Genomic DNA, 112782 nt, shown 5'->3' on the forward strand with positions numbered 1-112782 from the left:
TGCGGCTTAAACTTTATGCGCGGAAATACTGGACCTCGCCGGCCCCGCCCTGATGGCCACGATCCCGAACACTGCGACTCACTTCGACACCCAATTTTTACCCCGAGGTGCCGGCCCCCGGGGGGGCGCCCGCCACGTCTCGTTTCTGAGACGACTCTCCCGGGATGTGGACTCCGGCAGGGGTGGCTTGGCAGGTGCGGGAACATGGGGGTGGGAGAGATGGTTGAAAACCTTCAGATCCCGTCCGACGTCTTCTTGAGGAGCCGACAACGTGTCGTCATTGCCACCGCTGGTCGAACCGGCCGATGAGCTCACGATCGACGAGGTGCGACGCTACTCGCGGCACCTGATCATCCCCGAGGTCGGGATGGCCGGGCAGAAGCGGCTGAAGAACGCCAAGGTGCTGGTCATCGGCGCCGGCGGCCTCGGCAGCCCCGCGCTGCTGTACCTGGCCGCGGCCGGTGTCGGCACGCTCGGCATCGTCGAGTTCGACACCGTCGACGAGTCGAACCTGCAGCGCCAGATCATCCACGGCCAGTCCGACGTGGGCAAGTCCAAGGCCCAGTCGGCCAAGGAATCCATCCTCGAGGCCAACCCGTACACGAACGTCGTCCTGCACGAGACCCGGCTGGACAACGACAACGTGTTCGAGATCTTCGAGCAGTACGACCTGATCGTCGACGGCACCGACAACTTCGCCACCCGGTACCTGGTGAACGACGCCGCGGTGCTGCTCGGCAAGCCGTACGTCTGGGGCTCGATCTTCCGCTTCGACGGCCAGGTCAGCGTGTTCTGGGCCGAGCACGGCCCGTGCTACCGCTGCCTGTACCCGGAGCCGCCGCCACCCGGCATGGTCCCGTCCTGCGCCGAAGGCGGCGTACTCGGCGTGCTCTGCGCGTCCGTCGGCGCGGCCCAGGTGACCGAGGCGATCAAGCTGCTCACCGGTATCGGCGACCCGTCGCTCGGCCGGCTGAACATCTACGAGGCGCTCGACCTCAACTGGCGTTCGCTGAAGGTCCGCAAGGACCCGAACTGCGCGATCTGCGGTGAGAACCCGACCGTCACCGAGCTGATCGACTACGAGAACTTCTGCGGCGCGATCACCGAGGAGGCGGCCGACGCCGCCGTCGGTTCGACGATCTCGGTGAAGCAGCTGAGCGAGTGGATCAAGCTCAAGGACAACGGCGAGAAGGACTTCGTGCTGATCGACGTCCGCGAGCCGAACGAGTACGAGATCAACCGGATCCCGGGCTCGGTGCTGATCCCGAAGGCCGACTTCCAAACCGGCGTCGCGCTCGAGAAGCTGCCGCAGGACAAGCAGTTGGTCTTCCACTGCAAGTCCGGCGTCCGCTCGGCCGAGGTCCTGGCAATCGCCAAGGGCGCAGGCTTCTCCGACGCCGTCCACGTCGGCGGCGGCGTGGTGGCCTGGGTCGATCAGATCGACCCAAGCCAACCGTCTTACTAAAACGGCATCCGGCAGGACGCGACCGCCTCAGCGGCTGCGGGGTCACCCGTAACCGCTGGGGCGTCGTCGCGTCCGGACAGCGTCCGCATGTAGGCGACGGCGTCCACCGCGGCGCGACCTACCGGCTCACCCCTCCCGAGTTGATAGGTCCCACCTCCCGGCCCGGTCAGCTCGAGTACGACGGCCGGCCGCTCACCCCAGAACGGTCCCGCGGCCTCGAGGTCGTAGATCACCTGCGCGATCAGCTCCCCGGCGTACGGACCGGCGTCGAACGACCGTCCCAGCGCCTGGCACACGTCGTCGCGGTGCATCCACAGGTCCCGCGCCAGCAGGATGTCCCGCACATAGCCCAGCGACATCCGCGGTACGTCATCCACCTGCATCGTCATCCGCCGCATCAGCTCGGGATTGCGGGAGATCCGGTGGCTCGCCTTCGCCCACACCTCGTCGAACTGCGACCGCAGTTCGGCCGGCGGCGTACCGCGGTGCTCGTCGGCCTGCACCATCATGTGCGCGTCGAACCGCGGGATGCCGGGGTACACCCGCTTCCCCTTGCGGAACCGGCGCGGGAACGACAGCGGCCGGACCACGTCCTCGGCCTGCCCGATCAGATGGCCCGCGATGTCCGCGACATCCCACTCGTCGCAGACGGTACGGCGGTGCCACTCGTCCCCCTCGATCGACGCGAGCAACTCGTGCCACGCCTGGAGCTCGGCCTCCCGATGGACCCGGCACCGCGGGCGATCAGCACGCCCGATCTGTTCAGCTAGTACTGCAGTCATTTCTTCCCCCTGGTCGGTGCGTAGTGCTGGTAGAACATCTCGAGTACGACGGGCAGCAGCCGCGTGAACCGTCCCTCTTCGAAGGTCGCGTCGGGCTCGTTCGCCATCTGCTGCGAGAGCACCCCGGACGTCACCAAGGTGAACAGTGCGACCCCCTGCTCGCTCGCCGCGTCCGGATGCAACCGGCCCGCGTCGACTCCCGCCTGGAGGTGCCGCTGCAGCTCGGCCAGCACCTCCTTGGCCGGCGCGAACGCCTCTGGGCTCGGCTCGAACCCGGGCACGGTGCGCCAGAACATCAGCTGCGAGTAGACCGGGTTCTGCATGCTCCACCGGGCGAACGCCGTCGTGCCGATCAGATGCAACTCCACGACGTCGTCGGTGGTCGCGGCCGCGACGGCCTCCTGCTGCGCGGCCAGGAACAGCTCGGACCCGCGCTGGAACAGTGCGTCGTAGATCGCCATCTTCGACGGGAAGTACTGGTACAGCGACGGCGGCTGCATGCCGAGCCGGCGCGCGACCGCGGACAGGCTCAGTGCCGCAACGCCCTCGACCTCCATCAGTTCGATCGCGACGTCGAGGATCTCCCCGATGGTCTCCTGACGACGGCGGGTACGGCGGTCCGGCACGGTGGTGCTCATATCATGAGGAAAACCTAAGACCGTTAGGGAAGTCAATACCTTGTAGATTTCGAGCCTCTTGTCCCACCGGCCACGTACTGTCGTGACATGTGCAGAAACATCACCGTGCTCCGGGGACTCGAGCCGTCCGCGACCTCTGAGGAGATCTACGCGGCGGCGCTGCAGTACGTGCGGAAGGTGACCGGCGTCGGCTCGCTCAGTGCGACCACGCGCGGCCCGATCGAGCGCGCGGCCACCGAGGTCGCGAAGATCACCGAACAGCTGCTGGAGGAGATGCCGGCCCGCCGGACCCCGCCGCAGACCGTCCCACCGTTGCGGCGCCCCGAGGTCCGCGCGCGCCTCGGTCTCGACTAAGAGCCTTGCAATGGGGGAGGGGGCTCGTCCGGAGCGCCGGCACCAGGGGGTGGTGTTCGGGCTGATCGTTGCCGGTGTGCTGTTGTCGCTGACCAGCGCCAATGCCGAGACCGAGTTGTCCCGTCGTCGGCATGCTGCCTGCGACGGCACGCTGCCGCTGCCGACGAGTGCGTTCGTGCTCAGCTTCACCGGCGTGGCCGTGGGGGCGGTCGCGCTGTACCTGCTGCTGCGCTGGTTCGGGCGGAGCCGGGAGACGATCGTGCTGATCCTGTTCTGGACCGCGGTCGCCGCGATCGTGTCCGAGGTCTTCACCGTGGTGACGGTCCTCCAACAGAGCCGTCCGATCACCGGCCTGTGCGTCGGCTAGTTGGTAGTGTCACGTCCCGGGAAACGGTTCCCCCTTAGGGAGGCGCGGGATGCGGTTCGCGATCAAGACCAGGCCGGAACACACCACCTGGCAGCAGATGCGGGACGTGTGGGTCGCGGCGGACCAGTTCGAGATCTTCGAGTCCGCCTGGCACTGGGATCACTTCTACCCGCTCAGCGGTGACATGCAGGGCCCGAACCTGGAGGCCTGGACGACGCTCGCCGCGCTGGCGCAGGCGACGTCGCGGATCCGGCTCGGCTGCCAGGTGACCGGGATGATCTACCGGCACCCGGCCGTCCTCGCGAACATGGCGGCGACCACCGACATCATCAGCAACGGCCGGCTCGAGCTCGGCATCGGCGCCGGCTGGAACGAGATGGAGACCGCGGCGTACGGCATCGACCTGTACCCGTTGAAGGAGCGCTTCGACCGCTTCGACGAGGGCACGCAGGCGATGATCGCGCTGCTCACCGAGAAGGTCGCGAACTTCGACGGCAAGTACATCAAGCTCACCGAGGCGTACTGCAACCCGAAGCCGGTGCAGACCCCGCACCCGCCGATCACGATCGGCGGCAAGGGCCCGAAGCGGACGCTGCGCGCGGTCGCCCGCTGGGCGCAGCAATGGAACGTGATCGTCCCGAACCCGGAGGAGTGGAAGCCCCTCAAGGACGTCCTGGTCCAGCGCTGCGAGGAGGTCGGCCGCGACGTCAACGAGATCACCTGCTCGGTCAACGTCCGTGTCGACCCGGACAGCCCGCTCGACAAGGCGGTCGCCGAGGCAGCGGCGTACGGCGAGGCCGGCGTCGATCTGGTGATCATGAACCTGCCGCTGGACGCGCCGCCGTCCGTCCTGGAGCCGCTCGCGAAGGCGCTCGCGCCTCTCGCCTAGATTGATCCCGTGGACAGGGAGGAATACGTCGAGGCCGTGCTGCGGGCGGTGGAGTCGATCCCGGAGGGCAGCGTCGCGACGTACGGCGACATCGCGGAGTATGTCGGACAGGGCGGGCCGCGGCAGGTCGGCGCGATCATGCGCGAGTACGGCGCGAGCGTGCCGTGGTGGCGGGTGATCCGCGCGTCCGGCGTACCGGCGGACGAGGTCGGCGACGAGCAGCTGCACCGGCTGCGGTCGGACGGGGTGCGGATCACCAACGGGCGCGTGAACCTCCGCGACGCCCGTTGGGATCCACAGGGCTGACCCTTTACTCGCCGTTCAGCGGCGTGCCTGCCTGCGAGGTGCGCAGGAAGTAGATCGGGTCGTTGAAGGTGCCCGGGACCTTGCCCAGGCTCTGGATGACGGTGGCCGTACCGTTGGCGTGACCAACGGCATACAGGTACGCCGAACCGCTGTCGGTGTCGATCGCGGCGAGCAGCGTGGACTGCGTCCCGCACTTCTCCGCGACGATCGCCTCGAAGCCCTGCCAGGTCGAGGACCGGACGACCTTCACGACCGGCGACAACGGCGACGTGGTCGGGATGTGGATCGTGTACAGCGCGCCGGCCTTGGTGGTGGCCAGGAATGTGTCGTACGTCGACGTGGTGCTGATCAGCGTCATCGTCTTCACGGCCGAGAACCCGGCGAACGTACCGAGCGGGTGGAACCCTTCGGCGTCACGCTTCCACCGCACCAGGGTGCCGTCGTTGCGCATCGCGTAGAAGTACTGCCGCGTCGGCGAGGCGCCCTTCGGGTACGCCGCCCGCGCGATCGAGGTGTACGCGTTCATGTCGAACATCGCGACCCCACGGCCCCACCACGGTCCGTCCGGCACGTTGTTGATCACCGTGCTGTAGAGGGTGTCGCCGTACAACGCATAACCGCTGTCCGAGCTGCCGCCCTCGGGTTCCGGCTTGAACTCCCAGGTCGCGCTCGCCCGCGTCTCGCCCGGCTCGGCGACCTGCGGACCGACCCGGCGTTCGCTCGCGACCGGCGGGCTCGCGGCGGACAGTACCTGGTCGACATAGTTGCCCTGCGCGGTGATCGAACCGAGGTCCAGTGAACAGATCGACTGGATCTTCGGATTCGCCGTGGTCGCCGCGGAGGCAGTGGCGGTCCCGAGACCCGCCAGCAGAACAGCCGCCCCCAGGAGGGCGGCCGTGCGTCGCATCGTCCTCATTCGGTGCTCCTCATCGTTGGTGTTGCTTCCGAGGTACTCGATGCGATCCGGGTGCGGAAAGTTATGGCTCGGCTACGTTGCCTTGTCCGGTTTCCGGCTATCCGGGCGGGGTCCGGGGTGGCTCGTCGCAGATTGTCGGTGGGGTCTGTTGGGATGGTGCGATGGTCAGCAGACAGGGGTCCCGGTATCGGTTGGTCCGGGCCGAGGGACGAAGCGCGGCGGCGCCGGTCCTGGATGCTGATCAGCAGGCGGTGGTGGATCATCCCGGCGGACCGTTGCTGGTGCTGGCGGGCCCCGGGACCGGGAAGACGACGACGTTGGTCGAGGCGGTCGTCGACCGGGTGCGCAATCGCGGACTGAGTCCGGACGAGGTGCTCGTGCTGACCTTCGGGCGGAAGGCGGCGACCGAGCTCCGGGATCGCATCACGAGCCGGCTCGGGCGGACGACCCGGGTGATGCCATCCATGACTTTCCATTCCTTCTGCTACGCGTTGCTCCGACGGTTCACGCCGGCCGACGCGTTCGACGTGCCGCTGCGGCTGCCGTCCGGGCCGGAGCAGTCGTTGCGGTTGAGCGAGGCGTTGTCGGGCAGTCGCGAGGTCGGTGCGGTGCACTGGCCCGGCAGTCTGCATCCGGCGTTGAAGACGCGCGGGTTCACCGACGAGGTGCAGGCGGTGATCGGCAAGGCGCGGCAGCTGGGCCTCGATCCCGAGGACCTGTCCGCGATCGGCCGGTCGGCGGAGCGGGCCGAGTGGGTCGCGGTCGGCGACTTCTTCGAGGAGTACCTGCAGGTCCTCGACGCCGAGCAGGTGCTGGACTACTCCGAGCTCATCCATCGCGCGGTGATCCTCGCGCAGCAGCCGTCGGTGCAGGCCAAGTTGCGAGCCGAGTTCAAGGCCGTCTTCGTCGACGAGTATCAGGACACCGATCCCGGTCAGACCAAGCTGTTGCAGGCGATCGCGGGCGACGGCCGGGACCTTGTCGTCGTCGGCGATCCGGACCAGTCGATCTACACGTTCCGCGGAGCCGACGTCCGTGGCCTGCTGCGGTTCGCCGACGAGTTCCCGAATCGGGACGGCTCCGAGGCGGCCCAGATCGCGTTGGGTACGACGCGACGCTTCGGTACGACGCTGCAGCGCGTATCGCGCAACGTCGTCAACCGGCTCGGCGTACCGGGATCACTCGACCGGGAGACGTTCGAACGGTTCCGCAACCCGGATGCGTCGGCGTGCGTGTTCGGCCCGGGCAAGGTCGAGGCGAACCTCTACTCGACGAGCGGCGCCGAGCTCGAGCACATCGCGGACCTGCTGCGGCGGGCGCATGTGCAGGACGGCATCGGGTGGCACGAGATGGCTGTGCTGGTGCGGTCCGGCAGCCGATCGATCCCGCCGCTGCGACGTGCGCTGTCCGCGGCCGGGATTCCGGTGGACGTCGCGGGTGACGAGTTGCCGCTGTCGCGTGAGCCCGCCGTACGACCGATGCTGCTTGCGTTGCGGGCGGTGGCTGATCCCGAGACGCTGACCGTTGAGATCGTGCGGGCGTTGGCGTTGTCGCCGTTGGGGGCGATGGACGCGGGGCAGTTGCGGCGGCTGGCGCGGGTGCTGCGCCGGCGTGATCGCGATGCTGCGGGCGGTCAGCGGTTGCCGCGCTCGTCGGACGAGTTGCTGCGGGAAGCGTTGATGAATCCGTTGCTGCTCGACGAGGAGGCGTCACCGGCCGAGGCGCGGTTCGCGGCGCTGGGCGAGCGGTTGCTGAAGGCAAGGAACATCGTGACCGCGGGCGCTGCGCCGGACGAGGTGATGTGGTCGCTGTGGTCCGAGTCGCCATGGTTGCGGCGGTTGCGCGGGCAGGCCGGTTCGGGTGGCGAGATCGCCCGCACGGCCAACCGGGATCTGGATTCGCTGTGCGCGTTGTTCGACGCCGCGAGCCGGGCGGAGGAGCAGGTCGGGTTCAAGGGCGTGTCGGCGTTCCTGTCGGAGTTGGAGTCGCTGGACATCGCGGGGGACAACCGGTTCGACGGGACGTACCGCGAGGCCGGCGTACAGCTGATGACCGCGCACCGGTCGAAGGGTCTGCAGTGGCGGCTGGTCGTGGTGGCTTCGGTGCAGGAGGGGCAGTGGCCTGACCTGCGGCGACGTGGGTCGTTGCTGGAGCCGGACCGGTTGGGGACGGACGGGCTGATCGATCCGTTGTCGGCCGGTGCGTTGCTGGCCGAGGAGAGACGGTTGTTCTACGTCGCGATCACCCGGGCGCGGGAGCGGTTGATCGTGACGGCGGTGCAGGCACCCGAGGCCGACGGCGACCAGCCATCCCGATTCCTTGCCGAGCTCGACATTCCTTTGAAACTGGTCGCCGGCCGACCGCGGCGGCCGCTGTCGTTGCCTGGTCTGGTTGCTGATCTGCGTTGTGTGCTCGCGGATCCTTCGTCGTCACCTGCGTTGAAGCGGGTGGCGGCGGACCGGTTGGCTCAGCTGGCGGATGCTGTCGACGACCGCGAGTATGCATTGGTGCCGACGGCGGATCCCTCGCGGTGGTGGGGTGTGCGGGAGCGGACGCAGTCGGTGCTGCCGATCGCGGATCCTTCGCTGCCGGTGCCGCTGTCCGGGAGTGCGTTGACGACGATCGTGGACTGTCCGCTGCGCTGGTTCCTGACGCGACGGGCCGGTGGGGAGACGCCGAGTACGTCGGCGCTCGGGTTCGGGTCGGTGCTGCATGCGTTGGCCGATGCGGTCGCGACCGGGACGCTGCCGCCGTCGGTCGACGAGCTGAACGGATGGCTGGACAAGGTGTGGACGCAGCTCGAGTTCGAGTCCGCGTGGATCTCGGACCGGGAGCGGGGCGAGGCCGAGCAGGCGCTGCGCCGGTTCGTCGCGTGGCACCAGGGACGGCCGGACCGGACGCTGGTGGGGACCGAGGTGGAGTTCGACGTACTGCTGCCGGACGCGGAGAAGCCTGCCGTGCGGGTGAAGGGGCGGATGGACCGGGTCGAGAAGGATCCGGAAGGGACTGTCCGGGTGGTCGACCTCAAGACCGGTCGGACGATCCCGACCAAGCCGGCGCTGGAACGGCATGTCCAGCTGGCGATCTACCAGCGGGCGATCAACTCGCGCCAGATGAAGAAGCTCGGCGAGGACGCGGTCGCCGGTGGCGCCGAGCTGGTCCAGTTGCGGCACGACGACAACGGCGGCTTCCCGAAGGTGCAGCACCAAGGCCCGCTGGAAGCTGACGACGACGGCCGCACGTGGCTCGACGAAGCCGTCGACGACGCCGAGTCGATGATCCGCACCGAGCAGTTCACCGCCCAACGCAACGACGGCTGCAACCGCTGCGAAGCCCGAGCCCTCTGCCCGATCCAGCCAGAAGGCCGGGAGATCGTCTGATGGCCGCCGCTCAACTCCGGACCACTGCAGACCTGTGCGACCTCCTCGGCATCCCGTTCTCCGACCAGCAGCTGGCCGCGATCACAGCCCCGCTCGCGCCCGGCGTGATTGTCGCGGGAGCCGGCTCCGGTAAGACGACGGCGATGGCTGCTCGCGTGGTGTGGCTGATCTGCACGGGGCAGGTCAAGCCGGAGGAAGTGCTCGGGCTGACGTTCACGAAGAAGGCTGCCAACGAGCTCGACGTACGGATCCGGGACGACCTGACGAAGGCCGGCGTACTCGGATCGACCTTGCCGAAGGACGTCCACCCGCTGCTGGCGGCGCACCTGCGCAGCAACATCCCCAACTGGGAGCCCGAAGAGCCGGGCGAGCCGGTTGTCTCGACGTACCACGCGTTCGCCGGCACGTTGATCGCGGAGCACGGGCTGCGACTCGGCCTCGAACCGGACTCGCGAGTGCTTGCCGATGCGACGCGTTTCCAGCTCGCTGGTCGGGTCGTACGGCGGTCCGCGGGGCCGATCCGGTTTGCGTCGCATCACGTGCCCACTCTTGTGAACAGCCTGCTGGCGCTCGATGGTGAGCTGGTGGATCATCTGCTCCGGGCGGACGACATCCGCGACCACGACGACGCCGTACGGCAAGAGGTTGCGGCTGCTCGCAAGCAGACGGTGGAGGTCCGCAAGCTCGCTGAGACCTCGTTGAAGCGTGGCGAGATCCTGCAGTTGGTCGAGGAGTACCAGGCTTACAAGGCTGAGCGTGGTGTGGTCGACTTCGCCGATCAGATGGCGCTGGGTGCGCGGCTGGCGGAGGAGTGTCCGGAGGTCGCGGCGGTCGAGCGGGCGCGGTACAAGGTGGTGCTGCTCGACGAGTATCAGGACACCTCTGTCTCGCAGCGCCGGATGTTGACGGCTTTGTTTGCCGCGGGCGATGGCCGGGGTCATCCCGTCACCGCGGTCGGCGATCCGTGCCAGGCGATCTATGGGTGGCGCGGGGCGTCGGTTGCGAACCTCGACGAGTTCCCTGAGCACTTCCCGCAGGCCGACGGCTCACCGGCCCAGCGGTATGTGTTGAGCATCAACCGTCGCTGTGGCAGTCGCATCCTCGCGGCCGCCAACCAGCACGCCGCCGAGCTCTACGAGCAGCATCCCGGTGTCATCCCGCTCGAGGCCCCGCCGGACGCTCCGGAGGGTGCGATCACCGTCGGGCTGTTCGAGACGCGTTCGCAGGAGATCGAGTGGGTCGCCGACGCGATCGTCGCTGCGCACCAGACCAGGAACCGCCGCTGGAAGGACATCGGCATCCTGATGCGGACGAACGTCGACCTCAGCGCGGTCCACGAAGCGCTGATCGCCCGGAAGGTGCCGGTCGAGGTCGTCGGTCTCGGCGGACTCCTGGCGCTGCCCGAGGTCGTCGACGTCGTCGCGACGCTGCAAGCCGTCAACGACCTCACCGCGAACGCCGCCATGCTCCGCATCCTCACCGGGCCGCGCTACCGGATCGGCCACCGCGACCTGGCGCTGCTCGCCAACCGGGCCCGTGCCCTAGCGGATGCGGGCGAACGACCGGCCGCTGACGACCTGGTTGCGGCGCTGGACGCTGCTGTTGCCGGGATGGATTCGACCGAGGTCATCTCGCTCGCGGAAGCGGTCGACGATCCGGGACGGGCGGAGTACGCGCCGGAAGCTTTGGTCCGCTTCAAAGAGCTGTCCTCTGAGCTCCGCGAACTGCGTGCGCATGCCAGTGAGCCGCTGCTCGATCTGGTCCGGCGAGTGATCAGCACGATCGGCCTAGACGTCGAGTTGACCGCGACACCCGACCACGTCGACGCCGGTCGCCGCGACCACCTCGCTGCCTTTTTGGATGCCGTCGGCAACTTCGTGTCGACCGAGTCGGACGGCTCGCTGGACGGCCTGCTGGCGTATCTGGCCGCCGAGGAGGAGTACGCCGCCGGCCTCGACCTCGCCGTACCGAGTGAGGCGGACTCGGTGAAGCTGCTGACGACGCACCGGTCGAAGGGGCTGGAGTGGCCGGTCGTGTTCGTGCCGACGCTGGTTTCGAAGGTGTTCCCGTCGGATCGCGGCCGGGACAAGTGGACGACGAACGCGAAGGTGCTGCCGTGGCCGCTGCGCGGTGACGCGGACACGCTGCCGGATATCCACGACCTGTCGAACGCAGGGCTGAAGGCGTTCGCGGACGAGTGCAAGGACATGAACGCGCTGGAGGAACGGCGGCTCGGGTACGTCGCTTTCACCCGCGCGAAGGACCTGTTGGTCGCGACCGGGCACTGGTGGGGTCCGACGCAGAAGCGCCCGCGCGGCCCGTCGTCGTACCTGTCGACGCTGAAGAAGCACGCCGGTGAGCGCGTGATCGCGTGGGCGGAGCAGCCGGAGCTGACCGCGGAGAACCCGGAGCTGGCGGAGCAGACGCAGGCGCCGTGGCCGACCGCGTACGACCTGGAGTCGTACCAGCGGCGGCTCGACGCGGCGGCGCTGGTGCAGCTGTCGCGGGCGGAGGGTCCGTCGGTCGAGGCCGAGGAGTCGCTGCTGCTGGACGAGCAGGCGACGGTCGCGCGCTGGGACTCGGAGCTCGAGCGATTGTTGTCCGAGGCAAGGGAAAGCCGGAGCCGGAAGGCGTACGACGTGACCCTGCCTGCGGCGTTGTCGGCGACGCAGGTGATGCGGCTGGCGAAGGACCCGGACGGTCTGGCCGCCGAGCTGGCGCGCCCGATGCCTCGCAAACCCAACCGGGCGGCGCGTTTCGGCACCCGCTTCCATGCTTGGGTGGAGAGCTACTTCGGCCAGCAGTTGCTGCTCGATCCGGACGATCTCCCTGGTGCGGCGGACGAGGACATCGTCGACGACACGGATCTGACCGATCTGATGGATGCGTTCCGCGATGGGCCGTTCGGCGAGACCACGCCGTACGAGATCGAGGCGCCGTTCGCCCTCGCGCTCGACGGCCGTGTCATCCGCGGCCGGATCGACGCCGTGTACCAGGTGGTCCGCGAGGACGGCTCGCGCGGGTATGACGTTATCGACTGGAAAACGCATCGCTCCGAGACCGCCGACCCACTTCAGCTGGCTATCTACCGAGTCGCCTGGTCAGAGCTGATGAATATCCCGCTCTCGCAAATCTCAGCGGCCTTTTACTACGTCCGCACGGGCGACATCGTCCGCCCGGAGAACCTTCCGGACAAGGGGGAGCTCGTCAGCCTCCTCAACGGATGAGGTCATGCCGCGGCGGCCTCCTCGAGCGCCGCGAGCAGGGCCGCGATCGCGGGTGGGTCGGGTGGCTCGCCGTACGTCGCGGCGTACACGTGCCGGCGCGAGTCGGGGATCTCGGTCGCGAAGATGCCGTCGATCCGGTGGCTGCGTAGAGCCAGACCGGGGATGGTCGTCACCCCGAGACCGGACCTGACCAGGGCCTGCATCACCACCATGTCGTCGGACGTGTACCCGACCCGCGGTTCGTAGCCCTCCACCGCGCACAGAGAAATCAGATGACTGCGGCAACGATCACAGCCGGCGATCCAGGTCGCGTCGCTCAACTCGGCGAGCGTGACCGGCCGGTCCTTCGAGAGCAGGTACACCGGGTCGTCCAGCAGATGGTGCAGCCGTACGCCGGCGGGCTCCGGCTCGGTCTCGTCGTACCGGAAGACGATCGCGACATCGATGGTGCCGGTGCGCAGGAGCTCGAGCGCTTCGGGCGGATGCATATCGGTCAGGCTCACCTGGAGCCCGGGGTGCTTGCCGGCCAGCGCCTCGACGGCCGCCGGTACGAGCGATCCGATCGCCGACGAGAATCCGGCGAGACGAACCCGTCCCACCCGCAGGCCGACGTGGGCGGCGAGCTCGGCGTCGGCCGCGTCGATCCGGCCGATGATCTCCGCGGCCCGGGCGGCGAGCATCCGGCCGGTTTCGGTCAGCCGGATGCCGCGGCCGGCGCGCTGCAGCAGCTGGGCGCCGGTCTCGGCCTCCAGCCGGGACAGGTGGTGCGTGACGGACGGCTGCGAGTAGTGCAGTTCGCGGGCGGCGGCGGTGACCGATCCAAGGCGGGCGACGGCGTCGATGACGCGCAACTTCGTGACATCGAGCATGTATCAAACCCATCTATGGGTGAGAACGGATCTTGGCATTAGACGCTATGGGTTGAGGGGGCGCACGCTCAAGACATGACGACGACAACGACCTCCACCAGCACACTGACAGACCTCGCCGCGGGCGTTCGTACCGCAATCGGTCAGCACGCCGACTGGCACGGCACCGCTCAGTTCGTGGCCGAGGAGCTACGCCGCCACCTGCCGACTCCCGACGTACTGACGGCCGAGCAGCGCCTCGGATCGGCGGACCGGTACCAGAGTCACACGTTGCACGTCGAGCCGGACGGTTCGTTCTCGATCATCGCCCTGGTCTGGCGCCCCGGCCAGCTGACCCGGATCCACGACCACGTCACCTGGTGCGTCTTCGGAGTGATCCAGGGCGTCGAACACGAGGACCTCTACGACGCCGACCTCAACCTGGTCGGCCAGAGCGACAACCACGTCGGCGACGTCAGCGGCTTCGCCCCACCCGGCGACATCCACCGAGTCAACAACACCTCCGACACCACAGCAATCTCCATCCACATCTACGGCACCGACGTAACCCGCATCGGCTCCAGCGCCCGCCGCTACTACAACTGACGACAGCCGGCGTGTTCTTCAGCGCTCGCGGAGTAGCTCGGCGGGGACGATCTGTGCGGGGAACGGCAGCGTCGCCTCGAAGACCTTCTCGCCGACCACGACATCTCGCTCGACGTACAGGCCGTCCACAAGTTCGAGCACGGTCAGCGTCTCTTGCTCCGGATCCAGAATCCAGTAGGACTGCACACCTGCTTGCTCGTAGACCCCACGCTTCAGCAGGAGATCCAGCATCCTGGTGCTGGGCGACAGGATCTCGACCGCGAGAGCCAGCGGCTTTCGCGCGTGCTTCGAGCCGTGCTCGTCCGGACTGCAGACCAGCACATCGGGCTGGACCGAACGCTTGGAGGTCGGCCGGTAGTCGAACGGCGCAACGAGGACTTCAAAGCCGGCGGGGCAGGCGATGTTGAGTGTGCTGCTCAGTCGGACGACCGCCCGCTGGTGGACCCGCGCAGGTGCAGGCGTCACGAACAGACCGCCGTCGATGATCTCGCGCCGTCTCCCGTCGTCGGGTGCGGTGTCGAGGTAGGCCAAGGTGTAGGGCCCTGACTCAAGTGGTTCCACGGACACAATGGTGCCTCCTTCTCGGTCACTGCACCAGCATGGTGGGTACCGATGGGTGATCGACACCGTTTCGACGATCTGCCCCGGGTTGCCCCGGAATACAGGGCAATCTGCCCCGACATGCCCCGGTCTGCCCCGCTATCCAGTCAGGGCAGCGGGTGTCAGGTCGACGGGAAACGGATGGGTGGCGTGGAAGGTTTCTTCGGGTTGGACTACGGCTTGGCAGGTGTAGCCGGTGGGGGTGAGTTGCAGGATCGTCAGTTCTTGGGTGGTGGGGTCGAGGAGCCAGTAGGACGGGATGTGGTGGGTTTCGTAGAGGGTGCGTTTGAGGACTACGTCTGTCGTGCGGGTGGAGGGGGAGAGGACTTCTACGGCCAGGACCGGTGGCTGGGTGGCTGAGTAGTTGCGGGGGCAGACGAGGAGGTCGGGGCGGAGAGTGGTGTGGGGAGTCGGGCGGAAGGCGAATGAGCCGACCGAGACGAGCAGATCGGGTGGGCAGGCTTGTTTCAGGACCACCATCAACGCGATCACGGCCGCGTGGTGGGCAGGGGGTTGGGCGCCGGTGATGAGGAGGCGGCCGTCGACCACCTCGTAGCGGCGGCCGTCGCGGGGTGCTTCAACCGTGGTCACCGCAACAGCTTGACCGATTACGCAGTACTGCGGCGTGAGTTATCCACAGGCGAGCGGGTTCTCCAACGTGCCGACGAACTGCAATGAGCCGGCGACATCCGTAAGGTCGACCATCTGCTGGTTGTTGCGGAGCTGCAGCCGGTTCAGGCAGGACAGGGCGAACTCCGGCGTGAAAATGTCGTACTTCGCGAACGCCTCGGCCAACTCCGGCGTCGCGGCCTGGTAGTCGCGCACCGCCTCCGCCACCACCGACCAGAACTCGTCAGGCGTCAGCAGACCTTCGCGATCCAGCAACGGTGACAAGAACCGGAAGATGCAGTCGAAGATGTCGGTGAAGATCGACAGCAGCTTCTCGTCGTCAGGAACCTCGGCGCGCACCCGCTCCGCGTCCGCCGGGATCGGCGTCGACGGGCTCAGTACGGCGATCTCCTCCGCGATGTCCTTCATGATGACGCGGATCGGGATCGCGTCCCGCAGTACCAGGATCAGGTTCTCGCCGTGCGGCATGAACACCAGCTCGTACGCGTAGAAGCTGTGCAGCAACGGGATCAGATACGCATCGACGTACGCCCGCAACCAGTCCGCCGGCGCCAACCCCGACTCCCGCACCAACGCCGCCGCCAGCGAAGCCCCATGCCGATCGACATGCAGTAGCGACGCCATCGTCGCCAGCCGCTCACCCGGCTCCAACGACGGCACCGGGCTCTCCCGCCACAACGCCGACAACATCTTCCGGTACGGCGACGTCTTGTCCGTAGCGTTCTCGTAGTACAGGTTGTGGTACCCCGCCGCCGCGACCTCGCGCAGCACGCTGAAGCCGTACCGCTTCAGAACAAGGTCGTTCGAGACCACCGAGTGAACCCAGTCGTTGATCGCCGGTGTCGCGGCCATGTACGACGGCGACAGCCCGCGCATGAACCCCATGTTGAGCACCGACAACGCCGTCTTCACGTAGCACCGCCCCGGCGCAGACCGGTTGAAGAACGTCCGGATCGACTGCTGCGGCTGGTAGATATCATCCGTCGAACCCAGATGGATGATGTGCCGCTGCGCGATATCGGCCGCGAACGTGATCGACGTCTTGTTCTCCCACTGCCACGGATGCACCGGCAGATACACGTACTCCGCAGGATCGGCGCCCACGGCAACAATTCGCGCGGCAAAGCGGTCGAACACCTCGGTCCCGAGCTCCGCGCGAAGAAGCTCGTCGTAGGACAGCGTGTTGCTCTGAGCAACCGTGGTCCGGTCCCGGCGCGTGGCGATCCAGGTCAGCTGCACCGGCGCCCCGGTCTCGGGCGCATAGGCCAGGTAGTCGCTCACCCCGAACCCGAGCCGCCCGTTGTTCGCCACGAAGCACGGATGCCCCTCGGTCATCGCCGCCTCGATCACCTGGAAGTCCGCGGTGACCAGGTCCGCCGCGGTCAGGTCCGGCTTCGACAGCTTGTACGCCGCCGACGCCAGCGTGCTGCTGATCTCCTCGAGGTACACCGGCAGCATCTCCGCGCCGATCCCCAACTCCTCGTGGAACGCCGTGATGAACTCCAGCGCATCGATCGGCCCGCCGTCGTCGCGGACGATGCTCGCGGCATCGATATCCCAATGATTCAAGGGATACAGCCGAGCAGTGAACCGATACCCGCCGACCGCAAACCCGTTGCCGATGACAACAGGGATGAGAATGCGCTCGTGCGCGAACTCGGCCAGCGCCTTCCGCACCAGGGCGCGGTTGGCCACAGCCCAGACGTCCGGGTTCAAGTGCGAGATCATCAGCCTGCCTCGTTCATTCGGTGTGCGTCGGCGTACTGGTCGCGGGTGCAGAAGCTCAACCACGCCTGCTTGTCGGCCAGTTGTACGACGCTGTGCTTGCGGAACCCCATCCGCTCGTTCAGCGCCTGGATCTTCACGTTGCGTACGTCGGGCTCGACCACGACCCGATCGACCAGCGGATCGCTGAACAAGCTGTCCATGATCGTCTCGAACACCGCTGCGGTGAACCCGGCGATCGGGGTGATCGCCGGCCCGACCAGCACGTGCATGCCGATGTCACCCGGCGCGACGTCGTACACCTGACCGACCGCGTCGTACGCCGGCTCGTAGCGCTCCATCAGGAACGCGGGTCGGCCGTCGTGCTCACCGAGGAACGCGCGGTGGTGCGCGCTCTGCTCGATGCGGAGGTACTCCGCGTGTACGTCGGCGACCGATGCGTCGAGGAGACCCCAGTACCGCGCGTACGGCTGGGTGACCCAACTGTGCAGCGTGGTCACGTCCTCGGTCAGGTCGAACGGCCGGAGGCTGAGGGTGCCGAGGCCGGCGACGAAGCGCCGGTACGTCGGCTCGGGCAGTGCTCTGGTCATGGCGGGCTCTGCTTTCGAGGTGGGCGAACCTGTTAGCTAAGGCTTACCTTACTAGACGCTCGACCCTGCGAAGAACCGGGTCCGTATCCTGAGGGTCACCTCGTCCGTCCAGACAGGTATGACTATGACTGACGCTCTCGACCTACCCGAGCTGAAGGCGACCCGGCAGGCGCGCAGGGAGTTCCTCGACCGCCTCGAGCCGCTGCGCTCCGACCTGTACAAGTACTGCCGCCGGCTGACCGGCAACGCGTTCGACGCCGAGGACCTCGTGCAGGAGTCGCTGGCACGCGCGTTCACGCAGGCGGCGCAGGCGCACAGCCCGATCGTCAATCCGCGCGCCTGGTTGTTTCGCGTCGCCACCAACGCGTACGTCGACAGCTACCGCCGCCAGTCGCCCGTACTGGTCGATGCGCCGGAGCAGGCCGCTCCGGACACAGCCGACCCCGCAGAGGTCCGTGACGCCTGGGCTGAGCTCGTGACTCTCCTCCCGCCGCAGGAGCGCGCCGCACTCGCCCTGAAGGACCTCTTCGGCTTCACGCTCACCGAGGTCGCCGACGTACTGCGGACCTCGGTCGGCGCCGTCAAAGCAGCACTCCACCGCGGCCGCGGCCGCCTGGCCGACCCGGAGCGCTCTCTCAAGACCCGCGAGGCTCCGGACCGCCGCCTGCTCGATGCGGTCGCCGACGCGTTCACGGCGTACGACGTACCTCGGCTGACTGCTCTGCTGCTGGCCGACGCGGACAGCGAGATCCTCGGCGTACTGACGGAGTACGGCGCCGACAACATCCGCGGGGGCTCTATCGAGCACACTCTGGACCTGTCCAAGCCGTACCGCTACACAGCTGACGTCGTGGACCTCTGGGGCGAGTCTGTCCTGGTGATCCACATCGTCCGTGACGGCCACCGTGCTGTGAACGACCTGATGCGGCTGACCACCGAAGACGACAAGGTCCGGTCGATCCGCTGGTACTACTTCTCCCCGGACTTCCTCACCGAGGTCGCAGCCGCCCTCGGCGAGCCAGTAGAGCTGAACGGCCACCACTACTGATTACGGTAGAGGCATGCTGATTGCCGAAGACCTGTTGCTGCTCATGTACGACGACGAGACCGGCAAGCCGATCACCGGGTCGCCGGGGCTGGACTACGCGCTCGCCGGTGCGGTGCTGATCGAGCTCACGCTGCAGCACAAGCTCGACATCACCGGCCAGAACAGCGGGGAGAAGCCGGGGCGCCTCAAGGTGCTGGACGGTGCGCCGACCGGAGACCCGATCCTCGACGAGCGGCTGTCATACGTGGTCGACAAGCCGGGCAAGAAGCCGAAGGACCAGATCGGCAAGCTCTCGAAGCACCTGCGCGACCAGCTACTCGTCCGCCTCGCAGAGCGCGGTGTTCTGGAGGCGGAAGAGGGCAAGGTGCTCGGTCTGTTCCCGGTGACGCGCTGGCCGGCCAAGGACGCACGGCACGAGTCTGAGATCCGCGCCAAGCTGCACAGTGTGCTTGCCCAGGGACTTGCGCCGGACGAGCGCACCGGCGCGTTGATCGCGCTGATGAGCGCGCTGAACGTCGTACCGAAGGTTGTCACCGATGCCGTGGACAAGCGCGCCCTGAAGCAGCGGGCCAAGGAGATCGCCGACTCGGACTGGGCCGCCGAGGCTGTGAAGAAGGCCGTCGCGGAGATGCAGGCCGCGGTGACCGCCGCCATCGTGGTCTCCGCGACCGCAGGAGCATCAGCCAGTAGCTAGACGCGCCTTGATCTCGGGCTTGACCACCTTGCCGACCTTGGAGCGTGGCAGGTCGTGCCAGACGAGGACCTGCTTCGGTGCCTTCACGCTGCCGATGCGTGCCTTCGCGAACGCGATCAGCTCCTCCGGCCCGACCAGACTGCCGGGCTGCAGCTGGACGACGGCGACGACTCGCTCGCCCCACTTCTCATCAGGTTGTCCGACAACTGCGCAATCCTGTACGTCGGTGTGCGCCATCAGCGCCTGCTCGACCTCGGTGGAGTACACGTTGAAGCCGCCGGTGATGATCATGTCCTTCGCCCGGTCGACGATGTACAGGAAGTTGTCGCCGTCGAGGTAGCCGATGTCACCGGTGTGGTGCCAGCCGTAGGCCGACGCCGCTGCGGTCGCATCGGGGTTGCGGTAGTAGCCCCGCATCACCAATGAGCCGCGGACGACGATCTCACCTCGCTCGCCCGAGGGAAGGAGAGCGCCGTCCGCGCCCATGATCGCCACCGTGACCAGCGGTGACGGCCGCCCGGCCGACGACAGCCGGCCCCGCGCAATGTTGCCTGCGGCATCGAAATGCGCGGCCGGCGGCAGGATCGAGATCATCATCGGCGCCTCGGTCTGCCCGAAGAGCTGCGCCATCACCGGACCGATCCGGTGCAGCGCCTCCTCGAGCCGGGCAACCGACATCGGCGCCGCGCCGTACCAGAAGCACCGCAACGACGACAGGTCCGTGGAGTCCAGCTCCGGCGCCGCCAGCACCATGTAGATCAGCGTCGGCGGCAAGAACGTGTGCGTCACCCCGTGTCGCGGTATCAGCTCCAGGAACGCGTGGACGTTGGGAGCTCGCATGATCACGATCTCCCCGCCGGACGCGAGCACAGGGAAGCAGAGCACCCCGGCCGCGTGCGTCAACGGCGCCAGCGCCAGATAGACCGGCCGCTCGCCGAAGGGGTACCCCATCAGCGTCAGCGCGGTCATCGTCTCGAGGTTGGCGTTGCCGAGCATCACTCCTTTCGGACGGCCCGTCGTACCCCCGGTCCCGACGATCATCGCGAGATCGTCCGGATCGGTCAGATCGGGTGCCGGCTGGGACGCGCCCCCGCTGAACGCGTCCCAACCGACGATTCTCCGACCGCTGGGGTGGGGGTCTGGGTCGGAGTCTGTGGGCTCCCCGTCGAGGCACACGAACGTGTGCACCTTGGGCAGCGAGTCCCGGATGCGGTCCACCAACGGCGCGAACGCCGACTGGTAGATCAGTACTTCGCAGTCGAACTGGTCGAGCAGCTCACGGTTCTCCGCGGCCTCGTTGCGCGGATTGATCGGGCACCAGATCGCACCGGCCCGGCTGATCCCGAACACGCAGCTGAACGCGATCGGGTCGTTCGCGGACAGGATCGCGACCTTCCCACCCGGACGTACGCCGGTCGCCTCCAGCGCGCCGGCGATCCGGTACGACAGCTGCTGCACCTCGGCGTACGAGAGCGTCTCGCCGTCCGTGGTGAGGCAGGCCGCATCCGGGCCCAGCGAGGCGCCCTTGTCCAGGTAGTCGACCAGTCGCACAACAGCTCCCTTAGTGCTGCACAGTCAGCTGCGGCTCGGACACCAGCCCGAAGCTCCGCAGTACGCCGAGCAGCTCGCGGTGACCGAACGCCTGGCAACCACTCGCGAACCCGACCCGCTTCGGCGGCGTCTGCAGCAGCGAGTACGCCGCGTACGCCTGCATCAGCCCGGTCTGCTGATAGTTGCTGTTGCCGTGGATGACACAGTGCGCCCGACCGAGCGGTCCGGAGGCGTGCACCGAGTCCAGCGTCTTGTTGACCCGCGGATTCTCCCGCGGCGGCATCTCGTTCATCACCTGGCGCGCGGTGGCGGTCAGTGCCTCGTTGCGCTCGTCCGGTGCCATGTCCTTGGTCGCCTCGAGCGCTGCGGCAACGATCTGCGGTACGCCGTTCATCAGCGCCGCGTTGAAGACACCGCCCTGCGCCTTGCAGTTGGCGACGCGCGGATCGCGCTTGAACCAGACCGGGTGCGACATTCCACCCCACGGCAGCGACAGGGCCAGCTCGTGCTGCCCGGGAACGACCAGCTGCACCAGACCCTGCGTCGGGAACTCGGCGTACTGGTTGTTCTCCAGGTAGTGCGCCTTCGAGGTCGCAGCGTTCACCAGGATCGTGCGGGTCGAGGCGATGGTCGGGCTGCCGCCCCAGAACACCGCGATGTCCAGGGTGTCCAGCCCGGGCTGCTCCAGACAGAGCTGTGCGGCGATCTCGCTCGTCGTGTACATCTGTGCGATACCGGGCGCCAGCACCAGTCCGGCCTCGGCGAACTGCGGACCGTACTTCTCGTCGCAGGTCATCAGCCAGTCCTGCTCACCGGTCGTGTCGGTGTAGTGAGCGCCTGCGGCCAGAGCTGCTTCCACAGCGGCCGGACCGAGCTCGCTGAACGGCCCGACGGTGTTCAGGACGACAGACGCGCCCTTGAACAGATCGGTCAGTGCGGCGGTGTCGTGGTCGACAACGGCGATCTCGTAGTCGGCGGTCTCGATGCCGGGAACGTGCGCATCCATCGAGGCCTTCAGCTTGGCCTCGTCGCGACCGGCCGCGACGAACGGGACGTGGTACTGCCGGAGGTACTCGCAGACCAGGCGGCCGGTGTAGCCGGAGGCGCCGTAGACGACGACAGGCTTGCTGCTCACGCGATCACATCCCCATTCCGCCGTCGACCGGCAGGCCGATGCCGGTGATGAACCGGGCCTCGTCCGATGCCAGGAAGACGACCGCGTCGGCCATGTCGGCGACCTCGCCGAGCCGGCCGGCCGGGGTCAGTGCGATGACGGCGCCGACCGCTGCCTCGGGAGACTCGAACAGTCCGAGTTGCGCGCAGTCGTTGGCCAGGCCCATCCCCATCTCGGTCGGGACCAGACCGGGGTACAGGCAGTTGACGCGGACGCCGTACCCGAGCTTGCCGGACTCCATCGCGGCGACCTTGGTGAGGCGATCGACCGCGGACTTGGTCGCGGAGTAGACCGCGATGCCGGGGAACGCGATGGTCGCGGCGACCGACGCGATGTTGATGATCGCGCCGCCCTGACCGGCCAGGCCCTCGGGCCGCATCGTCCGCAGGCCCCACTTGACTCCGAGCGTCGTGCCGAGGACGTTCACCTCGAGCATCTTGCGGATCTCGTCGGCGGTCACCTCGGTGAGCAGGCTGGTGATCTCGATCCCGGCGTTGTTCACCAGGATGTCCAGGCCGCCCATGATGTCGTTGGCCGCGACGACCGCGTTCTCCCACTGGGCGTCGTCGGTGATGTCGTGCGCGACGAAGCCGTTACCCGCTCCGTACTCGCTGTCCAACGCGTCGGCGACCTTCTCGCCCGCGTCCTTCTGCAGGTCGCTGATCACGACTTTCGCGCCGGCTGCCGCGAGGGCCTTCGCCATACCCTCACCCAGCCCCTGGGCGCCGCCGGTGACGAGGGCCTTGCGGCCGGAGAGATCGAGAGAACCCATCTGTAGCTCCTTTGCTGACACGACGAGGCTGGCTGTTTCACACTCTGGCCAGGTCTTTGACACCCGTCAAGACTTTGTTTGACACTTGTCAAGAAATCTCCCCGCACCGGGACGCGCCTGGCCCGGGGCGGGGTACTCTGACGCAACGACCCGATGAGGAGAGGGCGGTGTGGCAGTGACGTCAGCGAGCGTGACCGAACCGGACCGGCCGGCCCGGGTCTCCGGGATCGACAAGATCGAGCGACGCCGGGTGGCGCTGGCCGAGTCCGCGCTGAAGACCCTCGGCGAGCTCGGGTACGCGCGGACCAGCCTGCGGGAGATCGCGAACAACTCCGAGTTCACCCACGGCGTCGTGCACTACTACTTCCGCGACAAGATCGACCTGATCAGCTACTGCGTGCGCTACTACAAGACCAAGTGCGCCCGGCGGTACGACGAGGTCGTCGAGACGGCGACGTCGGGGGAGGAGCTGGTCACCGGGTTCCTGGCGAAGATGACCCAGACCCTGGTCGACGAGACCCCGATGCACAAACTCTGGTACGACCTGCGCGCGCAGAGCATGTTCGAGGAGCAGCTCCGCCTGGACGTCGAGGCGATCGACAAGCTGCTCGAGGAGATGATCTGGCGCATCCTCGGCCGGTACGCCGATCTCACCGCGACCACGCCGACCGTTGACGCGCCCACGGCGTACGCGCTGGTCGACGGCCTGTTCGAGCAGGCCGTCGTCGGCTACGCGGCGAACCCGGACAAGACCCCGGACCTGCTGACCGATCGGCTCCTGCAGGTCCTGCCCAAGCTCGTCGCGGCCTAAGTACTACTCCGCTCCGCAGTCGACCTTGCAGAGCTTGTCTGTCAGCGTGAGGATCGCTCCGGGCTGATCGGTGTCCGCCTCGGTCGAGAACTCGACCGTCCAGTCGCCGGCCGTGGTCTGCGCGGACGCCTTGCTCTGCTGCTGCTTCAGCCAGTCGGCGATCTGGCCGCGTGGATTCACGTGGGCCAGCTCCAGCGCCTGCGGTGCGAAGTCGGACAGCTTGGTCGCGGCCTCCGCAGCGACCCCGGTCGCCTGCAGCGAGATCACCGGCGGCCGCGGCTGCTTGCCGATCAGGACCTGGATCGACGTGACGCCCTGCGCGCACGTCTGGTACGCCTCGTCGGTGCTGCACTTGTAGCCCTTGTCGGTAAAGGCTGTCACGACCTGTGCGGCGGTGAGGTCCGGCAGCTTCTCCTCCGGACCTGTCGACGACGCACTGCTGCTGGTGGTGGTGCCCGGAGCAGTGGAGCTGCTGGAGCTACCCGCGGCGTTCGGCTTGTTGTCGTCGGACTTGCTGCCCGAGCACGCCGCCGTACCGAGTGCCATCACGGCGCAGGCCAGGACGGCGGCGCCGTACCGCGGGTTCAGACCGGCACCTCGATCGCCGCGTCGAGGGCGATCGTGATCATCTCCGAGAAGGTCGTCTGGCGCTCTTCCGCCGTCGTCTCCTCCTTGGTGATCAGGTGGTCCGACACCGTCATGATGCCGAGCGCCCGGCGGCCGAACTTCGCGGCCAGCGTGTAGAGCGCCGACGCCTCCATCTCGATCCCCAGTACGCCGTACTCCGCGGTCCGCGAGACCAGATCGGCGCGGTCGTTGTAGAACAGGTCGCCGGAGAACACCTGGCCGACGTGCACGTTCAGCCCGGCCGCCTCGGCCGCGTCCACCGCCGCCCGGAGCAGCTGGTAGTCGGCGGTCGGCGCGTAGTCGATGCCGTGGAAGCGCAGCCGGTTCATCTGCGAGTCGGTGCTCGCGGACATCGCCACGATCACGTCGCGGACCCGGACCGCCTCGGTCAGCGCACCGCACGTCCCGACCCGGATCAGGGTCTGTACGTCGTACTCCGCGAACAGCTCGTTCGCGTAGATGGACGCGGACGGCTGGCCCATCCCGGAGCCCTGCACGGAGATCCGCTCACCCTTGTAGGTGCCGGTGAAGCCGAACATGTTCCGGATCTCGGTGTAGCAGATCACGTCGTCCAGATAGGTCTCCGCGATCCACTTGGCCCGCAGCGGGTCCCCGGGGAACAGCACCCGCGGTGCGATCTGCCCCTTCTCGGCGGCGATGTGAATACTCATGCGGGGATGCTCTCATGATGCCGGGGTAGGTTGAGGCACGTGGCCTACTCGATTGACCCTGGTTCGCTAGCCCTGTCCCGATCGGTCCTGGACCGTGCCGCCGACCGCCGCCGTGACGACGACTGGCTGGAGAAGGCCTGGGGTTCGTCGGACACCCAGGTGGTCGCCGTCGTCGGCGACAAGGTGCAGGTGGTCGATGACCGCTCCGCACTGCGCTTCGTCCCGCCGTCGGAGGCGCCGGAAGGCATCCGGATCTTCCTGGGCATCGACCGCGAGTCCGGAGCCGGCATGACCGCCGAGGGCCGTGCCGCCTTCGGTGTGCTGGTGAAGGGCGAGGCAGACGAGTCGTACGGCGGCCTGCGCGAACTCGGCGCGCTGCTGGACGACCGTGAAGCCGGTATAGCGGTCAACGTGATCGGACTGTCCAACTGGCACGGCGTCCACACCCACTGCGCGAACTGCGGCGAGCACACCGAGGTGGTGGAGGCAGGCCACGTCCGGCGCTGCCCCAACTGCGGTCTGTCGCACTTCCCGCGCAGCGACCCGGCGATCATCGTGCTCGTCACCGACGACCAGGACCGTGCTCTGCTCGGCCGCAATGAGGCCTGGCCGGCGGGGCGGTACTCCACGCTGGCCGGCTTCGTCGAGCCGGGCGAGTCGCTCGAGGCCGCCGTACGGCGTGAGGTGCTCGAAGAGACCGGTGTGATCGTCGGCGAAGAGGTCCTGTACGCCGGGAGCCAGCCCTGGCCGCTGCCCGCGAGCCTGATGCTCGGGTTCTACGCGAAGGCGTCGAGCTTCGACATCGACGTGGACCAGGACGAGATCGCCGAGGCCAGGTGGTTCACCCGGGAGGACGTCCGCGCGCTGGTCGAAGCCGGCACGATGGCCCTCCCGGGTGCGATCTCGATCTCCCGCCGCCTGATCGAAGGCTGGTACGGCGAGAGCCTCACCGGCAGCTGGTGATCACCGGCCCACGTTCGAGCGCGCCGCGGCGACCCTGATCAGGACGCCCTCCCAGCGCTCGACCGTGCCGGCCTGCTCGAGCTGGCGGAGCTTTCGGTCGACTGCGATGACGTACGCCGCGTGGTTCGGCCAGTCCGCCTTCGCGCTGGGCAGTGTGTCGGTCAGCGTGCAGCCGTAGGTCAGGAAACGGTTCGACACGTGGCTGTCGATGTTTCCGGTCCAGACTGTCGGCCGGACGTCGGACTGCGGACACGAGTCGACCGGTGGCGTGTACGACGCCAGGTTGGTCGGGTTGGTGAAGCCGTCCGGTCGCAGCAACGAGTAGTAGGTGCCGTCCGGGGTCTGCGTGAGCCGGTTGAGGCCGTGGTCGCGCAGGACGGTGGCGTGTCCGCTCAGGCTGTCCAGGACGAACAGTCGGCCGCCGGTCACGCCGTACAAGTAGCCGTCGCGCCAGGAGAGCGCGCCGTCCTGCGAGCCGGTGACTGCGCTGAACACGGGCAGCAGCCGCAGTACCTCACCGGTCGTCGGGTTGACGACGAAGACGATCCCGTCGGCCAGTCCCCAGATGTTGCCGTCCGGTCCGTAGGTCAGCTCGTTGATGCTGGCTGCACCTGACACCGGGACGATGTCGGTCAGCACTGCGCCCGTCGCCGGGTCCACCTTGATCAGGTGGGCCTCGGTGGCCCTCGGGTCGGTGCCCTGACCGCCTTCGATGCTGGAGCCGGCCCACACGTTCGCCCCCGCAGGCAGGATGGACGCGATCGTCTGGTCGGTCACCAGGTTGCGGTAGACAGTGTGGCTGCCGGTCGGTACGTCGTACACGGTCAGCGCGCCGCCGTACTCGCCGTACGCCGGCGTGGTGCCGACGTACACGTGGTTGCCGTCGGGGACCACCGACACCGGCCTGTTCTGGTGGTCGCTGTCGACCAGGCTGAACAGTTCCTTCGGGTTGGTCGTGCTGTCCGGTTGGCTCGGGTCCCACAGCGACAGGCGGCCGTACGGGTAGATGCCGACGTACATCTTGCCGGTGCCGTCCCAGGCCCAGCCCTCGACCTGTCCCTGCCGGGTGGTGACGGTGGACTTGCCGGTCGCCGGGTCGTAGATGGCCGTGGAGCCGTTCAGGTAGACGTTGACGAACACCTTGCCCGTGACGGGGTCGGCCAGCTCGTGCATCAGCGGCGACGGCACGTACTGGAACGGTGAGCTCCACTGCGCCAGCGTCCCGTCGGCCGGGTTGTAGCGGAACGTCCCACCGGAGTAGTTGCCGGCCAGGCCGTACAGCACGGGTACGCCGTTCTCGGTCGCCCAGCCGTAGCCGATGGACGCGCCACGCGTCAGCGCCCGCGGCGGCGAGACCGGACCGACCGTGTTGGTGTCGAGGTCGTAGTGCGTGAGGGCCAGGGTGTTGTTGGTGAAGTAGACGCCGCCTGGTCCGGCCGCGGAGACGCCGCGGGCAGCGATCGGGTAGTCCATCACCTGCTGGCCGGTCGTGGCGTCGGTGTACTTGATCTGCTCACCGGTGACCGCGTCGACCACTACCAGCCGGCTGCTGGCGTTCGCGAACACCTTGCCGCCGGCGTAGTCCAGGTCGATGAAGTCCTTGGCCGTCGTACCCGGGGGAGTGATGTCCTCGACCGCCTTGGTGTCGACGTCGATCCGAAGCAGGCGGGCATTCGGAGTGGAGACGCCGACGAACAGCTTGCGGTGGTCGGGGTCGTAGACCGTGGACCGCGCGTACTGCTGCACCGGGTCGAGTGAGCCGTAGTCGGTGACCTGTCCGTTCGACGGGTCGTACTTGAACGCGTGCGCGGTCGGGTAGGTCCCGGCGTACACGTTGCCGTCCGCGTCGGCGGTGAGGCCGTAGATCTGGGACTCACCCGGAATGGGCTGGCCCAGGTCCGTCACCTCGCCGGTGCCGGGGCTGTAGCGGTAGAGGTGCGCGTACGGGTACGTGCCGAGGTAGACGTCCCCGTTCGGCGTCACGACGATCGCCCAGCCGCCGGCGGCGCCCGGCAGCGGTACGGCGCGGATCAGCTCGCGGGTGTGCAGGTCCACGACGTTCAAGCGGGCGTTCTCGCCGGAGGGTACGGCGTACACGACGTCGCGCCCGTCCGGCGTGCGGCCGACCGCGCCCTCCATGACCGTGAGCGAGCTGACCGGCGAGCCGAGGTCCTTGATGACGTCGTCGGCCGGCGCGAACGGCTTCGTCGGCGGCCCGAGCGGCCAGGTCTCCGATGGGAACGGATCAGGCAGCGGCGGGGCCGCTGTGGCTTGCAACCCGCCCGTGGCGAGCAGACCGATCGAGACGACGACGGTCGTCAAGGCAGCGCGAAGGTGACGGCGCGAGAACATGGGCGGACTCCCTGCGACGTAGTTCATCGCAAGGTATAACGGTCATGACCGTAAAGTCCATAACTCAAGCGATATGACCTGAGTCAGGTTGTTCAGGCGGCGAGCTTCTCCGCGACCTGCGCCAGCGACGGGTTCGTCATCGCGGTGCCGTCGGCGAAGACGACCGTCGGGACGGTCTGGTTGCCGTTGTTGATCTGCTCGACCAGCTTCGCGGCGTCCGGGACCTGCTCGATGTCGACCTCGGTGAACTCGATGCCGGCTCGCTTGAGCTGGCCCTTGAGGCGGTGGCAGTAGCCGCACCACGGCGTCGAGTACATAGTGAAAGCAGCCATTTGGCTGACTCCTTGAGGCTGGGAGGGGTTTTGTCGGGCCGCCCGTCTAGGGTTGCCTTCGACCTATTCGAACCATGCCGTAGGTGGTGCTGTTCCCGCGTGTCTCACCCCGTGAGCGACCTCACACGATCTGCTTCTGCCGAGAGCCTGTTGGAGGCCCTCGACCCGGAGCAGCGAGCGGTCGCGTCCGCATTGCACGGCCCGGTCGTGGTGATGGCCGGCGCCGGGACGGGCAAGACCCGGGCGATCACCCACCGGATCGCGTACGGCGTCCAGACCGGGACGTTCGACCCGGTCCGCGTGCTCGCGGTGACGTTCACGCAGCGGGCGGCGGGGGAGATGCGCGGGCGGCTGGCCCAGCTCGGCGTACAGGGTGTGCAGGCCCGCACGTTCCACTCGGCCGCGCTCCGGCAGGCCCGCTTCTTCTGGCCCAAGGTGTACGGCGGGGAGCTGCCGCCGATCGCGGACCGGAAGTTCCCGCTGCTGACCGAGGCCGCCTCCCGCTGCCGGGTCCGGGTGGACACGCCCGCGCTGCGCGACCTGGCCGGTGAAGTGGAGTGGGCCAAGGTGAGCAACGTCCGCCCGGACGACTACGCCCGGCTGGCGCCCAAGTCGTCCCGCACGCTGGCTGCCTTCGACCCGGCGACGATCGCGCGCATCTTCGCGGCGTACGAGGACGTGAAGCTGGAGCGCGGCCGGATCGACCTGGAGGATGTGCTGCTCTGTGCGGTCGCGTTGCTCGCGGAGGACGAGCGGGTGGCCGCGGAGATCCGCCGGCAGTACCGGACGTTCGTCGTGGACGAGTATCAGGACGTCTCGCCGCTCCAGCAGAGCCTGCTCGACCTGTGGCTGGGCGGCCGGGAGGACGTCTGCGTGGTCGGCGATCCGGCGCAGACGATCTACTCGTGGGCCGGCGCCGAGCCGGAGAACCTGGTGCGCTTCGCGTCCCGGCATCCGTCCGCCACGGTGATCAAGCTGGTCCGCGACTACCGGTCGACGCCGCAGATCGTCGACGTGGCGAACAAGATCCTCGACGCCGCCGGTCCGACCGGGCTCCCGGGACGGGTGACGCTGCGATCCCAGAAGGAGGCCGGTCCGACTCCGGTCTACCGCGAGTACTCCGATGAGGTCGCCGAGGCGGACGCGGTGGCGCGCGCGGTCGTGAAGCTGCGGGACGAGGGCGTGGCGCTGCGGGACATCGCCGTACTGTTCCGGACCAATGCGCAGTCGGAGAACTTCGAGCAGGCGCTGGCCGAGCGGAAGATCCCGACCGTGCTGAAGGGTGCAGAGCGGTTCTTCGAGCGGGCCGAGATCCGGCAGGCCGCCGTACTGCTGCGGGGGCAGGCCAAGGCGGGGGATCTGTCCGACGACCTGGTGACCACGGTGACCGGCGTGCTCGGCGGGGCCGGATGGACGCCGGAGCCGCCCACCGGGACCGGAGCGGTGCGGGACCGGTGGGAGTCATTGAGCGCACTGGTCACCATGACGTCCGACTTCGCTGCAGCCAACCCCGAGGCGCGGCTGCCTGAGCTGATGGCCGAGCTGGACCGGCGCGCGTCGATCCAGCACGCTCCGCTGGCCGAGGGGGTCACGCTGGCGACGCTGCACGCGGCCAAGGGCCTGGAGTGGGAGTGCGTCTTCATCGTCGGGGCGCATGAGGGGACGCTGCCGATCACGTACGCCCAGACTCCGGTGCAGGTGGAGGAGGAGCGTCGGCTGTTCTATGTAGGCGTGACGCGGGCGAAGCAGCAGCTGTCGATCAGTTGGTCCACGTCCCGCTCACCGGGCGGCCGCGGGACGCGCGGTCCGACCCGCTTCCTCGACCCGATCGGCGTCCGTACGGCGCGGACCGAGTGGACCCCGTCGTCGCAGACCAGCTTCGAGCGTCCGTCGAGCGCGCCACGCTCCAGCCGGCCGATCCCGAAGTGCCGGGTCTGCGGTCGCGGCCTGCTCGACCCGGGCGCCCGCAAGCTCGGCCGCTGCGAGGACTGCCCGTCCAAGATCGACCAGAAGCTGTACGACGCGCTGATCGAGTGGCGCACCGAGCAGGCCGAGTCCGAGCGGATGCCGGCCTTCGTCATCCTCACCGACGCCACGCTGACCGCCATCGCCGAGACCCGCCCGGAGGACGCGCAGGCGCTGCGCCAGATCCCGGGCATCGGCCACACCAAGCTGGCCAAGTACGGCGAACACATCCTGAATCTCTGCACCCGCTGATTGCCCTTTCGGGCAAGTGCTACGGGAAATGTTCTTGCCAGGCACGGGATCCGGGGCGCACTCTGGAGTACGTGCCGTGTTCTGCTCCTGGCAGACGTGGCAGTTAGGTGACAGAGGCAACGATCCCGCAGCGTGCGGACGGCGTCCCGGAGAGTGCTGGAAACCCTGTCACGGCAACCAGATCCGGTCGCCGTGGCGGCAACTTCCGGCCAACTTCGCAAACTGGCGATAAATAGTTTGCGGGCTCCGACGCGGACGGCGTACTGTTCTTTCTGCGGTCGAAGCCTGGCCGAAAACTTCAAACCACCATAGCGATCGAGCTAACCGCCCGCTTCGCCACAACGAGAGGAGGTGCCCTGGAAATGATTACCAACACGGTCAAGATGCCGTTCAGCGACGCTGCCGCGCTGCCGTGCGCCCAGATCCCGGGTGCCTCGCCGCGTCTGCACGTCGCGACCGTTGTGCTCATGGCCTCCGGCATCGCCCAGTTCAAGGGCGGAGCTGTCGGCGATGTGAAGTACGGCGGTTCGGGTTCTCGAGCATGGAGTCCACCGGTCTGACAAGCGTCAGAGCCGGCACCTCCAGGCCGCGGAACCCACCAAAGGGTCCCGCGGCCCTTTTGTTTGTCCAAAGATTTGGCGACTACCAACCGGTAATCGTCACCGACGACAAGAGACCAGCATCCAAAAGTCACTGGGAGGTGACCGGAATGAGCGTTAGCTTCCTCGATGTCTTCACCGAGGTTGCAACGTCGCAGGACCTGCCCTGTCGGTCCTACGCGCCAGAACTCTTCTTCGCCGAATCGCCGGCGGACGTCGAGTACGCAAAGTCTCTCTGCACGACCTGCCCGCTGAAGGCCGAGTGCCTGGCCGGAGCGCTCGAGCGTTCCGAGCCGTGGGGAGTGTGGGGTGGCGAACTGTTCGTCCAAGGTGTGGTGGTTCCGCGCAAGCGGCCCCGTGGGCGTCCCCGCAAGAGCGACACCGTCACCGCAGCCTGAACGACACCCAACCATCCGAAACGAGACCGAACGATGACCAACCAGACTTCACACAGGAGCACCGAAATGCATTTACTCAATGAAGATCTCGCCCGTGCTCACTGTCGGGCTTCACTGAAGGCCGCAGAGCAGAACCGGCGCTTCCGCCTCGCTCACCAGATCGAGAAGGCGCAGAAGCAGGCCGAGCGGGCAGGCCGGCGAGCTGAGAGGGCCAGCGCACGCGCGCGCCTCGCACTCGCCCGTCTCGTCTGATCCACCAGATACACAGCCTGACCAGCTGAACAAATTGAGGGGCGGCACCCAAAGGGGGTGCCGCCCCTTCAGCGTTCCTGGATCAACAGTTGCTGCAGCCCGACCAACGTGATCCCACTGACGATCTCCCGCCGCGTGATCATCCCGGGTACGTCGCCTACCGGTACCCACTCGATCCGATCCGACTCATTCCGCTCCGTCGGCTCCCCGACCCACACCGCGCTCGTAGCCCGAAACACGAAATGCCGCGAGTCCATGATCCCGGCGGCAGGCTCCGACCGGATCAACTCAGTCAGCCCGCCGGCCCGCCACCCGGTCTCCTCCTCGAGCTCCCGAGCCGCGGCCGCCTCCGGCGTCTCACCAGCCTCGATGATCCCCATCGGCAGCTCCCAGGCCCACGTGTCGGTCAGGAACCGGTGCCGCCACATCAGCAGCACATGCTCGTCCCGCGTGACGACCGCAGCGGCGATGTCCTTCAGCCGTACGGCGTGGTAGTCGAACCGCTCGCCGTCGGGTTGCTCGACGTCCAACCGCCGTACGCTCAGCCACCGATTGCCCCAGACCTCGGCCTCGCCGTGAATCACCCATCGCACGCGGTGCAAACTAGTGCCATGGTGAGAGCTACCTGTGCGTTGTGTGGTCAGCAGGCGGAGTCGGAGGACGTGCCGTTGACCTGGATGACCTCGATCGAGGACGGCCGCAAGCTGGTGTACTGCGACCGGTGTGCCCGGGAGAACGTGCGCAGTATCGAGGGGAAGCTGGACTCGGTCTACTGGTGAATCAGTACTGATCAGGGACCCGCATCGCAGGCCCGCCGACATGCAGGCCGAGCGGTTCGGCGCGTCCCTTGGGCTCCTCCCACACCTCCTGCCGCCCGAGGACCGTGAGATCCAGGTACCGGTAGCAGTTGTGGAAGTCCTCGATGCCCCGCCCGAACGTCGAGTACGTGTGGAACACCTCGTCGTCGACCCGCAGGAACGTGCTGATCCCCGGTAGCTCGTCGCCGTTCATGTCGTCGGTCCACGGCCCGCCTGACCACGGCGTACCCTTCTCGTTCGCCAGCTGCTCCTTGGTGCGGAAGTGGAGCAGCACCGGCGCGACCCGGTCGTCCAGCGTGGCGTGGAAGTCGTAGTTGAAGTCGCTCCCGTACGACGAGACCCACGGAAACGTCCACCCCAGCCGCTCCTTGAACCCCGCGATCTTCGGGTACGGCGCCCGCGAGACCGCCACCAGCGACGTGTTCCGCACGTACAACTGCCGAAGGTTGCCGATCTCGTCCGCGGCCGACGAGCAGCTCGAGCACCCCTCGTCCCAGTCCGGACTGAACATGAAGTGGTGGATCACCAGCTGATCCCGCCCGTCGAACAGGTCCAGCAGCCCGACCTCCCCGTCCGGCCCCTCGAAGACGTACGGCCTGTCGATCCGGACCATCGGCAGCCGACGGCGCTCGGCGTTCAGCCGGTCGCGCGCCCGCGTGACTTCCTTCTCGAGCCTCAGCAGCTCCAGCCGGGCGGCCAGCCACTCATCCGGTGGCACGACCTCGGGCAGATTTCCGAATGTCGTCATTGCCCGAACATAGTCCCGCCCGGTGTCGATCCCGGAACACTTCGTCCGACGCAGAAGTGAAGAGACCCCCTGCGGAAGGACCGGATCATGACCGTCGAGGCCGACATGGTGACCACCAGTAAGCGGCAGTGGATCGCGCTGGGCGTCCTGTGCCTCGCCACGCTGCTGGTGTCGCTGGACCTGTTCGTGATGCTGCTGGCAGTCCCGGCCGTGACCGAGGCCCTGGGCGCCACCAGCAGCCAGCAGCTGTGGATCCTGGACGTGTACGGGTTCATGGTGGCCGGCCTGATGATCACGATGGGCAACCTCGGTGACCGGCTCGGTCGACGTCGGTTGCTGCTGATCGCGGCCGCCGTCTTCGGGATCGCCTCGGTCGTCGCGGCGTACTCGGTGAACCCCGGCATGCTGATCGGGGCCCGTGCGGTGCTCGGCATCGCCGGGGCGGCGATCGCGCCGTGCACGCTGTCGCTGATCTCCACGCTGTTCCCCGACGAGGGGCAGCGGGCGAAGGCGCTGGGCGTCTGGGCCGGCTGCTTCACGGTCGGCGCGGTGGTCGGCCCGATCGTCGGCGGCATCCTGCTGAACCACTTCTGGTGGGGCTCGGCCTTCCTGATCGGCGTACCGGCGATGGTCGTGCTGCTCGTGGTCGGGCCGTTCCTGCTCCCGGAGTACCGGAACGAGAAGGCCGGGCGGATCGACGTACCGAGTGTGCTGCTGTCGCTGGCCGCGATCCTGCCGGCGATCCACGGCCTGAAGCACCTCGCCTCGCACGGCGCCGGTGTGCAGTCGATCGGCGCGCTGGTGGTCGGCGGGGTGTTCGGCTGGATCTTCGTACGGCGGCAGCGTAGCCTGGACGACCCGCTGGTCGACGTACGGCTGTTCACGCGGCGGACGTTCAGCGTGACGCTCGGGAGCATGCTGGCGTTCTCGATGCTGTCCGGCGGCGTGATGGTGTTCGTCGCGCAGTACTTCCAGCTGGTCCAGGGGATGACCCCGCTGGCAGCCGGGCTCGCGCTGGTCCCGGGCATGCTGACGACGACCGTGGCCTTCCAGGTGGCGCCGCGGCTGGCGCAGCGGATCCGGCCGAGCGTGCTGATCCCGGGCGGGATCGCGTTCACGGTTGTCGGGATGTTCATGACGTCGATGGCGACGTCGACGACGGTTCTGGCGATCGCGTTCGCCATCCAGTGCGTCGGCCCGGCGCCGCTCGTCACGCTGGGCACGAACCTGGTCATCGGCTCGGTCCCGCCGGAGAAGGCCGGCTCGGCGGGTGCGCTGACGCAGACCAGCAACGAGTTCGGCTACTCGCTGGGCATCGCAGTCCTGGGCAGCGTGGTGACCGCGGCGTACCGCAGCCACATGGACGGCCGCGGCGGTAACTCGCTCGGCGAGGCGATCGCCCAGGGTGCCACCGGCGACCTCCTGGACCAGGCGCGTGACGCCTTCACCAGCGGCATGCACCTCGCCGCGGGCATCACCGCCGTGGCCCTGGCCGCCGTAGCGGTCCTGCTGGCCGTCACGCTGCGCGCCGTACCGGCCCTCAGCCGTCGGTGAAGCCGGGCAGGAGCTCCTCGAGCACGGTGCGGAACGGGGCCTCGGCCTCGAGCTGCGACAGCACGGCGATGCCGCCGATCCAGACGCGATGGATCAGCAGGTACGACGGGGGCAGGTTGAGCCGGAGGGCGAGCGACGCGTTGGGCGACCGGAAGTCACCGGTCCGGTTCGCCTGCGCACGCATCCAGGCCCGGCTGAACTGGAACGTCTCCTCCCGGGCCGGCTCCGCGAACGGCGCCAGGTAGTCCATCAGCTGCTCCGGGTCGATCTCCATCCGCGGCTTGATGAAGCCCTCGGCCTTGAGCCCGTCCCGGACCGCCTCGCCGTCACCCTTCAACGAGATCCGCAGCAGCCGCCCGATCGCCGGCGGCAACCCGTCCGGGAGCCGGGCGCACAGCCCGAAATCGACCACGCCGAGCCGTCCGTCGGCCATCACCCGGAAGTTCCCCGGATGCGGGTCCGAGTGCAGCAGACCGGCGTACTTGGGCCCGCTGAACATGAACCGGACGTACTTCAGCCCGATCGCATCCCGCTCCTCCTTGGTGCCTTCGGTGATGTACGACGACAGCGGCCGGCCCTCGATCCATTCGGACACGATGACCGTGGGGGAGTGCTTGATCACCCGCGGTACGACGAACTCCGGGTGGTCCTTGAACGCGTCGGCGTACTGCTGCTGGGCCTGCGCCTCGCGGTCGTAGTCGAGTTCCTCGCCGATCCGCTCCTGGAGCTCCGCGACGAGCGGCTTCACCTCGAGACCCGGGACCACCGCGCCGATCGTCCGCGCGAACCGTCCCAGCTGCCTGAGGTCCGACCGGAGCGCCTCCGCGGCGCCCGGGTACTGCAGTTTGACCGCGACCTCGCGGCCGTCCTTGAGCCGTCCGCGGTGCACCTGGCCGATCGACGCGGCCGCCGCGGGCACGTCGTCGAACTCCTCGAACCGGTCCCGCCAGCGCTTGCCCAGCTCCCGCGACAGGATCGTGTGCACGGTCGAGGCCGGCATCGGCGGGGCGGAGTCCTGCAACTTGGTCAGGGTAGCCCGGTACGGCGCCGCGAGCTCCTCCGGCATCGCGGACTCCATCAGGCTGAGCATCTGCCCGAACTTCATCGCGCCGCCCTTGAGCTCACCCAGGACGGCGAACAGCTGATCGGCCGTCCGGCGCTGGAACTCGGCGAACACGGCCTCGGCGGGAGCACCGCCGATGCGCTTGCCCAGGCCGAGCGTCGCCCGCCCGGCGGCACCCAGGGGCAGGCTGGCAAGTTTCGCGGTCCGGCTCAGCGCCTTGCGAGGAAGGTCCGACACGACTCCATTCTGTCCGGTCGCCCAAGCCGGGACGAACCAGGGGCGGTGCCCGGCACAGACATCGTGCCGGACACCGCCCCTACGAGCTGGTGCGTCAGGCCTTGCCGAGGATCCGGTTCAGGTTCGTACCGCACTCGGGGCACTTGGCCTTCGCCATGCGCGTGCCCTTGTCGTTGACCTTGACCTCGCCGTCGGCGGTGCGCTTGGCCTTGCACTTGACGCAGTAGAACTCGCCGCTCCAGGTCTCTGCCATGAGGGCCCTCTCCTTGCTTGAATTCCAGCCCGGGGTCTCGCCCCGGGCAGTCGTTGGATGCTGAACGGCAGACCGTCCTGCCGTAGGCCGTGCGGCCCAGTCGGGATTCACCCTACGGCCTCCTGGCTCAGGCTCAAGCGCACCTCACGGTCCGCGCGCCGCCCGAATCCCCCGAGGAAAGCCCTTACCGAAACTTTCGCCGGCATAGAACAGGCTCCCGGTGATCCGCCTCCGGAGCAGCTCGGCTTCCCCTCCGAGCGGCCCCGGAGGCGGTCCGGGAGCCTGTTGCAGATGACGCTAAGAGGCGACGGCCGCGCAGGCAAGCCCGCGTTGTCCACCCCTGTGGATAACTCTGTGCGCAACCTGTGGGGCGCGCCGCGCGACGCTGTGGACGGGCGGGGGAACACGATGTGAACAACGTGGGTCGGAGGGTTCAAGATCTGGCGTCTGACCTGCGGAAACGCCGATGCACAGGATGTGGACCGAAGAAAGTTGTCGGATTCGGGGGGTACATTTTTGAGCCATGGCCGACTCCCCACCGCGCCCGATCCCGCCGTATGTGGATATCCGGCGCAGCAAGCGCCGCAAGCGCACGGTCAGCGCGTACCGGGACGGCGAGCGGGTGGTCGTGCTGATGCCCGACCGGCTGTCCGCCGTGGAGGAGGCGCGCTGGGTCGAGACCATGCTGGCGCGACTCGAGAAGCAGCGCAGCCGATCGCGCGTGTCGGACGAAAAATTGTTGGCCAGAGCACACGAACTCGCGTGTCGCCACCTCCCAGAAGTGCCCGAACCTGCATCTGTGCGGTGGGTTTCGAACCAAAACAGACGGTGGGGATCCTGCACTCCGGCGGACAGATCGATCCGTTTGTCCACTCGGTTGCAGTCGATGCCGGGCTGGGTCGTCGACTACGTGCTGGTCCACGAGCTGGCTCACCTGATCGAGCCGACCCACAACGCCACCTTCTGGGACCTGGTCCACCGCTACCCGAAGGCCGAGCGCGCCGAGGGGTATCTGGAGGGCGTTTCGGCCGCCTCCTCGCTCAACCTCGAGGACTTCTGATCGCCCAGGCTCGTACGGCGTACGGGAAAGGGTGGGGTAGGGCTAGCACCAGGGTCGACTGGGTGGCTTCCTCCATGGCCGCGACCTGCCCCGGCCGGTCAGGCTTTTGCCCGTAGCCAGCGTCACGCCAGGAGCGCTGGGTGGGGTGCCCGAGGGGGCGCAGAGGGGCAGGGAAACATGGCCAGGGGACAGATCACGGTACGGGCGGCACGCTGGAGTGCCACCCATCCGTGGCGGGCGATCGGGATGTGGGTTGTCGTCGTGGTCGCGTGTTTCGCGCTCGGCTCGATCACCGGTACCAAGGAGTCGAAGAACGAGGGCGACATCGGCGAGGTGACCCGGGCGGACAACATCGTCAAGTCCGGCAACTTCGACGACCCGGACGTGGAGAGCGTGCTGATCACGGCGCCGTCCGGACAGCTCGACCAGGCCGCGGCGAACAAGGCCGCCGGCGTCGTCATCCAGCGCATGCGCGCCCTCGGTGGGGTCGCGGAGGTCGCGCAGCCGATGCCGTCGCCGAACAAGGACGCGGTCATCGTGAGGGTCACCCTCAAGGACGGTGACGGTGACGCCCGCGTTCAGCCGTTGCTCGACACGACCGCCCAGGTCCAGCAGCAGTACCCGAACCTCCGGGTCGAAGAGGTCGGTGGACTGTCGATCGACAAGGCGCTCAACGAGACGCTGGGCAAGGACTTCAAGCGGGCCGAGATGTTCAGCCTGCCGGTGACGCTGGCGATCCTCTTGATCGCGTTCGGTGCACTGATCGCCGCTTCGGTGCCGCTGCTGCTCGCGCTGTCCGCAGTAGCCGCAGCGATCGGCTTAGCGGCGGCGGCATCACAGCTCGTACCCGCGGTCGACGCGGTCAACAGCGTGATCCTGCTGATCGGTATGGCGGTCGGCGTCGACTACTCACTCTTCTACCTCCGCCGTGAACGCGAGGAGCGCGCCAAGGGCCGCGGTCATGTCGACGCGGTCGAGATCGCCGCGGCGACCTCCGGGCATGCGGTCGTCGTCTCGGGTACGGCGGTCATCATCTCGATGGCGGGCTTGTTCCTCGCTCGCGATGCGGTCTTCTCGTCGTTCGCGGTCGGTTCGATCCTCGTCGTCGCGGTTGCCGTCGTCGGTTCGCTCACCGTGCTGCCCGCCGTACTGGCGAAGCTCGGTCGGTGGGTCGATCGCCCGCGGATCCCGCTCGTGTGGCGGTTGACGGCGTCGAAGGGTCAGCCGCGGTTCTGGCCGACCGTGCTGAAGCCGGCGCTGAAGCACCCGATCGCCACGCTGCTCGTCGCTGTCACCGCGCTGCTCGCGGTCGCGTCGCCGGCGCTGGGGATGCAGCTGAAGTTCCCGGGCACGGAGGACCTGCCCCGGACGACGTCGGTGATGAAGGCGTACGACCGGCTGACGGCGGCGTTCCCGAGCACGGGTACGAGCCACGAGGTCGCCGTACGGGCGCCGGCCAACCAGGCACCGGCGGTCAAGGCTGCGCTGGCAGATCTGATGCAGCGCACCAAGGACGACAAGCTGTTCGCGTCGGATGGTCTCGAGGAGCCGCGTGTCTCCAAGGACGGCACGGTCACGACGCTCGAGGTCGCCACGCCGTACGAGGGTGGTAGCCAGCAGGCGCGTGACTCGCTGACCAAGCTGCGCAAGGAACTGATGCCGGAGACGGTCGGCAAGGTGCCGGGTGTCGAGTACGCCGTCGGTGGGTTCGTCGCCGCGGACGTCGACTATGCGGCGCACACCCGGGACAAGCTGCCGCTGGTGATCGGGTTCGTCCTGCTGCTGACGATGATCGTGATGATGGTGACGTTCCGCTCGGTGGTCGTCGCGGTCACCGCGATCGGACTCAACCTGCTGAGCGCGGGAGCGGCGTACGGCGTCGTCACCGCGGTCTTCCAGAACACGTGGGCCGAAGGGCTGCTGCACTTCCGGTCGAACGGCGCGGTCGTCAGCTGGCTGCCACTGTTCCTCTTCGTGGTGCTGTTCGGTCTGTCGATGGACTACCACGTGTTCGTCGTCAGCCGGATCCGCGAGGCGGTACTGCGGGGCGTCCCGACCAGGCAGGCCGTTGCCGAGGGCATCACCGGCTCGGCCGGCGTGGTGACCAGCGCGGCGGCGGTGATGATCGGCGTGTTCGCGGTCTTCGCGACGCTGAGCACGCTGGACATGAAGCAGCTCGGAGTCGGCCTCGCGGTCGCGATCCTGATCGACGCAACGATCATCCGCGCAGTCGTCCTCCCCAGCGTGATGATCCTGCTGGGCGACGCCAACTGGTGGGCCCCCAAGTGGCTCCGCCCCAAGCCCGCCAAGCACGCCTCCACCCCGCCCGCCCCGGAGGAAGAGCGCGAACTGACCCCGGTCGGCTGACCCCAGCCCGGCGCCCCACCCGAAATCCATCCGGGTGGGGCGCCGTTGCGCTGTCAACAGGACGTGTGGCTGGCGTGGCCGGAGAGCGCCTTGCCGATCAGGAGGTCGGTGCCTTGACCCTCGAGGAACTTGCCGACGGTCCAGCGGGTGCAGGTCTGTCCGTCAGGTCCGTCGATCGCGTTCTGCCTGCTGACGAAGGAGACCTGGGCCAGTAGCCGGCCGTCGGTTGCGGTGCTCAGTCCGAGCAGCGTGATCTCCGAGTCCAAGGTCGAGCGGAAGCCGTTCGTGAACTGTTTGCGGGTCTGCGTCGCCAGCGCAGCCGGAGTGAGGAGCACCTGGTAGCTGTCGTAGTCGTGGTTGTTGATAGCGGTGAAGTACGACGTCAGCAGCCGGACGACATCGGCCGCGGCCGGTTCCTCCGCGGCCGCGGGATCAACGGCGATCAACTCGTTCCCCACCTCAGGAGTGGGAGTCGTCTCGATCGGCACAGGCTCGCTCGTCTCGTCCTCCGTTGCCGGCGGCACCCATGGGTCGCTCGGAGTCTCCTCCGCCGGTTGCGGACCCGACGTGATGTAGCCGTCGGGTGTGAGCCACTGGTTCTGCAGGACCTGATCAGAGGCGGCCGCCGTAGCTCGTCCGACCAGCGCGTCGATGCCGAGGATCCCACCGGTCACGACCACCGCGAGAACCATGGTGAGACCGACGAACCAGTTCGTCCCGTGTCCGGGCGGACCATCGGCCGACCGTGTTTCGTCGGTGTCCTTGAAAGCAGCCTCGCAGTGCGAGCAGACCTCGTCCCCCTCTGCTCGACGCGTGCCGCAGGATGTGCAGTAAGCAGGCATTGCAGTGTCCCCCCGGACAGTCAGAAGATCGCGGCAACCGCCTGCTGTACGACGGTCACCGCGCCGCCGATCGTGGCGATCGACTTGGCGCCGGACGCGATCAGCTCCAGCAGGCGCAGTACCGAGTTCTTGTCGGGCTCGTCCTTGGCCAGCTCGTGTTCGGCCAGCTCGGCCATGGCGATCGTGTCGTCGGGCCGCTCCAGCCGCTCGGACTGCGCGTGCAGCAGTTCGAGGAGCTGGGACATCCCGGCGCGCGCGTCCGCGAGCGACCCGGCGGACACCGCGGAGACGTTCGTCGCGGTGGCGCCTTCGCCGGCAGCCATCGCACCGGCGGTGACGCTCCCACCGGAGACCCGGATTCCGTAGTTCTTCTCCATCAGTGCTCAGTTCCTTCCAGCGGCGTCGTTGACGCCCTGCTTGGCTGCGTTGGCGACTCTCATCAGAACGGAGCTCGCGCGGGCACCGGTCCCGACCGCAAGGCTCTCGGCTTTCACGGTGCCGCCGTCGGCGACGTACACGCCGTGGTTCTCGATCGTGGTCCGGTGCTGGCTCAGCTCGGCGGTGTCGATCCCCTTGGACTCGAGGAACCTGTTCAACGACTGGAGCAGCCGACGCTCGATCACCTTGGTGTACAGGTCGTTGTCGAGCTGCTGGAAGTACCGCTGGTACCGGCTGTCGCTGGCCGTTTCCCGCGGGCTCCTAGCGGCGCCGTAGTTGAACCGGAGCGAGCTGAAGATCTCCCGCCGCTGCCTCGACCGCTGGAGCGCGGCCGTCACGGGGCTGAGCAGATGAGCCGCGATCGCGAACGGAGCACGCAGTACATGCCCCGGCGTACGTCGCAACGCCCGCCCGCCGATCCGGATCGCCTGCCGCAGGGTCGGCTGCGGCAGCAGCCTGTCCACCTCCTGGAACTCGTCACGTACCGGTGCCAGCAGGCAGTGGCTGACCTCCATGAACAACTCCTGCGGCGTCACGACAAATCGCAGGAACGTCGACAGGACGAGCTGACCGCGCCAGCCGCTCGACTGGATCGTCAGGTACGGACGCGCCTGGTCCTCGGGCTCCAGTGTCAGGCTGCGGACGAGCGAGCGATCGACAGCCGGCCTCGGTACGCCGAGCTGGTCCGGCAGGAACCGGCGATCACCGCGGATGTCGCGGCCGTCGACGAAGACGCGGTCCGACATCGTGACCTTGCCCGTGCGCAGGTCCCGCAACTGCTCCTGGACGAAGTCGTGGATCTCCAACGCGCTGAACGACTCGGCGATCCGCCCCGCGGCCGCTTGGTGCGTGTCGAGCGCGAACGACCAGGAATTGAGAGTGATCCCGCAGCCGACGAACGGCGTGTAGCCGCTGTAGACGCTGACATTCCCCTGACCAGCCGCCGCGACCTGCTTCAGGCGTCGACCGAGTTTGCTGTTGCCCGGCGGCGACATCGCGTCCGGCTGGAACCGGCCCGGCCGGAGATCGTGCGCGACCACGCCGTACGTCGCGACCAGGGTCTCGCCGACGACGACCACCCAGCACAGCGCGAGCGCCAGCAGCACCGCGATGTACCTCGAGCTGTACAAGCCCCACACGGCAGTGCAGACCAGCAGCGTGAGCAGGAGATCGCGGATCAGTTGGCGTTTCCGGGCCGCGACCGCGTGCAGCATGACCGGCACCAGGTCGACGTCCGGTGACGACGGTGGCGCAGTGAACTCCTCGTCCACGATGTCGCGGACGACTTCCTTGGCGAGCCGGCTGTCCAGTTGCACGGCCGCGCACAAATAGCGCGTGGCGTCCGACGGTGGTGAATCCCCGGACGGTCTCGCAGTTTCGTCAATCGCTGGAAGCGGCACTCCACACGTGCCGCAGTAGGTGGCGCCGGCCCGATTGCCCGCACCACAAGAACCACAGTTCTGCATTTGTATTTCCCCCCAACCGGACTGAACGGTACGACGATCGCCAGTTCTGGTCCAGCGGTTGGGCAAAGCCAAGGAAACTTGACGCAAGCGCTCATTGGAAACGCTGCCGGGTTCCGAACTTGGTAGCCGATAGCAACTAGTTTTCGGCGGATCCGCTCGTGTTTGCAGGATTCTGGCGGGCGCGGTGGGCGGCGGCTTTGACGCGGCTCTGGCATTGGGGCGAGCAGAAGCGGCGTTGGCCGTTCTTGGAGACGTCGACGAAGACTCGGTCGCACTGGGGCGCGGCGCAAACGCCGAGGCGGCCGGCCAGGTCGCTGCCGACGGCAAGGGCCAGGCCGGCGGCACAGCCTGCCGCCCAGCCGTTGGCGAGTTGTTCGTCGGGGCCGTGGAAGTGGAGGCTCCAGGGGCGGTCACGGCCGCGGTCGAGTTGGGGGCGCGCATTCGTGTCGAGGAGGAGCTGGTTGATCTCCGTTGCGGCGGCGTCGAGGTCGTCGGCGGCGGCGCACTCGAAGACGATGCGCATGCGGCGAGCCAGTGCCACGAGGCGGCGAGCGTCGTCGACCGGGACCGACTGCGGTGGATAGCCGATCGCGGTCAGGGCGTCGGCGACCGCGGCTGTGACGGACTCGGGGTCGTCGGCGGGTGCGGCGTACGCGACACCACCGGAGTATCCGGGGGTCAGTCGGTTCACGTACTCGACCGACGCCGCCAGCACACTGCGGGCGTGACTATCAAAAGACACTTGACCGGTCATGGGTCCTCTCCGTAGGCTCTCGCGTGACCGATCATATCCGTTTAGACAGTCATGGAGCTGTGATGAGTGCTGTTGCCACGCTGACCGCGCCGTGGCGCGGGCTGTCTCGGACCGTCTGGATCCTGGTCGTCGCCCGCGCGGTGAACAAGCTCGGCGCGTTCACGCTCCCGTTCCTCGGGGTGGTGCTCACGGTCGAGTTCGGTGCGTCGCTCGGTCAGACCGGCCTGATCCTCGCGGTGTTCGGCGCCGCGACGATCCCGTCCCGGTTGCTCGGCGGTCACCTGGCCGATCGCCTCGGTCGTCGCCGGACGATCGTCCTCGGTCTGACCGGCTGTGCGATCGCCCAACTCTGGATCGCACTCAGCCCTATCCTGTGGTCGGCGGTGTTCGCCACGATCCTGCTCGGCCTCGCGTTCGAGATCTACGAGCCGCCCAGCCAGGCGATGATCGCCGACGTCACCGAGCCGGCCGATCGTCCGGCGGCGTACGGCCTCTACAGCGCAGCCCTCGCCGCGGCTGGTGTCCTGGCCGGGCTACTGGCAGCGGCGATCAGCCATGGCGACCTCCGCTGGCTGTTCGTCGCCGACGCGATCACCTGTCTGTCCTGCGCGGCACTCGTCGCGCTGGCCCTCCCGGCCGACGCGCGACTGGGACGAGATGCGTCTGCGGCGGGCGCGACCTCAGGACCCTTGCAGCAGCAGCCGGTCGAGGTCGGCTCGCAGGTGTCGGTCTGGCGAGACCGTCGACTGCTCCTGCTCCTTGCCGGTGGCACCGTGTTCGCAACGATCTACATGCAGATCATCATCGGACTGCCACTAACGCTGGTCGAACAAGGTCTGCCGAAGTCCGGCATCGGCATCATCCTCGCCATCTCCGCGATCACGCTGATCGCCGCGCAGCGCCTGCTCCGCGTCCAGAACCTCGACGACTTCCGATCCATCGCGATCGGCTACGTGCTGCTCGCCGCAGGGCTCGTCGTCTGTGCCGTCGCAGGCAACCTGGCGTTGTTCGTCATCGCCTCGATCCTCTGGAGCCTCGGCGACCTCTTCCTCCTGACCCGCTACCTCACACAGGCTTCCGGCCTAGCCCCCGACCAGGCCCGCGGCCGGTACCTGGCCGTCTTCGGACTGAGCTGGGGTATCGCGACCACGATCGCCCCGCTCACCGTCACCCAACTCCTCGAGAACGCCGGCCCGACAGGACTCTGGCTGACAAGCGCAGCGGTTGCGCTCGCACTCGCAGTACTCCAGCCGTGGTTCAGGAACCGACTGGCTCCAGCCTGACCGTCAGGCCCTTCGCGACGGGAGTGTTACTGCCCTTCGCGACATCGTCGGCTGACATCAGCACGTTCGTCTCCGGGTAGTACGCCGCCACGCAACCGCGAGCCGTCGGGTACGACACCAAGCGGAAGTGCGATGCCCGCCGCTCGACACCACGGAACTCGCTGACGATGTCGACGTACGTGCCGTCCTGGAGGCCGAGCTCGGCCAGGTCGTCCGGGTTCACGAAGACGACCTCGCGCGTTCCGTTGATGCCGCGGTACCGGTCCTCGAGGCCGTAGATCGTGGTGTTGAACTGGTCGTGACTGCGCATCGTCTGCAGCAACAGCCGGCCGGGCTCTGTCGGCAACCAGGTCAGATCGTTCGCAGTGAACTGAGCCCGCGAATCGGACGTCTTGAACTCCCGCTTGTCCCGCGCCGCATGCGCCAGCAGGAACCCGCCCTCGTTCGCCCGCAGGCGGTCCTCGAAGTCCTCGTACCCGTCGGCGACCCGCCCGATCCGCTGCCGGATCAGGCTGTAGTCGTCCGCGAAGTCGGCCCACGGAATCTGCCCCACGTCAGGTACGACGGCCTGCGCCAGCCCGCAGATGATGCCGATCTCCGACTTCATCTCCGGCCCGGGCGGGATCAGGTTCCCGGTCGAGAGGTGTACGGCGCCTTGCGAGTCCTCGACCGTGACCGACTGCGGCCCTGCCGGGGTGTGGTCGTGGTCGGTCCGCCCGAGTGTCGGCAGGATCAGCGCCTCGCGGCCGGTGATCGTGTGCGACCGGTTGAGCTTCGTCGACACGTGCACGGTCAGGTCGCACTCACGCAGACCGCGATGCACGACCTCGGTATCCGGCGTCGCGGAGGCGAAGTTCCCGCCCATCCCGACGAACACACGTACGGCCCCATCCCGCAGCCGCTTCACAGTCTCCGCCGCGTCGATGCCGTGCTCCCGCGGTGAGGTGAACGAGAACTCGGAGTCCAGCTTGTCGAGGAACGTCTCCGGCATCTTCTCCCAGATGCCCATGCTGCGGTCGCCCTGCACATTCGAGTGACCGCGAACCGGGCACGGGCCGGCGCCCGGCTTACCGATGTTTCCCTGCAGGAGAAGGACGTTGACGATCTCGCTGATCGTCGCGACCGCCTCGCGATGCTGGGTCAGACCCATCGCCCAGCAGATCACCGTCGCCTTGGACTTGATGAACCGCTGGGTGAGCTCCTCGATCTCGGGCCGCCGCAGACCGGTCGCCTGCTCGACCGCCGGCCAGTCGACCTCGGTGTTGTGCTTGGCATAGAGGTCGAACCCGCTGGTGTGCGAGTCGATGAACGACTTGTCCAGCACGGTGCCCGGGTTGGCCGCCTCGGCCTCGAGCAGAAGGTGGCCGATGGCAAGGAAAAGCGCCTGGTCGCCACCGATCCGGATCTGCAGGTACTGGTCGGCCAGCTTCGTGCCCTTGCCGATCCAGCCGCGGGCAGCCTGCGGGTTCTTGAAGTTGATCAGGCCGGGCTCGGGCAGCGGGTTGACCGCGACGATGTCGCCGCCGTTGCGCTTGGCGATCTCGAGGTGGCTGAGCATCCGGGGCGCGTTGGTCCCCGGGTTCTGCCCGACGACGACGATCAGCTCGGCCTCTTCGAGCATCTCCAGCGTGACGGCGCCCTTACCGCTGCCGATCACCCGCGACAGCGCCGTACCGGAAGACTCGTGGCACATGTTCGAGCAGTCGGGCAGGTTGTTGGTGCCGTAGGCGCGGACGAAGAGCTGGTAGAGGAACGCGGCCTCGTTGCTGGTCCGGCCTGAGGTGTAGAAGACGGCGTCGTCGGGGTCTACCAGGGCCTTGAGATGGCGTGCGACGACCTGGAACGCCTCGTCCCAGCCGACCGGCTCGTAGTTGGTCGCGCCGGCGCGGAGCAGCATCGGCTCGGTGATCCGGCCGAGCTTGCCGAGGTCGAACTCGGAGATCTCGTTCATCGCCTCGACCGGATGCTCGGCGAAGAACTCGCGCGGCACCCGCTTGCGGGTCGCCTCCCAGGCCACCGCCTTGGCGCCGTTCTCGCAGAACTCGGCCGCGTGCTTGCGTTTGTGGTCGGGGTCCGGCCAGGCGCAGGACGGGCAGTCGAAGCCGCCGTCCTGGTTCATCTTCAGAAAGACCTTGCCGGTCCGCGCGGGACCCATCTCCCGGAAACCGAACTTGAACGACGAGAGCACCGCGGGCACACCGGCGGCCTTCTTCTTCGGATGTTCGATATCGACCATGTTTCAACAATAGATCGCGCTATCGACAGCTGCAGGTTTGATAGGCACGGCTGTGGATAAGTGGCGTGTCGCCCCACATCATCCGGCCAGGTTGTGTGCCGCGATCCCATAGTGTGCCGCGGCGTCGATTTCTACAGTCGTCGGCCATGGAGACCCGTCGAGCCCTCGTCACCGGTGCCGCGTCAGGTATCGGCGCCGCCTGCGCCCAACGGCTGGCCGCGGACGGCGTCCACGTGATCGCCGTGGACCTGGACCGGGCCGGACTCGACGCGCTCGACGGCGTCGAGGCGATCAGCGCCGACCTGTCCGACCTGGAGCGGCTGTCCGAGCTGCCGACCGACATCGACATCCTGGTCAACAACGCCGGCGTACAGCAGGTCGCACCGGTCGAGCAGTTCCCGCCGGAGCGGTTCAGCTACATCGTCCGGCTCATGCTCGAGGCGCCGTTCCGCCTGATCCGCCAGACGCTCCCGCACATGTACGGCGCCGGCTGGGGCCGCGTGGTGAACATCAGCTCGGTCCACGGGCTCCGGGCCAGTCCGTTCAAGGCGGCGTACGTCGCGGCGAAGCACGGGCTGGAGGGCCTCAGCAAGGTCGTCGCGCTGGAAGGCGCCGCGCATGGAGTGACCAGCAACTGCGTCAACCCGGCCTACGTCCGTACGCCGCTGGTCACCGCACAGCTGGCGGACCAGGCCGCGACGCACGGCCTGTCCGAGTCAGAGGTGCTCGACAAGGTGCTGCTCGAACCGGTCGCGGTGAAGCGGCTGATCGAACCGGCCGAAGTGGCGGAGCTCGTGGCCATGCTGTGCGGCCCGGCCTCCGCCTCCATCACGGGGAGCTCGTTCGTACTCGACGGCGGCTGGACCGCCCACTAACTCAGGAGAGAGCCCGCCCATGACAGCAACAGAACCGGTCCGCACCCGTACGTCGATCGTCCGGGTGGTGGGCGCGAGTCTCGTCGGTACGACGGTCGAGTGGTACGACTTCTTCCTGTACGGCGTCGCCGCATCGGTGGTGTTCGGCGATCTGTTCTTCCCGAAGGGCGAGGAGCTCAGCGGGACGTTGCTGAGCTTCGCGACGTTCGCAGTCGGCTTCTTCGCGCGGCCGATCGGCGGCGTGGTGTTCGGGCACTTCGGTGACCGGCTGGGACGCAAGCAGCTGCTCGTGCTGTCGCTGCTGATGATGGGGCTCGCTACCTTCGCCATCGGCCTGCTCCCGACGTACGCGCAGGTCGGCTCGCTCGCACCGATCCTGCTGACGGTACTGCGGCTCATCCAGGGCTTCGCGCTGGGCGGCGAGTGGGGTGGCGCCGTACTGATCGTGTCCGAGCACGGTGACCCGGCCAGGCGTGGTTTCTGGGCGTCGTGGCCGCAGGCTGGTGCGCCCGCGGGGCAGCTGATCGCGAACGGCGTACTGGCCGGGCTGGCTGCGTTCCAGTCGGACGCTGACTTCAATGCGTGGGGCTGGCGCATTCCGTTCCTGCTGTCCGCAGTACTCGTGCTGGTCGGGCTGTGGGTGCGGCTGCGGATCGAGGAGTCGCCAGTGTTCCAGGAGGCCCGGGCGAAGCAGGAGCCGGCCGACAAGCTGCCGTTGCTGGAGGTGCTCACGCGGTACCCACGTGAGGTGCTGACCGCGATGGGTGCGCGGATGGCGGAGAACGTCAGCTACTACATCTTCACGATCGTCATCGCGACGTACGCGAAGGAACACCTCGGGATGGGCAAGTCCTTCGCTCTGAACGCCGTACTGATCGGCGCTGCCATCCACTTCTTCGCCATCCCGGCGTGGGGTGCGCTGTCGGACCGCGTCGGTCGCCGGCCGGTCTATCTGATCGGTGCGGTTGGCGTTGGCATCTGGGTGTTCGTCTTCATTGCGCTGATCGACACTCGCAACTTCGCGCTGGCGACTCTGGCCGTGACTGTAGGTCTGATCTTCCACGGTGCGATGTACGGACCGCAGGCGTCCTTGTTCACCGAGCTGTTCGGCACCCGGGTGCGGTACTCCGGTGTCTCGGTCGGCTACCAGCTCGCATCGATCATCGCGGGCGGTCTGGCGCCGTTCATCGCGGTAGCGCTGCTGAAGGCGTACGACTCGGGCTATGCGATCGCCGTGTACGTCGCAGCGTGCGCAGTGATCTCGGTGATCGCGGTGACGTCGTACTCCGAAACGCATCGCCGGGATCTCACTACCCTGTAGAACCATGGAGGAGCTTCTGCGGCTGCTGGCCGAGGATGCGCCCGGGAGCGAGCTGGCCCGGGCAGCGGGCGAGGACGCGGTGGCACGCGACCTCGCCCTGCGCATCCGGGCCGGCATGGACGCCAGCAAGAAGCGCGAGGCGGAGCTGTCCGCACTGGTCGACGTAGCGCGCGAACTGGCGTCGGCGCGCGATCCAGGCGGCGTACTCGACACCATCGTCCACCGCGCCCGCACCCTGATCGGCACGGACGTCGCGTACCTGACGCTCTACGACGAGACCCGTGGCGACACGTACATGCGGGCGACCGACGGCTCCGTCTCGGCCGCCTTCCAGCAACTCCGGCTGCCGCTAGGCGCTGGACTAGGCGGTCTGGTCGCGGAGACGTACAAGCCGTACTGGACCGCGGACTACCCGTCCGACCGACGCTTCCGCCACACCATGCCGATCGACGATGCAGTGGGCGAGGAGGGGCTCGTTGCGATCTGCGGTACGCCGCTGATCGTCGACGGAGCGTTTGTCGGCGTACTGTTCGCGTCCAACCGGACAGCGCGGCCATTCAGTCGCGATGAGGTGTCGCTGCTCGGCTCGCTCGCCACTCTGGCCGCGGTGACGATCCTCCAGGTGCGTGCGGCGGCCGAGACAGCTGCTGCGCTTGACCAGCTGTCGGCAGCGGCCGCCGGTGTGGAACACGCTGCAGCCGCTCATGACCGCTTCGCCGACATCGTGTTGTCGGGCGGCGATGTGGACGCCATCGCGGCTGCACTGGCTGAGTTGCTCGACGTGTGGGTCGTCCTGGTCGATGCTGCTGGCAACGAACTTGCCGTCGCCGGAGCAGTGCCTGGATCTGTGCCCTGGCAGGAGTCCGAGTCCGGTCGGCTGACTCGCATCGGTGACTGCTGGGTCGTCGCAGCGACCGCTAAGGGTGAGAGGCTCGGTGCGCTGGTGATCGGTGGTGCCGACGACCTGTCGGGTGCGGACCGACGCATCGTGGAACGCGCTGCCGTTGTCACCGCACTGGTTCTGCTGTTCCGACGCCAGTCCGCTGAGCAATCCCAACGTGCACAGGCCGATCTGCTCGCCGACGTACTCAATGGGAGCGCCGATCCACGCACACTGACCGATCGGCTCCGGCTGCTTGCGCCGAACCATCGCCACGACCGCCTTGTCGTAGCAGTGTGCCGCGGCGACCACTCCGCCGTACGCGCACGGCTGTCTGCACCGCTGGAGGACAGACTGGTGCTGTCTGGTCCGTACGGCGGCGACCTGGTGCTGCTGTTCGCTCGTACGACGCCTACTGCTGCGGCACGCGATCTGGCCGAGGTGGCGAAGCGGGCCGGTGTGACGATCGCTGTGACCGGCCCTGCGGCCTGGGGCGAGCCTCTGGTCGAAGCCCACCGCCAGGCCGCTCGGCTGGTCGCCACCATGCTCCGGCTCGGCCGCACGAGCGAGTCCGCGACACCTGACGATCTCGGCGTTGCTGGATTGGTCGGCGCATCTGATGTCGACGTACGGAGCCATGTGCACCATGTGCTCGGCCAGGTCATCGACTACGACACGCAGCGCGGTACGGACCTGATCGGCACCCTTCAGGCGTACTTCGCGGCCGGCCAGAGTCCGACCCGCGCTGCGACGTCACTGCACATCCATCCGAACACCGTCCAGCAACGGTTGGACCGCGTCACCGCTCTGCTCGGCGACGGCTGGCAGTCTCCGGACCGCTCGCTCGACCTTCAGGTGGCGCTGCGCCTCCACTCAGCCCTGGGGTAGCAGCACGACTCGGCCCCGGACTCCTCCTGCAGCGACACGCTTGTAGGCAACCGCCGCCTCCTCGAGCCGGTAGGTGTCGGCGACACGGGTCGAGAGGACGCCGGCCTCGACGAGACCGACGAGTTCTTCCAGGTCCTGTCGGTTGGTGTGGATGAATTGCTGCTCCACGGTGATGCCGCGTAGGTGCGGTGGTCGGGGGCCTGGTTGCACGTGCACATGCCGGCCGCCGTTGCGCACGGCCTCCTGCGCGCCGATTCCGACCACGGCGGCGTCCACGACCCCATCCACGCCGGACGGCACGATCCGTCGTACCGCTGCCGCCAGGTCCTCGTTCCGATCGACGAAGTGGTCCGCGCCAAGTCGCCGTACCAGCTCTTCGTCAGGTGCTCCGGCGCTGGCGATCACTGTCAGACCACGGTGCTTCGCCAGCTCAACGGTGTACCCGCCCACGCCGCCTGCCGCACCGGTCACCAGCACGGTCTGTCCCTCCAGCCGCCTGACTGCTTGCACTGCGGTCAGACCGTTGAGCCCGAATGTCGCTGCGTTGACCAGCTCCAGACCCTCCGGTGCGGCTACGACAGCATCCAGGTCCAGCACGACGTACTCGGCGTGCGTCTTGAGGCTCCGCCCCAGCAAGTCCGCGACTCCGACCACGGCGTCCGCCGGTGCCTGGGTGTTGGGTCCGACGGCGTCCAAAGTCCCGGCGACATCCCAGCCGAGACCGAACTGCTCCCGGGCGGCAGTCAGTCCGACCTCTACAGCAGCTCCCGCGCTGACGGCCAGGTCGACCGGATTGACCGCCGCGGCGGCCACCTTGATCCGGACCTGGCCCTCGGCGGGCTCGGGTACGTCGGTCTCGATCAGCTCGATCGCGTCCGGCCCGTCGAGTCTGCGGGCGACCAATGCGCGCATATCGTCTCTCTCCTTGTTTCTCGGGTGTGGACACCACTGTGGGAGAGTTACTCTCTATCGGGAAGTACGCACTTCAGGGTGCCTATCGCACGACGAGGAGAGCCATGCCCACCCGCACCGCCGCCCAGCTCCGCGAAGAAGCAGCGCGCGAGTACGACGCGTTCCTGGCGAGCTGCCCGGCCCGGCAACTCCTCGACCGCATCAGCGACAAGTGGGTGACGCTGATCCTCACCGCCCTCGCCGATGGCCCGCAGCGCTACTCCGACCTGTCCCGCCGCATCGCCGGCGTCAGCCAGAAGATGCTGACCCAGACCCTCCGCTCCCTCGAACGCGACGGCCTCCTCACCCGCTCGGTCACCCCGTCCGTCCCGGTCCGCGTCGACTACGAACTCACGCCACTGGGCGAGACGCTGATGCCACTCATCGCCTCGATCAAAACCTGGGCAGAGACCCACATGCCGCAGGTCAACGCAGCCCGCGAGACCTATGACGACGTAAGCGCCACCGCATGACCGAGCCAGACGCTCTCGACCGACGCGTTGTGGTTGTCGTCGTACCGGCCGCGGGGACCTGGGCGCCGCCCGGGCGGGATCCCGAGGCATGGCGGCTGGCGCTGGCCGAGGACACGTACGAAGTACTCGCCGCGCTGGACCGCGTCGAGGTGGCGGTCGCCGTTGCGGGTGGAGATGAGGACGCCGTCGCAGAGGTGAGCGCACTGACCTGGCCCGGCACACCGACGTACGCCGTCGACGCCGCCCGCCCGGTCCTGCACGCGGTCGAGCTGGCCGGTCCGGCCGCGGCAGTTGTCGCCGTCTCGTACGACGTACCCGATCTGCCCGGGCTCCTGATCGGCAAGCTGTTCCGGGCCCTCAGCAGCGCCGACATCGCTGTCACTCCGGCCGAGGACGGGACGCTCGCGGCGATCGGGACCAAGACACCGGTCGCGGGCTGGGTTGCGGAGATCGCTCCAACGTTCGACACGCCGCTTTCCGCCCTGGAAGCCCGCAAACCTCGTCGGCATGCCGTCGCGATCGGCCCGGGCTGGCATCGGCTGCGTTCGGCGGCTGACATCGCACGTCTTGATCCGGGCCTGGAGGGCTGGGACGCGACCAGGTCGCTCTTGCGCCATTCCTGACGCTTTGTCGGGCGAACGACCGACACGTGTCGGTCGGGTGGCCAGGGACGTCGGGCGTTCACCCGCTGTGACGCGGGGCTCGCAGAGGCGAGTCTTTGACGCGGCAGCAAAGCATCATCCGGGGGGATGTGTGGGGCGGATCCGGCTGGATTTACAGGGGTCGAGCCGAGGTCCTCGTTCGCTGCTGCCGCGCCTGGAAGACCCCGTCTCCGTCGCTTGCCGGAGCATCTGTAAAGGAAGCAGCAATGAACTACCCGCTTCGGGCCGTCGTCGCCCGAACAGTCCGCCGTGCCCGCAACCAGAGGACCCGCACCAGAAACCAGTCCGGCTTCACCCTGATCGAGCTGCTCGTCGTGATCGTCATCCTCGGCGTGCTGTCCGGGGTCGTCGTCTTCGCGGTCTCCGGCATCCAGGACCGCGGCAACGCGGCTGCGTGCAAGACCGACAAGAAGAGCGTCGAGGTCGCCGTCGAGGCGTACTACGCGAAGAACGGCACCTATCCACCCGCCGGTGACCCCGGCTGGCTGGAGCTCACCGTCGGCGTCAACCAGCTGCTGCGCAGCCGCCCGGTCGGTGACGGCTACACCATCACGCTCGGCGTGAACGGCCTGGTCACCGCCGCCGGCGCCTGCACCTGACCCGGTCCTGCACGGACACACCGGTCGGAGGAGGGCCGGTGCGTCCGGGGGCGTCGTGTTCGATCATGCCGAAGGGACCCCATGAGAATTCCCGTGCCTGGCAGCCGGGTGGATCTGTTGCTCGAAGAACTCTGGAACGCCGGTGGCACCGACCTGCTCCTCACCGTCGGAATGGCGCCACAGCTGCGGGTCCACGGTGTCCTGCGCCCGGTGGCGGACAAGACGCCGCTGACCAGGCGGGACACCGATTCGATGCTTGCCGAGATCCTGAACCCGCACCGCTCGAATGTCTGGCAGACGACGTACGAGCACGACTTCTCGTTCTCCTGGCGGGAGAACGCGCGGATCCGCGCGAACGCGTTCACCCAGCGCGGAGACACCGCACTCGCGCTGCGGGTCATCCCGCGCAGCATCCCGACGATGTCGGAGCTGGGACTGCCGCCGGTGATCGGCACATTCGCCCGGCTGCATCAGGGCCTGGTCCTGGTCACCGGGCCGACCGGATCCGGCAAGTCGACCACGCTGGCGTCGGTCATCCACCAGATCAACACCGACCGGGCCTGCCACATCATCACTATCGAGGACCCGATCGAGTACGTGCATGAGCACCGCCGGTCCGCGGTGAACCAGCGTGAGGTCGGCAGCGACACGGCGTCGTTCCCGGATGCGCTACGAGCCGCACTGCGCGAGGACCCCGACGTACTGCTGGTCGGTGAGATGCGAGACCTGGAGTCGATCCGGTTCGCGCTGACCATCGCCGAGACCGGCCACCTGGTCTTCGCGACCCTGCACACCAACGACACCGCGCAGTCGCTGGCCCGCATCATCGACGTCTTCCCGCCGGAGCAGCAGTCCCAGGTACGGGTCCAGCTGGCCGCGGCGCTCAGTGGCGTCGTACATCAGCGGCTGATCCCGCGGGTCGGTGGCGGACTGGTGGCGGCGTTCGAGGTGATGGTCGCGAACGCCGGCATCCGCAACCTGATCAAGGAGGGCAAGACGCATCAGCTGCGCAACGCACTCGTCACCGGCCGGCGCGAAGGCATGATCACTCTCGAGCAGTCGCTCTCGGAGCTGATCATGGCCGGCCAGATCACGCCGGAGGATGCGTACTCCCGTAGCTCGCATCCGAAGGAGATCGAACTGCGGCCGCGGGTTCGCTCCGGGGCGGTGCAAGTGTGATGCGACACCGCGGCCAGCCGAAGCAGACGGAACCGCCCACGCCTCCGTCCCATCGACCTGAGCTTGCAGCCGATCTTCCGACTGAACGGCGGCGGGCTGCGCGGTTGGCCGAGCGCCATGGCATCCCCATGGTGGACCTGTGGACCGTCACGCCCGAGTCCGACGCGACAGCCCTCATCGACGAGCAGACGGCGCGCCGGCTGACCGCGCTGCCGCTGGCAGTTCGCGAGGGCGAGGTTCTCGTCGTACTCGCGGATCCGGCGCTCGGCATGCAGGTCCAGGAAGCCCTGGGTCGCCCGGTGCGGCTCGCTCTCGCTGCGGCGCCGGACATCGTCCGCGCGATCGACAACAGCTTCCGCGCACTGGCTGGGATCGACGAGTCGATCAAGCTGTTCCAGGCCAGGGGTACGGCGCTGGAGCCGGACGAGCTCGTCGTGAACGAGGACGCGCCCGTGGTCCAGGTGGTCCAGCTGATCATCACCCAGGGGCTGCGCGACCGGGCCTCCGACATCCACATCGAGCCGCACGACGCCCGGGTGCGAGTGCGGTTCCGGGTGGACGGCGCGCTGCGCGACCAGCTCGACCTGCCCGCCGCGATCGGGCCTGCCGTGGTCAGCCGGATCAAGGTGCTGGCTGATCTGAACATCGTCGAACGGCGGCGCTCGCAGGACGGCCAGATCCGGATGCAGGTCGAGGGCCGAGACGTCGACATCCGGGTCTCGACCGCCGCCGTCGTCGGCGGGGAGAAGGTCGTACTGCGTCTGCTCGACAAGAGCCGGCCGCTGTTCCGTCTCGAGCAGCTCGGGATGCCCTCTGAGCTGGCGGAGCGGTACGCCGCGCTGCTGCGAACGCCGTACGGGATGGTGATCTGTGCGGGGCCGACCGGGAGCGGCAAGACCACCACGCTGTACGGGTCGCTCGGTGAGATCGACAGTCCCGAGCGGAACATCATGACGATCGAGGACCCGGTCGAGTACAGCTATGCCTCGATCAACCAGATCCAGATCAACGAGGCGGCCGGGATCACCTTCGCCTCGGGGTTGAGGTCGATCCTGCGGCAGGACCCAGACGTCATCCTGGTCGGAGAGATCAGGGACGCGGAGACGGCGCGCATCGCCGTACAGTCCGCATTGACCGGGCACCTGGTCCTGTCGTCGGTGCACGCCACCGACACCGCGACCGCTCTGCATCGCCTGCTGGACATGGGGATCGAGAACTTCCTCGTCGCGTCCTCGGTGAGCGCGGTGATCTCGCAGCGGCTGATCCGCAAGGTCTGCGAGAACTGCCGCGAGTACTACGAACCACCCGCGGCGGAGCAGGCGTTCCTGCGCAGCGCGGGCGCGGAGGTTCCGGTCGGCGGCCTGGTCCGCGGCGTAGGGTGCAACTTCTGCGCGCACACGGGCTATCTGGAACGGACTGGCGTGTACGAGCTGTTGCCGGTGACCGATCCGATCCGTGAGCTGGTCATCGATCGCGCTCCGCTGGCCGAGATCCGCAAGGTCGCCTGCTACGAGGGCATGCGGACGCTGCACGAGGAGGGTGCCCGGCTGGCACAGACAGGAGTCACGACAGTCGCCGAGGTACTCCGATCGATCTACACGGTGGGGATCCGATGACGAGATACGCGTACGTCGCGGCCAGGCCCGACGGAAGTACCAAGCGCGGTACGACGCGGGCCGAGAGTCGCGAGGAGGCTGAGCTGGCGCTGTACGAGCGGGAGCTGCGGAACATCCGGCTGTCCGAGAAGCCCGGCCTGCTGCAGTTGGAGATCACCGCGCGACGGGTGAAGCGAGAAGAGGTCATGCACCTGACCCGGCAGCTCGGTGCGTTCGTCGGCGCGGGGCTCCCGCTGACCGAGTCGGTGCACAGCCTCGGCCGTGAGGCGGAGAACTCGTCGGTCCGCCGGATGATGCTCGAGGTCGAGGACGGTCTCCGCGACGGCGAGCGGCTGTCGGACTGCTTCGACCGGCATCCGCGGATCTTCCCCGAGTTCTACCGCGGCATCCTGCGCTCGGCCGAGTTGAGCGGCCGGCTCGACACCGTGCTCGGCCAGCTCGCCCGCTACCTGGAACGTGACCTCGAAGCCCGCCGACGGATCAAGCAGGCCACCATCTACCCGGCGGTCGTCGCTGTGATGTCGGTGGTGACGCTGATCGTCCTGGCCGGCTTCGTGCTGCCGCGGTTCAAGGCCTTCTTCGACAGCCTCGGCGCCCGGTTGCCCTTGCCGACCCGGATCCTGCTGGGCATCACGAACTTCCTCACCAGCTGGTGGTGGGCGCTGATGATCGGTTGCGGTTTGCTGGTGCTCTTGCTCGTCTACGTGCTGAGTACGACGCCCGGCCGCTATCTGCGGGACCGGCTGGTCCTCGCCGTGCCGGTGATCGGGCCGACCATCCAGTACGCGCTGGTCGAGCGTTTCTGCCGGATCCTCTCGTCGATGGTCAGCGCGGGCGTCCAGCTGCCGCAGGCGTTGCGGGTCGCGACGGGGTCGCTGCCGAACCGTGTCTATCGCCGTTCGCTCGCCGGGGTGATGGAGGCGATGCTGCAGGGCGAAGGACTGGCGCGGCCGCTTGCCGCCACCAAGCTGTTCCCGGCCACGGCGGCCCAGATGATCCGGGTCGGCGAGGACACGGGGACGATGGACGCCCAGCTGGAGGTCACCGCGCAGTACTACGAGGGCGAGCTGGACTACAAGCTGAAGAAGCTCATCGGACTGTTCGAGCCGGCCGTGATCGTGCTGATGGGCGGAGTCGTCGGCTTCGTCGCGATCGCGCTGGTGTCCGCGATGTACGGGATCTTCCGGCAGGTGCAGGGCTGATGCGGGAACGTGGCGAGAGCCTGCTGGAACTGGTGGTCGCGATCGCGTTGATGGGCGTTGCCGTCGTCGCGGTGATGGCAGGGCTGACGACAACGATTCTGATGTCGGACACCCAGCGCAAACAGGCCACCGCGGTCACGACGGTCCGCAACTATGCCGAGGCGCTGCAGCAGTACGTTGCCGATGGCCACTATGTCGCGTGTGCGTCGTCGTACACCGTGCCGGGCTTCACTCCGCCGGCCGGGTTCACGGCTCGAGTGGTGGGCGGATCGGTGCAGTACTGGACCGGGGCGCTGTGGTTGCCGCTCTGCCTGCCGGACCGTGGGTTGCAGCGGTTGCGGGTCTCAGTGGCGAGCACTGACGGACGTGCGGCCGAGACGCTGGACGTCGTACTCCGGAAGCCTTGCCGGCTCGGGGATCCGCCGTGCGGTTGAGGCGTACCGAGCAAGGCTTCACGCTGATCGAGCTGCTGATCACCATGACCCTGATGGGGGTGGTGACTGTCGGCCTGGCTGATCTCGTGGTCAACGCGCTGCATCAGATGAGTGCGACGTCGGACCGGCTGGACATGGCGCAAGATGCCCAGCTCGGCGCGACGTACTTCGCCCGCGACGTCGCCGCGGTCGGCCTGCGTGATTACGGAGCTGTCGCTCTGGACGGATCGCTGCCGTTCGAGCCGTCGGTCCAGCTCGACGCCGTGGACTCCGCGGGGGGCGTGGTTTGTGGTCCGCTTCCGGTCGCCGCGGTTCGGCTGCTGTCGGACTACTGGGACACGTCGGTTACACCGGCCGTTCGGCGTACGGCGGTTGTTGCGTACTACGTGAATGGGGCCGGGGAGCTGCACCGGGCACGCTGTCTCGGGGGCACAACCCCGTCATCCGATCTGCGGCTGGCGTCGAACGTGAAGCCGGGGAGCGTTGCGGTGACCTGCTCGACCGCGTGTGACTCCGCCGTGCTGCCAGAGGGGATCACTCTGCGGCTGGTGATGTCGAAGCCGTCCACGGGCGACTACCCGGTCGCGCTGAGCGGACTGCGGAGACAGTCGTGAGGCGCCGGGACGAACGCGGGTCTTCGTTGTTGCTGGTCCTCGTGGTCATCACCGTGATCGGACTGGCGCTGTCGGCTCTGCTGTCCAGGACCGACTCGGCCGCACGAGTGTCTGCGAGTCTCCGGGATCAGACGTCAGCGTCGTACGCCGCCGATGGTGCGATGGAGGCGGCGATCAACAACTTGCGCAACAGCGGGTACAACGGTGAATCGGGGCAGCGATGCTTCGGGCTGTCGGACACGCTGTCACTCATCCTTTTCAACGGTCTCGACTCCGCCGCGGTGACGTGCAAGCCGGATCCGAAGCAGGTGGTGGTGCATTGCCGGGACGCGAGCGAGTGCAACCGGCCGGACAACGCCTTGCTGACCCTTGGACAGATAGCGGGCGAGGACGGTCTCGCGGTCGACCAGCCGGCGGGCTCGACGCTGCAGATCCACGGCAAGGTCGTGTCTCATTCGTCCGTTGATGTGCCGGCCGGAAAGCTGAGCGCCGGTGCGCTGTCCGCCCGCGGCGGGTGCTCCGGCGACCTGTTGGGGAATCCGCTCTGCAACCTGTCTGCGTTGCCGCGCGGCGACGACCCGGCGTACCCGTCGCCGTTGAGTAGTGTGCCTGCGCTGCGAGCCTTGCCGGCCTGTACGACGCCGAACTCGGTCGTCACCTTTCTGCCCGGGTACTACGACGACGCGGTCGGGCTGAGCGCGATGATGAAGAGCGACAGCGCGTGCCGCGGGAGCACCTGGTGGTTCAAGCCCGGCATCTACTACTTCGACTTCCAGAACGAGTCGAATCCGTTGCTGGACAGCGGCTCCAACGTCTGGACGGTCGACGGCGGCAGCCTGGTCGGGGGCACGTTGGCGGGTGGGTCGTGTGCAAGTCCGCTGGATGGCGCTACCGGGGGCGTGCAGTTCGTCTTCGGCGGAGACAGCCGGGTGGTCGTGAAGTCGGGCAAGGCGGAACTCTGCGGCAGCTATTCGTCGACGCAGCCGCCGATCGCCCTCCGAGGCCTCACCAGCGGGACCGGTTCGTCGGTCGACTCAAGCGGGGCGAGCGCGTTGAAGCCGACCGCGGTCTCGCTGGTGAGCAAGTTCGGGCTGACCGCGACGCCGTCCCGCCTGTCCACGGCAGACGGCGTCGCGGCCACCTGGAAGAGCTCGGTCGCCAATGACACCGCTCCGGTCACGATCAACGGGTTCGCTCCGCCTACCGCGATCCCGGCCGGCTCGGTGCTGGAATCCGCCGCGTTGAAGATCACTCATCGGCACGCTGACGTGACGTCGACGGACAAGCTGGACGTGTCACTCGACGTCGGATCAGGTACGCCGCTGACCGCGTCGGTGACCGGTGCCGCGGGCGGAACGGCGTACCGGACCGAGACTGTCCCGCTCGATGCGAGCCGCACTGGATCGCTGGCGCAGGCCGTCTATGCGGGGACCTTCACTGGAGCGAGCCTGGCGCTGACTGCGGGGCTGGCGGTGAAGGGGGATACCGAGGACATCGACGCGGTCCGGCTGGAGCTCAGCTATACGCCGCCTGCTCTGCGGGCTGGGGACGGCTGTGTGGTTGAGGGGCCGTATCCCAGTAATACAAGCGCTTGTCCGTTGGTCTCGGGTCGGATGTCCGTTCAGGGCACGGTCTACACGCCTGCCGCGGTTCTGGATCTCAGTGTTGCTCCGGGGGCGCCTGTGTTGGGGGCGGGCGCGGTGGTTCGCGCTTTGCGGCTCACCGCCTCGGGGACGCTGTCCGGGGCGGCGATCGACCTGCCGGACGATTCGCCTGGATTCACCTTCGGGGTGCAGCTCACGGCGTACATCTGCCCTGGTGGTCTGATCTGCCCGGCCAGCGGGCGGCCGGCTCTGCAGGCGAGGATCGGACTCGTCGATGCCGATCCGTCTTCGCCCGTGGCCGGCCGGCGTGCGGTGACCGTGCTCGGATGGTGGCGGCCGGGCTGATGGGGTTGTGTCTGGTGCGGCCAGATCTTGCGGTAGACGAGACAGTCTCTACCGCAACTGCGTCACGCTGCGTAGTTTGGTCCGCGGGGGGAGCCATGAACGATTGCGTCAGGGTCGTCGTCATCGACGATCACACATTGGTCCGCTACGGCCTGGCGGGGCTGGTCGACCAAGAACCAGATCTGGAGATTGTCGGCGACACCGGCCAGCGGACCGAAGCGATCGGCATCGTGTTGTCGACGCGCGCGAACGTCGTCGTACTCGATGTGACGCCGCCCGACCACGACGGTCTGCGGATCGCGCGCGAGCTCCGCAACAGGTATGCCGAGCTCGGGATCGTGCTGTTGGCACCGGAAGGGGAGGACAGCGTCCTGTTCGAAGCGCTCGAGTCGGGGGTGTCCGCATTCGTCGCGAGGACTGCGCCGACGGGCGAGATCCTGGCGGCGATCCGGCACGCGGCGGTCGCCCCCACCTCGTTCACGGCGACCGGGCTCGGGCCTGCGATGGCACGCCGCGACCAATCGTCGCCCGTACAGGCGCTGCTGAGTCCGCGGGAGGCGCAGGTGCTCGAGCTGCTCGGGCAAGGTCTGTCGGTCCGGGCGATCGCGGTGGCGCTGTCGGTGAGCGTGTCCACGGCGAAGACGTACGTCGAGCGGCTGTACGAGAAGCTCGAGGTGTCGAACCGGGCGCAGGCCATCATGACGGCACTCCAGCGAGGGCTCATCGAGCCGAAGTCGTGAATCGTTTGAAACTTCTTCTGTCTGACCCGTCACCTTCCTGCTGACGGCTCGTTTCATCAGGCAGCGGGGACTTCGGGGGAAGCCCAGCTGATCGCCGATGCCGTTCAGGGGCGGCACCCGACATCAGCCCACTGCCGGCCGCACCCGGGGGGATGCGGCCAGCCTCGGCAGCGGGCACAGCAGTACGACGGGGATCGCACGGGGGATGAACACAGCACGACAGATCACGGGGAACACGGGGGAACAGCAGTACCAACGGGGGATTTCACGGGGCCGGGGGGCCACGGGGATCCGGGGGGATCACGGGGACGCAGTACCAGCGGGGAACGGGGATCGCAGGACCAGGGGGATCACGGGGTGTAGTGCGAGGGATAGCAGGGCTGAGGAACGTTGACGCCCTGCTGTGGGGAGGTGGGCCGACCACTCGGGTCGGCCCACAGTTACGGGCACCGATCCATCAGGCTCGCGGTGCGATGCCGTGAGCTGTCAGGCTCGGGAGAGTTGCTCGCGTGCTCGGGCCGCGAGTTCCTGCACCGACGGATCTGTGTCCGCGGGGAGCTCATCCAGCGGGAACCACTTGAGGTCATGCGATTCCTCGCTCACGACGTACTCCGTGCCCGCCGTTGCGGTGACGAGGAACTGCACGTCGAGGTGATACGCCCCAGCGCACCCGCCACCAAGAAGCAGATGCCGCGAAAGCTGCAGCGGCTGACGACCGATCGTCAGACCGGTCAGCCCTGACTCCTCAGTCGCCTCCCGCAGCGCCGCACCCGGCAGCGTCGTGTCGCCGGGCTCGCAGTGCCCGCCGAGCTGAAGCCACCGCCCAACGGTCTTGTGCAACGTCAGCAGCGTGTTCTGCCCCGCGCCGTCAACCACCATTGCACTGGCCGTCACATGCTCCGGCCGGCAGCTGCGCCACATCCCGTCCGCATGCGCCGCGAGATGCCGCAGGTAGTGCGCCCGCAGCTCCTCCTGCTCCGCGTCGGGCGCACTCCAGCCCTCCAAGACCTCAACCGCATTCCGAAGAAGCACCCGGCAAGTCTCCCCGCCGCCCGGGACGGACTACTTGGTGGGGTTCTCGCCGTCGTCGTCCGAGGTGGGGTCGGTCGGCTTGTCTTCATCGGTGAGGAAGTCGGTGATGTCGATGTTCGAGAGCTCGCCCGCGTGCTGCGCGAACCCGATCGGGTCGTCCAGGTCCGCCGTGCTCGGCATCAGGTCAGGGTGCGACCACAGGTTGTCGCGACCGTCGACACCACGGGCGTCCCGAACGGCAGCCCACAGGTTCGCGGCATCGCGCAGACGACGCGGTCGAAGCTGAAGACCAACAAGAGTCGCGAACGTCTGCTCAGCCGGACCGCCGGCCGCCCGACGACGCCGTACCGTCTCGGAGAGCTGGATCGCGGATGGCATCCGGTCCCTGGTCGCCTCGCGTACGACGTCATCCACCCAGCCCTCGACCAGCGCGAGCGTGGTCTCGAGCCGAACCAGCGCCGCCTTCTGCTGCTCGGAGTCCTCGGGCTCGAACAGGCCGCCCGCGAGCGCCTCCTGCATGGCCTCCGGGTTCTGCGGGTCGATGTCGGCCATCGCGCGCTCGATCTTGCCGGTGTCGACCTCGATACCGGCCGCGTAGTCGGCGACCGCGGCCAGGAGGTGCTGCCGCAGCCACGGCACACCCGCGTACAGCCGCTGGTGCGCCACCTCACGCAGCGCCAGATACAGCCGGACGTCCTCGTCGGACAGTCCAAGCCCTTCGGCGAACTTGGCGACGTTGTCGGGCAGCAGGATCGCCTGGCCGGTCGGCCCGAGCGGCAGACCGATGTCGGACGAGCTCACGACCTCGCTGGCGAGCTCCCCGAGCCCTTGGCCGACCTGCGCGCCGAAGACTGAACCGCCGAGCTGCCGCAGCATCCCGGCCATCGGGCCCGCGAACTGCTGCGCCTCGGCTGGCAGCGCGTTGCCCATCGCACCCGCGACGTGCTCGGCGACCGGGTCGACGACCGTCTGCCACACCGGCAGCGTGTTCTCGACCCACTCGGCGCGGCTCCAGGCCGCGGAGGTCGCAGACACCTCGGGCAGCGTGGTCGCCTCGTCCAGCCAGTGCTCGGCGAGCCGGACCGCGTCCGCCACGCGATCGCCGTCGGCGGACGTCATCGACCGGTCCCCGGCGGTGGCGACGGTCTTGCGGGCAATGTCCTTGGCCAGGTCCCAGTTCACCGGCTTGCCGTCGGTCGAACCGCTCAGCAATTGCTGGACCTGGGCGAAGATCGCGTTCAGGTCCGGGGTGCCGCCCGCGCCGGCCGCACCGGAGAACTGCTGGAACATGGCCTCGAACGGCGTTCCCTTGAACGGGTTGTCCGGGTTGTCCGGTTCGTCGCTCATCGGAGGGCCTTCCTGTGCGGGTGGGGCGTACAACTCCAACGTACTGGTTCCGTCGATCAGTTCCTCCACCGGCGAACGCATCACCGCCCGTGTTCGCCGGTAGGTGAGGAAGGCAACAGTCTCTCCGGGTGCCCGGCGCACCACGCACCGCAGCCTCCGGGACGCCGAAATGCCGGTGCGAGAGGGAGGGGATGTGTGGACAAAGGCGGTCGGGAGGGAGAATTGCGCGACTGGGGATGCGATGGTGTGCGGGAGAGCGCGGGGGACCGGCGGGAATGAGGAACGGATGAGCGACGCGATCAGGCTGCTGGACATACGGGAGAGCCCGTTGTCCAGCGACGAGGTGCTGGCTGCCGTTGCCGATCCGACGGCGGGTGGAACCGCGATCTTCATCGGCACTGTGCGCAACCACGACCACGAGAAGCCGGTCGACAAACTGGCGTACGAGGCGCATCCCGACGCGCTGGAGCACCTGCGGAAGGTTGCGCAGCGTATCTGTGACGACCCCGCCGTGACCGCGCTGGCGGCGGTGCACCGCACCGGGGACCTGAAGATCGGTGACGCCGCCGTGATCGTCGCCGTGGCGGCTTCGCACCGCGACGTCGCCTTCACCGCGTGTCGGCGGCTGATCGACGACCTCAAGGCCGAGGTCCCGATTTGGAAACACCAGCACTTCATCGACGGTGGCAGCGAGTGGGTCGGCGCTCACTGACACGTACGCTGGGCGCATGAAGGTGGCCGGATGAAGGTTTTGGCGTGGCTGGCGTTCCCGCTGATCGCCACGCTGCTGGCGATGTGCTGGGCCGCCTGGCGCGGCTGGCGCAGCCGTGAGCGGCCGCGGTCCGGCGGCGCCTTCGCCTCGGTCGAGGATTTCCGCCGCTTCAACGCTGCCCTCGCCGCACCTGGTCCGCGGGCCACTCCGGAACGTCGCCGGGGCCTGGGTCGTCGTAATCATCAGCAGGCCTCCACCAAGATCGCAGGGCAGGGTTCGTGACACGTCGTACCGCCACATTGGTCACCTCGATCGTCGTGCTTCTCGTCTCGCTCGGGCTGGTGACCGCGTTCCCGGTGCCGTTCGTCTCGTTCAGCCCCGGTCCGGTCAAGGACACCCTGGGAACGGCGAAGAACAAGCCCGTCATCGAGATCACCGGGCACGAGACGTTCCCGACCTCCGGCCAGCTGGACCTGACCACGGTGTCCGTCACTTCGCCGGACCGTCAGCTGACCCTGCCGCAGGCGATGCGCAACTGGCTCGACCCGCACCACGATCTGTTCCCGCGCGACATCATCTATCCGCCCGACCAGAGCGCCGACCAGGTCCAGGAGCAGAACACCGCCGAGATGACCGGCTCGCAGGACAGCGCGGTCGCGGCCGCGCTGCAGGCGGCGAAGGTCCCGTTCCACACGAAGGTGTCGACGGTCGCGGACAAGTCGCCGGCCCAGGGCAAGCTGAAGCCCGGCGACATCATCCTCGCTGTCGACGGCCAGACGGTGACGCAGGTCCCGCAGGTCGGTGACCTCGTCCGCAAGCACAAGGTCGGCGAGAACGTCGTCTTCCTGATCCGCCGCGGCACCGAAGAGCAGACGGTCCAGCTGAAGACTGCCGCGACTCCCGGTGACGCGACCCGCCCGATGGTCGGGATCTCGATCGGCGTCGAATCGCAGGTCAAGGTCACGGTCAACCTCGGCCAGGACATCGGCGGCCCGAGCGCCGGTACGGCGTTCGCCCTGGCCATCTACGACAAGCTGACTCCTGGCCCGCTGCTGGACGGAAAGCACGTCGCCGGCACCGGCACGATCGACGCGCTCGGCGAGGTCGGTGCGATCGGTGGCATCCAGCAGAAGATCGCCGGCGCCAGGAACGACGGCGCCACGGTCTTCCTGGTCCCGGCGCCGAACTGCGAAGCCGCGCTGCACGCCGGCGTGAAGGACATCCAGCTGGTGAAGATCAGCACCCTGACCGGTGCGATCAGCGCGCTGCAGGCTGTCGCCAGCGGCAAGGGAGATGTCCCGTCGTGCAGCTGATGAGCCACCCGTACGTCCCGGTGACCCGAAGGGAAGACCTGCCGGCATGGAATCCGTAGGCACGCTGCCTCCTGACGCGCTCAACCGCGCGGTGATCGAGATCGAGAAGCACGTGAGCAGCGCGGGCTGGGACCAGCCCGCGCAGTTGTTCGCGCTGGTCCCGACCGAGGAACTGCTCCGCGCCGAACCGCAACTGGCCGCGCAACTCGGTGCCGACGACGCCTCCCAGCCGCTCACCCCGGTCGCCCAGGGTGAGCTTCCCGGTGGTGTCGAGGACGACAACCTGGCCGACGCGCTCGGCCGGATCGAATGGCCCGACGGAGTCGCCGGCTGCGCGCTGGCGATCGAGCGGATCGTGCTCCCGGCTTCGGCCGAGGCCGGTCTGTCCAGCGTCGAGTCCGACTCCCAACTGGCCCAACTGGCCGGCAGCGATCCGCGCCGGCACGAGGTCAGGATGGTCGCGGCGGTGCTCCGGGACGGCGGACGGTTCGGCGCCGTCCGGCTCCGCGAGCACGACGAAGACAGCGCTGTGCTTGCCGGCGCCGACTTGGTCCCCACGCTGTGCGAAGTACTGTCTTTGACATTCGAACCTTCGGTCGGCAGCCGGCCGGGCGATGGTCCTGGGGTCGACGGCATGAGTGACGACGAGGAGAAGCGACGATGAGCGACGGCGTCTACGACATGCCGGAGGAGCCGCCGGCCCGCAGATCGCGGCGAACAGGCGGACGTCCTCGGGCCCTGCTGCCGACGATCGCGACCCTGATCGTCCTGCTGATCCTCTTCAGCGTCTTCACCGACGTCTGGACCCAACGGCTCTGGTACCGCTCGGTCGACCTCGGCTCGGTCTTCAGCACCGTGCTCGGGACCCGGGTGCTGCTGTTCGTGATCGTCGGTCTGCTGATGGCGGCCGCGGTCGTCGCGAACATCATCGTCGCGTTCCGCACCCGTCCCCGCGTCGCCCTGGCGCCGTCGCCGAGCCCCGGCTTCGAGCGGTACGGCGATCTGCTGCAGCAGCACGGGAAGATCGCGGTCGGAGTGGTCGCGACCCTGATGCTGGTCTTCGGCGGCTCGGCTGCATCGGGGGAGTGGAAGGTCTTCCTGGCGTGGAAGAACCGGACCCCCTTCGGCGTCACTGACAAACACTTCAACAAGGACATCGCGTTCTTCGTCTTCGACTACCCGTGGCTGCGCGTACTGCTCGGCTTCGGCTACTCGATCGTCCTGCTGTCGCTCGTCGCTGCGATCATCACGCACTACTTGTACGGCGGCTTCCGCCCGTCCGCGAAGGGCCAGAAGGCCTCCGGCGCGGCGCAGGTGCAGTTCTCCGTCCTGCTCGGTCTGCTCGTGCTGCTCAAGGCCTTCAGCTACTGGCTGGACCGCTTCGGCCTCACCACGTCTGACAGTCGGCTCTTCACAGGTATCTCCTACACCGGCGACAACGCGGTCCTGCCCAGCAAGGAAATCCTGGCCGTCATAGCGGTCCTCTGTGCGTGCCTGTTCTTCGCCAATGTGGTCCGCAAGACCTGGCTGCTGCCAGGTGTCGGCACGGTCGTGCTGATCCTGTCGGCGATCCTCCTCGGCGCTCTCTGGCCCGCCGCGCTCCAGCAGTTGCGCGTCCGGCCGAGCGAGCCGGTGAAGGAAGGCCCCTACATCACCAAGAACATCGAGGCCACGCGTGACGCCTACGGCCTCGCGGGGACCGAGGTGACCGACTACCAGGCCAAGACGACCGCGACGCCCACCGAACTGCTGCAGGACACCGAGGTGCTGCCCGGCATCCGGCTGATCGACCCGAGTGTCGTCGGACCGACCTTCGAGCAGCTCCAGCAGGTGCGTGGGTTCTACTCGTTCCCGACCGATCTGGACGTCGACCGGTACAAGATCGGCGACAAGGTCAACGACACCGTCATCGCGGTCCGCGAGGTCCAGGTCGACCGCCTGCCGGCCGGCCAGCGCAACTGGAACAACGACCACACCGTCTACACCCACGGATACGGCGTCGTCGCCGCGAACGGCAACCAGCGGGCCGCGGACGGTACGCCGGTCTGGACCGAGAAGGACCTGCCGCCGACCGGCCAGCTGGGTGACTACGAACCGCGGATCTACTTCGGCGAGCAGTCCCCGGACTACTCGATCGTCGGCGGTCCGGAGGGCGGCCAGCCGGTCGAGCTCGACACACCGGAAGGTAAGACCGGCGGCGACCCGACGCTGAACACCTACCACGGCAAGGGCGGCGTCTCGATCGGGTCGTTCGGCAACCGGTTGCTCTACGCAACCAAGTTCCGGGACGCGAACATCCTGCTGTCGAGCCGGGTGAACTCGGACTCGAAGATCCTCTACGACCGTACCCCGCGCGAGCGGGTCGAGAAGGCGGCGCCGTGGCTCACGCCGGACGGCGACCCGTACCCGGCGATCGTCGACGGCCAGGTGGTCTGGATCGTCGACGGCTACACCACCTCGGACAACTACCCGTACTCCGAGAAGGTGGCCCTGGACGTCAGCACCCGGGACACCACCACCGGTCGCGGGACGATCGCGCAGCAGCCGAGCGAGAAGATCAACTACATCCGCAACTCGGTCAAGGCCGTGGTCAACGCCTACGACGGCTCGGTCGAGCTGTACGCGTGGGACGACAAGGACCCGGTTCTGAAGACCTGGATGAAGGCCTTCCCCGGCACGGTCAAGCCGAAGTCCGCGATCTCGCCGGACCTGCTGGCCCACCTCCGCTACCCGGAGGACATGTTCAAGGTCCAGCGCGACCTGCTGGCGAAGTACCACGTCACCGACGCCGGCACCTGGTACCAGAACAGCGACCTGTGGCGTGTCCCGGACGACCCGACCGCGGTCTCGTCCGGCGGCGACTCCTCGACGCATATCAGCCAGCCTCCCTTCTATCTCTCGTTGCGGATGCCCGACCAGACCGAGCCGAAGTTCTCGCTGACGTCGGTCTACGTGCCGAACGCCGAACGGGAGAACCTCACTGCGTTCATGGCCGTCGATTCCGAGGCGACATCTCCGGACTACGGCAAGTTCCGAATACTGCGATTGCCCGGCAACCTGCAGATACCTGGTCCGGGGCAGGTCTACAACAAGTTCCAGACCGACGAAGGCATCAGACAGGCGCTGCTCCCGATCAACCAGCCGAGCAGCGGCGCCAGAGCGCAGTACGGCAACCTGCTGACGCTGCCGCTCGGTGGTGGTCTGCTCTATGTCCAGCCGGTCTACTCGGTGCGGACGAGCGGGCCCGGTAGTTATCCCGTGCTGAGATACGTCCTGGTGTCCTTCGGTGATGGGGTCGCCTTCGGCTCCACGCTGCAGGAAGCCCTGGCCACGGTCTTCAAGACCAACGTCGACACGGGTGAGCAACCACCAGGTACCAAGACGCCGCCTGCGAACCAGCCGAACCAGACGGTCAAGCAGGCGCTGGCGGACGCCCAGGCGGCGTACGACCGGGCGCAGGAAGCCCTCAAGAAGAGTGATCTCGCGGGCTACCAGGCCAACGTCAACCAGATGAAGGCAGCGCTCGACAAGGCTGCGGCAGCCGCCGCAGCGACCAGTCCGACGCCGACCACGAAGCCGTCCGGCGCCCCGTCGACCCCGGCAAGCCCGCCGGCATCGACACCGACGACCTCACCGACAGGCTGAGCCACAGCGTGACGCCCCGTTCCGTTGCCTAGGGCATCAGGTGGTGGACTCCGGATGGAAGCCGGCCGCGGTGTCGAGCACGTCCTCGTCGGTGAAGCGCTCGTGGTCGATCGTCACCTCGGCCGCGACACCCGGCGCGACGAAGTAGAACACCTCGTCGCCGGAGAACAGACCGTCGTACCCACCGACCTTGACCGGGGTCAGCTGCCAGGAACCCGGCTCCTTCTCCTCGTACTCGACCAGGAAGTCCTTCAAGGCCTCGAGATCGGTGAGCTTCTCGCCGCGGATCGTCTTCACCGTGAGGTCGACCTTGTACGCCCCGTCCGGATCCGGGCCGGTCTCCCAGACCCGGCTGTGGAAGGACACGTCCTCCCACTCGTACTCGAAGTCGCTCGGCGTGCCGATGCCGTCCGGAAGATTCTCGATCACGAAGCCGTCCAAGGTGCCAGCCCTCTGCTCGGTCGATGGAGATGCCGCGGAGTACGTCGAAGATGCTGAGGCAGGCACGGTCGTCGAGAGCCCGAGTGAGGCCAGGACGACCGCGCTCCCGATCACGATACGACGGGCGGACGGCACGACTCGGGAACGAAGCGGTGAACGCGACATGACTGCCTCCTGGGGAAGAGGGCGCCTCGCCTGCTGCGAGACGCCTTACGCCCAAGAAGATGCCGCGATCGGCACGTGCCAGGACACGCGAATTCGATCCTGTGGACAACGCCGGAATCAGTGGCCGATCAGCCGGTGCAACCGATGGAACGTCTGCCGGAACCCGAGCCGGGGCCAGGCTCGCGACGACAACAGGTTCGTCACCCGCCAGTCGGTCACGACCGACGTGTAGCCGGTGTCGGCCGACCACTGCAGCACCGCCTCGCCCAGGGCACGTCCGGCGCCGAGCCCACGCGCCGACGGCAGTACCGCGGCGAACCCGAGGAAGCCGGCATTGTCCGGCTTGGCCAGCCCGTTGTGCGCGCTCGACTTGTCCAGCGAACAACCCACCGCGGACCCGATGACCTGACCGTTGTACTCGGCAACGAAGGTCGCGTAGTCCTGGTCGTCGATCGACTCCTCCCAGTCCGCCACCGCCTCCTCGAGCGTCGGGATCTCCCCGGACGAGAACACCGGCGACAGCCCCTGGTGCTGGGGCAGGACGAGATCGAGCTCCGCGAGTACCGGGATGTCCGCGCGGCCAGCACGACGTAGGACGAGATCGCGTGCCGGGGGCAACGGAGTTTCCGGAACCGGGCGGACCGCGTGCGCGTGCTGCGAGCCGAACGCCAGGCGGAACCAGGCATCGATCAGCTCGGCATCATCGGGCACCAGCACGTAATGCGCGATGCGGCCGTCGTCGACCCATTGCTCGGCGGCGGCGCCGTACAGGTCGCGAATGTGTTCCGGCTCGCGGACGGCGTGACCGGCCGCCTCGACCCAGATGTTCGGACCCCAGACCGCCGACGGCTTGGGCGCGGCGAGGAGGTAGCCGGTGACTTCGCCGCCCTCGACCATGACCGCGCCGGACGCGCCCTCGCTCTCCCAGGCCGCGGTCACCTCGACCAGCGCAAGTCGCTCGTCTTCGTAGTCCGCCGGAAGCAAAGGGTGACGCTTGCGGTGCTCCCGATGCCGCTGGGCGAGCAGACTGGCGGCGGCTGCCAGATCCGCCTCCTCGAACGGACGGATGACGTGTCGGGACATACTCGGAAGGTACGCCGATCCGCCCCCGCCGAACACAGGATTTCGGCACTCCGGGAACCGATTTGGTTGCTCAGCCCCGATCCTCTAAACTAAAGACACAACGGCGCGGGGTGGAGCAGCTCGGTAGCTCGCTGGGCTCATAACCCAGAGGTCGCAGGTTCAAATCCTGCCCCCGCTACCACAGAAGGCCCGGACCATCAGGTCCGGGCCTTCGCCTTTGGCTGGGGTTACTGGGTGATGATGACCTTGAGGGCTTCTTGTTCGGCGGCGTTGGTGAAGGTGTTGTAGGCCTCGTCGAACTGGTCGAAGGTGAAGTGGTGGGTGATGAACTTCTCGGGGGCGATGGTGCCTGCCTTGATGTCTTCGAGGAGTTCGGGGGCGGTGATGGCGTTGACCAGGCCGGTGGTGATGGTGAGGTTGTTGATCCAGTGCCGCTCGATCGGGAACTGGACGCTCTCGCCGTGGACGCCGACGTTGGCGACGTGGCCGCCGGGGCGGACCGACTCGAGGGCGGTGCCGAAGGTGCCGGGGAGGCCGACAGCCTCGATGGCGACGTCCACGCCGAGCCCGTCGGAGCTGAGCTCGCGTAGCGCTGCCGCGACGTCCTGGCCGGCGCTGACTTCGAGGGTCTCGGTGGCCCCGAAGTCACGCGACTGATCGAGCCGGAACTTGTTGGTGTCGACGGCGATGACGGCCGACGCGCCGGCTGTGCTGGCGGTCATGATCGCCGCGAGTCCGACCGGACCGGCGCCGATGACGGCGACGACGTCCCCGGCCTTCACGGCGCCGTTGAGTACGCCGATCTCGTAGCCGGTGGGGAGGATGTCGCTCAGCATCGTGCCTGCTTCGGCCGAGACGCCCTCGGGCAACGGGATCAGCCCGTTGTCGGCATACGGCACGCGCACGAACTCGGCCTGTGTCCCGTCGATGAGGTGCCCGAAGATCCAGCCGATTCCACCGAGCGTCTTGCAGTGCGAGGGCAGGCCTGCCTTGCAGTAGTCGCATGTCCCGCACTTGCTGATGCAGGAGATGATGACCCGGTCGCCGACCTTCACGGTCTTGCAGCCGGAGCCGATCTCGGTGACGACACCGACTCCTTCGTGGCCGAGGATCCGGCCGTCGGTGACGGCTGGCACATCGCCTTTGAGGATGTGCAGGTCCGTGCCGCAGATGGTGGTGGCCTCGACTTTGACGATCGCATCGGTCGGGTCCTTGATCGCGGGATTCGGGACCTCTTCCCATGCCTTCTGGCCAGGTCCGTGGTACACGAGAGCCTTCATCGGTACTCCGTTCTCATCGGCCACGCGGGTGACTCGATCGGCACCAAGGGCGCGCACCGGTACCTAACGGATGGTCACATCGCAGCAGCACGGCGCTGATCTCATCTTGAGACAGCCCCGCTGAGCCGCCTCTCAAATCGAGACATACCGGACGGCAGCAGGTGGTGAGACTGATCACAGCCGGGGACGCACCCCGGAAAGGAGCTCGCCATGACCACTATCGATGCCGATGCCCACAGCCTCCAAGAACAACTACCTGCCGAAGCCGCCCCGGCTGTGACCGGAGACCCAGCACTGATCGGTCTGCCCAGCTTCATCGTCGGGTCGGTCGCGCTCGGTCTCGTGCTTGTCGGCTACGTATCTGCTGCGGGGGTCGGGGCTTCGCTCCCGATCATCGTCGCGGCAACCAGCGTGGGTCTGCTGGTCGCGGCAATCTGGTCGGCGGCTCTCGGGCAGAGCGCCGTGGCCGGAGTGTTCGGTATCTTCGCCGGGTTCTGGCTCAGCTACGCGACGCTCGTGCTCGGCCTGACGCACAACTGGTTCGCTATCGCTGCCGGGGACGCACTCCATACGCAGGGCCTCTACGTGATCTCGTGGCTGGTCGTGGTCGGGATGCTGACCCTGGCCACACTCCGGCTGCCGATGGCCTACACAGTGCTCTTCGCGCTGATCGAACTTGCCCTGGTGCTGGTTCTGATCGGCACGTTGCAGCAGTCAGCGGGCACGCTGAAGGTTGCCGGTGTGGTGGTGTTCGTCTTCGCCGCAGTAGGTGTCTATCTGTTCTTCAGCTCGGCCTCGCAAGCGACGGGTGGTAAGGCGCTTCCGCTCGGACAGGCGCTTGTGCGCTGACGTCACGAGATCCAGATGACGATGCCGGTGTGGCGGGAGAGGACTGCCGCGGCACCGGCTCGGAGGGCTGCGTCGGCGTGGGCCGGGGTGAACGACGCCGGGTCGAGGCTCGTCGAGGTGCCCAGACCTTCGCCGCGGTACGAGGCGCCCGCCCAGGTCGCCGCGGTGACGTTCGCCGTGGGTTCGGCCAGTTCGGCACCGATGACCAGGAATTGCCGGTCGAGGTGGTTGGCGGTGATGACGGCCAGCGGGTCGACGAGCGCGTTGCCTGCGCTGATGATGAGGTCCGGTGCGAGCTTGATCGCTTCGGTCGCCTTGTCGACGTACTGGCTCGGTGCATCCGCGGTGACGGTCCTGAGACTGACCTTCTCCGCGGCTGCCCAGTCGTGGACGGCGGTGACCAGAGTCTTCGTCTGCGCGTCGGTTCCGGCCGTCAGCAGCACGACCCGATAGCCCTTCCCCGGATGGACGTCGTCCCACGAGCCGGGGCTTGGCGTGATCGTGGCCTCCGGAGACGGCGGCGCGGACGGGTCGACGAAACCACTGCCGAGGGCACCGACCGGGGCCGGTACGGCGTGTGGCTGGGACCACTCGTCGGACGAGTTGCAGCCGGCCAGCAGGAAGACGGTGGCGAGCGCGCAGGCCGACCGGCGTCGTACGGGCAAAGGGTCGTCTCCGGGGTGAGGTGATCAGGCCGGAACCCTTCATACCTCATGGCGTCGACTTCGAAGTGGCGAGACGGCCAGCGTTCGCCTGGGGGTTGTCCGGTGTTCATTGGTCGGGTGCAGCGTGCGAGCCATGCGAGGTCTTGGGCGGTGTGCCCTTCTTGTGGTGGCTCTCTGGCTGAGTGTCGTGCCTGCCCAGGCCCATGGATTCAGCTCGACCGTGTACGTCGACCTGTCCGCGCCGGCGACGGGTCACGTGCGCGCCGAGCTCGGACTGGAGTACGACCTGCTTGTCGTGTCCGCAGCGGACTACGAGAAGGACGATCCGCTGTTCAAGGCGGGTACGGCGGCGTTCGACGGAGGCGACGCGACCAAGCAGGCGCAAGCGCTGACCGCACATGACGCATCGGTCCTGAAGTACGTCACCCAGCGCTTCGACATCAAGGCCGACGGTCAGGCGTGTACGCCGAAGCAGCAAGGCGATTTCACCATTCAGCAGCGTGAAGGCGTCCCGTACGCGTTCCTAGTGCTCGACTACGAGTGCCCGAAAGCGGACGCACACGAGGTGCGCAGCGGTCTGTTCCCCGACAGCGAGACGTATGTGAAGGGGACCAAGACGATCGTCACCTACGACCTGGATCTGCAGACGGGCAGCAGCGCGCTCGACTCGGCGCATCCGTCGTTCTCGACCCATCAAGCGTGGACCGAACGCTTCTGGGAGTTCTTCCGGCTCGGCGCCGAGCACCTGCTCACCGGGCTCGACCACATCCTGTTCCTGCTCGCGCTGATCGCCGGATCGCGCCGGCTGCGAGAAATCGTGCTCGCGGCAACGACCTTCACGCTCGCGCACTCGGTCACCTTCATCCTGGCCGCGCTCGGCGTCGTCCACGTGTCGCCGTCGTTCATCGAGCCGGTGATCGCACTATCCATCGCGGTCGTTGCCGGCTGGCACTTGTGGCGGCTCTGGCGGCGCGGGCGACTCGCGACCGATCTCGAGACCGAGAGCCGCAGTCACCTGAGTCTCGACCGGGCCGGGTGGACCCGGCTCGGGGTCGTCTTCTGCTTCGGCCTGGTCCACGGCATCGGCTTCGCCGGAGCGCTCGGGATCCAGCAGGCCTGGTCGTGGACGTTGCTGTGGTCGTTGCTGGTGTTCAACGTCGGCATCGAGACCGTCCAGCTGGGGCTGATCGCGATCACCTTCCCGCTGCTCGCCGTACTGCGTCATCGCGCGCCGACCGTGGCACTGTGGACGACCGGGGCGATCGCCGCCGGGGTGACCGTCGCGGGACTGGTGTGGTTCGTACAGCGGCTCTAGAGCAAGACGTAAACCACGGTTCACCTTAATTACATCGGCCAGGGAGACATTCAGCCTGGGTCTCTTCCGACCCGCTCATCAGAACGGACGGACACTCGATGAAGCTCATCAACCGGGCACGGTCCCGCGTGGCCGCGTGCCTCACCGTGGCGGTCGTCGCGACCGCAACGGCGTTCGGAGGTGTGGGCCAGGCTGCCGCCAGTACGACGGCCAGCACCGCCGGATCAGCTCCGACCGGCATCGTCCTCGGCGTCGGCGCGAAGGAATCGCAGCGCGTCGTCAGCTGGTACGCCCCGACCGGTGCGAAGCAGTTCGTGCAGGTCGCTCCCACTCGCCAGGTCGTCCACGGCAAGTTCCCGCGGCACACCACGACGTACTCCGCGACCGTGGCGGCGAACAAGGTCAACGGCGGCTACAACGGACACGCGACGATCGACGGCCTGCGTCAGTACACGTCGTACTCGTACCGGGTCGGCAGCGACGGCAACTGGTCGCCGACGTACTCGTTCAAGACGCAGTCCTTCAACGGCGACTTCAACTTCCTGTTCTTCGGCGACCCGCAGATCGGCTCGTCCGGCGACGTCGCCAAGGACGGCGCCGGCTGGCTGGACACCGTGAACGTCGCCCTCACCGCCAACCCAAGCGCCGAGCTGCTGGTGTCGGGTGGTGACCAGGTCGAGGTCGCGAACACCGAGACGATGTGGAACGCGTTCCTGGCGCCCGACAAGCTCCGCCAGTACCCGTGGGCCGCGACCATCGGTAACCACGACGTCGGCGGCAAGGCCTACGAGCAGCACTTCTGGACGCCGAACACCGACCGCTCGGCCGCCTTCTACCAGGGCGACTCGAGCACGCAGTCCGGTGGCGACTACTGGTACCTGTACAAGGACGTGCTGTTCATCGACCTGAACAGCAACGCCTACGCCAACGGCGCGGACGCCGCGCACCTCGACTACGTCTCGAAGGTGGTCAAGGCGCACGGCAACAAGGCGAAGTACACGGTGCTCGTGTACCACCACTCGATCTACTCGCCGGCCGACCACGCCAACGACTCCGACAACCAGGTACGCCGTCAGGACTTCCCGACCGCGTTCTCGAAGCTCGGCGTCGACCTGGTGCTGCAGGGCCACGACCACAGCTACTCGCGCAGCTACGTGATCAAGAACGGCAAGAAGGCGAACGCGGCCGAGCAGCCGGGCGCGGCCCAGGTCGTACAGGGACCGGGCGGTGTCATCTACGTGACGGCCGACTCGGCGTCCGGGTCGAAGTACTACGACCTGACCGCGCCGGACACCACCAAGGACCCGAACTACGGTCCGGACCCGCTGAACCCGAAGAACCACTGGGCCAACTCGGTGGAGAACCAGGAGCACGTGCGGACCTACGTCAAGGTGGAGGTGCGCAAGGACAAGCTCGTGGTCGAGAACGTCCGCAGTGGCACCTGCGCGGCACCGAACGCGGCGGTCGAACTCGGCAAGGTCTCCTGGTGCGGCCCGAACAGCGGCGCCAGCCCGGCGAAGCCGGTCGGCTCGCTGGTCGACAAGGTGACCATCCGTCCGTACAACAGTCACGGCCACGGTTCCTGGGGTCACCCGGGCGGCCACGACTGGACGGTCAGCAAGAACCAGAAGGGCGTCACGACGCTCACCAGTGTGAGCTGACCTGACCAATCCGATCGGGGTGGGCGTCAGGAGGCGCCCATCCCGATCTCCTCATTTCGGAAGGACCCCATGCGCGGACTACTCGCGACACTATTGGCAGCGGTCGGTGCTATCGCCGGCGCCGGGACGGCCGTTGCTGCCGACGACGTCCCCTGGTCGGTCAGTACGGCGGCCAACAGCTTCGGGTCCGATCGGCAGAACTACAGCTACACGGTCGACCCAGGCGGCGAGGTCCAAGACGCTCTCGTCGTCGCGAACAGCGGCAAGACCCCGCTCACGCTCGGGGTGTACGCCGCTGACGGGTTCACCACGGACGACGGACGACTCGATCTCCTCACCGACGACGCCAAGTCGACCGGTGTGGGCACGTGGGTCCACACGCCCAGCGCGCAGGTGACCATCCAACCTGGCAAGTCGCTCCAGGTACCGTTCGCCCTCGCCGTCCCGGCCGGTGCCACACCCGGCGACCACCTGGGCGGGATTGTCACGTCGTTGAAGCAGAGCGGTGATGTGGACCGCCGGCTGGCGATCCGGATCCGGGTGCGAGTCAGTGGCGCACTCGAGCCGAGCGTGTCGGTCGACGACGTCAAGATCCACTACTCGGGTACGGCGATCCCGTTCGCGAAGGCCGACGCCACCGTCACCTACACGATCCACAACACCGGCAACGCCATCCTCGCCGCGCGCCCGTCGACGTCGCTGGTCGGACTGTTCGGGGCCGGACGAGTCGGGTCGATGCACGTCGACGACACGCCTCAGCTACTCCCGGGCGAGAGTTGGAAGGTCTCCGCGAAGGTCGACGGAGTCAGACCGCTCATCCGCGAGACGGGAACCGTCACGCTGCTCCCGCTCCTCACCGATGCGGCCGGCTCGACCGGCACGCTCGACACGGTCACCGCGACCGCCCACGCCTGGAGCATCCCGTGGGCGGCCCTGCTCGTCCTCGTCGTACTGTGCCTGGCCGTTATAGCGCTGGTTACTTCACGGCGAGTTCGCCGAGCTCGGACCAGTCGTCCTGAGGCAGCTTGAAGTTGACGATGCGCGGCGTCTCGACCAGGTGCGGAGGCAGGTGCTCCTGGGCGGCCTTGAAGTGGGCCGAGGTGACGTGGTGAGTGGCGGCGTCGTCGTCGGCGAACGCTTCGACCAGGACGTATTCGTTCGCGTCGTCGAGGGAGCGGGACCAGTCGAACCACAGGCAGCCCGGCTCGGAGCGGGTCGCAGTGGTGAAGTCGGCGGTGATGGACGGCCAGTTGTCGGCGTGTTCAGGCTTCACCCGGAACTTGGCGGTGATGAAGATCATCAGGCTTCCTCCGCTGGATCGATGGGACCGGGACCGATGCTAGCGGTCGCGACGCGGGTGAGCGGTCGCAATCTGAGATGACAAAAGCCGCTGTCCGCCTCTGGTGGAGAGGCAGGCAGCGGCTCGAGCGGCCTGGGACAGGTGGTCAGGCTGCTTGCAGAGCGCGGTTCCGGGCGGCCCAGACGGCTCGCCGTAGCTGCGCCTTGTCCGGATAGCCGGCTTCTCGACCGACTGCGTAGACGTCGTGGTTGCGCATCTTGACCATGCCGGCGACGTACCAGACCGGGCTGCCCTCGGCCAGCATGTTGATGATCATGTTCCGGGTGTCGGTGGTGATGTTCATTCTGACCCTCTCCCTTGGTCGCTCTTACTGATACGTCGGACAAGGTGGGCCGGATTCGACACCGTCGCCAAGAAAAATCTGGAAAACAAAGCGCCCCGATCAGTGATCGGGGCGCTCGTCCGTGTGGGTCCCGGGGGGAGTGGGACCACCACACGTTGGGGGGGACTTTGACGTTAACGCGACCAAGGGGTCACGCCCGGTCGTTTCATCGCCAAACCTTCGCCGAACGGTCCGAGTCCTGCGCTCAGCGGCTGTTGCGTCTGCGGTACAGCGAGGTCGCCAGCACGACCGAGAACAGGAGCAGACCGGAACACCAGGCCAGAGCGGCTCGACCGCTGTTGCCCATCGGTGTCCCGATCAGCAAGCTGCGGATCGTCTCGATGACCGGAGTGATCGGCTGGTGCTCGCTGACCGGCTGCAACCACGACGGCATCGACTCCGGTGGCACGAACGCACTGCTCAGGTACGGCAGGAACAGCATGAAGAAACTGAGAGTGCTGGCCGACTCCACCGACTTGGCGATCACACCGAGTCCCGCAGCCAGCCAGGACAGCGCGACGACGTACAGCAGCAGTAGGCCAACAGCCGCGAGCCAGTCGACCACTCCGCCACTAGGGCGGAACCCCATGGCCAGTGAGGCGACGATGACGATCGCCGTCGACGCGGCGTTGCGCGCCACGCTCGCAACCACATGTCCGGTGAGTACGGCGAAGCTGTGGATCGGGAGGGACCGCAGCCGGTCGATCATCCCGCTGTTCATGTCGTCCGCGACCACCATCGCCGTCGACGCGGCGCCGTACCCGGTGGTGAGCAGCAGGATCCCCGGTACGACGTAGTTCACGTACTCCGTCCCCGTGTTGATCGCGCCGCCGAACACGTAGACGAACAGCGCCATCATCAACAACGGCAACAGGATCGAGGCGAACAACGTGTCGACGTTGCGCCGCGCCAGCCGCACGCTGCGGTCGATCATGGTCGCCGCGTCCGAGCAGGCGGCGACAACTCCCTGGTGTGACATCAGCAAACCCCTCAGGCCGTCAGAGCGAGGAACACGTCGTCGAGCGTCGGCCGGTGGGACGAGACCCGCTCCGGCTCCAGTCCGTTGTCCCGGAGTACGTCGAGCACGTGGTGCAGGTGAGCCGCCGTACCGTCCGACGGCACGTTCAGCACCAGCTCGTTGGCGACCCCGTCCAGCACTCCGGTCGCTTTCAGCAGCTGTACTTTGTCCGGGAACCGCAGCTCGATCCGCTCGCCACCGATCTGGGTCTTGAGCGCATCCGCCGTACCACTCGCCACGATCCGGCCGTGGTCGAGCAGCACGACCCGGTCCGCCAGCCGGTCCGCTTCCTCCAGGTACTGCGTCGTGAGCAGGATCGTCGTACCGCCGCGGACCAGCTCGACAATCGCGTCCCACATCGCCGAACGGCTGGCCGGATCCAGTCCGGTCGTCGGCTCGTCCAGGAAGATCACCTGCGGCCGGGCGATCAGACTCATCGCCAGATCGAGCTTCCGCCGCATCCCGCCCGAGTACGTCTTCACCCGCCGGTCCATCGCGTCAGCCAGCCCGAACTGCTCCAGCAACTCGGCCGTACGACGCTGTGCGGCCCGCCGGCCCAGATGCATCAGCCGGCCGACCATCACCAGGTTCTCCCGACCGGTCTGGTTCTCGTCGACCGCGGCGTACTGCCCGGTGAGGCTGATCGCCCCGCGGACCCGGGCCGGCTCGCGCAGTACGTCGTACCCCGCGATCGTCGCCGTACCGGAGTCTGGCTTGGTCAGCGTGGTCAGGATGCGTACCGCCGTGGTCTTGCCGGCGCCGTTCGGGCCGAGCAGGGCGAGCACCGAACCTTCCTCGACGCTCAGGTCGACCCCGGCCAGCACCTCGTTCGCGCCGTAAGACTTCCGCAGTCCGATTGCCTCGATGATCATCGTCCGCTCCTTACTGCGTATCGAGTACGCTAAATAGCGTAGCAGGTACGCAGTACTCCGACGCAAGCCCTAAACTGACCCGGTGGAGAACGATGAGCTGCCGGCCGATGTCGCGGCGATGTGGCGGTTGCGGGAGACCCCGCGGCGCGGGCCGAAGCCGTCGCTGACGCTCGACGACATCGTCGGCGCCGCGATCGAGATCGCCGACGCCGAGGATCTGGCCGCCGTCTCCATGGCTCGCGTCGCCGAGCGGCTCGGCAACTCGACGATGGCGCTCTACCGGCACGTGAAGAGCAAGGACGAACTGCTCGTGATCATGTCGGATGCCGCGCTCGAGCGACCGGAGCCGATGCCGGAGGGCGTCGACTGGCGGACCGGGCTGACGTTCTGGGCGGACGGCGTACTGACCGCGATCCGGCGGCACAGGTGGTACGCGAAGGTGCCGATCTCGGGTCCGCCGGCCGGGCCGAACAACCTCGCGTGGTTCGACTCGGCCCTCGGCGTACTGAAGGACACCGGCCTGCCAGAGGAGGCGAAGGTCGGCGTGGTGATGGGGCTCATCACCTACGTGCAGGGCGAGATCCGGATGGCGTTCGACCTGGCGGCGGGCTACGCGGACAACCCGGATGCGTTCCAGCGGTTCGGCGCGACGTTGCGGCGGGTCGCGGATCCGCGGGTCTATCCGGCGGTCGCGCGGACGGTCGACGCCGGCGTGTTCGACGAGGTCGGAAGCTTCGAGGAGGACAACGAGGCCGACTTCGACTTCGGTCTGCAGCTCTACCTGGACGGCGTTGCCGCGTTCATCGAGCGGGTGTGCGTCAAGGGTGAATGATCGCGTCGGCCGCCGGTGCGGTCGCCGCGATCAGGTGGGCGTTGCGTTCGTCGGAGCCGTACGTGCGTTCGTGTGCTTCCTCGGCTGATCTGCCGAAGGCGCGATGCCGGGCCTCGAGCCGTGCGTGGCGCAAGCCCTCGGTCACCTCGACGTACCAGCACTGATCGATCAACGCGCGGAGACCAGTCCACGGCGATTCGTCGAGGAGCAGGTAGTTGCCTTCGGTCACAACCAGGGTGACTGAAGGAGCAATGCCGATGCTCGCGGCGATCGAGTCCTCGATGCTTCGGTCGAACCGCGGCGCCCAGATCTGCTCGTCCGGCGATTCCTTCAGCCTCCTCAGCAACGCGACGAAGCCGTAGCCGTCGAAGGTATGCGGCGCACCCTTCACCCCTGCGAGGCCGAGGTCTTCTAGCACCGACTGCGCGAGGTGGTAGCCGTCCATCGGCACCAGCGCGACCTGATGACCGTCGGCGCTCAGCTTCGCGGTCAGTTGCTCGGCGTACGTCGACTTGCCCGCCGCCGGCGCGCCGGTGATCCCGAGGATCTGCCGCCGCCCTCGTGTCGCCAGCTCGACGGCACGATCGTAGGCGGCGGCTGCATCCAGGGTCTGCACTCGAAAATCCTAAGCGAGGTAACCGTCCGGACGGACCAGGATCTCGTCGCCGGGCTGTGCGTGATAGATCGCGAACGCGTCCGGTGAGGTGATCTCGACAGCCTGCGGATGGTCCGACGCGGTGGTGGGGGAGAAGCGCAGCAGGGTCTCGTGCGGGCCGCGGAACAGCTCGAAGAGCCGGACCTTGTTGCCGGAGGCATCGATCACCGGAGCGTCGGGAGCGCGGTCGCCGGACACGAGTGGGCGGGTGTCCGACGGGTCGCGGTACGACACGTCCAGCTGGCGGGTGTTCTCGCCGCGCTCCAGCGCCGACTCGTCGCCGTCGACGTGCTTCTGCATCAGCTCCTCGCTGATCCCGAGCACCCGCATCGCGTTGGTCCGGCGCTCGGTCTCGTAGGTCGCCAGCACCTCTTCGCGACCGTCCGCCAGCTTCCAGCCGAGGTTGTACGCGTCCTGGACGCCGGTGTTCAGGCCCTGGCCGCCGGTCGGCGGGTGCACGTGGGCGGCATCGCCGGCGATGAAAACCCGCCCGACCCGGAACTTCGCGGCCAGGCGCACGTTCGGCCGCCACACGGTCGACCAGGTCAGGTCGCGGAGCTTCGCAGTACCGGCGCCGGCGTACTTGTCGACCAGCGCCTGCAGGCCCTCGATCGAGGCGTCGGCGTCGTCCGCGTCGAGCGGCGCGCCGAACTGGAACTGGTCGCCGCCGCTCAGCGGAGTCATAGCGATCCCTGCCATCGGGTTGTCCTTGCTCGCGAACCAGTAGCCGACCTCGTGGTCGAGCCCGTCGGCCGCTACATCGCCGAGCAGAGTGCGGATCGACTCGTCGGTCGTGCCTTCGAACGCGATCCCCAGCTGCTTGCGGACGAAGCTCTTGCCGCCGTCCGCGCCGACCAGGTAGTCGACCGCGACGGTCTCGCCGGTGGACAGCTCGGCGGTGACCGAGTCGCCGGTCTGGGTGAAGCCGACGATCGCGGTGTCGAGCTCGACGTTCACGCCGTACTCCGCGAGTTTGTCGCGCAGGATCTTCTCAGTCCGCGACTGGCCGAGCATCCGGGCGTTCGGGTACGGGATGTCCGGGGTGGGGTCGACGGGCTCGGCCATCCGGCGCTCGCCGACCAGCTCGCCGTCGAGATAGATCTTCATCAACGGGATCGCGATGCTCTGCTCCAGCACCTGGTCGAGTACGCCGAGGTCCTCGAACACCTCCAGGGTCCGCGGCTGCAGGCCGTCCCCGCGCGATCCGTTGAAGTACTCGGTCGCCTTGTCGATCACGCGGACCGCGATCCCGCGCCGGGCCAGTTCGATCCCTAGGGTCAGTCCGGTCGGTCCGGCACCCGCGATCAGGACGTTCATAGTGGTCTCCTTGACTGAATTATGATTCACTGAATTCAGATTCAGTGTGAGCCTGGCTAAGGTTCGATGTCAAGGAGGTTGTCGTGACGGACACGGTGAGCCGCCGGCAACGGGCGGCCGGGACCGAGGTGGCGCTCAAGCAGGCCGCGCGCGAGGTCTTCGCCGAGCGCGGATACCTGAACACGAAGATCACCGACATCACCGCGGCGGCGGGCCGCGCGACAGGGTCGTTCTACAACCACTTCGCCGGCAAGGAAGAGCTGCTCGAAGCGCTGCTCAAGGACATGCTGCTGGAGGCCGACGAGGCAGTCGTCGATGTCGCCGGCCACGACGCCGACTTCAGCAAGCTGTCAGCGGTGCGTTGGCACGTGGAGGCGTTCTGGCGTTTCTACCAGGCGCATCTGCCGGAGATGATCGCGGTCAAGCAGGCCGCGATGGTGGACCCGGAGCTCGGGCTGCGGCTGCAGCGAATCATGGCCGACGACGACCAGCACATGATCGAGCACTTCTCCCACCTGCCGAATCCACCCGCGGATCCGCTGGTTGCGATCTCGGCGATGAACGCGCTGATGGAGGGGTTCGCCTACACCTGGCTGGTGGTCAACCCGGCCAGCGGAAAGACGATCCCGGACGAGCAGGCCGTCGACACGCTCACCAATCTGCTGCATCACGGGCTGGTGGGTTAGTCCTCCGGCGGTTCCTCGGCGCCTTCACGTTCATCCCGCTCGGCCCACTCCATCAGCGTCGCCAGCGAGTAGACGTCGTTGTCGATTCCGGCGTGCAGGTCGCCGAGCTCGGCGAAGCGGGCCGGGACGGTGGCGATCGTGAAGTCCTTCGGGTTCACGTCGTCGATCTCGTCCCAGTGGATCGGCGTCGACACGGTGCCTTCGGGGTTGCCGCGGACGGAGTACGCGCTGGCGATCGTGTGGTCGCGGGCGTTCTGGTTGTAGTCGACGAACAGCTTCTTCGGGTCACGGTCCTTGCGCCACCAGGTCGTCGTCACGTCATCCGGAGTACGCCGCTCGACCTCGCGCGCGAACGCGAGTGCAGCACGCCGTACGTCGGAGAAGCCGTACGCCGGCTCGACCCGGACGTAGATGTGGATGCCCTTGCCGCCGGACGTCTTCGGATAGCCGACCGCGCCGAGCTCGTCGAGCACTTCGTGGACGGTGTGCGCGACCCGGCGGACCCGATCGAACGGGCAGTCGGGCATCGGGTCGAGGTCGATCCGCCATTCGTCGGGCTTCTCGGTGTCGGCGCGGCGGGAGTTCCACGGGTGGAACTCGACCGTCGACATCTGCACCGCCCAGGCGACATGCGCGATCTCGGTGACGCACAGCTCGTCGGCGGTCCGGTTGTACCGCGGGAACTTGACGCGGACCGTTTCCATCCACGGCGGCGCGCCGTGCGGCAGCCGCTTCTGGTGCACCTTCTCGCCCGCGACGCCCTCGGGGAACCGGTGCATCATGCACGGCCGCTCGCGGAGCGCGTTGACGATGCCGTCGCCGACGGACAGGTAGTACTTGACCAGGTCGAGCTTGGTCTCGCCGCGGGCAGGGAAGTACACGCGGTCCGGGTTCGAGACCCGGACCGTCCGCTCGCCAACCTCCAGCTCGATCGCCGGAGACTTTCCCTTGGACTCGGCCATGACGCCAACTTAACCGGCGCCGGGGACAAACGGCATCAGGCGAGGCGCGTGAGCCAGCCTCGGGTGTCCGGCGTGCGGCCGTATTGGAGGTCGAGCAGCGTGGAGCGGATCTTCGCGGTGACCGGGCCGACGCCGTAGTCCACCGAGTGGTCGCCGATGGTCAGGTCGCCGTCCGGCCAGGCGAGGCGGCCTATCGGGGTGATGACGGCGGCGGTGCCGGAGGCAAAGACCTCGGTGATCTCGCCGGAGCGCACGCCGTCGCGCCACTCGTCGGCGGAGACACGGCGTTCCTCGACCGGGTGGCCGAGGTCGGCGGCGAGCTCGATGACGGATGCGCGGGTGACGCCTTCGAGGATCGATCCGTTCAGCTGCGGGGTCGCGATCCGGCCGTCGGCGTACACGAAGAACATGTTCATGCTGCCGATCTCCTCGAGCCACTTGTGCTCGACCGCATCGACGAACGCGACCTGCTCGCAGCCGTTGGCGACCGCCTCGGCCAGGCCGGCCAGGCTGGAGGCGTAGTTGCCGCCGCACTTGGCCGCGCCCGTTCCACCCGGCGTTGCCCGGATGGTGGAGGTCGTCAGCCAGATGGAGACCGGCTTGGGGCCGGTGTTGAAGTACGGACCGGCTGGTGACGCGATGACGCCGAACAGCACCTCTTGCGACGGCCGGACGCTCAGCGCGGCCTCGGTGGCGATCATGTATGGCCGGAGATACAGGCTGGTCTCGCTCGCCTCGGCCGACGGCACCCAGGCCTCGTCAACGGTCACCAGCGCGCGCAGAGCCGCGACGAACTCGTCCTCCGGCACCTGCGGCAGCGCCAGCCGCTCTGCGCTCGCAGTGAAGCGGGCTGCGTTCCGGTCCGGGCGGAAGGCCCACACCGAGCCGTCCGGGTGCCGGTATGCCTTGAGGCCCTCGAAGATCTCTTGCGAGTAATGGAAGACAGCAGCCGCGGGGCTCAACTTCAGCGGCGCGTACGCCGTGACCTTGGCGTCGTGCCAACCCCGATCCAGTGACCAGTTGGCAACCACCATGTGGTCGGTGAACGACTGCCCGAACGCCGGCTCCGCGAGTACGGCGGCCCGAGCCTCCGCGCCGGCTGGATCACTGCGCAGTTCGACTGCGAAGTCCCACGTGTCTGCCACTGCCGTTGTCCGCTGTTCACCTGTCACTCACCGCACGCTACCCCTGCTCTCACCTCCAGCTCGACCCGCTGCCCACACTCCGGCCCTTGGTGGTCAGCAGCCTCCGTAGCTCGACTGCACCGCGCTCGCTCTCCGGTACGACGCGGAGCACCCGATCGGCAGCGTCGTCCACCCAGAGGTCGCGCCACTCGTCCGGCAGCTCGACCAGGACACGGAGTGCCGTGGCCAGGCCCGCTGGCACCTCACCGGCGACAGCCAGGCTCTCGGCCAGGGCGAGGTCGATCCTGGCGCGTTCGCCGATCCAGTGCTCCGGGCAGAGCTCCCGGGCCCGCTCCAGCAGTACGCAGCCGGCCACGCCGTACCCCAGTCGCGCGCACACTCGTCCCTCGGCCGAGTGCAGCTGGTGCGGCATCCAGTCGGTCGGCCGCGCGGCAGTCACGACGGTCTCATCGCCCACGCCCACCAGCAGTTGCAGCGCCTGCTGTGTCTCCTCTCTCCGCCCGAGCTCGGCCAGGACCAACGCGCGGGCTGCATGAGGCACCGCGCTTGGGGACTGTTGCGCCACGGCTTTGTCGGCCAGCTCCAGCAGTGGCGGCAACGGGCGCCGCTCGGCGAGACCGCTGATTGCCTCCCTCGCGCACACCAGCGCCTCCCCGTCGCCGACCGCGGATCCATGGGCGGCCCACCACCAGCGTCTTGCCGAACGTCGCTCGCCGAGCCCGGTGAGGGTCTCCGCGATGAAGATGCTCAGCTCGACCACCTGCACTGCGTCGACGCCCCGGGCCTGCAGCAGCTGCAGCTCACTCACCAACTCGGGCAGCAACACAGCCGGCGGAGTACTCCGGAAGTCGTCGAAGGCAATGGTCTGGTCAGCCGCGACCAGCCCTTGCCAGGCCGGCTCCGACGGGTCGGCTGTCTGTCGCTCAGTGCGGGGAAGCCTTCGCTCGAAGGTGCCGGTCAGCTGGTCGCCGGTGCCGAGCTCACGGTCGCAGAGCCGCGCCAGGTCCGCAGAGCCCGGCCGCTGCCCGCGCTCCACCTGCGACAGGTAGCTGTGGTCGTACCCGACGCGGGCTGCCAGTTGCCGCAGGCTCAGGCCGGCCGCCTGCCTGGACTGCCGCAAGTGCGCTCCGAAAGTCGTCTGAGTAGATGTCTGAGTAGATAGGTCTGTCACAGGACCACCCCGTTCACGCTTCGAGCTCATGTGGTGCGTGCCGCGACGTTACAAGCCCTCGCCGACAAAAACCGTACAAAACAAGGGCATGTGGGCTGTGGGCTGTTCCCACAGCCCACAGCCCACACCTGTTGTGCACAGTGCGTTCTGGACGAGGCTGGAGCGGTGAACACACTGCAGCGACAGGCCCGCCTCTTCCACCTGGTCCACCGAACCACCACCCTCGCCGAAGGCGTGGAGTGGTCCGACGGCGCGGTCACAGTCCGCTGGCGCGTTCCCCGGCGCGGCACGTCCACCTGGGACGACGGTGTCGACGCCCTCCTCGACACCCACGGCACCGGCGACAGCACCGAGCTTCACTGGTCCACAGGCCCGACGCTCAGCCGGCGTGCTGCAGCGCCCGACCGGACCGCACCGACAACCACCGTCTGGCTCCCGGTCCCAGCTCCGGACGGGCGCTGCTCACGCTGCGGCAAACTCTGGCCGTGCTTCAGCTGTGGCCCGTGATCGCTCCCGGTTCACGCCCGGCGCCGACGCCGGGGTCTGCCGGCGTCTGTGAGACAACGCTGTCAAGAGTTAGTTGACGCGGTTTAGTGTGAGGGCGTTTGGCGTCGGTGAGGGGTGATGGTGGTGGTTGATCCGCTCGACGAACTGGATGTGCAGTTGGCGCGGTTGCGGAGTGTGGCCGATGACCTGCGGGGGCGGCGCGGGACGCCGGTTCTGGAAGGGAACCAGGTCGAGCTGATCGAGGACGGCCCGACGCTGCTGCGGGCGTACGAGGAGCTGCAGAAGGGGTCCCGTCGCGAGGTCCGGGTGCTGGACCGGCCGCCGTACGTCACGCCGCCGTCGACGCAACAGAAGCTCGAGCTGGATCGCCTGGCCGACGGGATCGAGTACCGGGCGATCTACGGGACCGAGGTGTTCGAGTCCGAGGACATCATGGGCGTGCTGCCGGAGTTGCAGGCGGCCGGCGAGGTCAGCCGGGTGCTGGCGCAGGTCCCGATGAAGATGGCGGTGGGGGACGACAACACCGCGTTGATCGGGCTGACCAAGCGGGCGCCGGCCGAGTCGAACCTGCTGATCCGTTCGTCAGGTCTGCTGGACGGGTTGATCGCGACGTTCGAGATGCTGTGGGCGCTGGCGATCCCGATGCCCGCGTTGCTCGCGAGCGGTGAGGTGCCGGCGCTGACCGAGCCGGACCGGGACATCCTGTTGCTGCTGGCCGGTGGTGCGACCGACGACATGATCAGCCGGCGGTTGCGGATCAGTCCGCGGACGACCCAGCGCCGGGTCCGCGCGCTGATGGATGCACTCGGCGCGCAGACCCGGTTCCAGGCGGGCGTTCAGGCCGCCCGCCGCCGCTGGATCTAGTTGATCGTCACCACCGTCCCGGCCCGGTTCGGGAACTCGACGAAGCCGGTCGAGCGCTTGTCGGTCGGCAGCCCCGACCAGGACGCGGTGACCTGGAAGGCCTTGAACGCGGCCGGAGCCACCGGAGGCGACGTCTTGAGCGTGCTGCCCGACGAGGCGGTCACGACGTTGGTCTGCATCGTGTACTCCGTCGTGTCCGCGCCCGGCGGGTTGGACAGCGTGATCGCGAGAACGCCCCAGACCCCAGCGGACGGTGCGGGCACGCTGGCCGACGCCTGGCTCGAACCGTCACCGATGAACGACAGGAACTGCTTCTGACCGTTCACGACCTTGTAGAGCACCAGCCAGATGCTGCCGGCCGGGTCCACGGTCTTGATGTTCCACTGCACCGCCTTGGTCTGTGCGGTCGCCGTCACCGGGTAGTCCGGCAGATCGGCGTCCGCAGCACCCGCGGGCACTGCGCCAGCGACCAGGGGAGCGGACACCACGCCGTACGACCGGATCGGTGCACCGGCCTTGCCAGAGGTGGCAGTGAACGACACCGAGCCAGAGGCACCCGAACTGGACACTGCGGTCGGGGCGAGGACGGACGTCGGTACGGCGACGATCGGGCTGCGCACTGTCTTCCCGGCGCCCTGCCAGGTCAGCCAGCCGCTGGTGGTCGCACCCGAGTCACCGGTGTCCAGTGTGAGCTTCACCTTGAACGTCTTGGTCTGACCGGCCTCGGTGAAGTTCAGGATCGACGGCGTCACCGCGGCCTTCATGCCCGGCACGGAGACCGTCGCCCGGTACAGGCCCGGAGTCACAGCGGTCACGCGACGGGTGATGGTCTGAGTGCCGAGCAACTGGCCGACAGCGATCGACGGAGCGTTGTAGTCGCTCGGGTTGATCGCAGGTACTCCGGTGCCGGTGTTGACGCCGCTGCCCTCGAGGTAACCCAGCCAGTCCGCGTCACCCGAGTCGTAGACCAGACCGGGATCGAGCATCTTGGACGGCTGCACCTCGCCGGCACCTGCGTCGAACGGGTTGCTGTCGACGGACCCGGTAGAAGTGAGCACGTTCCCAGCGGTGGTCATCAGGGCGGACTTGACTGCCATGGGCGACCAGTCCGGGTGCTTCGACAGGTAGAGCGCTGCCAATCCCGCAATGTGCGGCGCGGCCATCGACGTACCGGAAAGGAACGCGTAGCTCTGGCCGTTGTTGGTAGGCGGTGCGACAGCGGCCAGCACGTTCACACCCGGCGCCGCGATGTCCGGCTTCAGCAGGTTGCCATGGCTCGCAAGAGAAGGACCGCGCGACGAGAAGTCGGCCATCTGCGGGTACGGCGTCTTGGTGCTGGTCGTGTTGCCCGGTACGAGTTCAGCCGTCGCACCGTCCTGCGCGGCGTAGGCCTTGATCGACAGGGCATCCGGTGCGTTGACGTGCACAGTCGGTACGGCGTGGGAGTCGCCGACCACGTCCTGCGGGAACAGGTTGAGCAGCACCATCCCGACACCACCGGCCCGCTTCACCTCGGTGGACTTGTCCACGCGGGCGTTGACACCTCGCTCACACGCGACGATCTTCCCGGCGGTCTTGCTCGGGTCCAGCGTGTTCGCCATACAGAGCAGTGCATCCGCGTCGCTGGCTGTCGCGTTCTTGACCGCGGCAGGGCTGACGAGCGGCTTGCTGCCGGTCGGCATCGCCACCGTCGTACTAAGGCCGGCGTACTTCTGGCCGTTGCCCAGCACGACAGTGCCTTCGTACGGCGCAACTGTGGTCGCGCCGACCGTGGTTACCCAGGGGGAGGTGTTGTCGAGCGTGGACGCGTCCGGACCGGAGTTGCCACCGGCCGCGGAGACGAAGACACCGGCCGATGCTGCCGACAGGAACGCAAGCTGGATCGGATCGGTGTGCTCGGACTCGAAGATCGAGCCGACCGAGTAGTTGATGACGTCGACGCCGTCCGCGACCGCCTGGTCGATGGCGGAGAGGATGTCGGAGGTGAGGCCGCCGGAGTTCTGGCCGTCCTTGCCGGACCAGAGTGCCTTGTACACAGCGATCTTGGCGGCCGGAGCGACGCCGGTGACCGTACCGAAGCCGACACCGCCGACCGAGACATCCACGTTGGCCCGGCCGGCCGCAGTGGTCGCGGTGTGGGTGCCGTGACCCTCGCCGTCGCGCGGAGAGACGTAGTCGGCCCGCTGGTCCGGTGGGACCAGGTTGAGCCAGCCGTCACCGAAGTACTTCGCGCTGATCAGCTTGGTGTTGCACTGGTCGGCGGTGAAGTCCTCGCCGGCCTCACAGCTACCGGTGAAGGTGCCGCCGTCGGCCTTCTCCATCACGGTCGTCGAGCCGGACAGGTACGGGCGGTACGGGTCGGCCGCGGTCGGCGGCTTCGTACCAAGCTTGGGACCGGACAAGGACGCGCTCTCCGGCCAGATGCCGGTGTCAACGACGCCGACAACGACGCCCTGGCCCGCGGTCGCCGTACCGCCAAGTGCGTTCCAGACGCCGTTCTTGCCGGACAGCTTGAGGAAGTCGGTCGACTTGCGGTCGTCCAGCGCGACATGCAACTGGTCGGGCACGACGGACACCACACCCGGTGTCTTGCTGAGCTCGTTGACCTGCTTGGAGGTCAGTGAGGCAGCAAAGCCGTTCAGCGTGGTCGAGTAGTCGTGGTCGACCTTGGCGCCGACCTCTGCAGCAACCTGTGCGTGCTTACCGGTCAGGAAGGACCTGTACGCCGTGCCGTTGCTGCTGTTGACCTCGACCTTGCGGCCGACGGCCGGCTTGGTGGCCTTGAGCCCGGTGACACCACCCTGGTACGTCGCCAGTGGCTTGTCGGCCAGCGTCACGACGTACCGGCCGGGCGCGAAGCTCGACCGGCCCTGTGGGGTGGTGGGAGGGGTTGCTGATCCTGGTGGAGCCACCAAGGCGGTGGTGATCAGCGCGGCGCCGGCCAAGAGTGCGGCACGCCTGCGCAGGTTCGGATGGTTCACGTGATGCCTCCACGGCATGTTGTCCTGGCCGTGGGCTGTAGCCCCGGCCGCCCGCCCCCGAGCACGGACGCCGAAGAGCCTGCCAATCCGTGGCTCCGGCTACACGGTTTTGGCTGACACTGGCCGCTGGCGAAAATCTGCCAACGATCAGCGGGTGGCAGTCGCCAACAGGTACTGCGCGGGCAGGCGGACCTGGCCGGTTGTGTCGGTCCAGTTGTCATCGAGCGTCTGGAGGAAACGGGCTCGTACGTCGTCGAGACGGCCCGCTTGTTCCAGGATGGGGAAGGTCGTGACACCGAGTGGGTGGTTGGCGATGCGGGTGTCCCAGTAGCTCTCCGCGGACGGCGTGACCACCTCGAGCTCGAGAGTGGTCGCGGTGACCTGGTAGCCGTGCGGGGCCAAGAGGGTGGTGAGGGCTGCAGGGTCGTGCCAGTCGATGCGGCCGGCTGCTGGGTTCTGGCCGGTGACTTCCTGGACCGCGCCGACAATGACGCCGACCAGCTTGCCCATCACGCCGGGCAGCCAGCTGGTGAGCAGGATGCGGCTGGTCGGGGCGGCGACGCGGGAGAGTTCGGCGATCGCCGCGGCTGGGTCGGGGGCGAAGATCACGGCGAAGTTGGACAGGATCACATCGGCCGAGCCGTCGCGCAGCGGGATCGACGCCGCCGTACCGTCGACGACGGTCAGGTCGCGGGCGCCGGCCGTCTCCTGGATGACTTCGCGAAGCCGGGCGGCGGGCTCGACGGCGGTGACGCGGGCGCCGAGGTCGGCGGCGAGCAGTGCGACGTTGCCGGTGCCTGCGCCGACGTCGACCACGTGTTCGCCGGGTTTGAGCTGCGCCGCGTCCACCAGCTCGCGAGCCGCCGGCAACAGGTCGGCCGCCGTCGTCTCGTACGTGCCTTGACCCCAGTCGATGTCACTCACGCGCTCACAGTAGGCCGGATCCCGACAGCGTCGGATACCCGCCGCCGGTGATGCATTGACGTGGATTTATGGAACCTCTCTACTAAATCGCATCGTCGAGGAGGTTCCATGCGTGCACGGTGGCTTGCTGTGGTGGTCGGGGTATTGCTGGCGGCCGGTGTCACGGTGCCGGCGCAGGCGGCGAACATCCTGAGCAATCCGGGGTTCGAGTCCGGTTCGTTGAGTGGCTGGAGCTGCTCGGGTGGGTCCGTGGTCAGCAGTCCGACTCGCAGCGGTGGCTTTGCGTTGAACGGCGCGGTGACGAGTTCTGACTACGCCCAGTGCAGTCAGACGGTGTCGGTGCAGCCCAACACGGCGTACACGTTGTCGGGATGGGTGCGCGGTTCGTACGTGTACCTCGGGGTCACTGGTGGCTCTTCTACCTGGACGCCGTCGGCAGCGAGCTTCACGCAGTTGAGTCTCTCCTTCACGACCGGAGCGAGTCAGACGTCCGCACAGATCTATGTGCACGGCTGGTACGGGCAACCGGCGTACCAAGCGGATGACTTCAGCCTGGATGGTCCTGGCGGTACGCCGGGTGCTCCGACCGCTCCTGGTACGCCGACTGTCACCAGCGCGACCAACTCCGCCATCTCGTTGAGCTGGTCGGCCGCGACCGGCACTGTCACTGGTTACCGGGTCTACGAGGACGCCAGCGTCGTCCAGACCGTCACTGGAACGACGGCGACCATCAGGGGGCTCGCCGCTTGCAGTAGCCACAGCTACTCGGTCGCGGCGTACAACAGCGTCGGTGAGTCGGCGAGGTCAGCAGCTACCAGCGGTACGACGGGAGGCTGCACGAGTACCGGGCTGGCGAAGCACGCGCTGATCGGATACGTGCACGCGAGCTTTGCGAACGGGTCCGGGTACGTGCGGATGGCCGACGTACCGGACCAGTGGGACATCATCGACCTGGCGTTCGGCGAGCCGACGTCGGTGACGTCCGGGGACATCCGGTTCAACAGGTGTCCTGCCAGCGAATGCCCGAATGTGGAGAGCGATGCGGAGTTCATCGCGGCGATCCGAGCCAAACAGGCCGCTGGGAAGAAGGTGCTGATCTCCATCGGCGGTGCGAACGGACAGGTGCAGTTGACCACCACCGCGGCGCGGGACGCGTTCGTCAGTTCGGTCAGCGCGATCATCGATCGCTACGGGCTGGACGGGCTCGACATCGACTTCGAAGGGCACTCGCTGTACCTGAATGCCGGCGACACCGACTTCCGCAACCCGACGACTCCGGTCATCGTCAACCTGATCTCGGCGCTGAAGACGCTGAAGGCGAAGTACGGGTCCGGCTTCGTGCTGACCATGGCGCCGGAGACGTTCTTCGTGCAGGTCGGCTACCAGTTCTACGGCGGCGCAGGTGGCGGCGACAACCGGACCGGTTCGTACCTGCCGATCATCCACGCGCTGCGGGACTCGCTGACCGTCCTGCACGTCCAGGACTACAACTCCGGTCCGGTGATGGGGCTGGACAACCAGTACCACAACATGGGTGGGGCCGACTTCCACATCGCCATGACCGACATGGTCAAGGCCGGTTTCCCGGTGGCGAACACCGGACAGACGTTCCCGGGACTGCGCGACGACCAGATCGGTATCGGGCTCCCGGCAGCAGTCAGCGCGGGCAACGGCTACACCGCCCCGGCAGCCGTGCACCAGGCGCTCGACTGCTTGGTGAAGGGCCAGAACTGCGGCGGCTACAGCCTCCGCGGCGGCGCTTCACCGGGCTTCCGGGGGCTGATGACGTGGTCGATCAACTGGGACCACTACTACAACTGGGAGTTCCAGAACAACCACGCGCCGTACCTCGACGCCCTCCCCTGACGGGTCGTTCCGCGGGCCCCACAGAGCCCACGGATCCCCGGACGAGCCGATCCGGTCCGCGTCAGCCCCCGCGGACCGGATTCGGCCTGTGGATGAACGATCCCGATTTGTGCGCTTCCGCTGGTATGAAGGAGGCATGACAGCGTCAACGACCCGCGCGGTGATCCTCACCGTGGACGACGATCCCGGTGTTTCCCGGTCAATCGCCCGTGACCTCCGCCGTCGGTACGGCGAGGATCACCGCATCGTCCGGGCGGAGAACCCGGCGCAGGCGCTCGACGCGCTGAAGGAGCTGAAGCTCCGCGGTGAGCCCGTCGCCCTGCTGCTGGCCGACTACCGGATGCCCCAGATGTCCGGCATCGAGTTCCTCGAGGCCGCGATGGACCTGTTCCCCCTCGCCCGCCGCGTGCTGCTGACGGCGTACGCCGACACCGACGCGGCGATCCAGGCCATCAACGTGGTCGACCTCGACCACTACCTGCTCAAGCCGTGGAACCCGCCGGAGGAGAAGCTGTATCCGGTGGTCGACGCGATGCTCGACCTGTGGAAGTCGACCCCGGAGCCGTCCGGTGACGAGACCCGGGTGATCGGTCACCGTTGGTCGGCGCCGTCGTTCGCGGCCCGCGACTTCCTCGCCCGGAACGCCGTGCCGTACCGATGGCTCAATGTCGACGACGAAGAGGCGAAGCGTCTCCTCGACGCCGCGGAGGTCGACGGCTCGACGCTGCCGGTAGTGATCACAGCTGATGGCACCGTGATGGTCGCACCGACCGAGGTCGAGCTGGCGAACAAGGTCGGTCTGTCCACGGCGCCGGCCAAGGACTTCTACGACCTGGTCGTGGTCGGCGGCGGTCCGGCCGGGCTCGGAGCTGCGGTGTACGGCGCCAGCGAGGGCCTGCGGACCGTGCTCGTCGAGCAGCTGGCGACCGGTGGCCAGGCCGGACAGTCCAGCCGCATCGAGAACTACCTGGGCTTTCCCGACGGAGTGTCCGGTGCACAGCTCACGGACCGGGCCCGGCGGCAGGCCGTCCGGTTCGGGGCCGAGTTGCTGACGACCCGGCAGGTTGTCGGGCTGGAAACGCTCGGCAACGCCCGGCAGTTGCGGTTCGCCGACGGCAGTGAGATCTCTGCGCACTCGGTGATCCTGGCGACCGGCGTCTCCTACCGGACGCTCCAGGCGCCGGGCGTCGACGATCTGTGCGGTCGCGGGATCTACTACGGCTCGGCGACGACCGAGGGACCGGCGTGCGCCGGTTCGGAGGTCTACATCATCGGCGGCGCCAACTCGGCCGGCCAGGCCGCGGTCTATTTCGCCAGGTATTCGAAACGCGTGCATATGCTGGTAAGAGGACCATCGCTCACCGCGACGATGTCGTCGTACCTCATCGACCAGATCGAGGGGATCGACAACATCGAGGTGCATACCTGCACGCAGGTCGTTGCCTGCAAGGGCTCGGAGCACCTGGAGTGTCTCACCCTGCTGAACAGCGAGACCGGGGAGAGCCACGACGTGGACACGGAATGGATGTTCGTGTTCATCGGCGCGGCTCCTCGGACGGACTGGCTGCCCGGTGACCTGCTCCGCGACGAGCGAGGCTTCGTCCTCACCGGACCGGACCTGCCCGGCAGACCGCCGGGCTGGCCGCTGGAGCGGGAGCCGTACCACCTGGAGACGAGCATGCCCGGCGTGTTCGCCGCGGGTGATGTGCGGGCCGAGTCGGTGAAGCGGGTCGCCTCGGCGGTCGGCGACGGAGCGATGGCCGTGACACTGGTGCACCGATACCTGGAGATGCTCTGATGACTGATCAAGCTGTGGAGCCGCGGCGGCTGACTCCCGACGAGCTGCGCACGCTGTTCCTCTTCGAGAGCCTCACCGACGAGCAGCTGCAATGGCTGTCCGAGGCCGGGTACGTCGAGAGCTGGGACGACGGGATCGTCTTCAACGAGGGGGACGAGGCGACCTGCTGCTACGTCCTGATCACCGGGGAGATCCGGCTCTGCAAGCTGTCGCACGGTGAGCTCGTCGAGATCAACCGGACCGGCCAGCGCGGGGTGTACTCGGGCGCGTTCAACGCGTTCTTCGGCGCCAACGACCACAAGTCGTACACCGCGACGATGCAGGTGACCCAGCCGTCGGAGTTCTTCGTCATCAGCGCCGAGACGATGGCGACGATGATGAACACCTGGTTCCCGATGGCGGTGCACCTGATCGAGGGCTTCGTGATGGGTATGCGCCGGACCAACGAGACGCTGGGGGAGCGCGAGCGGTTGCTCGCCCTCGGTTCGTTGTCCGCCGGCCTGACCCACGAGCTGAACAACCCGGCCGCCGCGGCGGTCCGGGCCGCGGCCACTCTGCGGCAGCGGGTCTCCGGGATGCGGTCGAAGCTGGCCATGCTCGCCGACGGCACGCTGGACGCGACCAAGCTGCACCAGATCGTCGCGCTCCAGGACGACGCGGTCGAGCGGCTCGACAAGAACAAGGACAAAGACGTCCCGCCGATGGAGCTGTCCGACCGCGAGGACGCGCTGACCGACTGGCTGGACGACCACGACGTCCAGGCCAGCTGGGACATCGCGCCGGTGCTGGCGGCGGCCGGGCTGGACGTGCCGTGGATGGAGGAGGTGCTGACGGCCGTCGGCCCGAAGTACCTCGAGGGCGCGGTGCGGTGGTTGATGTACACGATCGACACCGAGTCGCTGATGAACGAGATCGACGACTCGGTCACGCGCATCTCGACACTCGTTGGTGCTGCCAAGCAGTACTCGCAGATCGACCGCGCGCCGTACCAGACCGTCGACCTGCGGGAGTTGCTGAAGTCGACGCTGGTGATGATGTCGGGCAAGTTGCAGGGGTACGAGGTGGTGAAGGACTTCGATCCCGACCTGCCGCAGATCCCGGCGTACGCCGCCGAGCTCAACCAGGTGTGGACGAACATCATCGACAACGCGGTCAGCGCGATGGGCGGATCCGGGACGCTGACGATCCGGACCCGGAAGGACGGCGCCTACGCGGTCGTCGAGATCGGCGACACCGGCCCGGGGATCCCGGAGGAGATCCGGCGGCGGATCTTCGAGCCGTTCTTCACCACCAAGCCGATCGGCGAGGGCACCGGTCTGGGCCTCGACATCTCCTGGCGGATCGTGGTGAAGAAGCACCACGGCGACCTGCGGGTGGAGTCGGAACCCGGTCGGACGGTGTTCAAGATCGTGCTTCCGCTCGATCCCGAGCGTGAGCTGGAGTCCGACCCGGCGCTGCTTGCTTAAGGCAACCAGTCGACGATGGTGCTGACGGCTACCGGGTCCACATTCCGGGGGACCTGGTAGTCGGCCATCGTCGACGGACCGCTGCCGGCGAAGAACAGATGGTTGTCGGCGTCGAGGATCTTGACGGTGGCGTTGGGTAAGCCGTCGCGCCAGGCGGGGAGGTCGTCGGCGACGGTGACCTGGTAGTCGCGACCGCCTTGCAGGATGAGGATCGGTACGTCGAGCTTCGCCGCGGTGGCGACCGGGTCGTACTCGCGAAGGTCCAGCCAGAACGACGCCGGCATACCGAACGGCAGGTCCGCCGACGGAGTCTGATGGGAGAGGCCGGGGCTGTCGACGACGGACGCCTGCCGCTCGAAGAGCGCGACAGTCTCGGGCGGGACCGCCCCGGTTTCGGCGAGGTACTTCATCACGCGGACGGCGGAGTGGTGCATGGGCTGCGTGTCGCCGGCCATGATCACCAGGCCGGCGACCAACGGCTCCTCGGCTGCGATCTTCGGTGCGACCTTGCCGCCCATGCTGTGGCCGACGAGGAACACCCGGTCGACGTGTTCGGCCAGCTTGCGTACAGCGGCGGTCGCGTGCGGCACGTATTCCGCGGTCATCGTGTAGCCGGACGTTGCCATCGCTTCGGGACGGTTCGCGGTCAGCTTGTCGAAGCGCAGTGCGGCGATGCCCTGCGTGGCCAGGCCCCAGGCGAGATCCTTCAACGGCTTGTTCGGTCCGCTGGTCTCGTCGCGGTCGAACGGGCCGCCGCCGGCCAGCAGCACGACGCCGACGGACGGGTGGCGAGGGAGCGTGAGGGTGCCAGGCGCCATCTGGCCGGCCGCTTCGAGGACGAGGTCCTGCTCGGTGAAGGCGGTCGGATCGGCGTACGGCGGGGGAGTCCAGGCGGTCATCGTCACTACCTTTCTCAGTGTTTGAGAAAGGTATCACGGCGTGAGATTGTTCTGCCATGGATCCTTTGGAGCTGCTGGGACATCCGGTGCGGTTGCGGATCGTCCACGCGCTGCGCGGCGGCCGGGAGCTGACGACCGGCGAGCTGGGCGAGCGGATCGCCGACGTTTCGAAGGCGACGCTGTACCGCCACGTCGAGCTGCTCGCCGAGGGCGGCATCCTCGAGGTCGCGGAGGAACGCCGGGTCCGCGGCGCGGTCGAACGCCGCTTCCGCCTACGCCAGGAGCGTGCGTCGATCACACCGGAGCAGCTCGAGCAGCTGACCACCGACGATCACCGGCGCGCCTTTGCCGTCGCGATGGCCGCGCTGGTGGCCGAGTTCAACACGTACCTCGACCACGAGGACGCGGATCCGCTCACGGATCTCGTGGGCTACCGCCAGCACGGCATCTGGCTCAGCGAGGATGAGCTACACCAACTGATCGAGGGCATGCGGTCAGCGATCCTGCCGGCTCTGTCGAACGAAGCTGCCCCGGGCCGATCGCGGTACCTGCTCAGCCCCATTCTCTTTCCCGCGAGGACTAGCGAAGCGCGGTGCCCTGGCTGTGAGCCAGCAGGGTCAGGTCGGTGCGGGTCGGGAGGGATTCCCAGTCGCCGTACGCCGTGACGCAGAAGGCGCCCGAGGTGGTGGCGCGTTCGAGGCGGGCTTCTACGGGTAGTCCGTCGAGGGTGGCCGAGAGGTAGCCGGAGACGAAGGCGTCGCCGGCGCCGATGCTGTCGATGACGGTGACCGGCAGGGCGGGGCGGTGGATGGTGCCTTCGGCGGAGTGTGCCCAGGCGCCCTTGCCGCCGGCGGTGACGATGACCTGGCCGACGGACTGGAGCAGGTCGGCGATCGGGTCGGAGGCGTCGGTGAGGAGATCCAGTTCGTCGTCCGAGGCGAAGATCGTGTCGACGTGGGGAAGGAGTTCGCGGATGGCGGCGGCCGCTTCAGGGCGGGACCAGAGGCGGGCGCGGTAGTTCACGTCCAGTGAGACCTGAGTGCCTGCTGCGGATGCCGCGCGTACGCCGGCCAGCGTCGCAGCGCGAGCCGTGTCGGAGAGGGCCGGAGTGATGCCCGTGACATGGAGCAGAGTCGGCGTCGCCGTAGCAATGGCCGCTGTGGCTTCAGCGGGTGTTAGCGTGGACGCGGCCGAGCCGCGGCGGTGGTAGCTCACCCGGGTGATGTCGTGCGACGGCTGGTCGAAGGCGATGAAGCCGGTGAACGAGTCGTCCGAGAACCGCAGGTACGTCGTGTCGACGTTCTCGGCGCGCAGCGTCCGCTGGATCAGCCGACCGGGCTCATCGTTGCCCACGGCACTCAACCAGGCAGTGTCGTGCCCGAGCCGCGCGACGCCGATCGCGACGTTGCTCTCGGAGCCTGCGATCGAGAGGTGCGCGTCGCCGCCGAGCCGCATCGGCCGCGCGGTCCGTACGGACACCATCGTTTCACCGAAGGTCAGCACATCGGTCATGAGTGACTCCTAGACCCCGAGCTCAGTGCGGAACGTGCTCGCCCGAATCGCGAGCTCGGCCAACGATCCGCCGATGCCTGCGTCGCCCAGCAGCGGCGATCCAACGCCGACCGCAAGCGCTCCGGCGGCGAGGTACTTCGGCGCGGACTGCGCATCGACCCCGCCGACGGCGATCAGCGGTGCGTCGGGGAGCGGAGCGCGGAGCTCACTGAAGTACCCGGGACCGTGCAGCTTCGCCGGGAAGATCTTCACCGCGGTCGCGCCGAGATCCAGCGCGGCGACAACCTCGGTCGCGGTGAGCGCACCGCAGAGAAGCGGCAGACCGAGTTGAACCGCACGATGAGCACCACGCGTGATCGCCGGAGTGACGACGAAGCCGGCCCGAGCCGCAGCGACCTCGTCAGCCTGCGCCGCGGTCACGACCGTCCCGGCGCCGATCAAGATGTGCGGGTCGTACTGCGAACGCGCCTTGGCGATCGCCTCGACCCCGCCCGGCGTCGTCAGCGAGATCTCCAGCGCGGTGACACCGGCCTCGACGAGCGTCTCAACGCACGCGAGCGCGGTATCCGCCCCGTCCGCCCGGATGATCGCGAGCAGCTTCCGGGCCCGGAGTTCGGCAAGCAGGTCCATGGTCTCCAACCTAGGTGATCGATTCAGAAATAGGACGTCCTATGAGCTCTGTTCGAGACGGCGGATCTGTGGCTAAATTACTAAGTGAACAACCGCCCCGTTGTTTACTTTCAGGAGGCATCCGCCCATGCCCAAGCTCAAACTCCTGCTGACGGCGCTCGCCCTGGTCGTGCTCAGCATTCAGGCGCCGCAGGCCCAAGCGGCCATCAGTCAGACCGTGCTGTTCAACAAAGGGGATGCCGGCTACGGCTGTTACCGCATCCCCGCGATCGTGAAGACCAAGGCGGGGACGCTGCTCGCATTCGCCGAGGCCCGGCGTGCGTGGTGCGCGGACTCCCAGGAGATCGACCTGGTCCTGCGCCGCTCCGAGGACGACGGCCGCACCTGGTCGGCGACCCAGACCGTACTGTCCGGAACCGACACCGATCCGAATGCGGTTGCGACCCGCGGCAACCCGGCCCCGATCGTGGACTACGAGACCGGCCGGATCGTGCTGCTGTCGACGATGGATCCAGGTACGACGACCCGCCCGCGGACGCCGTACGTCCAGTTCAGCGACGACGACGGGAAGACCTGGAGCAAGGCAAAGAACATCGGCGACCAGATCGACGACCCGGCCTGGGGCTGGTACGCGACCGGTCCCGTGCACGGCATCCAGCTCACCCGCGGCGCGCACGCCGGCCGGCTGGTGGCGGGCACGAACTACGACAACGGCGCCGGCAAGAACGCCGGTCAGCTCGTCTACAGCGACGACCACGGCGACACGTGGCACAAGGGCGCGACCGATCTCCGGTCGGACGCGACGCCGCAGGAGATCAGCGTGGTCGAGAAGGTCGACGGCGGTGTGTACGCCGGTGCCCGCAACAACGCCGGTACGTCGGGAGCGAGCCGGATGTCCGCGGTCAGCAACGACGGCGGGCAGACGTTCGCCGCGCCGTTCGCGACGATCGCCGGTCTGACCACACCCGTCGTACAGGGGTCGCTGCAACGGCTTAGGGCCGTCGACCAGGGTGACAGGTACAACCGGATCCTGTTCGCGTCGCCGGCGGATCCGGATCGGCGACGGTACATGACGATCCGGTCGAGCTTCGACGAGGGCAAGACCTGGCAGACCGTTGCCGAAGGCACCCGAATCACCAGCGACTGGTCCGGGTACTCCGATATGGCGATCCTCGACACCGGCGAGATCGGCCTGCTGTACGAGGGCGGTACGGTCGACGCGCGCGACCAGATCCGCTTCGCCCGCTTCACCGAGAACGACATCGGCCACCCGGACGCACCCCTCGGCGCGACGACCCCGGATGTGTCCGGGCTGCACAACGACAGCTACCTGCGCGGCGGGCCGACAGTCGTACCCGGCAAGTACGGGCAGGCGCGGGACTTCGACGGCACCGATGATGCGCTCCAGCTCCCGTATGCCGAGGCGCTGGCCGTCGGCGCGGGTGACTTCACCGCGATGGCGTGGATCAAGTACGGCGCCAGCACCACCCCGCAGGCCATCTTCTGGGGCTACAACATCAACGAGTTCTCCCAGTTCTGGCTGCGGGCCGAGCCCGCGGACAGCCGGATCCGGGGCCTGATCACGACCGGCGGCAACACCGCGGCCGTGCAGACGACGAAGGCGTACAACGACAACGCCTGGCACCACGTCGCCCTGCAACGGAAAGCAGGCACGCTCTCGATCTGGGTCGACGGCACGCAGGCCGTAAGCGTCACCGCACCGAGCGGCTCGGTCAGCCCCGGCCGCCCGTTCAAGATGTACGTCGGCCAACGGCTGGACGGCGCCCATCACTTCGACGGCTCGATGGACGAGGTCCGCCTCTACAAACGCGCGCTGACGGCGACCGAGCTCAACAGCATCCGCACCACCAACAGCACGACGGTGCCGAACGCCGTACTCGATCTGCCGCTCGGGTGACATCACACTGGCCTGGCGGACAACGTGAACCGCCAGGCCAGCTCACCACTCTCCGGCACGACCGCGGCGTCGTCCGGGCGGGCTTCGGCGAGGTCGAACACGCGGCCGAGCATCGGCTCGACACCCAGACTCCGATACGGCGCATCGGCCGGGAAGCCGCCCTGGTTCCGCCACAGCGCGGTGGAGACTGGTTGCCCCGGGCAACTCAATGTCATCGTGAGCTCGGCGGCGCGGTCGCGGACCGAGACCGTTGGGCAGTCCACCAGAACGGCTCCGGCTGCGGTGCCGTCGGACTCGCCGTAGACCGAGAGGTCCAGGGGAGTCGGCCAGCCGGCTGTCACCCAGGGTGCGTCATCGGGCCAGGCCCACGGGAGGAGCGCGGCTGCCTCCGGATACAACCTGCATTCGGTTCCGGGTGGCGCGGAGATGATTGCTCCGGCGGTGCAGTCGAGCAATGCGTGGGCGGCCCAGATGAAGCGGAAACCTGGAGTGGCTTCGAGGTGGTAGTCGACGGTCAGTGTGTCGGTGCCGGGGGTGAAGGCGCGGGTGAGGATGGCACCGTCGTACTCGACCGAGCCGTCCCACGGCTGGTTCCACAGGCCGCCGTGGTCGGGGGTGCCGCGGACGGTCGGGAAGCACTCGTCGAGTCCCCCGGCGTCGATGAAGGTCGCGAAGCCGGCCCGGGAACCGCTGACAAGGCCGGGGCCGGGCCAGAGCCACTCCCGACCGGCCAGTTGGAGAGAGGTCCAGCGGCCGCCGTCGGCAGGGTCAACGGTCACGAGCCGACCGGCCGCGTACTCGGTCACCATTCGGCGAAGGAGCCGTCTTCGTGGGTCCACACCGGGTTGCGCCACGAATGACCGATCTTGTCGGCCGCACGCACGGCCGCCTCGTCGACGGTGATTCCCAAGCCAGGCAAGGGATTCCACTCCGCGTGTCCGTTGACCCACATGAACGGCGCCGGATCCACGACGTACGACGTCAGATCGCTCGACACGTTGTAGTGGATCCCCCGGCTCTGCTCCTGGATCAGGAAGTTCGGCGTCGCGAACGACACCTGCAACGAGGCCGCCAGCGAGATCGGCCCGAGCGGGCAATGCGGCGCAAGCATCGCACCATGCGCATCGGCGAGTACGGCGATCCGCCGCAGCTCGGAGATCCCGCCCGCATGTGACACATCCGGCTGTACGACGGCCACGCCCGCGTTCAGCGGAGCCATGAACTCGGCCCGATGGTAGAGCCGTTCCCCGAGCGCGACCGGAATGGTCGACGTCTCCACCACCGAGGACAGGTGCGCCATCTGCTCCGGCAGCACTGGTTCCTCAACGAACATCGGCTGCAGCCCTTCGACCGCATGCAGGATCCGCCGCGCACCGGCCACACCCACACGCCCGTGCAGATCGATCGCAACATCGCGCGAGTCACCCAGCACCTCACGCGCCGCTGCGAGCCGGGTGACGATGTCGTTGACCTCGGCAACCGATGGCGAGGTCTGGATCTGCCCGCTGGCGTTCATCTTCACGGCCGTCATCCCCGCCGCAACCTGCTCCGCGACGGCGTCACCGATCGACGACGGCTCGTCCCCGCCGACCCACGCGTACACGCGGACCCGATCACGGACCCGCCCACCGAGCAGGGCCGCGACCGGAGCGCCGTACACCTTGCCGGCGATGTCCCAGAGCGCGTGATCGAGTCCGGCGACCGCGCTGCTCAGCACCGGCCCGCCGCGGTAGAAGCCACCCTTCGTCAACACTTGCCAGTGCCGCTCGATCTGCAGCGGGTCCTGGCCGATCAGGTACTCCGCGAGCACGTCGATCGCGGCCCGTACGACTTCCGCGCGTCCCTCGACGACCGGTTCGCCCCAGCCGACGACGCCGTCGCTCGTCTCGACCCGGCAGAACAACCAGCGCGGTGGGACGAGGAACGTCTCGATCTTCTCGATCTTCACCGGCGCCGCCGACGAGTCGATCCGCGTACTTCGGTGAGGTCCTCGGCCGCCTTCGCCAGCAGCTCCCGCATCGCGAGCTCGGCGCCCTCAGGGTCGTGCGCGCGGATCGCGTCCACGACCAGCCGGTGGCTGGGAATCGGATCGTCCGACGGCTTCACCGTGTGCACCAGCCGGTCGCGATCGGCGAGCCCGGTCTCCATGATCACTTCCATCTTCGTCAGCAGTTCGTTACCCGTTGCCGCCAGCAACGCCCGGTGGAACGCGAGGTCCGCGGCCGCCGCGGCGAGGTTGTCATCCGCCGACTCCATCCCCGCAAGTGCCTCGTCGAGTGCCGTGAGGTCCGCGTCGTCGGATCGCAGCGCGGCGAGTCGCGCCGCGGCCGGCTCGACGATCCCGCGTACCTCGTGCAGCTCCTCGAGCAGCTCGGGCCGCGAGTCGGCGTCCTTGAAGTGCCAGCGGATCATGTCCGCGTCGAGCAGGTTCCAGTCCGAACGCGGCCGGACGAACGTGCCGCGCTTCTGCCGTGCGTCCACCAGGCCCTTCGCGGTCAGCACCTTCAACGCCTCCCGGACCGCGGTCAGGCTGACGCCGAGGTCGGCCTGCAGTTCGGTCACGTTGATGGTCGCGCCCTCCGGGATCTGCCCGGACAGGATGCGATCCGCCATCACTTCGACGATCTGCCCGTGCAGCCCGCGCGACACCCCGCGCTGAATCCCCGTCACACTGCTCTCCCTCATGCCGAGTCCTTCACCGCGGACCATCCGCCGTCGACCACCAGGCTTGTCGCTGTCACGAACGACGCCTCGGACGACAGCAGGAACGCCACCGCCTGAGCCACCTCGTCCGGCTGCCCGAGCCGCTTGAGCGCCGTTGCCTGCGCGCTCTGCTCGCGACCCTCGGCGTCGACGCGGTCCCACATCGCGGTCAGCACCGGCCCCGGAAGCACGGTGTTCACCCGGATCGAGCGACCGTACTCGACCGCCAGCTGCCGTCCGAGCGAGATCAATGCGCCCTTCGTCGCGGCGTACGCCGGATGTCCGGGCAGCCCGGCGATCGCGTGCACCGACGAGACCAGTACGACGGAGCCGGCGTTCGCGACGAGGTCGTCGTACAGCGCCTGGAAACCGAGGAAGGCCGCGGTCAGGTTGACGTCGAGCTGACGCTGCCAGGACGGCGGCGAGAGTTCGTGGGCCGGCTTCACCTCGACGACGACCGCGTTGCTGACCAGGCCGTCGATCGGGCCGAGCTCGTCGTGGCCGCGGGACCGGGCCTCGGCCCAGGTGTCCGGCGACGCGACGTCACCGACCACGCTGATGGCCTTGCCCGGCAGCTCCTTGCACGGGTGGATGTCCACCTGCACGACCTGCGCACCCTCCGTCAGCGCCCGCTCGACGCAGGCCGCGCCGATCCCCGACGCGGCCCCGGTCACCACGATCACCCGCCCAGCCAGCCGCACCAGCGCCTCCTCGAATCACCCCTACCCAAGCACGCAGGCAGGCCCGTTCCAACGATGAACGAGCCATCAGTTGACCCTGACCGCGCTGTCCCGTCAAGCGATTTGCTCGTAATTTACGAATTAATATTGACACCTGGGATCGTCCGCCGCAAGATCGTCCGCAACACACCACTTACTCGACTGGCATCGCCGGTCGGGCAGAGCTCAGGAGTTCGGCATGACGGGTCTGGCAGCAGATCGGCGGACGTTCCTCAAGGGACTCGGACTACTCGGGGCGGCCACGCTGGTCCCCGGATGCGCGACATCGACGAAGAGTCCGGGCAGCGGCGGCGCGGCGACCGGTGAGCTCTCGCTGCAGTCGAACCTGTCCAGCGAGCAGGCCAAGGCCGCGATGGAGAAACTGGTTGCCGCGTACAACAAGACCGGCGGGTCACAGGTCAAGCTGAACACGGTCGCCGCGGAGATCTTCCGGACCCAGCTGCCGACGTACCTGACCTCGGCGAACCCGCCGGACGTCTACACCTGGTACGCCGGGTCGGTCGCGGACTCGTACGCCAAGAAGGACCTGCTGCTCGACGTGACGAGCGTCTGGGACAGCATGGGCAACTACTCGAAGGCGATGCAGACGCTGTCCACCAGCAGCGCCGGCCAGAAGATCTTCGTGCCGACCAGCTACTACTGGTGGGGCATGTTCTACCGGAAGTCGAACTTCGCCAAGTGGGGCGTGACGCCGCCGAAGACCTGGGCCGAGTTCGTCGACGTCTGCAAGAAGATCCAGGGCAAGGGGATCCCGCCGATCGGCATCGGCCTCGGCGACACGCCGTGGGTCGCGTCGGCCTGGTTCGACTACCTGAACATCCGGATCAACGGCGCGCCGTTCCACCGCCAGCTGCTGGCCGGCGAGGGCGACTTCACCGACCCGAAGGTGAAGGCGGTCTTCACCAAGTGGCGCGAGGTGCTGCCGTACTTCGACCCGAAGGGCAAGTCGTTCCCGTTCCAGGAGGCGACCTCGGCGCTGCTCGCGGGCAAGACCGGGATGTTCCTGATCGGCACGTTCTTCGCGGACTCGGCGCCGAAGGACGCGCTCGACGACATCGACTTCTTCCAGTTCCCGATCATCGATCCCGCCGTACCGGTCGCCGAAGAGGCGCCGACGGACGGGTACTTCGCGTCGAAGAAGGTCAAGGATCCGGAGGGCACCAAGAAGTTCCTCGCCTGGCTGGCGACGCCGGAGGCGCAGAACATCTACGTGCAGAGCTCTTCCGGTACGGCGATCCCGGCGAACCCGGACGGGAAGTCCGCCGACACCGCGCTGGTCAAGAAGGGCAAGGCGATGATCGAGGGCGCTGCCGAGATCACGCAGTTCTTCAACCGCGACTCGAGCGACGCGCTCCAGCCGACAGCCGATGCCGCGCTCACCAAGTTCCTCGACAAGCCCGACCAGATCGACCAGATCCTCAAGGACTGGCAAGCGGCAGCACAGAAGGTCTTCAAGGCGTGACCGCAACAGCTGTGGGATCTCGGAGCCGGACCGGCAGCGGTTCGGCCTCGAGATCACGTCGTCGCGGTGTCTCACCGCTCATCCTGGCGTTCGTGCTGGTGCCGTTCGTCATCGAGGCGATCTGGGTGTTCTGGCCGGCGTTGCAGGGGTTCTGGCTGGCGTTGACCAGCTGGGACGGGTTGTCCGCGCCGCGGTTCGTCGGTTTCGGCAACTTCGGGGACATGGTCTCGGATCCGATCTTCCGTACTGCGCTGAAGAACACCGCGATCTGGCTGGTGCTGTTCGGTGGGTTGAGCGTGATCGGCGGCTTCGGGATGGCGTTGCTGTTGCAGCGCGAACGCCGCGGGGTCGGGATCTATCGGGCCGCGCTGTTCACCCCGGTCGTGTTCTCGCTGGTGGTCACGGCGCTGATCTGGCGCGTGTTCTACCAGCCGGATGGACTTGTCGACACGGTGTTCCGAACCGTTGGCCTGGGCAACTTCGTCCGCCCTTGGCTGGCTGACCCGGATACCGCGCTGTACGCCGTGATCGTGCCGGCGCTCTGGCGGCAGATCGGGTACGTGATGGTGCTGTACCTGGCCGGCCTGAAGGCGGTCGACCCCGCGCTGTACGAAGCGGCGAAGGTCGACGGTGCGTCTGCCTGGCAGCGCACGCGGTACGTGACGATCCCGCAGCTCAAGGGCGTCAACTCCGTCGTACTGTCGGTGATCGTGATCGACTCGCTGCGATCCTTCGACATCGTCTGGTCGATGACGAGGGGCGGCCCGTACCACTCGTCCGAGCTGCTCAGCACGTACATGTACTCGACCGCGTTCCAGTCCACCCAGCTCGGCTACGCGTCGGCGCTGGCTGTGGTGATCTTCGTACTCGCTCTGGCCGTGATCCTCGGTTACCTGATCCGCGCCTTCCGGGAGGAATCGTGATTCGCCGTACGGGGTACCACGTGGCGATGTCGATCGTGTCGTTCCTATGGGTCGCGCCGATCCTCTGGGTGATCGTGATCTCGTTCCGCAGCTTCGACGACGTCGCCGCGAACGGACTCGGATCGTTACCGCATTCGTTCACGTTCTCGACGTACAAGTCGGCGTGGGAGGACGCGGACGAGTTCCGGGCGCTGATCAACAGCCTGCTCGTGACGATCCCGGCGGTTCTGCTGAGCCTCGGGCTGGCGTCGATCGCGGCGTACGGGCTGGCGCGGTACAACATCCCGTTCCGGCGGACGATCTTGTTGCTGATGTTGATGGGGAACCTGCTGCCGCCGCAGATCCTGCTGATCCCGATCTCGCGGTTCGTGGAGTTGATCGGGTACTACGACACGCTGATCGCACTGATCGCGGTCCATGTCGGGTTCGGGCTCGGGTTCTACACGTTCGTGCTGCACGGGTTCATGCGGGACCTGCCGCGGGAGATCCAGGAGGCGGCGACGATCGACGGTGCGGGGCCGGGCCGGATCTACTCGAGTGTGATCCTGCCGCTGACGCGACCGGCGCTGGCGGCGCTGGGCGCGCTGTCGTTCACGTGGATCTTCAACGATCTGCTGTGGTCGATCACGGTCATCCGGTCCGGCGAGAAGATGCCGGTCACGCCGGCGCTGCTCGGGCTGCAGGGTCTGTTCGTGTCGTCGTGGAACGTGATCGCGGCCGGCACGGTGATCGCGGCGGTGCCTACGGTGGCGGTGTTCTTGCGCTTCCAGAAGCACTTCGTGGGCGGGCTGGCGATCGGAGCCGTCAAGTGAGGACGTGGACGCTCCGCGGTACGACGACGTCGTACGTCGTCGGCGTACCGGATCACGGGCTGTGGGCACGGCTGGTTGCCTGGGGCCCGCATCCCGTGGAGATCGTTGGCACGGAGCATTTCGTGCCGCGCGCGGATGTGGAGCCGCTGGAGTATGCGGTCCGCGGAGTCCGCTACACGTCGCCGGTCGACCTCGTCGTCAGCGGACCTGATGGATCGGACGAGCTCTGTCCCGTCTTCGACGAAGCAGCAACCGGCGAGGCCGGGGACGTCATCCCCGGGACCGAGCTGCAGTTGGTCTTCCGGGACGGCGCCCGGGGAGTGCGGCTCGAGTTGCACTACCTGGTGGTCGGGGACGTTGTCGAGCGATGGGTCTCCGTCGGCAACGACGGCGCCGACGAGCTCACGCTGCATCGGCACGACTCGGCCGGGTTCGTGGTGCCCGTTGGGAACACCATCAAATACTTGTGGGGCGAGTGGAACAGCGAGTTCCAGCAGGCCTCCGTGACGCTGCCGCGCGGCCGGTTCACGATCGGGAGTGCGCAGGGGATCACCGGGCATTCGTACTCGCCGTTCCTCGCCACCGATGGACCGGTCGCGTATGGCGTGCAGCTTGCGTGGTCCGGGTCCTGGGAGATGTCGGCGGATGTCGACACGACCGGGCTGCTTCGTATCCAGGCCGGTCGCAGCTCGTCGAGCTTGGGGCTACGGCTCGGTGTCGGGGAGACGTGGACCTCGCCTAAGGCTGTTGGCGCCTGTAGTGCCGAGGGTGCCGATGGGTTGGCGCGGGTGTTTCACGAGTACGAGCGCTCGATGTCGCGGAAGCGGACGCCGCATGTGTTGTACAACTCCTGGTTCGCGACCGAGTTCGACATCCGGGCGGAGCATCAGCTCGAGTTGGCGCGTCGGGCGGCGGGTGTCGGGGTCGAGACGTTCGTGGTCGACGACGGCTGGTTCATTGGCCGGTCTGACGACACGGGTGGGCTGGGGGACTGGGAGGTCGATCCGGCCAAGTTCCCCGACGGGCTCGACGGGTTCATCGCGCAGCTTCGCGGCCTGGGCCTCGACTTCGGTCTGTGGATCGAGCCCGAGTCGGTCAGCCCGTCGTCGCGGTTGGCTTCCGAGCATCCGGAGTGGATTCTGCGTACGGCGGGCCGCGAGCCGGTCCTGATCCGGAATCAGCTGCTGCTCGATCTCAGCCGGGACGATGTCCGGGAGTTCATCTGGAGCACGCTGGATCGGCTGCTGACGACGTACGACATCAAGTACCTGAAGTGGGATGCGAATCGGCCGCGGTTGGACAGCGGCGACCAGCGGCGGGATCTCGACGGGCTGGTGGTTTCGAATCTCTACGCGATCCTGGATCGGCTGAGGGCTCGGCACCCGGACGTGTACGTCGAGGGCTGCGCCGGCGGTGGCGCTCGGGTCGATCTGGGGATGGCATCTCGAGTGGACACGTTGTGGCCGTCGGACAACACGGCCCCGCTGGATCGGCTCAGGATTCAGGAGGGGTTCCGGACCGGGTTCGCACCGCATCTGATGAGCTCGTGGGTGACCGACGCCGTCGGCACGCACGACGGTCGTGAGCGGTCGCTCGATTTCCGGTTCCATGTCGCGATGGCCGGCGTACTCGGGATCGGCGCGGATCTGTCCCGCTGGACCGACGAGCAGTTGAAGACGGCAACCCGTCAGATCGAGCAGTACAAGGGCTTTCGAGAGTTGATTGCCGATAGCAAGGTCTATGGGCTGGCGGCCGGCGTGCAGTACGTCGGTCCGACGCGATCCGTGGTGTTCCTGTGGGAGACCGGCGACGGCAACGTGCGTGGCACGCTGCCGACCCGGCCGCGGCGGGTGCCGCTGGCCGGGCTGGATCCGGCCAAGAACTACCGGGTGGGCGACGACGTCCACGCGGGCAGCTACCTGCTGCAGGTCGGGGTCGCGTTCGACGGCCCGGCCGACTCGCAGTGCCTGATCGTCGAGGCACTGGACTGAACCCCCGTTCCGCTCAACGGAAGAGGTCTTACAGATGAGGCGATTCCTAGGTGGGGTGATCGCGGCGGCGCTGGTGGCCGGCGCGATCGCCACCACGACGACCCCGGCGGTGGCGGCTCAGGCCACCGCACCGGTCCTCAGCCCGACGCCGTACATGGGCTGGAACACGTACTACGGTCTCGGCGGCGACTTCACCGAGGACACGATCAAGTCGGTCGCGGACTCGCTGGTGAGCCGCGGGCTGGCGAAGGCCGGTTACGACATCGTCTGGCTGGACGGCGGTTGGCAGGCCGACCAGTCGCGCAGTGACGCCGGCGACCTGGTGCCGAACCCGGCCAAGTTCCCGAACGGGCTCAAGCCGCTCGTCGACTACATCCACAGCAAGGGCTTGAAGGCGGGCATCTACACCGACGCCGGTCCGTACATCCCGGGCAAGTGTGGTCTCGGCAGCGGCGGCCACTACCAGCACGACGCGGACACGTTCGCCGCCTGGGGATTCGACGCGGTCAAGGTCGACTACCTGTGCGGGATCGCGGCCAACCTGGACCCGAAGACGGTCTACACCGAGTTCGCCAAGGCGCTGCGGAACAACGCGAGCCACCGGCCGATGATCTTCAACCTGTGCAACCCGGTTACGTCGCCGGACTGGGGCAACTACCCCGAGTCCCAGCAGTCGATCAACTCCTGGTCGTACGCGCCGGGGATCGCGCAGTCGTGGCGCACGTACACCGACGTCGGCTTCCAGGGCGACATCAAGTTCAAGGACGTACTGCGCAACTACGACGCGAACGCGCGACACCCGGAGGTCGTGAAGCCGGGTGCGTTCAGCGACCCGGACTACCTCGCGCCCGAGCTCGGGATGACCGACGAGGAGTTCCGTACGCAGCTCACGCTGTGGGCGGTTGCGGCTGCTCCGCTGGTGGTCGGTAGCGACGTACGGAAGCTGTCTGCGACGACGGTTGGGATGTTGACGGATCCGGACGTCATCGCGATCAACCAGGACAAGGCCGCAATACAGGCAGTCCGGGTCGGTGCGGCGGGTACGACGGAGACGTGGGTCAAGCGGCTCGCTGACGGCAGCCGTGCCGTCGTACTGCTGAACCGGGGCGACAGCGCGAAGACGCTGACCACGACGGCGTCGGCGGTCGGTCTGCACGGCTCGCGGTTCACGTTGAAGAACGCCTGGACCAACAAGGTGACCGAAAGCGCCGGCGTGATCAGCGCCGCGGTTCCGGCACACGGTACGGCGCTCTTCCGCGTCGAGCCGGCCCGCGGCGTACCGGGGATCCCGCACGTGACCGCTGGGATTCCGCAGGTGACCAAGGTCGGTACGGATGCACAGCCGGAGGACGCTGCTCCGGTTGTTGCCGGTGGCGACGAGCTGACGGTTCAGGTGAACGTCCGCAACGACGGCGTACTGCCGGTCCTGCAGCCCACCGTGACACTTGCTGGTGGCACCGGATGGACGGTCAAGCCGTTGTCGAAGGCACCCGCCGTCCTTGCCGGTGGCAAGCAGGCGAACTTCACCTTCACGGTCAAGCTCCCCGCCGGCGTAGCCCCGGGCACCGCCGGCGTGACCGCGCAGACGGCATACCAAACGGTATTGTATGGCGTGCAGAAGCAGACGACCGTGCTGTCGTCCATCGTGATCG

The 112782-nt window shown here is 67.7% G+C and carries 106 protein-coding genes and 1 tRNA gene (1 of these 107 running past the window's edge); 58 read left to right on the forward strand and 49 right to left on the reverse strand.

Annotation, left to right across the window (positions count from 1 at the left end; genetic code table 11):
- Window positions 1-271 precede the first annotated feature (271 nt).
- Window positions 272-1465: an adenylyltransferase/sulfurtransferase MoeZ gene (gene moeZ / locus ACFWUU_RS24480; RefSeq protein ID WP_137258212.1), complete on the forward strand. Its 1194-nt coding sequence runs from the start codon at window positions 272-274 to the stop codon at window positions 1463-1465.
- On the opposite strand, the gene ACFWUU_RS24485 is transcribed toward moeZ, so the two are convergent.
- Both ACFWUU_RS24485 and ACFWUU_RS24490 read right to left on the reverse strand, forming a co-directional pair.
- Window positions 1462-2247, reverse strand: coding sequence for a maleylpyruvate isomerase family mycothiol-dependent enzyme (locus ACFWUU_RS24485; RefSeq protein WP_380178515.1), 786 nt, complete (start codon window positions 2245-2247; stop codon window positions 1462-1464). The genes moeZ and ACFWUU_RS24485 overlap by 4 nt on opposite strands.
- Window positions 2244-2885 carry a TetR/AcrR family transcriptional regulator gene (locus ACFWUU_RS24490; protein ID WP_380178517.1) on the reverse strand — a complete coding sequence of 214 codons (642 nt, stop codon included), beginning with the start codon at window positions 2883-2885 and terminating at the stop codon, window positions 2244-2246. The genes ACFWUU_RS24485 and ACFWUU_RS24490 overlap by 4 nt, the downstream gene beginning before the upstream one ends.
- An 87-nt stretch (window positions 2886-2972) precedes the next feature.
- Between ACFWUU_RS24490 and ACFWUU_RS24495 the strand changes: the two genes are divergently transcribed.
- The 4 genes from ACFWUU_RS24495 to ACFWUU_RS24510 are packed head-to-tail and all read left to right on the forward strand — an operon-like array spanning window position 2973 to window position 4801.
- Window positions 2973-3239, forward strand: coding sequence for a DUF2277 domain-containing protein (locus ACFWUU_RS24495; protein ID WP_137258209.1), 267 nt, complete (start codon window positions 2973-2975; stop codon window positions 3237-3239).
- 10 nt (window positions 3240-3249) lie between these two features.
- On the forward strand, window positions 3250-3606 hold the full coding sequence (locus tag ACFWUU_RS24500; protein ID WP_380178519.1) for a hypothetical protein: 357 nt from the start codon (window positions 3250-3252) through the stop codon (window positions 3604-3606).
- Window positions 3607-3655: 49 nt separating this feature from the next.
- Window positions 3656-4495 (forward strand): TIGR03560 family F420-dependent LLM class oxidoreductase, encoded by an 840-nt coding sequence (locus ACFWUU_RS24505; protein ID WP_380178521.1) that lies wholly within the window; start codon window positions 3656-3658, stop codon window positions 4493-4495.
- A 9-nt stretch (window positions 4496-4504) separates the two neighbouring features.
- On the forward strand, window positions 4505-4801 hold the full coding sequence (locus ACFWUU_RS24510) for an MGMT family protein (protein ID WP_137258206.1): 297 nt from the start codon (window positions 4505-4507) through the stop codon (window positions 4799-4801).
- A gap of 4 nt (window positions 4802-4805) precedes the next feature.
- Here the strand turns inward: ACFWUU_RS24510 and ACFWUU_RS24515 are convergent, their stop codons facing one another.
- Complete coding sequence (locus tag ACFWUU_RS24515) at window positions 4806-5717, reverse strand: hypothetical protein (RefSeq protein ID WP_380178523.1); 912 nt, start codon at window positions 5715-5717, stop codon at window positions 4806-4808.
- A gap of 161 nt (window positions 5718-5878) precedes the next feature.
- Between ACFWUU_RS24515 and ACFWUU_RS24520 the strand changes: the two genes are divergently transcribed.
- Window positions 5879-9097 (forward strand): ATP-dependent helicase, encoded by a 3219-nt coding sequence (locus tag ACFWUU_RS24520; protein ID WP_380178525.1) that lies wholly within the window; start codon window positions 5879-5881, stop codon window positions 9095-9097.
- The gene (locus ACFWUU_RS24525) at window positions 9097-12324 is read left to right on the forward strand and encodes a UvrD-helicase domain-containing protein (RefSeq protein WP_380178527.1); all 3228 of its coding nucleotides are present in this window, start codon (window positions 9097-9099) and stop codon (window positions 12322-12324) included. The genes ACFWUU_RS24520 and ACFWUU_RS24525 overlap by 1 nt, the downstream gene beginning before the upstream one ends.
- A gap of 2 nt (window positions 12325-12326) precedes the next feature.
- Here the strand turns inward: ACFWUU_RS24525 and ACFWUU_RS24530 are convergent, their stop codons facing one another.
- Entirely contained in the window at window positions 12327-13193 is an 867-nt protein-coding gene (locus ACFWUU_RS24530; RefSeq protein WP_380178529.1) for a LysR family transcriptional regulator, read from the reverse strand.
- A 75-nt stretch (window positions 13194-13268) separates the two neighbouring features.
- On the opposite strand from ACFWUU_RS24530, the gene ACFWUU_RS24535 reads away from it, so the two are divergent.
- Window positions 13269-13778, forward strand: coding sequence for a hypothetical protein (locus tag ACFWUU_RS24535; protein ID WP_380178531.1), 510 nt, complete (start codon window positions 13269-13271; stop codon window positions 13776-13778).
- Between the two features lie 18 nt (window positions 13779-13796).
- Here ACFWUU_RS24535 and ACFWUU_RS24540 read toward each other — a convergent pair whose 3' ends face one another.
- The 4 genes from ACFWUU_RS24540 to ACFWUU_RS24555 all read right to left on the reverse strand — a co-directional run bounded on the left by ACFWUU_RS24540 (window position 13797) and on the right by ACFWUU_RS24555 (window position 17323).
- Window positions 13797-14339 carry a Uma2 family endonuclease gene (locus tag ACFWUU_RS24540; RefSeq protein WP_380178533.1) on the reverse strand — a complete coding sequence of 181 codons (543 nt, stop codon included), beginning with the start codon at window positions 14337-14339 and terminating at the stop codon, window positions 13797-13799.
- 138 nt (window positions 14340-14477) lie between these two features.
- A complete protein-coding gene (locus tag ACFWUU_RS24545) occupies window positions 14478-14969 on the reverse strand; it encodes a Uma2 family endonuclease (protein ID WP_380178535.1) in 492 nt (163 codons plus the stop codon).
- Between the two features lie 39 nt (window positions 14970-15008).
- A complete protein-coding gene (locus tag ACFWUU_RS24550; protein ID WP_380178537.1) occupies window positions 15009-16736 on the reverse strand; it encodes an IucA/IucC family protein in 1728 nt (575 codons plus the stop codon).
- Window positions 16736-17323: a GNAT family N-acetyltransferase gene (locus tag ACFWUU_RS24555; RefSeq protein ID WP_380178539.1), complete on the reverse strand. Its 588-nt coding sequence runs from the start codon at window positions 17321-17323 to the stop codon at window positions 16736-16738. The genes ACFWUU_RS24550 and ACFWUU_RS24555 overlap by 1 nt, the downstream gene beginning before the upstream one ends.
- Before the next feature lie 124 nt (window positions 17324-17447).
- Here ACFWUU_RS24555 and ACFWUU_RS24560 point away from each other — a divergent pair, with 124 nt between their 5' ends.
- A complete protein-coding gene (locus tag ACFWUU_RS24560) occupies window positions 17448-18371 on the forward strand; it encodes a sigma-70 family RNA polymerase sigma factor (RefSeq protein WP_380178541.1) in 924 nt (307 codons plus the stop codon).
- Between the two features lie 13 nt (window positions 18372-18384).
- Complete coding sequence (locus tag ACFWUU_RS24565) at window positions 18385-19065, forward strand: GPP34 family phosphoprotein (RefSeq protein WP_380178543.1); 681 nt, start codon at window positions 18385-18387, stop codon at window positions 19063-19065.
- Here ACFWUU_RS24565 and ACFWUU_RS24570 read toward each other — a convergent pair.
- From ACFWUU_RS24570 to ACFWUU_RS24580, 3 genes are read right to left on the reverse strand one after another with little or no spacing between them, the layout of a single operon-like run.
- Window positions 19051-20616 (reverse strand): AMP-binding protein, encoded by a 1566-nt coding sequence (locus ACFWUU_RS24570; RefSeq protein ID WP_380178546.1) that lies wholly within the window; start codon window positions 20614-20616, stop codon window positions 19051-19053. The genes ACFWUU_RS24565 and ACFWUU_RS24570 overlap by 15 nt on opposite strands.
- A 10-nt stretch (window positions 20617-20626) precedes the next feature.
- The gene (locus ACFWUU_RS24575) at window positions 20627-21751 is read right to left on the reverse strand and encodes a DUF5938 domain-containing protein (RefSeq protein ID WP_137258195.1); all 1125 of its coding nucleotides are present in this window, start codon (window positions 21749-21751) and stop codon (window positions 20627-20629) included.
- Window positions 21752-21755: 4 nt separating this feature from the next.
- The gene (locus tag ACFWUU_RS24580) at window positions 21756-22562 is read right to left on the reverse strand and encodes an SDR family NAD(P)-dependent oxidoreductase (protein ID WP_380178549.1); all 807 of its coding nucleotides are present in this window, start codon (window positions 22560-22562) and stop codon (window positions 21756-21758) included.
- A gap of 169 nt (window positions 22563-22731) precedes the next feature.
- On the opposite strand from ACFWUU_RS24580, the gene ACFWUU_RS24585 reads away from it, so the two are divergent.
- Entirely contained in the window at window positions 22732-23373 is a 642-nt protein-coding gene (locus tag ACFWUU_RS24585) for a TetR/AcrR family transcriptional regulator (protein WP_380178551.1), read from the forward strand.
- 3 nt (window positions 23374-23376) lie between these two features.
- Here the strand turns inward: ACFWUU_RS24585 and ACFWUU_RS24590 are convergent, their stop codons facing one another.
- Together ACFWUU_RS24590 and deoD are read right to left on the reverse strand one after the other, a co-directional pair.
- A complete protein-coding gene (locus ACFWUU_RS24590) occupies window positions 23377-23919 on the reverse strand; it encodes a hypothetical protein (protein WP_380178553.1) in 543 nt (180 codons plus the stop codon).
- A gap of 38 nt (window positions 23920-23957) precedes the next feature.
- Window positions 23958-24671 carry a purine-nucleoside phosphorylase gene (gene deoD / locus ACFWUU_RS24595; protein WP_130439886.1) on the reverse strand — a complete coding sequence of 238 codons (714 nt, stop codon included), beginning with the start codon at window positions 24669-24671 and terminating at the stop codon, window positions 23958-23960.
- Between the two features lie 39 nt (window positions 24672-24710).
- Between deoD and nudC the strand changes: the two genes are divergently transcribed.
- Complete coding sequence (nudC, locus tag ACFWUU_RS24600) at window positions 24711-25634, forward strand: NAD(+) diphosphatase (RefSeq protein WP_380178555.1); 924 nt, start codon at window positions 24711-24713, stop codon at window positions 25632-25634.
- On the opposite strand, the gene ACFWUU_RS24605 is transcribed toward nudC, so the two are convergent.
- Both ACFWUU_RS24605 and ACFWUU_RS24610 read right to left on the reverse strand, forming a co-directional pair.
- Window positions 25635-27986, reverse strand: coding sequence for a hypothetical protein (locus ACFWUU_RS24605; protein WP_380178557.1), 2352 nt, complete (start codon window positions 27984-27986; stop codon window positions 25635-25637).
- A gap of 92 nt (window positions 27987-28078) precedes the next feature.
- The gene (locus tag ACFWUU_RS24610) at window positions 28079-28318 is read right to left on the reverse strand and encodes a mycoredoxin (protein ID WP_380178559.1); all 240 of its coding nucleotides are present in this window, start codon (window positions 28316-28318) and stop codon (window positions 28079-28081) included.
- Window positions 28319-28417: 99 nt separating this feature from the next.
- On the opposite strand from ACFWUU_RS24610, the gene ACFWUU_RS24615 reads away from it, so the two are divergent.
- The 4 genes from ACFWUU_RS24615 to ACFWUU_RS24630 all read left to right on the forward strand — a co-directional run bounded on the left by ACFWUU_RS24615 (window position 28418) and on the right by ACFWUU_RS24630 (window position 31784).
- On the forward strand, window positions 28418-30535 hold the full coding sequence (locus tag ACFWUU_RS24615) for an ATP-dependent DNA helicase UvrD2 (protein WP_380178561.1): 2118 nt from the start codon (window positions 28418-28420) through the stop codon (window positions 30533-30535).
- Between the two features lie 362 nt (window positions 30536-30897).
- Complete coding sequence (locus tag ACFWUU_RS24620; RefSeq protein WP_137258189.1) at window positions 30898-31095, forward strand: hypothetical protein; 198 nt, start codon at window positions 30898-30900, stop codon at window positions 31093-31095.
- A 149-nt stretch (window positions 31096-31244) separates the two neighbouring features.
- Window positions 31245-31532 carry a WhiB family transcriptional regulator gene (locus ACFWUU_RS24625; RefSeq protein WP_131285495.1) on the forward strand — a complete coding sequence of 96 codons (288 nt, stop codon included), beginning with the start codon at window positions 31245-31247 and terminating at the stop codon, window positions 31530-31532.
- Between the two features lie 33 nt (window positions 31533-31565).
- Complete coding sequence (locus ACFWUU_RS24630; RefSeq protein WP_233715080.1) at window positions 31566-31784, forward strand: hypothetical protein; 219 nt, start codon at window positions 31566-31568, stop codon at window positions 31782-31784.
- Window positions 31785-31852: 68 nt separating this feature from the next.
- On the opposite strand, the gene ACFWUU_RS24635 is transcribed toward ACFWUU_RS24630, so the two are convergent.
- Window positions 31853-32377, reverse strand: coding sequence for an NUDIX hydrolase (locus ACFWUU_RS24635; protein WP_380178563.1), 525 nt, complete (start codon window positions 32375-32377; stop codon window positions 31853-31855).
- An 18-nt stretch (window positions 32378-32395) separates the two neighbouring features.
- Between ACFWUU_RS24635 and ACFWUU_RS24640 the strand changes: the two genes are divergently transcribed.
- Window positions 32396-32563 (forward strand): hypothetical protein, encoded by a 168-nt coding sequence (locus tag ACFWUU_RS24640; RefSeq protein ID WP_380178565.1) that lies wholly within the window; start codon window positions 32396-32398, stop codon window positions 32561-32563.
- Window position 32564: 1 nt separating this feature from the next.
- Here ACFWUU_RS24640 and ACFWUU_RS24645 read toward each other — a convergent pair whose 3' ends face one another.
- Window positions 32565-33350: a DUF899 domain-containing protein gene (locus ACFWUU_RS24645; RefSeq protein WP_380178567.1), complete on the reverse strand. Its 786-nt coding sequence runs from the start codon at window positions 33348-33350 to the stop codon at window positions 32565-32567.
- An 87-nt stretch (window positions 33351-33437) separates the two neighbouring features.
- Here ACFWUU_RS24645 and ACFWUU_RS24650 point away from each other — a divergent pair, with 87 nt between their 5' ends.
- On the forward strand, window positions 33438-34904 hold the full coding sequence (locus tag ACFWUU_RS24650) for an MFS transporter (RefSeq protein ID WP_380178569.1): 1467 nt from the start codon (window positions 33438-33440) through the stop codon (window positions 34902-34904).
- Here ACFWUU_RS24650 and ACFWUU_RS24655 read toward each other — a convergent pair.
- Both ACFWUU_RS24655 and ACFWUU_RS24660 read right to left on the reverse strand, forming a co-directional pair.
- Window positions 34891-36204, reverse strand: coding sequence for an AarF/ABC1/UbiB kinase family protein (locus ACFWUU_RS24655; RefSeq protein ID WP_137258185.1), 1314 nt, complete (start codon window positions 36202-36204; stop codon window positions 34891-34893). The genes ACFWUU_RS24650 and ACFWUU_RS24655 overlap by 14 nt on opposite strands.
- Window positions 36205-36298: 94 nt before the next feature.
- Window positions 36299-36457: a DUF5679 domain-containing protein gene (locus ACFWUU_RS24660; RefSeq protein ID WP_012922897.1), complete on the reverse strand. Its 159-nt coding sequence runs from the start codon at window positions 36455-36457 to the stop codon at window positions 36299-36301.
- A gap of 523 nt (window positions 36458-36980) precedes the next feature.
- Between ACFWUU_RS24660 and ACFWUU_RS24665 the strand changes: the two genes are divergently transcribed.
- Together ACFWUU_RS24665 and ACFWUU_RS24670 are read left to right on the forward strand one after the other, a co-directional pair.
- A complete protein-coding gene (locus ACFWUU_RS24665; protein WP_137258184.1) occupies window positions 36981-37517 on the forward strand; it encodes a M48 family metallopeptidase in 537 nt (178 codons plus the stop codon).
- A 177-nt stretch (window positions 37518-37694) separates the two neighbouring features.
- Entirely contained in the window at window positions 37695-39884 is a 2190-nt protein-coding gene (locus ACFWUU_RS24670; RefSeq protein ID WP_380178571.1) for an MMPL family transporter, read from the forward strand.
- A gap of 53 nt (window positions 39885-39937) precedes the next feature.
- On the opposite strand, the gene ACFWUU_RS24675 is transcribed toward ACFWUU_RS24670, so the two are convergent.
- From ACFWUU_RS24675 to ACFWUU_RS24690, 4 genes are all read right to left on the reverse strand, one after another.
- Window positions 39938-40576: a hypothetical protein gene (locus ACFWUU_RS24675; protein WP_380178573.1), complete on the reverse strand. Its 639-nt coding sequence runs from the start codon at window positions 40574-40576 to the stop codon at window positions 39938-39940.
- Between the two features lie 170 nt (window positions 40577-40746).
- Complete coding sequence (locus ACFWUU_RS24680) at window positions 40747-41103, reverse strand: hypothetical protein (RefSeq protein ID WP_380178575.1); 357 nt, start codon at window positions 41101-41103, stop codon at window positions 40747-40749.
- Window positions 41104-41109: 6 nt separating this feature from the next.
- Window positions 41110-42480, reverse strand: coding sequence for a hypothetical protein (locus ACFWUU_RS24685; RefSeq protein WP_380178577.1), 1371 nt, complete (start codon window positions 42478-42480; stop codon window positions 41110-41112).
- Between the two features lie 286 nt (window positions 42481-42766).
- Window positions 42767-43384 (reverse strand): CGNR zinc finger domain-containing protein, encoded by a 618-nt coding sequence (locus tag ACFWUU_RS24690; RefSeq protein ID WP_380178579.1) that lies wholly within the window; start codon window positions 43382-43384, stop codon window positions 42767-42769.
- Window positions 43385-43446: 62 nt separating this feature from the next.
- Between ACFWUU_RS24690 and ACFWUU_RS24695 the strand changes: the two genes are divergently transcribed.
- The gene (locus ACFWUU_RS24695) at window positions 43447-44667 is read left to right on the forward strand and encodes an MFS transporter (RefSeq protein ID WP_380178581.1); all 1221 of its coding nucleotides are present in this window, start codon (window positions 43447-43449) and stop codon (window positions 44665-44667) included.
- On the opposite strand, the gene ACFWUU_RS24700 is transcribed toward ACFWUU_RS24695, so the two are convergent.
- Window positions 44642-46903 carry an FdhF/YdeP family oxidoreductase gene (locus ACFWUU_RS24700; protein WP_380178583.1) on the reverse strand — a complete coding sequence of 754 codons (2262 nt, stop codon included), beginning with the start codon at window positions 46901-46903 and terminating at the stop codon, window positions 44642-44644. The genes ACFWUU_RS24695 and ACFWUU_RS24700 overlap by 26 nt on opposite strands.
- Window positions 46904-47049: 146 nt before the next feature.
- Here ACFWUU_RS24700 and ACFWUU_RS24705 point away from each other — a divergent pair, with 146 nt between their 5' ends.
- From ACFWUU_RS24705 to ACFWUU_RS24715, 3 genes are read left to right on the forward strand one after another with little or no spacing between them, the layout of a single operon-like run.
- Complete coding sequence (locus ACFWUU_RS24705) at window positions 47050-47778, forward strand: 3-hydroxybutyrate dehydrogenase (RefSeq protein ID WP_380178585.1); 729 nt, start codon at window positions 47050-47052, stop codon at window positions 47776-47778.
- Between the two features lie 19 nt (window positions 47779-47797).
- A complete protein-coding gene (locus ACFWUU_RS24710) occupies window positions 47798-49099 on the forward strand; it encodes an MFS transporter (protein ID WP_380178587.1) in 1302 nt (433 codons plus the stop codon).
- A 4-nt stretch (window positions 49100-49103) separates the two neighbouring features.
- Window positions 49104-50867, forward strand: a complete 1764-nt coding sequence (locus ACFWUU_RS24715; protein ID WP_380178589.1) for a helix-turn-helix domain-containing protein — start codon at window positions 49104-49106, stop codon at window positions 50865-50867.
- On the opposite strand, the gene ACFWUU_RS24720 is transcribed toward ACFWUU_RS24715, so the two are convergent.
- Complete coding sequence (locus ACFWUU_RS24720) at window positions 50853-51779, reverse strand: NADP-dependent oxidoreductase (RefSeq protein ID WP_380178591.1); 927 nt, start codon at window positions 51777-51779, stop codon at window positions 50853-50855. The two genes, ACFWUU_RS24715 and ACFWUU_RS24720, sit on opposite strands and share 15 nt — an antisense overlap.
- A 104-nt stretch (window positions 51780-51883) precedes the next feature.
- Between ACFWUU_RS24720 and ACFWUU_RS24725 the strand changes: the two genes are divergently transcribed.
- From ACFWUU_RS24725 to ACFWUU_RS24770, 10 genes are all read left to right on the forward strand, one after another.
- Window positions 51884-52291, forward strand: coding sequence for a helix-turn-helix domain-containing protein (locus ACFWUU_RS24725; protein ID WP_137258173.1), 408 nt, complete (start codon window positions 51884-51886; stop codon window positions 52289-52291).
- Window positions 52288-52914 carry a DUF2064 domain-containing protein gene (locus ACFWUU_RS24730; protein ID WP_380178593.1) on the forward strand — a complete coding sequence of 209 codons (627 nt, stop codon included), beginning with the start codon at window positions 52288-52290 and terminating at the stop codon, window positions 52912-52914. Before ACFWUU_RS24725 ends, ACFWUU_RS24730 begins: the two co-directional genes overlap by 4 nt.
- 245 nt (window positions 52915-53159) lie before the next feature.
- Window positions 53160-53552, forward strand: a complete 393-nt coding sequence (locus ACFWUU_RS24735) for a type II secretion system protein (RefSeq protein WP_380178595.1) — start codon at window positions 53160-53162, stop codon at window positions 53550-53552.
- An 81-nt stretch (window positions 53553-53633) separates the two neighbouring features.
- Window positions 53634-54731, forward strand: a complete 1098-nt coding sequence (locus tag ACFWUU_RS24740; protein ID WP_380178597.1) for a type IV pilus twitching motility protein PilT — start codon at window positions 53634-53636, stop codon at window positions 54729-54731.
- Window positions 54732-54859: 128 nt separating this feature from the next.
- The gene (locus ACFWUU_RS24745; protein WP_380178599.1) at window positions 54860-56347 is read left to right on the forward strand and encodes a GspE/PulE family protein; all 1488 of its coding nucleotides are present in this window, start codon (window positions 54860-54862) and stop codon (window positions 56345-56347) included.
- A complete protein-coding gene (locus ACFWUU_RS24750; RefSeq protein ID WP_137258169.1) occupies window positions 56344-57549 on the forward strand; it encodes a type II secretion system F family protein in 1206 nt (401 codons plus the stop codon). Before ACFWUU_RS24745 ends, ACFWUU_RS24750 begins: the two co-directional genes overlap by 4 nt.
- Complete coding sequence (locus ACFWUU_RS24755; RefSeq protein ID WP_380178601.1) at window positions 57549-57983, forward strand: type II secretion system protein; 435 nt, start codon at window positions 57549-57551, stop codon at window positions 57981-57983. The genes ACFWUU_RS24750 and ACFWUU_RS24755 overlap by 1 nt, the downstream gene beginning before the upstream one ends.
- Window positions 57974-58597, forward strand: a complete 624-nt coding sequence (locus ACFWUU_RS24760) for a type II secretion system protein J (protein ID WP_380178603.1) — start codon at window positions 57974-57976, stop codon at window positions 58595-58597. Before ACFWUU_RS24755 ends, ACFWUU_RS24760 begins: the two co-directional genes overlap by 10 nt.
- Window positions 58594-60546, forward strand: coding sequence for a hypothetical protein (locus ACFWUU_RS24765; RefSeq protein WP_380178605.1), 1953 nt, complete (start codon window positions 58594-58596; stop codon window positions 60544-60546). Before ACFWUU_RS24760 ends, ACFWUU_RS24765 begins: the two co-directional genes overlap by 4 nt.
- Before the next feature lie 95 nt (window positions 60547-60641).
- Window positions 60642-61286, forward strand: a complete 645-nt coding sequence (locus tag ACFWUU_RS24770) for a LuxR C-terminal-related transcriptional regulator (RefSeq protein ID WP_380178607.1) — start codon at window positions 60642-60644, stop codon at window positions 61284-61286.
- Between the two features lie 486 nt (window positions 61287-61772).
- On the opposite strand, the gene ACFWUU_RS24775 is transcribed toward ACFWUU_RS24770, so the two are convergent.
- Together ACFWUU_RS24775 and ACFWUU_RS24780 are read right to left on the reverse strand one after the other, a co-directional pair.
- Window positions 61773-62318, reverse strand: coding sequence for an NUDIX hydrolase (locus tag ACFWUU_RS24775; protein ID WP_380178609.1), 546 nt, complete (start codon window positions 62316-62318; stop codon window positions 61773-61775).
- A 30-nt stretch (window positions 62319-62348) separates the two neighbouring features.
- The gene (locus ACFWUU_RS24780; RefSeq protein WP_380178611.1) at window positions 62349-63665 is read right to left on the reverse strand and encodes a zinc-dependent metalloprotease; all 1317 of its coding nucleotides are present in this window, start codon (window positions 63663-63665) and stop codon (window positions 62349-62351) included.
- 286 nt (window positions 63666-63951) lie between these two features.
- On the opposite strand from ACFWUU_RS24780, the gene ACFWUU_RS24785 reads away from it, so the two are divergent.
- Genes ACFWUU_RS24785 through ACFWUU_RS24805 form a run of 5 tightly spaced genes read left to right on the forward strand, consistent with a single transcriptional unit; the run spans window position 63952 to window position 69335 of the window.
- On the forward strand, window positions 63952-64377 hold the full coding sequence (locus ACFWUU_RS24785) for a molybdenum cofactor biosynthesis protein MoaE (RefSeq protein WP_137258164.1): 426 nt from the start codon (window positions 63952-63954) through the stop codon (window positions 64375-64377).
- Between the two features lie 30 nt (window positions 64378-64407).
- A complete protein-coding gene (locus ACFWUU_RS24790; RefSeq protein ID WP_137258163.1) occupies window positions 64408-64659 on the forward strand; it encodes a hypothetical protein in 252 nt (83 codons plus the stop codon).
- Window positions 64656-65690 (forward strand): PDZ domain-containing protein, encoded by a 1035-nt coding sequence (locus ACFWUU_RS24795; protein WP_380178613.1) that lies wholly within the window; start codon window positions 64656-64658, stop codon window positions 65688-65690. The genes ACFWUU_RS24790 and ACFWUU_RS24795 overlap by 4 nt, the downstream gene beginning before the upstream one ends.
- A 46-nt stretch (window positions 65691-65736) precedes the next feature.
- Window positions 65737-66354: a PPA1309 family protein gene (locus ACFWUU_RS24800; RefSeq protein ID WP_380178615.1), complete on the forward strand. Its 618-nt coding sequence runs from the start codon at window positions 65737-65739 to the stop codon at window positions 66352-66354.
- Window positions 66351-69335: a UPF0182 family protein gene (locus ACFWUU_RS24805; protein ID WP_380178617.1), complete on the forward strand. Its 2985-nt coding sequence runs from the start codon at window positions 66351-66353 to the stop codon at window positions 69333-69335. Before ACFWUU_RS24800 ends, ACFWUU_RS24805 begins: the two co-directional genes overlap by 4 nt.
- A gap of 36 nt (window positions 69336-69371) precedes the next feature.
- Here the strand turns inward: ACFWUU_RS24805 and ACFWUU_RS24810 are convergent, their stop codons facing one another.
- Together ACFWUU_RS24810 and ACFWUU_RS24815 are read right to left on the reverse strand one after the other, a co-directional pair.
- Window positions 69372-69764 carry a hypothetical protein gene (locus ACFWUU_RS24810; RefSeq protein ID WP_380178619.1) on the reverse strand — a complete coding sequence of 131 codons (393 nt, stop codon included), beginning with the start codon at window positions 69762-69764 and terminating at the stop codon, window positions 69372-69374.
- A gap of 294 nt (window positions 69765-70058) precedes the next feature.
- A complete protein-coding gene (locus ACFWUU_RS24815; protein WP_380178621.1) occupies window positions 70059-71024 on the reverse strand; it encodes a GNAT family N-acetyltransferase in 966 nt (321 codons plus the stop codon).
- Window positions 71025-71128: 104 nt separating this feature from the next.
- On the opposite strand from ACFWUU_RS24815, the gene ACFWUU_RS24820 reads away from it, so the two are divergent.
- Window positions 71129-71205, forward strand: a tRNA-Met gene (locus tag ACFWUU_RS24820).
- A gap of 46 nt (window positions 71206-71251) precedes the next feature.
- Here the strand turns inward: ACFWUU_RS24820 and ACFWUU_RS24825 are convergent.
- Window positions 71252-72304: a zinc-dependent alcohol dehydrogenase family protein gene (locus tag ACFWUU_RS24825; RefSeq protein WP_380178623.1), complete on the reverse strand. Its 1053-nt coding sequence runs from the start codon at window positions 72302-72304 to the stop codon at window positions 71252-71254.
- Window positions 72305-72514: 210 nt separating this feature from the next.
- On the opposite strand from ACFWUU_RS24825, the gene ACFWUU_RS24830 reads away from it, so the two are divergent.
- Complete coding sequence (locus ACFWUU_RS24830) at window positions 72515-73153, forward strand: GPR1/FUN34/YaaH family transporter (RefSeq protein WP_137258158.1); 639 nt, start codon at window positions 72515-72517, stop codon at window positions 73151-73153.
- Between the two features lie 2 nt (window positions 73154-73155).
- On the opposite strand, the gene ACFWUU_RS24835 is transcribed toward ACFWUU_RS24830, so the two are convergent.
- Window positions 73156-73818: a hypothetical protein gene (locus tag ACFWUU_RS24835; RefSeq protein WP_380178625.1), complete on the reverse strand. Its 663-nt coding sequence runs from the start codon at window positions 73816-73818 to the stop codon at window positions 73156-73158.
- Between the two features lie 166 nt (window positions 73819-73984).
- Between ACFWUU_RS24835 and ACFWUU_RS24840 the strand changes: the two genes are divergently transcribed.
- The 3 genes from ACFWUU_RS24840 (at window position 73985) to ACFWUU_RS24850 (ending at window position 77823) form a co-directional block, all read left to right on the forward strand.
- Window positions 73985-75133 carry a HupE/UreJ family protein gene (locus tag ACFWUU_RS24840; RefSeq protein WP_380178627.1) on the forward strand — a complete coding sequence of 383 codons (1149 nt, stop codon included), beginning with the start codon at window positions 73985-73987 and terminating at the stop codon, window positions 75131-75133.
- A 98-nt stretch (window positions 75134-75231) separates the two neighbouring features.
- A complete protein-coding gene (locus ACFWUU_RS24845) occupies window positions 75232-76794 on the forward strand; it encodes a fibronectin type III domain-containing protein (protein WP_380178629.1) in 1563 nt (520 codons plus the stop codon).
- A 69-nt stretch (window positions 76795-76863) separates the two neighbouring features.
- Window positions 76864-77823, forward strand: coding sequence for a WxL protein peptidoglycan domain-containing protein (locus ACFWUU_RS24850; RefSeq protein WP_380178631.1), 960 nt, complete (start codon window positions 76864-76866; stop codon window positions 77821-77823).
- On the opposite strand, the gene ACFWUU_RS24855 is transcribed toward ACFWUU_RS24850, so the two are convergent.
- The 4 genes from ACFWUU_RS24855 to ACFWUU_RS24870 form a co-directional block, all read right to left on the reverse strand.
- Window positions 77771-78094, reverse strand: a complete 324-nt coding sequence (locus ACFWUU_RS24855) for a putative quinol monooxygenase (protein ID WP_380178633.1) — start codon at window positions 78092-78094, stop codon at window positions 77771-77773. The genes ACFWUU_RS24850 and ACFWUU_RS24855 overlap by 53 nt on opposite strands.
- Before the next feature lie 145 nt (window positions 78095-78239).
- Window positions 78240-78437 carry a hypothetical protein gene (locus tag ACFWUU_RS24860; protein ID WP_134108795.1) on the reverse strand — a complete coding sequence of 66 codons (198 nt, stop codon included), beginning with the start codon at window positions 78435-78437 and terminating at the stop codon, window positions 78240-78242.
- Window positions 78438-78681: 244 nt separating this feature from the next.
- Window positions 78682-79455, reverse strand: a complete 774-nt coding sequence (locus ACFWUU_RS24865) for an ABC transporter permease (protein ID WP_380178635.1) — start codon at window positions 79453-79455, stop codon at window positions 78682-78684.
- An 11-nt stretch (window positions 79456-79466) separates the two neighbouring features.
- Window positions 79467-80366: an ATP-binding cassette domain-containing protein gene (locus ACFWUU_RS24870; RefSeq protein ID WP_380178637.1), complete on the reverse strand. Its 900-nt coding sequence runs from the start codon at window positions 80364-80366 to the stop codon at window positions 79467-79469.
- An 82-nt stretch (window positions 80367-80448) separates the two neighbouring features.
- Between ACFWUU_RS24870 and ACFWUU_RS24875 the strand changes: the two genes are divergently transcribed.
- Window positions 80449-81198 carry a TetR/AcrR family transcriptional regulator gene (locus ACFWUU_RS24875; protein ID WP_380178639.1) on the forward strand — a complete coding sequence of 250 codons (750 nt, stop codon included), beginning with the start codon at window positions 80449-80451 and terminating at the stop codon, window positions 81196-81198.
- Here the strand turns inward: ACFWUU_RS24875 and ACFWUU_RS24880 are convergent.
- Window positions 81185-81814 (reverse strand): nucleoside/nucleotide kinase family protein, encoded by a 630-nt coding sequence (locus tag ACFWUU_RS24880; RefSeq protein ID WP_380178641.1) that lies wholly within the window; start codon window positions 81812-81814, stop codon window positions 81185-81187. The genes ACFWUU_RS24875 and ACFWUU_RS24880 overlap by 14 nt on opposite strands.
- A gap of 9 nt (window positions 81815-81823) precedes the next feature.
- Window positions 81824-83170, reverse strand: a complete 1347-nt coding sequence (locus tag ACFWUU_RS24885; RefSeq protein ID WP_380178643.1) for an FAD-dependent monooxygenase — start codon at window positions 83168-83170, stop codon at window positions 81824-81826.
- A gap of 83 nt (window positions 83171-83253) precedes the next feature.
- Here ACFWUU_RS24885 and ACFWUU_RS24890 point away from each other — a divergent pair, with 83 nt between their 5' ends.
- Window positions 83254-83856 (forward strand): TetR/AcrR family transcriptional regulator, encoded by a 603-nt coding sequence (locus ACFWUU_RS24890; RefSeq protein ID WP_380178645.1) that lies wholly within the window; start codon window positions 83254-83256, stop codon window positions 83854-83856.
- On the opposite strand, the gene ligD is transcribed toward ACFWUU_RS24890, so the two are convergent.
- From ligD to ACFWUU_RS24905, 3 genes are read right to left on the reverse strand one after another with little or no spacing between them, the layout of a single operon-like run.
- A complete protein-coding gene (gene ligD / locus ACFWUU_RS24895) occupies window positions 83853-84818 on the reverse strand; it encodes a non-homologous end-joining DNA ligase (protein WP_137258148.1) in 966 nt (321 codons plus the stop codon). The genes ACFWUU_RS24890 and ligD overlap by 4 nt on opposite strands.
- A 35-nt stretch (window positions 84819-84853) precedes the next feature.
- On the reverse strand, window positions 84854-85963 hold the full coding sequence (locus ACFWUU_RS24900) for a branched-chain amino acid aminotransferase (RefSeq protein ID WP_380178647.1): 1110 nt from the start codon (window positions 85961-85963) through the stop codon (window positions 84854-84856).
- A gap of 49 nt (window positions 85964-86012) precedes the next feature.
- Window positions 86013-87083: a multiprotein-bridging factor 1 family protein gene (locus tag ACFWUU_RS24905; RefSeq protein ID WP_380178649.1), complete on the reverse strand. Its 1071-nt coding sequence runs from the start codon at window positions 87081-87083 to the stop codon at window positions 86013-86015.
- Window positions 87084-87299: 216 nt separating this feature from the next.
- Here ACFWUU_RS24905 and ACFWUU_RS24910 point away from each other — a divergent pair, with 216 nt between their 5' ends.
- Window positions 87300-87641, forward strand: a complete 342-nt coding sequence (locus ACFWUU_RS24910; protein WP_380178651.1) for a hypothetical protein — start codon at window positions 87300-87302, stop codon at window positions 87639-87641.
- A gap of 123 nt (window positions 87642-87764) precedes the next feature.
- On the forward strand, window positions 87765-88505 hold the full coding sequence (locus ACFWUU_RS24915; protein ID WP_380178653.1) for a hypothetical protein: 741 nt from the start codon (window positions 87765-87767) through the stop codon (window positions 88503-88505).
- On the opposite strand, the gene ACFWUU_RS24920 is transcribed toward ACFWUU_RS24915, so the two are convergent.
- Complete coding sequence (locus ACFWUU_RS24920; RefSeq protein WP_380178655.1) at window positions 88502-91486, reverse strand: S8 family serine peptidase; 2985 nt, start codon at window positions 91484-91486, stop codon at window positions 88502-88504. The two genes, ACFWUU_RS24915 and ACFWUU_RS24920, sit on opposite strands and share 4 nt — an antisense overlap.
- 147 nt (window positions 91487-91633) lie before the next feature.
- A complete protein-coding gene (locus tag ACFWUU_RS24925; RefSeq protein ID WP_380178657.1) occupies window positions 91634-92410 on the reverse strand; it encodes a class I SAM-dependent methyltransferase in 777 nt (258 codons plus the stop codon).
- A gap of 108 nt (window positions 92411-92518) precedes the next feature.
- Here ACFWUU_RS24925 and ACFWUU_RS24930 point away from each other — a divergent pair, with 108 nt between their 5' ends.
- The 3 genes from ACFWUU_RS24930 (at window position 92519) to ACFWUU_RS24940 (ending at window position 97540) form a co-directional block, all read left to right on the forward strand.
- On the forward strand, window positions 92519-94276 hold the full coding sequence (locus tag ACFWUU_RS24930) for a chitinase (protein ID WP_380178659.1): 1758 nt from the start codon (window positions 92519-92521) through the stop codon (window positions 94274-94276).
- Between the two features lie 136 nt (window positions 94277-94412).
- Window positions 94413-96074: an FAD-dependent oxidoreductase gene (locus tag ACFWUU_RS24935; protein WP_380178661.1), complete on the forward strand. Its 1662-nt coding sequence runs from the start codon at window positions 94413-94415 to the stop codon at window positions 96072-96074.
- On the forward strand, window positions 96074-97540 hold the full coding sequence (locus ACFWUU_RS24940; RefSeq protein ID WP_380178663.1) for an ATP-binding protein: 1467 nt from the start codon (window positions 96074-96076) through the stop codon (window positions 97538-97540). The genes ACFWUU_RS24935 and ACFWUU_RS24940 overlap by 1 nt, the downstream gene beginning before the upstream one ends.
- Here the strand turns inward: ACFWUU_RS24940 and ACFWUU_RS24945 are convergent.
- Entirely contained in the window at window positions 97537-98439 is a 903-nt protein-coding gene (locus ACFWUU_RS24945; RefSeq protein ID WP_380178665.1) for an alpha/beta hydrolase family protein, read from the reverse strand. The genes ACFWUU_RS24940 and ACFWUU_RS24945 overlap by 4 nt on opposite strands.
- A 56-nt stretch (window positions 98440-98495) precedes the next feature.
- Between ACFWUU_RS24945 and ACFWUU_RS24950 the strand changes: the two genes are divergently transcribed.
- The gene (locus tag ACFWUU_RS24950; protein ID WP_380178667.1) at window positions 98496-99104 is read left to right on the forward strand and encodes a helix-turn-helix domain-containing protein; all 609 of its coding nucleotides are present in this window, start codon (window positions 98496-98498) and stop codon (window positions 99102-99104) included.
- On the opposite strand, the gene ACFWUU_RS24955 is transcribed toward ACFWUU_RS24950, so the two are convergent.
- Both ACFWUU_RS24955 and ACFWUU_RS24960 read right to left on the reverse strand, forming a co-directional pair.
- Window positions 99019-99951, reverse strand: a complete 933-nt coding sequence (locus ACFWUU_RS24955; protein WP_380178669.1) for a sugar kinase — start codon at window positions 99949-99951, stop codon at window positions 99019-99021. The two genes, ACFWUU_RS24950 and ACFWUU_RS24955, sit on opposite strands and share 86 nt — an antisense overlap.
- Before the next feature lie 9 nt (window positions 99952-99960).
- Complete coding sequence (locus ACFWUU_RS24960) at window positions 99961-100581, reverse strand: bifunctional 4-hydroxy-2-oxoglutarate aldolase/2-dehydro-3-deoxy-phosphogluconate aldolase (RefSeq protein WP_380178672.1); 621 nt, start codon at window positions 100579-100581, stop codon at window positions 99961-99963.
- Window positions 100582-100708: 127 nt separating this feature from the next.
- Between ACFWUU_RS24960 and ACFWUU_RS24965 the strand changes: the two genes are divergently transcribed.
- Complete coding sequence (locus ACFWUU_RS24965) at window positions 100709-102499, forward strand: exo-alpha-sialidase (protein WP_380178675.1); 1791 nt, start codon at window positions 100709-100711, stop codon at window positions 102497-102499.
- Between the two features lie 2 nt (window positions 102500-102501).
- On the opposite strand, the gene ACFWUU_RS24970 is transcribed toward ACFWUU_RS24965, so the two are convergent.
- Genes ACFWUU_RS24970 through ACFWUU_RS24985 form a run of 4 tightly spaced genes read right to left on the reverse strand, consistent with a single transcriptional unit; the run spans window position 102502 to window position 105903 of the window.
- A complete protein-coding gene (locus ACFWUU_RS24970) occupies window positions 102502-103308 on the reverse strand; it encodes a hypothetical protein (RefSeq protein WP_380178677.1) in 807 nt (268 codons plus the stop codon).
- Window positions 103302-104447 carry a galactonate dehydratase gene (gene dgoD / locus ACFWUU_RS24975; protein WP_380178679.1) on the reverse strand — a complete coding sequence of 382 codons (1146 nt, stop codon included), beginning with the start codon at window positions 104445-104447 and terminating at the stop codon, window positions 103302-103304. Before dgoD ends, ACFWUU_RS24970 begins: the two co-directional genes overlap by 7 nt.
- Window positions 104444-105184: a FadR/GntR family transcriptional regulator gene (locus tag ACFWUU_RS24980; protein WP_137258131.1), complete on the reverse strand. Its 741-nt coding sequence runs from the start codon at window positions 105182-105184 to the stop codon at window positions 104444-104446. The genes dgoD and ACFWUU_RS24980 overlap by 4 nt, the downstream gene beginning before the upstream one ends.
- Entirely contained in the window at window positions 105181-105903 is a 723-nt protein-coding gene (locus ACFWUU_RS24985; RefSeq protein WP_380178681.1) for an SDR family NAD(P)-dependent oxidoreductase, read from the reverse strand. Before ACFWUU_RS24985 ends, ACFWUU_RS24980 begins: the two co-directional genes overlap by 4 nt.
- A 217-nt stretch (window positions 105904-106120) precedes the next feature.
- Here ACFWUU_RS24985 and ACFWUU_RS24990 point away from each other — a divergent pair, with 217 nt between their 5' ends.
- The 5 genes from ACFWUU_RS24990 to ACFWUU_RS25010 all read left to right on the forward strand — a co-directional run.
- Window positions 106121-107404, forward strand: a complete 1284-nt coding sequence (locus ACFWUU_RS24990; protein WP_380178683.1) for an extracellular solute-binding protein — start codon at window positions 106121-106123, stop codon at window positions 107402-107404.
- A 92-nt stretch (window positions 107405-107496) separates the two neighbouring features.
- Entirely contained in the window at window positions 107497-108327 is an 831-nt protein-coding gene (locus tag ACFWUU_RS24995; RefSeq protein ID WP_380178686.1) for a carbohydrate ABC transporter permease, read from the forward strand.
- The gene (locus ACFWUU_RS25000) at window positions 108324-109139 is read left to right on the forward strand and encodes a carbohydrate ABC transporter permease (protein ID WP_233715073.1); all 816 of its coding nucleotides are present in this window, start codon (window positions 108324-108326) and stop codon (window positions 109137-109139) included. Before ACFWUU_RS24995 ends, ACFWUU_RS25000 begins: the two co-directional genes overlap by 4 nt.
- Window positions 109136-111130: an alpha-galactosidase gene (locus tag ACFWUU_RS25005; RefSeq protein WP_380178689.1), complete on the forward strand. Its 1995-nt coding sequence runs from the start codon at window positions 109136-109138 to the stop codon at window positions 111128-111130. The genes ACFWUU_RS25000 and ACFWUU_RS25005 overlap by 4 nt, the downstream gene beginning before the upstream one ends.
- 34 nt (window positions 111131-111164) lie before the next feature.
- Window positions 111165-112782, forward strand: the 5' portion of a protein-coding gene (locus tag ACFWUU_RS25010) for an NPCBM/NEW2 domain-containing protein (protein ID WP_380178691.1). 446 nt of this gene lie beyond the right edge of the window; 1618 of the gene's 2064 nt are visible here — the first part of the coding sequence; its start codon is at window positions 111165-111167; its stop codon lies off the right edge, out of view.

Origin of the sequence: Kribbella sp. NPDC058693 (assembly GCF_042715335.1) — a bacterium.
Taxonomy (GTDB): domain Bacteria; phylum Actinomycetota; class Actinomycetes; order Propionibacteriales; family Kribbellaceae; genus Kribbella; species Kribbella jiaozuonensis.

Coding starts and splice junctions, on each gene's coding strand:
- ACFWUU_RS24695 (WP_380178581.1), top strand. CDS start 43,447: ATGAGTGCTGTTGCCACGCTGACCGCGCCGTGGCGCGGGCTGTCTCGG.
- ACFWUU_RS24650 (WP_380178569.1), top strand. CDS start 33,438: ATGACCGTCGAGGCCGACATGGTGACCACCAGTAAGCGGCAGTGGATC.
- ACFWUU_RS24950 (WP_380178667.1), top strand. CDS start 98,496: ATGGATCCTTTGGAGCTGCTGGGACATCCGGTGCGGTTGCGGATCGTC.
- ACFWUU_RS24625 (WP_131285495.1), top strand. CDS start 31,245: ATGAGCGTTAGCTTCCTCGATGTCTTCACCGAGGTTGCAACGTCGCAG.
- ACFWUU_RS24980 (WP_137258131.1), bottom strand. CDS start 105,184: ATGAGGGAGAGCAGTGTGACGGGGATTCAGCGCGGGGTGTCGCGCGGG.
- ACFWUU_RS24560 (WP_380178541.1), top strand. CDS start 17,448: ATGACTGACGCTCTCGACCTACCCGAGCTGAAGGCGACCCGGCAGGCG.
- ACFWUU_RS24965 (WP_380178675.1), top strand. CDS start 100,709: ATGCCCAAGCTCAAACTCCTGCTGACGGCGCTCGCCCTGGTCGTGCTC.
- ACFWUU_RS24515 (WP_380178523.1), bottom strand. CDS start 5,717: ATGAGGACGATGCGACGCACGGCCGCCCTCCTGGGGGCGGCTGTTCTG.
- ACFWUU_RS24770 (WP_380178607.1), top strand. CDS start 60,642: ATGAACGATTGCGTCAGGGTCGTCGTCATCGACGATCACACATTGGTC.
- ACFWUU_RS24735 (WP_380178595.1), top strand. CDS start 53,160: ATGAACTACCCGCTTCGGGCCGTCGTCGCCCGAACAGTCCGCCGTGCC.
- ligD (WP_137258148.1), bottom strand. CDS start 84,818: ATGGCCGAGTCCAAGGGAAAGTCTCCGGCGATCGAGCTGGAGGTTGGC.
- ACFWUU_RS24665 (WP_137258184.1), top strand. CDS start 36,981: ATGGCCGACTCCCCACCGCGCCCGATCCCGCCGTATGTGGATATCCGG.
- ACFWUU_RS24565 (WP_380178543.1), top strand. CDS start 18,385: ATGCTGATTGCCGAAGACCTGTTGCTGCTCATGTACGACGACGAGACC.
- ACFWUU_RS24535 (WP_380178531.1), top strand. CDS start 13,269: ATGACGACGACAACGACCTCCACCAGCACACTGACAGACCTCGCCGCG.
- ACFWUU_RS24525 (WP_380178527.1), top strand. CDS start 9,097: ATGGCCGCCGCTCAACTCCGGACCACTGCAGACCTGTGCGACCTCCTC.
- ACFWUU_RS24740 (WP_380178597.1), top strand. CDS start 53,634: ATGAGAATTCCCGTGCCTGGCAGCCGGGTGGATCTGTTGCTCGAAGAA.
- ACFWUU_RS24935 (WP_380178661.1), top strand. CDS start 94,413: ATGACAGCGTCAACGACCCGCGCGGTGATCCTCACCGTGGACGACGAT.
- ACFWUU_RS24940 (WP_380178663.1), top strand. CDS start 96,074: ATGACTGATCAAGCTGTGGAGCCGCGGCGGCTGACTCCCGACGAGCTG.
- ACFWUU_RS24620 (WP_137258189.1), top strand. CDS start 30,898: ATGATTACCAACACGGTCAAGATGCCGTTCAGCGACGCTGCCGCGCTG.
- ACFWUU_RS24675 (WP_380178573.1), bottom strand. CDS start 40,576: ATGGTTCTCGCGGTGGTCGTGACCGGTGGGATCCTCGGCATCGACGCG.
- ACFWUU_RS24845 (WP_380178629.1), top strand. CDS start 75,232: ATGAAGCTCATCAACCGGGCACGGTCCCGCGTGGCCGCGTGCCTCACC.
- ACFWUU_RS24700 (WP_380178583.1), bottom strand. CDS start 46,903: ATGGTCGATATCGAACATCCGAAGAAGAAGGCCGCCGGTGTGCCCGCG.
- ACFWUU_RS24555 (WP_380178539.1), bottom strand. CDS start 17,323: ATGACCAGAGCACTGCCCGAGCCGACGTACCGGCGCTTCGTCGCCGGC.
- ACFWUU_RS24865 (WP_380178635.1), bottom strand. CDS start 79,455: ATGTCACACCAGGGAGTTGTCGCCGCCTGCTCGGACGCGGCGACCATG.
- ACFWUU_RS24520 (WP_380178525.1), top strand. CDS start 5,879: ATGGTCAGCAGACAGGGGTCCCGGTATCGGTTGGTCCGGGCCGAGGGA.
- ACFWUU_RS24960 (WP_380178672.1), bottom strand. CDS start 100,581: ATGGACCTGCTTGCCGAACTCCGGGCCCGGAAGCTGCTCGCGATCATC.
- ACFWUU_RS24645 (WP_380178567.1), bottom strand. CDS start 33,350: ATGACGACATTCGGAAATCTGCCCGAGGTCGTGCCACCGGATGAGTGG.
- ACFWUU_RS24630 (WP_233715080.1), top strand. CDS start 31,566: ATGACCAACCAGACTTCACACAGGAGCACCGAAATGCATTTACTCAAT.
- ACFWUU_RS24590 (WP_380178553.1), bottom strand. CDS start 23,919: ATGGCACTCGGTACGGCGGCGTGCTCGGGCAGCAAGTCCGACGACAAC.
- ACFWUU_RS24750 (WP_137258169.1), top strand. CDS start 56,344: ATGACGAGATACGCGTACGTCGCGGCCAGGCCCGACGGAAGTACCAAG.
- ACFWUU_RS24815 (WP_380178621.1), bottom strand. CDS start 71,024: ATGTCCCGACACGTCATCCGTCCGTTCGAGGAGGCGGATCTGGCAGCC.
- ACFWUU_RS24825 (WP_380178623.1), bottom strand. CDS start 72,304: ATGAAGGCTCTCGTGTACCACGGACCTGGCCAGAAGGCATGGGAAGAG.
- ACFWUU_RS24790 (WP_137258163.1), top strand. CDS start 64,408: ATGAAGGTTTTGGCGTGGCTGGCGTTCCCGCTGATCGCCACGCTGCTG.
- ACFWUU_RS24485 (WP_380178515.1), bottom strand. CDS start 2,247: ATGACTGCAGTACTAGCTGAACAGATCGGGCGTGCTGATCGCCCGCGG.
- ACFWUU_RS24610 (WP_380178559.1), bottom strand. CDS start 28,318: ATGGCTGCTTTCACTATGTACTCGACGCCGTGGTGCGGCTACTGCCAC.
- ACFWUU_RS24945 (WP_380178665.1), bottom strand. CDS start 98,439: ATGACCGCCTGGACTCCCCCGCCGTACGCCGATCCGACCGCCTTCACC.
- ACFWUU_RS24580 (WP_380178549.1), bottom strand. CDS start 22,562: ATGGGTTCTCTCGATCTCTCCGGCCGCAAGGCCCTCGTCACCGGCGGC.
- ACFWUU_RS24930 (WP_380178659.1), top strand. CDS start 92,519: ATGCGTGCACGGTGGCTTGCTGTGGTGGTCGGGGTATTGCTGGCGGCC.
- ACFWUU_RS24785 (WP_137258164.1), top strand. CDS start 63,952: ATGAGCGACGCGATCAGGCTGCTGGACATACGGGAGAGCCCGTTGTCC.
- ACFWUU_RS24550 (WP_380178537.1), bottom strand. CDS start 16,736: ATGATCTCGCACTTGAACCCGGACGTCTGGGCTGTGGCCAACCGCGCC.
- ACFWUU_RS24530 (WP_380178529.1), bottom strand. CDS start 13,193: ATGCTCGATGTCACGAAGTTGCGCGTCATCGACGCCGTCGCCCGCCTT.
- ACFWUU_RS24885 (WP_380178643.1), bottom strand. CDS start 83,170: ATGAACGTCCTGATCGCGGGTGCCGGACCGACCGGACTGACCCTAGGG.
- ACFWUU_RS24725 (WP_137258173.1), top strand. CDS start 51,884: ATGCCCACCCGCACCGCCGCCCAGCTCCGCGAAGAAGCAGCGCGCGAG.
- ACFWUU_RS24705 (WP_380178585.1), top strand. CDS start 47,050: ATGGAGACCCGTCGAGCCCTCGTCACCGGTGCCGCGTCAGGTATCGGC.
- ACFWUU_RS24505 (WP_380178521.1), top strand. CDS start 3,656: ATGCGGTTCGCGATCAAGACCAGGCCGGAACACACCACCTGGCAGCAG.
- ACFWUU_RS24990 (WP_380178683.1), top strand. CDS start 106,121: ATGACGGGTCTGGCAGCAGATCGGCGGACGTTCCTCAAGGGACTCGGA.
- ACFWUU_RS24715 (WP_380178589.1), top strand. CDS start 49,104: ATGGAGGAGCTTCTGCGGCTGCTGGCCGAGGATGCGCCCGGGAGCGAG.
- ACFWUU_RS24690 (WP_380178579.1), bottom strand. CDS start 43,384: ATGACCGGTCAAGTGTCTTTTGATAGTCACGCCCGCAGTGTGCTGGCG.
- ACFWUU_RS24745 (WP_380178599.1), top strand. CDS start 54,860: ATGGTGGACCTGTGGACCGTCACGCCCGAGTCCGACGCGACAGCCCTC.
- deoD (WP_130439886.1), bottom strand. CDS start 24,671: ATGAGTATTCACATCGCCGCCGAGAAGGGGCAGATCGCACCGCGGGTG.
- ACFWUU_RS24660 (WP_012922897.1), bottom strand. CDS start 36,457: ATGGCAGAGACCTGGAGCGGCGAGTTCTACTGCGTCAAGTGCAAGGCC.
- ACFWUU_RS24830 (WP_137258158.1), top strand. CDS start 72,515: ATGACCACTATCGATGCCGATGCCCACAGCCTCCAAGAACAACTACCT.
- ACFWUU_RS24755 (WP_380178601.1), top strand. CDS start 57,549: ATGCGGGAACGTGGCGAGAGCCTGCTGGAACTGGTGGTCGCGATCGCG.
- ACFWUU_RS24850 (WP_380178631.1), top strand. CDS start 76,864: ATGCGCGGACTACTCGCGACACTATTGGCAGCGGTCGGTGCTATCGCC.
- ACFWUU_RS24970 (WP_380178677.1), bottom strand. CDS start 103,308: ATGGTGACCGAGTACGCGGCCGGTCGGCTCGTGACCGTTGACCCTGCC.
- ACFWUU_RS24495 (WP_137258209.1), top strand. CDS start 2,973: ATGTGCAGAAACATCACCGTGCTCCGGGGACTCGAGCCGTCCGCGACC.
- ACFWUU_RS24805 (WP_380178617.1), top strand. CDS start 66,351: ATGAGCGACGGCGTCTACGACATGCCGGAGGAGCCGCCGGCCCGCAGA.
- ACFWUU_RS24720 (WP_380178591.1), bottom strand. CDS start 51,779: ATGCGCGCATTGGTCGCCCGCAGACTCGACGGGCCGGACGCGATCGAG.
- ACFWUU_RS24870 (WP_380178637.1), bottom strand. CDS start 80,366: ATGATCATCGAGGCAATCGGACTGCGGAAGTCTTACGGCGCGAACGAG.
- ACFWUU_RS24955 (WP_380178669.1), bottom strand. CDS start 99,951: ATGACCGATGTGCTGACCTTCGGTGAAACGATGGTGTCCGTACGGACC.
- ACFWUU_RS24490 (WP_380178517.1), bottom strand. CDS start 2,885: ATGAGCACCACCGTGCCGGACCGCCGTACCCGCCGTCGTCAGGAGACC.
- ACFWUU_RS24710 (WP_380178587.1), top strand. CDS start 47,798: ATGACAGCAACAGAACCGGTCCGCACCCGTACGTCGATCGTCCGGGTG.
- ACFWUU_RS24640 (WP_380178565.1), top strand. CDS start 32,396: ATGGTGAGAGCTACCTGTGCGTTGTGTGGTCAGCAGGCGGAGTCGGAG.
- ACFWUU_RS24855 (WP_380178633.1), bottom strand. CDS start 78,094: ATGATCTTCATCACCGCCAAGTTCCGGGTGAAGCCTGAACACGCCGAC.
- ACFWUU_RS24800 (WP_380178615.1), top strand. CDS start 65,737: ATGGAATCCGTAGGCACGCTGCCTCCTGACGCGCTCAACCGCGCGGTG.
- ACFWUU_RS24605 (WP_380178557.1), bottom strand. CDS start 27,986: ATGTTCTCGCGCCGTCACCTTCGCGCTGCCTTGACGACCGTCGTCGTC.
- ACFWUU_RS24680 (WP_380178575.1), bottom strand. CDS start 41,103: ATGGAGAAGAACTACGGAATCCGGGTCTCCGGTGGGAGCGTCACCGCC.
- ACFWUU_RS24500 (WP_380178519.1), top strand. CDS start 3,250: ATGGGGGAGGGGGCTCGTCCGGAGCGCCGGCACCAGGGGGTGGTGTTC.
- ACFWUU_RS24730 (WP_380178593.1), top strand. CDS start 52,288: ATGACCGAGCCAGACGCTCTCGACCGACGCGTTGTGGTTGTCGTCGTA.
- ACFWUU_RS24780 (WP_380178611.1), bottom strand. CDS start 63,665: ATGAGCGACGAACCGGACAACCCGGACAACCCGTTCAAGGGAACGCCG.
- ACFWUU_RS24860 (WP_134108795.1), bottom strand. CDS start 78,437: ATGAACATCACCACCGACACCCGGAACATGATCATCAACATGCTGGCC.
- ACFWUU_RS24670 (WP_380178571.1), top strand. CDS start 37,695: ATGGCCAGGGGACAGATCACGGTACGGGCGGCACGCTGGAGTGCCACC.